General features: G+C 48.2%; 65 protein-coding genes. 35 read left to right on the top strand and 30 right to left on the bottom strand.

Annotation, left to right across the window (positions count from 1 at the left end):
• Positions 1-137: 137 nt before the first annotated feature.
• From Q4A14_RS01235 to Q4A14_RS01215, 5 genes are read right to left on the bottom strand one after another with little or no spacing between them, the layout of a single operon-like run.
• A complete protein-coding gene (locus Q4A14_RS01235; RefSeq protein ID WP_303169342.1) occupies positions 138-1,310 on the bottom strand; it encodes a TlpA disulfide reductase family protein in 1,173 nt (390 codons plus the stop codon).
• A gap of 24 nt (positions 1,311-1,334) precedes the next feature.
• On the bottom strand, positions 1,335-2,984 hold the full coding sequence (locus Q4A14_RS01230; RefSeq protein ID WP_303169341.1) for a PKD-like family lipoprotein: 1,650 nt from the start codon (positions 2,982-2,984) through the stop codon (positions 1,335-1,337).
• A 37-nt stretch (positions 2,985-3,021) separates the two neighbouring features.
• Positions 3,022-3,837, bottom strand: coding sequence for a hypothetical protein (locus Q4A14_RS01225; RefSeq protein ID WP_303169340.1), 816 nt, complete (start codon positions 3,835-3,837; stop codon positions 3,022-3,024).
• Positions 3,838-3,855: 18 nt separating this feature from the next.
• Complete coding sequence (locus Q4A14_RS01220; RefSeq protein WP_303169339.1) at positions 3,856-5,298, bottom strand: RagB/SusD family nutrient uptake outer membrane protein; 1,443 nt, start codon at positions 5,296-5,298, stop codon at positions 3,856-3,858.
• 16 nt (positions 5,299-5,314) lie between these two features.
• Complete coding sequence (locus Q4A14_RS01215; protein WP_303169338.1) at positions 5,315-8,512, bottom strand: SusC/RagA family TonB-linked outer membrane protein; 3,198 nt, start codon at positions 8,510-8,512, stop codon at positions 5,315-5,317.
• Positions 8,513-9,434: 922 nt separating this feature from the next.
• Here Q4A14_RS01215 and Q4A14_RS01210 point away from each other — a divergent pair.
• The 3 genes from Q4A14_RS01210 (at position 9,435) to Q4A14_RS01200 (ending at position 13,613) form a co-directional block, all read left to right on the top strand.
• Positions 9,435-11,822 carry an anaerobic ribonucleoside triphosphate reductase gene (locus Q4A14_RS01210; protein ID WP_303169337.1) on the top strand — a complete coding sequence of 796 codons (2,388 nt, stop codon included), beginning with the start codon at positions 9,435-9,437 and terminating at the stop codon, positions 11,820-11,822.
• 23 nt (positions 11,823-11,845) lie between these two features.
• Positions 11,846-12,340 (top strand): anaerobic ribonucleoside-triphosphate reductase activating protein, encoded by a 495-nt coding sequence (gene nrdG / locus Q4A14_RS01205; RefSeq protein WP_303169345.1) that lies wholly within the window; start codon positions 11,846-11,848, stop codon positions 12,338-12,340.
• A 145-nt stretch (positions 12,341-12,485) separates the two neighbouring features.
• The gene (locus Q4A14_RS01200; protein ID WP_303169336.1) at positions 12,486-13,613 is read left to right on the top strand and encodes a hypothetical protein; all 1,128 of its coding nucleotides are present in this window, start codon (positions 12,486-12,488) and stop codon (positions 13,611-13,613) included.
• A gap of 62 nt (positions 13,614-13,675) precedes the next feature.
• Here Q4A14_RS01200 and coaD read toward each other — a convergent pair whose 3' ends face one another.
• From coaD to Q4A14_RS01180, 4 genes are all read right to left on the bottom strand, one after another.
• Complete coding sequence (coaD, locus tag Q4A14_RS01195) at positions 13,676-14,137, bottom strand: pantetheine-phosphate adenylyltransferase (protein WP_303169335.1); 462 nt, start codon at positions 14,135-14,137, stop codon at positions 13,676-13,678.
• Between the two features lie 47 nt (positions 14,138-14,184).
• A complete protein-coding gene (locus Q4A14_RS01190; protein WP_303169344.1) occupies positions 14,185-15,978 on the bottom strand; it encodes a DNA topoisomerase IV subunit B in 1,794 nt (597 codons plus the stop codon).
• 104 nt (positions 15,979-16,082) lie between these two features.
• Positions 16,083-17,279, bottom strand: a complete 1,197-nt coding sequence (locus tag Q4A14_RS01185) for a hypothetical protein (protein ID WP_303169334.1) — start codon at positions 17,277-17,279, stop codon at positions 16,083-16,085.
• Between the two features lie 24 nt (positions 17,280-17,303).
• Positions 17,304-19,115 carry a Na/Pi cotransporter family protein gene (locus tag Q4A14_RS01180; protein WP_303169333.1) on the bottom strand — a complete coding sequence of 604 codons (1,812 nt, stop codon included), beginning with the start codon at positions 19,113-19,115 and terminating at the stop codon, positions 17,304-17,306.
• Between the two features lie 89 nt (positions 19,116-19,204).
• On the opposite strand from Q4A14_RS01180, the gene Q4A14_RS01175 reads away from it, so the two are divergent.
• From Q4A14_RS01175 to Q4A14_RS01160, 4 genes are all read left to right on the top strand, one after another.
• Positions 19,205-20,881, top strand: a complete 1,677-nt coding sequence (locus Q4A14_RS01175) for a nucleoside kinase (RefSeq protein ID WP_303169331.1) — start codon at positions 19,205-19,207, stop codon at positions 20,879-20,881.
• A 99-nt stretch (positions 20,882-20,980) separates the two neighbouring features.
• Positions 20,981-22,069 (top strand): DUF3667 domain-containing protein, encoded by a 1,089-nt coding sequence (locus tag Q4A14_RS01170; RefSeq protein WP_303169330.1) that lies wholly within the window; start codon positions 20,981-20,983, stop codon positions 22,067-22,069.
• A 102-nt stretch (positions 22,070-22,171) separates the two neighbouring features.
• On the top strand, positions 22,172-23,401 hold the full coding sequence (locus tag Q4A14_RS01165; protein ID WP_303169329.1) for a metallophosphoesterase: 1,230 nt from the start codon (positions 22,172-22,174) through the stop codon (positions 23,399-23,401).
• 11 nt (positions 23,402-23,412) lie between these two features.
• The gene (locus Q4A14_RS01160) at positions 23,413-23,565 is read left to right on the top strand and encodes a hypothetical protein (RefSeq protein ID WP_303169328.1); all 153 of its coding nucleotides are present in this window, start codon (positions 23,413-23,415) and stop codon (positions 23,563-23,565) included.
• 79 nt (positions 23,566-23,644) lie between these two features.
• Here the strand turns inward: Q4A14_RS01160 and Q4A14_RS01155 are convergent, their stop codons facing one another.
• The 11 genes from Q4A14_RS01155 to Q4A14_RS01105 form a co-directional block, all read right to left on the bottom strand.
• Positions 23,645-23,869 carry a hypothetical protein gene (locus tag Q4A14_RS01155; protein ID WP_303169326.1) on the bottom strand — a complete coding sequence of 75 codons (225 nt, stop codon included), beginning with the start codon at positions 23,867-23,869 and terminating at the stop codon, positions 23,645-23,647.
• The gene (locus Q4A14_RS01150) at positions 23,838-24,347 is read right to left on the bottom strand and encodes an N-acetylmuramoyl-L-alanine amidase (protein WP_303169325.1); all 510 of its coding nucleotides are present in this window, start codon (positions 24,345-24,347) and stop codon (positions 23,838-23,840) included. The genes Q4A14_RS01155 and Q4A14_RS01150 overlap by 32 nt, the downstream gene beginning before the upstream one ends.
• Before the next feature lie 4 nt (positions 24,348-24,351).
• On the bottom strand, positions 24,352-24,831 hold the full coding sequence (locus Q4A14_RS01145) for an HU family DNA-binding protein (protein WP_303169324.1): 480 nt from the start codon (positions 24,829-24,831) through the stop codon (positions 24,352-24,354).
• A gap of 471 nt (positions 24,832-25,302) precedes the next feature.
• On the bottom strand, positions 25,303-26,379 hold the full coding sequence (locus Q4A14_RS01140) for a DUF4876 domain-containing protein (RefSeq protein WP_303169323.1): 1,077 nt from the start codon (positions 26,377-26,379) through the stop codon (positions 25,303-25,305).
• Between the two features lie 35 nt (positions 26,380-26,414).
• The gene (locus Q4A14_RS01135; protein WP_303169322.1) at positions 26,415-27,818 is read right to left on the bottom strand and encodes a hypothetical protein; all 1,404 of its coding nucleotides are present in this window, start codon (positions 27,816-27,818) and stop codon (positions 26,415-26,417) included.
• Positions 27,819-27,825: 7 nt separating this feature from the next.
• The gene (locus Q4A14_RS01130; RefSeq protein ID WP_303169321.1) at positions 27,826-29,151 is read right to left on the bottom strand and encodes a hypothetical protein; all 1,326 of its coding nucleotides are present in this window, start codon (positions 29,149-29,151) and stop codon (positions 27,826-27,828) included.
• A gap of 13 nt (positions 29,152-29,164) precedes the next feature.
• Positions 29,165-31,525, bottom strand: a complete 2,361-nt coding sequence (locus Q4A14_RS01125) for a TonB-dependent receptor (protein ID WP_303169320.1) — start codon at positions 31,523-31,525, stop codon at positions 29,165-29,167.
• A gap of 542 nt (positions 31,526-32,067) precedes the next feature.
• On the bottom strand, positions 32,068-32,187 hold the full coding sequence (locus Q4A14_RS01120) for a DUF4248 domain-containing protein (protein WP_303169318.1): 120 nt from the start codon (positions 32,185-32,187) through the stop codon (positions 32,068-32,070).
• 115 nt (positions 32,188-32,302) lie between these two features.
• Positions 32,303-32,698 (bottom strand): hypothetical protein, encoded by a 396-nt coding sequence (locus Q4A14_RS01115; protein ID WP_303169317.1) that lies wholly within the window; start codon positions 32,696-32,698, stop codon positions 32,303-32,305.
• A gap of 509 nt (positions 32,699-33,207) precedes the next feature.
• Positions 33,208-33,432: a DUF4248 domain-containing protein gene (locus tag Q4A14_RS01110; RefSeq protein WP_303169316.1), complete on the bottom strand. Its 225-nt coding sequence runs from the start codon at positions 33,430-33,432 to the stop codon at positions 33,208-33,210.
• A gap of 1,170 nt (positions 33,433-34,602) precedes the next feature.
• Positions 34,603-35,883, bottom strand: coding sequence for a BACON domain-containing protein (locus tag Q4A14_RS01105; protein ID WP_303169314.1), 1,281 nt, complete (start codon positions 35,881-35,883; stop codon positions 34,603-34,605).
• Between the two features lie 484 nt (positions 35,884-36,367).
• Here Q4A14_RS01105 and Q4A14_RS01100 point away from each other — a divergent pair, with 484 nt between their 5' ends.
• From Q4A14_RS01100 to Q4A14_RS01045, 12 genes are all read left to right on the top strand, one after another.
• Entirely contained in the window at positions 36,368-38,494 is a 2,127-nt protein-coding gene (locus Q4A14_RS01100; RefSeq protein WP_303169312.1) for an Ig-like domain-containing protein, read from the top strand.
• Between the two features lie 24 nt (positions 38,495-38,518).
• Positions 38,519-39,799: a phosphatase PAP2 family protein gene (locus tag Q4A14_RS01095; protein ID WP_303169310.1), complete on the top strand. Its 1,281-nt coding sequence runs from the start codon at positions 38,519-38,521 to the stop codon at positions 39,797-39,799.
• A 36-nt stretch (positions 39,800-39,835) separates the two neighbouring features.
• A complete protein-coding gene (gene mutS / locus Q4A14_RS01090; protein ID WP_303169309.1) occupies positions 39,836-42,472 on the top strand; it encodes a DNA mismatch repair protein MutS in 2,637 nt (878 codons plus the stop codon).
• A 772-nt stretch (positions 42,473-43,244) separates the two neighbouring features.
• On the top strand, positions 43,245-46,469 hold the full coding sequence (locus tag Q4A14_RS01085) for a SusC/RagA family TonB-linked outer membrane protein (RefSeq protein ID WP_303169308.1): 3,225 nt from the start codon (positions 43,245-43,247) through the stop codon (positions 46,467-46,469).
• A gap of 16 nt (positions 46,470-46,485) precedes the next feature.
• Positions 46,486-48,111, top strand: a complete 1,626-nt coding sequence (locus Q4A14_RS01080; RefSeq protein ID WP_303169306.1) for a RagB/SusD family nutrient uptake outer membrane protein — start codon at positions 46,486-46,488, stop codon at positions 48,109-48,111.
• Between the two features lie 17 nt (positions 48,112-48,128).
• Entirely contained in the window at positions 48,129-48,881 is a 753-nt protein-coding gene (locus tag Q4A14_RS01075) for a DUF4843 domain-containing protein (RefSeq protein WP_303169304.1), read from the top strand.
• A gap of 32 nt (positions 48,882-48,913) precedes the next feature.
• Positions 48,914-50,572, top strand: coding sequence for a PKD-like family lipoprotein (locus Q4A14_RS01070; RefSeq protein WP_303169303.1), 1,659 nt, complete (start codon positions 48,914-48,916; stop codon positions 50,570-50,572).
• Positions 50,573-50,606: 34 nt separating this feature from the next.
• The gene (locus tag Q4A14_RS01065; protein WP_303169302.1) at positions 50,607-51,533 is read left to right on the top strand and encodes an ABC transporter ATP-binding protein; all 927 of its coding nucleotides are present in this window, start codon (positions 50,607-50,609) and stop codon (positions 51,531-51,533) included.
• A 308-nt stretch (positions 51,534-51,841) separates the two neighbouring features.
• The gene (locus Q4A14_RS01060; RefSeq protein ID WP_303169301.1) at positions 51,842-54,136 is read left to right on the top strand and encodes a Gldg family protein; all 2,295 of its coding nucleotides are present in this window, start codon (positions 51,842-51,844) and stop codon (positions 54,134-54,136) included.
• 36 nt (positions 54,137-54,172) lie between these two features.
• Positions 54,173-55,495 (top strand): DNA mismatch repair protein, encoded by a 1,323-nt coding sequence (locus Q4A14_RS01055; RefSeq protein WP_303169299.1) that lies wholly within the window; start codon positions 54,173-54,175, stop codon positions 55,493-55,495.
• Complete coding sequence (locus Q4A14_RS01050) at positions 55,492-56,829, top strand: DNA mismatch repair protein (RefSeq protein ID WP_303169297.1); 1,338 nt, start codon at positions 55,492-55,494, stop codon at positions 56,827-56,829. The genes Q4A14_RS01055 and Q4A14_RS01050 overlap by 4 nt, the downstream gene beginning before the upstream one ends.
• Positions 56,830-57,278: 449 nt before the next feature.
• Positions 57,279-60,137: an ATP-binding protein gene (locus Q4A14_RS01045; RefSeq protein ID WP_303169296.1), complete on the top strand. Its 2,859-nt coding sequence runs from the start codon at positions 57,279-57,281 to the stop codon at positions 60,135-60,137.
• 938 nt (positions 60,138-61,075) lie between these two features.
• On the opposite strand, the gene Q4A14_RS01040 is transcribed toward Q4A14_RS01045, so the two are convergent.
• Entirely contained in the window at positions 61,076-61,705 is a 630-nt protein-coding gene (locus Q4A14_RS01040; RefSeq protein ID WP_303169294.1) for a hypothetical protein, read from the bottom strand.
• 240 nt (positions 61,706-61,945) lie between these two features.
• Between Q4A14_RS01040 and glyA the strand changes: the two genes are divergently transcribed.
• Positions 61,946-63,226 (top strand): serine hydroxymethyltransferase, encoded by a 1,281-nt coding sequence (gene glyA, locus Q4A14_RS01035; RefSeq protein WP_303169293.1) that lies wholly within the window; start codon positions 61,946-61,948, stop codon positions 63,224-63,226.
• Positions 63,227-63,324: 98 nt separating this feature from the next.
• Here the strand turns inward: glyA and Q4A14_RS01030 are convergent, their stop codons facing one another.
• The 9 genes from Q4A14_RS01030 to Q4A14_RS00990 all read right to left on the bottom strand — a co-directional run bounded on the left by Q4A14_RS01030 (position 63,325) and on the right by Q4A14_RS00990 (position 75,571).
• Positions 63,325-64,785, bottom strand: a complete 1,461-nt coding sequence (locus Q4A14_RS01030; protein WP_303169291.1) for a catalase — start codon at positions 64,783-64,785, stop codon at positions 63,325-63,327.
• A gap of 66 nt (positions 64,786-64,851) precedes the next feature.
• A complete protein-coding gene (locus Q4A14_RS01025; protein WP_303169289.1) occupies positions 64,852-65,295 on the bottom strand; it encodes a hypothetical protein in 444 nt (147 codons plus the stop codon).
• A 127-nt stretch (positions 65,296-65,422) separates the two neighbouring features.
• A complete protein-coding gene (gene pgk, locus Q4A14_RS01020) occupies positions 65,423-66,688 on the bottom strand; it encodes a phosphoglycerate kinase (RefSeq protein ID WP_303169287.1) in 1,266 nt (421 codons plus the stop codon).
• 615 nt (positions 66,689-67,303) lie between these two features.
• Positions 67,304-67,939: a ribonuclease HII gene (locus Q4A14_RS01015; RefSeq protein ID WP_303169286.1), complete on the bottom strand. Its 636-nt coding sequence runs from the start codon at positions 67,937-67,939 to the stop codon at positions 67,304-67,306.
• Positions 67,923-68,825, bottom strand: a complete 903-nt coding sequence (locus Q4A14_RS01010; RefSeq protein WP_303169285.1) for a cation diffusion facilitator family transporter — start codon at positions 68,823-68,825, stop codon at positions 67,923-67,925. The genes Q4A14_RS01015 and Q4A14_RS01010 overlap by 17 nt, the downstream gene beginning before the upstream one ends.
• Positions 68,826-68,837: 12 nt before the next feature.
• Positions 68,838-70,970, bottom strand: a complete 2,133-nt coding sequence (gene feoB, locus Q4A14_RS01005; RefSeq protein ID WP_303169343.1) for a ferrous iron transport protein B — start codon at positions 70,968-70,970, stop codon at positions 68,838-68,840.
• A gap of 41 nt (positions 70,971-71,011) precedes the next feature.
• The gene (locus Q4A14_RS01000) at positions 71,012-72,028 is read right to left on the bottom strand and encodes a metal-dependent transcriptional regulator (RefSeq protein ID WP_303169284.1); all 1,017 of its coding nucleotides are present in this window, start codon (positions 72,026-72,028) and stop codon (positions 71,012-71,014) included.
• A gap of 280 nt (positions 72,029-72,308) precedes the next feature.
• Positions 72,309-74,168 carry a biotin/lipoyl-binding protein gene (locus tag Q4A14_RS00995; protein ID WP_303169283.1) on the bottom strand — a complete coding sequence of 620 codons (1,860 nt, stop codon included), beginning with the start codon at positions 74,166-74,168 and terminating at the stop codon, positions 72,309-72,311.
• Between the two features lie 77 nt (positions 74,169-74,245).
• A complete protein-coding gene (locus Q4A14_RS00990) occupies positions 74,246-75,571 on the bottom strand; it encodes a PhoH family protein (protein WP_303169282.1) in 1,326 nt (441 codons plus the stop codon).
• A gap of 499 nt (positions 75,572-76,070) precedes the next feature.
• Between Q4A14_RS00990 and Q4A14_RS00985 the strand changes: the two genes are divergently transcribed.
• The 15 genes from Q4A14_RS00985 (at position 76,071) to Q4A14_RS00915 (ending at position 92,359) form a co-directional block, all read left to right on the top strand.
• Positions 76,071-78,389, top strand: coding sequence for a hypothetical protein (locus tag Q4A14_RS00985; RefSeq protein ID WP_303169280.1), 2,319 nt, complete (start codon positions 76,071-76,073; stop codon positions 78,387-78,389).
• Between the two features lie 19 nt (positions 78,390-78,408).
• Positions 78,409-79,587 (top strand): thioredoxin-like domain-containing protein, encoded by a 1,179-nt coding sequence (locus tag Q4A14_RS00980; protein ID WP_303169279.1) that lies wholly within the window; start codon positions 78,409-78,411, stop codon positions 79,585-79,587.
• Positions 79,588-79,617: 30 nt separating this feature from the next.
• Complete coding sequence (locus tag Q4A14_RS00975) at positions 79,618-80,379, top strand: copper homeostasis protein CutC (protein WP_303169278.1); 762 nt, start codon at positions 79,618-79,620, stop codon at positions 80,377-80,379.
• A gap of 21 nt (positions 80,380-80,400) precedes the next feature.
• Complete coding sequence (locus tag Q4A14_RS00970; protein ID WP_303169277.1) at positions 80,401-81,015, top strand: PASTA domain-containing protein; 615 nt, start codon at positions 80,401-80,403, stop codon at positions 81,013-81,015.
• 11 nt (positions 81,016-81,026) lie between these two features.
• Positions 81,027-82,106 carry an RluA family pseudouridine synthase gene (locus Q4A14_RS00965; protein ID WP_303169276.1) on the top strand — a complete coding sequence of 360 codons (1,080 nt, stop codon included), beginning with the start codon at positions 81,027-81,029 and terminating at the stop codon, positions 82,104-82,106.
• 342 nt (positions 82,107-82,448) lie between these two features.
• A complete protein-coding gene (locus tag Q4A14_RS00960) occupies positions 82,449-83,639 on the top strand; it encodes an Ig-like domain-containing protein (RefSeq protein WP_303169275.1) in 1,191 nt (396 codons plus the stop codon).
• Between the two features lie 244 nt (positions 83,640-83,883).
• Positions 83,884-84,897, top strand: coding sequence for a D-alanine--D-alanine ligase (locus tag Q4A14_RS00955; protein WP_303169274.1), 1,014 nt, complete (start codon positions 83,884-83,886; stop codon positions 84,895-84,897).
• Positions 84,898-84,914: 17 nt separating this feature from the next.
• Positions 84,915-86,090: a 1-acyl-sn-glycerol-3-phosphate acyltransferase gene (locus tag Q4A14_RS00950; protein WP_303169273.1), complete on the top strand. Its 1,176-nt coding sequence runs from the start codon at positions 84,915-84,917 to the stop codon at positions 86,088-86,090.
• Positions 86,087-86,647 (top strand): isochorismatase family protein, encoded by a 561-nt coding sequence (locus tag Q4A14_RS00945; protein WP_303169272.1) that lies wholly within the window; start codon positions 86,087-86,089, stop codon positions 86,645-86,647. The genes Q4A14_RS00950 and Q4A14_RS00945 overlap by 4 nt, the downstream gene beginning before the upstream one ends.
• Before the next feature lie 39 nt (positions 86,648-86,686).
• On the top strand, positions 86,687-87,115 hold the full coding sequence (locus Q4A14_RS00940) for a DUF4494 domain-containing protein (RefSeq protein WP_303169270.1): 429 nt from the start codon (positions 86,687-86,689) through the stop codon (positions 87,113-87,115).
• An 8-nt stretch (positions 87,116-87,123) separates the two neighbouring features.
• The gene (locus Q4A14_RS00935) at positions 87,124-87,798 is read left to right on the top strand and encodes a YggS family pyridoxal phosphate-dependent enzyme (protein WP_303169268.1); all 675 of its coding nucleotides are present in this window, start codon (positions 87,124-87,126) and stop codon (positions 87,796-87,798) included.
• Positions 87,799-88,125: 327 nt separating this feature from the next.
• The gene (ftsA, locus tag Q4A14_RS00930; protein WP_303169266.1) at positions 88,126-89,565 is read left to right on the top strand and encodes a cell division protein FtsA; all 1,440 of its coding nucleotides are present in this window, start codon (positions 88,126-88,128) and stop codon (positions 89,563-89,565) included.
• A 3-nt stretch (positions 89,566-89,568) separates the two neighbouring features.
• A complete protein-coding gene (gene ftsZ, locus Q4A14_RS00925; RefSeq protein WP_303169264.1) occupies positions 89,569-90,903 on the top strand; it encodes a cell division protein FtsZ in 1,335 nt (444 codons plus the stop codon).
• 15 nt (positions 90,904-90,918) lie between these two features.
• Entirely contained in the window at positions 90,919-91,371 is a 453-nt protein-coding gene (locus Q4A14_RS00920; RefSeq protein WP_303169263.1) for a GatB/YqeY domain-containing protein, read from the top strand.
• Positions 91,372-91,534: 163 nt separating this feature from the next.
• On the top strand, positions 91,535-92,359 hold the full coding sequence (locus Q4A14_RS00915) for a mechanosensitive ion channel family protein (protein WP_303169261.1): 825 nt from the start codon (positions 91,535-91,537) through the stop codon (positions 92,357-92,359).
• Positions 92,360-92,580: the final 221 nt, after the last annotated feature.

Here is a 92,580-nt window from a genome sequence, read left to right as displayed (position 1 = left end):
ATGATTATGAATCATGAGGGCCAAAGTTTGCCTCCGGTTGAGATAAGGTTGACGACAACCTTTCCCCGAATAAAAAAAGGACACATCTCCTATCGCAAGAGGGATGTGTCCTTTTTAGTATTGTAAGACTTGTGATATTATTTCACGTGCTCCTTGACAGCATTGTAGATGTCCTGGCCACGGAGGTCACGAGCGAGGATCTTGCCCTCTGTATCCACAAGGAGGATGAGGGGGATACCCTTGACATTGTACTTCGCTCCCATAGCCTTACGATCTTCGGCTGACATGAGGAGTGATGGCCAGTAGAGTCCATCTTCTTTCATCGCCTTGATCCAGTCTTCTTTCTTCACATCGAGAGAAGCAGCGAGGACAGTGAAGTTTTTGTCTTTGAAGTCTTCATAAGTCTTCACGATGTTGGGCGTCTCTGCACGACACCATGTACAACCACTGCTCCAGAAGTCCACAAGGACATACTTGCCTCTGAGATCAGAGAGCTTCATAGGATTGCCCTCTGCATCTTCTCCGGCGAAGTCAGGGGCTACTGCGCCGATGACACTTTGTTCCGCATTTGCAAGCTCTTTGAGCATGTGTTGGTAGTAGTGAGTAGCCTTTGCCGACTCATCGAATGACTCGATCTGAGCGCGGGTATTGTTGATCTCATCCAATGTGCCGTGGTGCATCGTAGAGTATACATGAGTATAATAGAGGTATATACCCATGGCATCTTTGCGCTCTTTTGCGATTTCGGCACGGATGGCTTCGGTCTTCTTGGCGCTTCCTCTGCGGTATGACTCCATCGAAGACTCTTTGATCTTGGCCATTGCATCTTGATCCTTCTCTCTACGTGCAGTGTAGAAGAGGTTGTCAAGAGAGTCTGTCTCTGCACGTTCTGCCTCCCGGTAGAGCTTATCTTCCCATGCCTGATACTCCTCGGTCGCTGCTACGCCGGAAGCTCTGAGTTGTATGAAATTGTGCTTGGAAAGGGAGATGTCTATCTTGTGTGTGCCTTTGTCAAGATACGCGTACACCATGGTGTTGTTGGCAGGTGTCTCGGTCGCTACATAAAAGCCGTAGACGCCCGGTTCGAGCGTGTCGTTGGAAAACTCAAACTTGCCATCGATCACTTTGACAGTGTCCGCCGGGATGATGTAGTCGTAAGCCTGACTCACAGCCTTACCGACGATGAGTTTGTCTGTGTCAAGTCCTGTGACAGTCCCTTCGACGATCATGCCTTTGGTATCATCTGTCTTGATCGCACATGATGCCAATACGAGAGCAGAGCTCAAGGCAAATAGTAGATTCTTTTTCATCAATAATAAGTTATAATATCGTTTTTACATGAATACAATGGAAGTGATAGGACCGAATCCCTTGTGTACTTGCACGTTTGGATAGGTATTCTTTGCACCGTCTATATCTCCCGATGTGTCGAGAGAGAGTACGACGACTTCGCCCTTGCCTTCGGTATCAAATCCGATAGCAAGATATCTTTCAGGTGCTATCCCCAGTGTATTTTTCATGGTCGCATATACTTCATCACCCACATAACCCTCCACTGCCATCCTGATAGCCTTGGCCTTTGCAGCTGCATCAGGATGACTGTATATGACGGAAGTCTGTCCATTGACAATGTTGTGCTTGTAGACCTTGTTGCCCGCAGCGTAGAAGATGATGTTGGCATACTTGAAGCCTGTGGTCATAGGCGTGTTTTCTGTGAGGCCTTCAGGCTTCTTGAATGAGTAGAATCCCGATACCGGAGCTTCCATGGCAGAGGTGATCTCTCTTCCTCGGATCGTATAGACATGACTCATGTCTCCGGAGATGAAGTAGCAATACAACTGGTACTGCTGGAAGACTGCAATCCCTGATACTCCGTACTTATAGCCCGGGAAAATAGACACCGGTATGTAGTCTGCGGGGATCTTGTTGGGATCTGCGGCGTTGTTCACATTGGCACGGACCTTGTTGTAGACGAGGTCTTTGGGAGGATTGCTCCTTGCTTCTTGTTCTTTCCAGATCGAGCTTGTCATGTCGAGTGCTACCAAACGCTTTCCTTCGGCATCATATCCTATACCCCCTTGGGTAGTGACACCAAGACGTGTGATTCTGCCTTTGCCTTCAAGTTCGTCCGGATCCGGGAACACCTGGTACATCACAGGGCTGTAAGGGTTGTTGATGAATATCTTTCCGTTGGTAGACATCGCATATCCACGGTCTCCACCACCTGAACCTGTGATGTCGGAAGGGTTAAAGTCTTGGATCTGAGCCTTGCTGATAAGAGTGTTCCAAGAGCTTTTGTGCTCGAAGTTGTCCCCCGGAGAGATCAATCCGCCCTCAGATAGGTCTGTGGTAGAGAGGAAGAGCTGAGTGTTGATCGAATAAAGCCATGTCGGAGCTGCGTATCCGTTAGGGATCTGACGTACACCGAGGTGAAGCGGTTTGCCTTGTAGGGATTTGCCACGCTCCTTCGTAAGCGCATCGGGAGTAGTCACTATCTTGTCCCCAAGGTATTCTATAGCACCGATCTCCGCGTGTCCTCCTTGTTCGTGAAGGACAGCCCAAGAAGATGTGTAAGGGTCTACAAGAAGGATTCGAGCGTGTCTCATTGTCAACGTGTTGGTGCTGATATCCTTGACGTAGAGACGGATGTAGTACGTCGAATTTAGTTTGTCCTTAGGGTCTTGAGATTTGGGCTTGAAGACCATTGTGAGGTCCTTCTCTGTACTGATGAGTTCCCCTTTGTCCTGGTCTCTGAGCGAACGATACCACTCATAGGTCAGTTCTTTGTTCTGACCCTTGGTATCGATGGTCGGCTTTATCGTAACGGTAAAGTCGGTCTTCTCTTTTTTGACGGCATAAGTCTTTTCTATCGCTACTTCTATCCCCTTGATATCTTCATTGTAGTTGTAGTTGCCCAAGTCTTTATAGCACGAGGAGAGCAGAAAAATGATGGAGAATGCCACCAGTGATTTTATATGTTTCATATTCGATTTCTATGCTTTTGTTTTGACGTCTGTAGACTTAATTTTCTGGAAATTCTACGAGTGTGCCATCAGCTTCTTTGAGCGGAGTCAAATGTTTTGCATTGTACTCTTTGAGAGCCTTGCGATAGAGCGGAAGCACGGATGGCAATCCATAGTCGGGATAGCTTGGATAGAGTGCTGAATATGCAACTTTCAGTGTGAATATTTCCGCAGGTGAGTTGGGTGGAACAGGCTTAGTCGCAGCTACTGCAAATCTATGCTTGACAGGACCGTACTTGCCGAGATGTTTCTCAAACGCTTCAATGAACTTTTGCTCGGGTACCTGATCGAGATAGTGCTTCACTGCAACATCCTTCAATGTGAATGTGAATGCCTGTCTATCCTTTACTCCTGCTACCACATCACTGTTGTCATAGTCTACCCCTATACGTACAGATTCGGGTTGCTGATCAGGTTCCGGAGCCAATAGTTTTACAGAGAAATCCGCATGGTTTTCTCCGGATTTGACGATGACATACTCAGGGAGTTCGACCTTCGCCTCTTCTTGTCCTTCGACGGGGAGGGCCTTGAGCTTTATCTTTAGGTCTCTTGTAGGAGTCTTTCCCTCGATAGCTATTCGCATGGGGGCTTCCATCGCATCGAGAGGGAAGGTCTCCAACTTCAACGAGTCAAAGAAGTTGATCTCCTTTGAGAGGAAGTTTGTCCCTGTATCCCACTCTTTACCGGTTGTGTCATGCCCTAAGAAGTTGACACCTGTCTCTCCGGTAAAAGGCTGTACTTCTTGTTGTTTACACGAAGATACGAGCGCCGAAATGGAGAGTGCACTTAGGAAGATTATATTCTTTAGTTTCATGTCGCTGTATAGTATGTTTTATAGGTTGCCAAAGGTGATTTCGTTTTCCGGAACAGAGAAGCGGTAGTGCTTTTCATTCATTTCCTTGATAGGAGAGAAAAGGAATGTTTTGTACTCTTTTCGCTTGTAGAAGTGCCACAACTGCCCTTCAGCATAGAATTCTTTACGATACTCTTTCTCTATGTTTTTCAACTTTTCATCTTCATCTCTGAATGCTTGTAGGCTTTCGAGAGCTCTTGCCTTGCGGACCTGAGAGAGTACTCTTGCACTTTCAGAGAGATCTGCTGTGGCTTCTGCAACGATGTAATACATCTCAGCCAAGCGGATCAATGGGATGGTGTTGTTGATGCTCTCATGAGAGTTGTCCTGACGATACTTCTGTGTTGTCGTTGTTGTGGTGGTCACAGAGAATCCGCCTGCTTCTCGCATACGGATGTCATTGACGCCATCATTTTTCACATCAAATATCTCGTTGAGGCGCGCACGGTCTCCGGCGTTGCAGTAAGAGAACTGAGATCCGTCAAAGTCTCCTCTGATACGTGTTGCAAAATCCGTCTTATCCATACTGATTGCAAAGATGAGTTCCTTCGACAACAAGTGATCCTTGGCATTGTCTGTGACAAACTCGAAGATTCTGTTGCCTGACTTGTTCTCTGCATTGATGACTTCATTGGCTTTGTTTTTTGCTTCTGCCATGTCGCCCTTGTAAAGGTAGACCCTTGCCATGAGAGCCTTGACCGCAAACTTGTTCATTCTCTTTGAGCGTCTGTGGAGGAACGGATTGTTCGTGGCTCCATTACTTGGAGACTCATAAGAGATATCCATAGGATCGTTTTCCAAGAGAGCTTCCGCCTTTTTGAGATCGGAGAGTACCAGCTCTACGATTTCTGTCGCCGGGAGGAGTGCCTTTGTATCCCTGTTGAACTGAGTACGATAGGGAATGGATGTATCCGAAAAGTTACTCTTGTATGTCGGACCAAACATCCTTAGCAGGTCAAAGTGCAAAAATGCTCTCAGCCCTAATGCTTCACCGTGGATGATATCTCTGAGTCCGGGTGTTGTCACGCGATCACCTCTCTTTTCGATGTTTTCGATCAGATTGTTGATGTTTGCGATGATGTTGTAGGACTCACTCCAGATAGCATTGGTGTAGTTTTTTGTCTGCAACGCTGTAAGCTCAAAGTTATAAAACGTAGGCTTCGTAAAGTCGAAGATCAAATCTACGTTCACAGGATTGACATATCTCTGTGCCAATTGATCTATGAATCCGTAGGTCAACTCCTTGCCATAGAGCGGAGGTTTGCTCGTGAGGATGTAAGCCCCTGTGAGAGCTTCTTTGAATCCTTGTTCGTCGCTGAAGAGTCTCTCTTCCCTCACATTCGTCTTGGGCTCGACATCAAGCCAGTCGCTGCAGGAAGAGACGCACAGAGCAACAAGTATTGTGGATAATATATATTTCATATCTGATTCCGAGTTTTTAGAATGTTAAGTTGAGAGACATAGACACTTGGCGTGCGAGAGGATAGGATGTACCCCGTTCGACCTTGATAGTGTTGAACCTGAAGAGATCCTCCATGTAAAGACCCACAGAAGCAGCTGTCAAACCGAACTTTTTGATGAATTCATGATTGCGGCTGTCGAAGCGGTATTGGGCATTGATCACATTGAACACAAGTTCGTTGTTTTCCATCAAGAAGCGGGTTGACGCATTGGTCTGTGATGTGCGAGATGCCTTGTCAATCGCTTTGAATCTTGCGTCATCTCCCGGCTTTTGCCAGCGGTCTGTGTATGCTCTTCTGTCCACGTTATAAGCCAGGTTGGCATTTTCGACCTTGTCTACAAGTGTACGGTTGTAGAGCATACCGCCGTAAGTGTAGCGTGCAGCAAGAGACAGACTGAGTCCTTTCCAGTTGAGGTTGGTGCTGAATACACCTGTGATCTTAGGTTCGCTGTCTCCGACAGGTACCATGTCCACAGGATTCCACTCTGTCGTACGCTGACCATCACGTCCCAAGAATATCTCGCGACCTGTCTGAGGGTCTATACCGAGCGAACGCACCGCCCATATCATACTTTGTGAGTAACCCTCTTCGTAGCGAGGTAGAGGACGAGAGATATTGTATTCGCCTTTGTCGTTGGGCTTCAACAACTCTTCGTTGCGCACCTTGAGTGCGTTGGAGATACGTTCGAGACGGTTTTTGTTTTGGCTACCTGTGACGACAAAGCTGAGGTTGAACTGCTTTGATGGGATATTGATAGGCATCACACGAGCGGTAAACTCAAATCCCCTGTTGGAGATATTACCAAGGTTTTCAGGCACTGTGGAGAATCCCACCGATGGAGCAAGAGAGTAGTCCAGTATCATGTTGCGAGTATACTTATAGTAGTACTCGATACGTCCGCTGAAAAATCCCTTGAACGTGTTGAAGTCCAATCCGAGGTTGTAGGCATCAGTCGTCTGCCACTTGAGGTCAGGATTGCCGAGACCGATGAGCTGGGTACCGACCACGTCCGAACTGTCATAGATACGTACCAAACCTGTGTAAGAGTACATCTTGAGTGCTTGATAAGGTGCAAACCCCTGTGTACCTGTCACACCGTAGCTCGAACGCAATACGAGTTCGTTGATCCACTTGTTTTTCTTTATGAAGCTTTCCTTGTCGAGGTTCCATCTCATACCCACAGACCAGAACGGAGCAAGTCTGTTGTTGCGACCGAACTCGGACGATGCATCGAGACGCACGTTGGCATCCACGGCATAGCGTTGGTCATAGGTGTAGCTCACTGTACCCAAGGCTCCGAGGGCGCGTGTCGTACGCTCGTTACCGGATGTGTTTTTGGGTAGAGAGCCGAGGAACACTTCATCCATAGTCTCATTGGGGAATCCGGTCTGGCGGATACCCGCTGTGTGCAATACTTCTTCTTTGATGTTGAAGTGAGTAAATGCTGAGATGAAGTGCTTATTTTTGAACATATTGTTGTAGCTGACCGTAGCGCTCACATCATATCCCTTTTTGAGGGTGCGGCTCCAGTCGTAGATCCCCTTGTCGTTGAGCTCTATAACTCGTGCGAAGTCAGAGTGGTTTGCAGACTTGAAGAGATTGTTTTCCGACTGTACTCTCGATATTGTTGCATCAAGTGTCAGACGGAGGCTCTCCATGGGGGTGTATTCGAGCTTGAGTGCGTTGCGGATGTCGAGTGCCTCGTTGCGGTCAAATGTATTAAGTTTAGTATTGTGTACCGGATTGGCGATGAGATTGCCATAGGACGTATGCCCCAGGGATATAGGAGTCTCCAGGTATTTTGGGATCTCCCCCTGTGCGTTCGTCTTCCTATAATAAGGGTTGAGGAGAGTATACTGGCTGAACGTTCCATAGGGAGAGGTACGATCAGAGTTGGTGAAGTCTACAAAGAGGATGTTGCTGAGTAGGACCTTACCCTGACGGTAACGGATGTCGATGTTTCCGCTCTTGCTATATGTCCCTGTACCTTTCATCACACCCGGAGCTTCGTTGAGACCCGCATATAGCTTGTAGCGAAGAGTGTTGTCTCCACCCTCTACGGTGATACCGTGTCGGTGTGCAAATGCAGTGCGTACCGGTTCAGAGAGCCAGTAGGTGTTTACCCCACGGAGTACTTCCAGCTCCTTGTGCTTGAGTGTCTCCAATATGCCAAGAGTTGTTCCCGCTGTATAGTATTCATCGTATAAGCCGGCACGTTTTTCGATGTCGAGTTTTTCGGCTGCATTGACGAGGTTGTAGTCTCTGAGGTCAGGATATTGCAGCTTATAGTTGCCGTTGTAGCTGACGCGGAGATTACCTGCCGCAGGCGCTTTGGTCTCGATGACGATGACCCCGTTGGATGCTCTCGATCCGTAGAGTACCATCGCTGCAGCATCCTTGAGGATGGTGACACTTTCGATGAGTTCGGGATCGATGTCGAGGATCTTGGTCACCGGTACACCGATGATACCGTCAAGGACGAAGAGAGGTTGGTTGGGGCGGGTATCCACATCACCACGGAGGACGACCTTGTCATCAGTGGAGTAGTCTCCGATACTTGCCTGTCCACGGACATTGAAGTCAGGCAGGCCGCTGGGGTTGGATCCCACTACCGTATTGCTTCCGAGGCGGAATCCCGGATCGAGTAGTTCGATAGCCTTGAGGACGTTGCCCGAGGTCATCTTGGTGATTTCCTCACCCTTCATGGTGTTGGCAGATCCGGTGAAACCTTCTTTTTTACGTTGGAAGATACCGGTCACAACAACTTCGCTGAGAAGTTCGGTATTTTCTTCCATGGTGATCTTGATAGGCTTGCCTGCTTTCACCTTGACTTCTATGGTCTTGTAGCCGGTGGAAGAGAGGATCAAGACAGGGGAGTCATCGGAAAGATTGCCTTTGAATACAAACTCTCCGTCAAAGTTGGTTGTACATCCGAATTGGGTACCCTTGATGCGTATGGTCACGCCGATCATTGGCTCTCCGGACTGGTCTACTACTGTACCTTTGAGATTTACTGACACCGTCTTTGGCTGGTTGCTTACTTTCGCAGGTGCTGATGGGGTCTGGGCGATGGCAGTCATACCTAACGGGAATGACGCTATAAGCCCCCATGCGACCCACTTTGCAAGACTTGTACGGTGGACAATGTGGTTCGTACTGTGCTTCGATTTCATTACATTGAAGTGAATTTGATTGTAATTAAGTTTTATTTTTGGTATTTAATTTCTGTGAAAATCTTTCTTCCTGACTGTTTGCCTTTTCGGTATGTCTTCATATTTCATAGCTCGAAATAGGTGCTCTTAACACCCTCTACATCAGAATTTAGCCACAATCTTATCAAAGATAGCCAATAGAACGCAATAAAACGATACGTGCAGAAAATAAAACTGATTTTTTTTGTGTTAAAACGTTTTGATTTTGCAATTATTAACTATTTCGATGTGGAGGCTCAAATCATTTTAACAAATAATCCCATATTACCCATGTCGGGATGTCGTTTTGAGGAGTCCTGAAAAAAAAGATGTACATCTTCCGAAATCAAGGTGTCTAACTTGATGAATTAAGTTGTCTAACTTGACGCGTCAAGTTAGACAACCTTTTTTTGCCCCTTCAGAAGGCTTTGATACCAGAGAGTTATGATGTCTTGTTTTTTTCGCTCAGTGTGCGGGTCTCGGATCGGTAGTTTGAGATCCGTTTGAGACGGGTCTGTTACACTTCAAAAAATAAACCTTGGAGGAAATTTTTTGTAAAATATTTTGACCTCTTGCGGAAGTGATACCTACAAGTTGTTATTTAGCATGTCGAATAGCTTTCGGGCATACTCAAATGAGATTAGATTTAGTTTTTTTTCGGCTTTCATCCGGTGAAATGGGTTAGGAAAAATAGATAATTTCCGTAACTTTGGGTTGCCGCTCGTTTATGGGATCAATGATGCAATCAGACCGTGTCACCGTTGTCGCTATTCTTTGTGTAATAGATTGATTGACAGTGTTATGTTTGTTGCCTTGATCTGATGTCAGTATGCCTTTTGGAGAGTAACCCCCCGGAGGTGCCGAGTGCGACTTTTTTCATTATAACTCTAATCAATATACGCCTATGGATGCACCTACTTTATTCATCATCAAGAGAGATGGGAAGCAAGAGCCGTTTTCCCCGGAAAAGATAGAAAATGCCATAATCAAAGCTTATAGAGCTTCGGGCATACAGGAAAATAAAAATGTGATTCGAGGTATGGTGCAAAAAGTCTGTGCCCAGCTTTCCACCGAGACCAATCCTACCGTCGAAGAGATACAGGACCTCGTGGAGCATGAGCTGATGGCATGTGACCCTTTTGTGGCCAAAAAGTACATCATCTACCGCGAGTGGCGCAACGTAGAGCGAGACAAACGCACGGGCATGAAGCAGATCATGGATGGCATCGTGCGTATAGAAAAGAATGATGTCAACCTCAGCAATGCCAACATGTCGGCGCATACTCCTGCCGGGCAGATGATGACATTTGCATCCGAGGTGACCAAGGACTACACCAATAAGTACCTCCTCAGTGTCAAGTACGCTCGTGCTCATCGTGAGGGGGATATCCACATCCACGACCTCGACTATTTCCCCACAAAGACAACAACATGTATACAGTATGATCTTGAGGATCTGTACGAGCGTGGATTCCGCACCAAAAACGGCAGCATCCGTACTCCACAGTCGATACAGAGTTATGCTACGTTGGCAACGATCATCTTCCAGACCAATCAGAACGAACAGCATGGGGGACAGTCCATCCCTGCCTTTGACTTCTTCATGGCCAAGGGGGTACTCAAGAGCTTCCGACGTCACCTCGCAGATGCGCTGGTTTTCATCGCAGGCATGAGGGATATGGAGATCGATCGAAAGACCCTCCTCGACGGCCTTGTCAGCGAGGGTGTCTCTGTCCAGGAAAAAACGGAAGCGATAGCCGAAGCTCAAGCCAAGATGGCTAAACTATGTCCCGGTATCGAGACCAAAGATATAGAGCGTGCGTGGAATCATGCGATGACCAAGACGACACGTGAGACACATCAGGCGATGGAGGGCTTCATCCACAATCTCAATACGATGCACTCCCGTGGTGGTAATCAGGTTGTCTTCAGTTCGATCAACTACGGTACGGATACTTCTCCCGAGGCTCGTCTGCTCATGCGTGAGCTCCTCTCCGCAACGACAGAGGGTTTGGGACACGGTGAGGTGCCGATATTCCCTATACAGATATTCAAGGTCAAAGATGGTGTGTCCTTCTCTGTTGCCGACTATGAAAAGGCAATGCAGGACTTCCCCGCAGCCCTTAGAGGGGAGATGGAGTTCGAAGCTCCCAACTTTGACCTCCTCATAGAGGCCTGCAACACGACTTCCAAGGCACTCTTCCCCAACTTCCTCTTCCTCGATACAAAATACAATAAGCACGAGAAGTGGGAGGCTCACGATCCCAAAAGGTACTTGTACGAACTGGCTACCATGGGATGCCGTACCCGTGTCTTTGAAAACCTCCGTGGAGAAAAGACTTCGGTCGGCAGGGGTAACTTGTCGTTCACCTCGATGAACTTACCTCGTCTTGCCATCGAGGCTATGAGAGAGGCCGAAGAGCTCAATCCCGGTTGCGACAAGCATACCATACGTGGAGAAGCCAAGGCTATCTTCCTCGATTCCGTGCGTAAGACAGCCGAAATGATAGCCGAACAGCTTTATGACAGATACAGGTACCAACGTACGGCTCTTGCTCGTCAGTATCCCTTCATGATGGGTAATGATGTATGGAAAGGCGGTGGTGCTTTCGATCCGAACGACGAAGTGGGCGATGTGATCGCTACAGGTACGCTCGGTATCGGCTTCATCGGCGGACACAATGCCATGGTGGCTATCTATGGCGAAGGGCACGCGCACAACAAGGAGGCTTATCAGACCCTTTACGATGCGATCATTGTGATGAACAATGTCGTGGATGAGTTCAAGCGGAAATACAATCTCAACTACTCTGTCCTTGCCACACCTGCCGAAGGACTTTCGGGGCGCTTTACTCGCATGGACCGTAAGAAGTATGGTATCATCCCCGGTGTGACAGATCGTGACTACTATGTCAACTCGTTCCATATAGATGTGAAGGAGCCGGTGACTATATTTGAGAAGATACAGCTTGAGGCTCCGTTCCACGCTATCACACGAGGTGGCCATATCACTTATGTGGAGCTTGATGGAGAGGCTAAGAAGAATGTCTCCGGTATCCTCAAGATCGTCAAGGCAATGCACGATGCCGAGATCGGTTATGGCTCTATCAATCACCCTGTTGATACCTGTAACAGGTGTGGTTACAAGGGTGTGATCTATGCCAAGTGCCCTGTCTGTGCAAGCGAAGATATAGCACGTCTGAGACGTATCACCGGTTATCTCACCGGCTCTCTCGACAGCTGGAACTCCGCAAAGAAATCTGAGGAAAAAGACCGTATCAAACACTGTTGAGACTATACACACGACACGTGGTAGTGGGCGAACCCATCGAACAGTATAACTTACACTTACTCAATAGATACAAGGAGACCATATCCGATGGCGAAGGGATAAGGTACTCCTTGTATCTTGCCGGCTGTGCTCATGGCTGTCCGGGTTGTCAAAATCCTGCGAGTTGGGATCCTATGGCGGGAGTCCTACTGACCGAAGCTATCCTTGCCGATATCATCAAAGAGATATTGTCCAACCCCCTCCTCGACGGCATTACCCTAAGTGGTGGGGATCCGTTTTTTAATCCTCGGGGCACTCTTGCCCTCCTCAAGCGGTTGAAAAGTGAGACAGGGCTGAATATCTGGTGCTATACCGGATATACTCTTGAGGAGATACAGGCATCGCCCGATCTTTTCCCTTTACTGGAGTACATCGATGTTCTCGTCGATGGTCGTTTCGTCCAAGAAGAGTTTGATCCCACACTGCCTTTTCGTGGCAGTCGCAATCAGCGTATCATCCGTCTGCACAAGAAAGATTGAGCTGTCCTACCGCTCTCCCTTGACGTTTCCGCATTATTCAAAAAACTGTTTTCAGAGTTTCATATACCCACTCAAGGTGTGTGACCGTCTTTTATGCTCCTTTGTCGGAATTGATGTGAAAAGTCAGCTTATTTTCGGACAGATAATGTACTTTGGGGACGACATTGTCAGCTATGACAATAGGAACTATGGTAAATACTTCTGGGAAGAGTGGAGAAAAGGACGCTCCTTCAAGGACGCTTTCATTGAAGCCGGCTGGAGGATATCTCACAGACAGAGTCCTGTAGTGTGTGCTCTTGGTGCTAACCAAGCTGAATCCAAGGCAAGACTTGCCAATGAATGTTGTTTTTGTCCTTCCCCGGCCGCCAGAAATTACTGGTCTTGGGAGTGGCGTTATCCGGCCAGTAAAACTAAAAGGGAAAGTGTGGGTTCGCTCAAAGAACCTCGCAACAACAACGCACTGATCCTTTCTCCCGATATGATCGATGATGCTATGTCCTCTGCTATTGGTAACAAGGCAGATCTCACCAAACGTACAGCATCGATCATCAAGATCGACAATATGGGTACACGTATCATCGGCACAAAAGACTTACGAGTGAGTTTGGATAGAGCCGGACACGTAAGTCTCGAAATGGCAAAAGCAAACTACCGAAATACAAAACAAATAGGCGAGAGCAAGGCCCTTAAGATTGCCGAGGGATTCGTTTCCGAACTTGGATTGGCAAAGGGTATAAAGCTGGAACAAGCAACGACATATCATACTATACAAGGAGGCGGTAATGCCAAGACTGAAGAACTCTACGATCCTAAGGTAATTGAAACAATTATCCAAATCCGCCAAGAGCATGACAACCTCAAGAGTGTCAATTCAGGACATGGCTTGATCACTGTGGGTATGGATAATGACGGCAAGATTACCAAAGTGTCCGGCTCACTCAAACCTATCGTTGACGAACGTGAACAAGCTACTGCTCCAAGGAAAGGCAAATCTGCTCTTGAACGTGAAAGTGCAAGATCAAGAGAGGAGCTCTTCCAACAGAAGATCGACAGGATCATAGGTGGCAAGGACTATTCTTTTATCAATTTGGACGAATGCTCCAAGTCTCTCTTGACTCAAGAGACCACAGATTTTACTCCGACTGTGAAAATCATCGACGAAAAGATCGGGTATGACTTCTCTTCAAACATTGCAAAACCTGTACATCAGCGTGATGTAGAAATCTCTATCGGTCCTTATGCCAAGAGATATAAACTGAGAGTGGATCTTTAATAAGAATCATTGCTGTCCGATGAGTTTACTACCGGACAAGCCTTGTTTTCGTTGCTGTGATGTTAAGGGATGTAGCGTGAATAGTCTTCGCCGAAAGTGGCGAGCTCGCGGACGACGGATGAACTGATGCTGGCGAGTTCGGGCGATGAGAAGAGGAGTATCGTGTCCAGCCCGAAGTGTGTGAGATGAATATCTGCCATACTGCGCTCGTACTCCATGTCGGTGACGTTGCGGATGCCTCGGATGAGGACTGTTGCACCGTGCTTCTTGGCATAGGTGGCGGTGAGCTCTTCGTTGAGAGCCACGATGACACGAGGGTTGTTGGCGTAGAGGTCTTGGATGGTCTTCAGACGTTCTTCGGTAGGGATAAATGAAGCCTTTCGGGTGTTAACCCCGATGACGATGTGGAGGGTGTCTACGAGTTTGAGTGCCCTTTCGACAATATCCACGTGACCGATGGTGTAGGGATCGAACGAGCCGGCGTAGATGCCGATTTTTGGTGTGCTTTGTTCGTTGTTCGTCATAGCCTTGTGTGGTGTTTGAAAGGGTAAAACTTGATAGGTGGAGGGGCTTACTCCTCAGGTTCGAGATTGTGAACGATGAAGTCTTGACGGTCGGGGGTGTTCTTCCCCATATAGAAGTCAAGGAGTTCTTTGATGTTATCCTCTTTTTTCATCACGACAGGGTCGAGTCGCATATCTTCACCGATGAAGGCTTTGAACTCTTCGGCCTTGATCTCACCAAGACCCTTGAAGCGTGTGACCGAACAGCCTTTGCCGAGCTTTGCCATAGCTGCGTCTCGCTCCTTTTCGTCGTAGCAGTAGATGGTCTCCTTGTCCTGCTTGTCTCGGACGCGGAAAAGTGGCGTCTGAAGGATAAAGACGTGATTTTGGCGTATGAGTTCGGGGAAAAACTGCAAGAAAAAGGTGATGATGAGCAGGCGGATGTGCATGCCGTCGACGTCGGCATCGGTAGCGACGATGATCTTGTTGTAACGGAGGTTGTCGATGGAGTCCTCGATATTGAGGGCTGCCTGGAGGAGGTTGAACTCCTCGTTTTCGTACACCACCCGCTTGGACAGTCCGTACGAATTGAGGGGTTTCCCACGGAGCGAGAAGACCGCTTGATAGTTGGCATCGCGGCTCTGGGTGATACTCCCGCTGGCTGAGAGCCCTTCGGTGATGAAGATGGATGTCTTCTCGGGGTTGGGAGCCTTGGGCTCATTGTAGTGATAGGAGCAGTCGCGTAGCTTTTTATTGTGTATGGCTGCTTTTTTGGCACGCTCCTTTGCAATCTTTGTGATGCCGGCGATGGCTTTGCGTTCCTTTTCGCTTTCAAGGATCTTCTTCTGGAGAGCCTCTGCCGTCGTAGGATTTTTGTGTAGGAAGTTGTCCAGATGAGTCTTGAGGAAGTCTCCGATGAACTTCTGTATCGTCATCCCCCCTTCTTCGATCTCCTTGGACCCGAGTTTGGTTTTGGTCTGGCTCTCAAAGAGCGGATCCTGTATGCGGATGCTTACGGCAGCGACGATGCCCGAACGGATGTCGTTGAAGTCAAAAGATTTGCCGTAAAACTCCCTGATCGTCCTTGCTACAGCCTCTTTGAATGCGGAGAGGTGTGTCCCTCCGTGAATGGTATTTTGCCCATTGACAAACGAGTGGTACTCCTCACCATACTGAGAAGAGTGAGTGATGGCGACCTCGATGTCTTTGTCGGTAAAGTGAATGATGGGATAGAGGGGATCGGAGGTCATGGTGTCTTCGAGGAGATCCATGAGCCCGGACTTGGAGAGGTAGCGTTTGCCGTTGAGGTTGAAGTTGAGCGAGGTGTGGAGGTATGAGTACATGCGTATCATATCCATGACGAAGTCCTCGCGGTAGGCATAGCCCTTGAACAGCGTGTCATCCGGGGTGAAGAGTACTGCGGTGCCGTCCTTGTCTTCGGGAGCATCGAACAGGTCTGTCTCGGAGATGAGTTGTCCCTTCTCAAAGGTCACGGTCTTGCCCTTTCCCTCGCGGTAAGAGGTAACTTCCATACGGGAAGAGAGGGCGTTGACGGCTTTGAGTCCGACGCCGTTGAGCCCGACAACTTTCTTGAAAACCTCGTTGTCGTACTTTGCTCCTGTATTCATCTTACCCACAGCGTCTTTGAGTGAACCTTGTGGTATGCCTCGACCGAAGTCCCTTACGTAGACTTCTCTATCGTCCGTAATGGTGATGCGCACCATGCGTCCGAAGCCCATTGCAAACTCGTCGATGGCGTTGTCGATCACCTCCTTGAGAAGTATATATATACCATCGTCAGGAGAAGATCCATCGCCCAGCTTACCGATATACATCCCCGGGCGCTGGCGGATGTGCTCCATAGGATCGAGGGTACGTACGGCATCGTCGCTGTACTTACGCCGTGCTTCGGAGAGGGCAATATCTTCGTCTGATGTTAGTGGTGCTTGCTGGCTCATGCTGCTGGTTATAGTTCTTTGATAAATGCTCTGCGGGTCTTGTGGTGCACCTTCTCGAAGTAACTCCACTGTAGTTGTACGGAGAGGTTGGTCTCAAGCTCAGGGTTGCTCTCGACATACTCGACCCCGTAGTTTTTGATAATGGGGATAAGATCCTCAAAGATAAGGGCATTGACCCCCTTATTCTGATACTCCGGAACTATCCCTATCAGAAGGAGATCAACCACTTTGGGCTTGGAGTGAAGGGCTTTGAGAAGGTGAATGAAACCGAAAGGCCAGAGTTTGCCTTTGGCTTTTTGCATCGCTCGGCTCAGATTAGGAATAGTGATGCCGAAACCTACGACTTCATCGTCTTCCTCTCGGAGGATGAGGGTAACAAGATCAAGACGTATCATGGGTATGTACATCTTGACGTAGTAGTCTATCTGTGCGGGGGTAAGGGTCGAGAAACCGTAGAGAGGTGCATAAGAGGCGTTGAGAGTCTCGAAGATGCGCTGGGCGTATGGATAGATCTCCTTGCGCTTCGTAAACTTCTTCGTTGTCAACCCATACTTCTCTCTTACCAAGTTGGCGATACGGCGGTGCTTGTCCGGGATCTCGTCGGGAGCATATATCTTGTACTCTTTCCAGTCCTGATCTTTGCGGTAGCCTCTGCGCTCGAGGTGGGCAGCATAGTACGGATAGTTGTAGTTGGTCGTTATTGTTGACAACTGATCAAATCCGTCGATGAGCATGCCTTCCCTGTCAAGATCGGTAAAGCCCATAGGACCGTGTATGAAGTCACAGCCGTAGCGACGAGCCCAGTCTTCTGCTGCATCGAAGAGCTTGTCTACGACTTCTTTGTCATCGATAAAGTCTAAAAAACCGAATCGTGCATGATTTTGGTTCCATGTCTCATTGGCCCTATGGTTAATGATGCCTGCAATGCGTCCAACGATCTGTTCCCCTTTGTATGCGAGATAATAAACGGCATCGCAAAATTCGAATGCGGGATTCTGATCCCAATCAAGGGTCATTATCTCTTCATCAATGAGTGAGGGCACATGGTAGGGGTTATCCTTGTAAAGTTCGAGATTGAACTCTACAAAATCACTCAACTGTGACTTGTCTTTTACTCTCTTGAGTATTACCTTGTCACTGTTGATAGACTCACTCTTGAAGTATTTGGTGATGGCTCGCTTGTATGCGTCGTAGCGTCTTACCATTGTGAATTGTTATTCGGTGCCGGCTTAGAACTTCTTCTCTACAACAGCTTGAACTGTATTGAGCACAAAGTCTCCAAGGTGCTCACACTCGTTGATCATATCGTTGTAGTAGACACTGTCTTGATAGTCGCAAGCCTTGTTGCCAAAGTCTTCGAGACTCTTTAATTTGAGATCATTGCGGAGATTATTGATAGCATTTTCGATGTTGTAGGATTCGAGGGCATCCGCAGGCTCGACATCGGATTTCTTGAGGATCTCATTCATCCTGTTGAGAGCCTTCTGGTCAAGTTCTATCATCCTTTTGACATTGCGGATCATCTGTTCGGTGAAGTTGGCTTTGTTGTCAGCCTTCCTTTTTATCGCTTGAGCAAGGTTGTAACAAGAGTCCCCGATGCTTTCTATCTCGGTAGTCGCACGAAGCATGACACGGATCTTTTCCTTCCCGTCCATACTGAGTCGCCCTTCGGAGACTTTAGATAGATAATTGGCTATCTCTACCTCCATGCGGTCGCAGATGTTTTCGTATTTCTCAATGCGGTTGAAAGTTTCCATGAACTTTTCCTGGTCTGTCTCTTCCAATATGGAGTCTACCATTCCCAACATACGCCCTGCTCTTTCACCGAAGAGAGCCATCTCCTTTTGAGCCTGAGCAAGTGATAGTTCGGATGTCGAAAGCATACCGAAAGAGATATAGCGCAATTGGAATTCCTCGTTGCCCGATACTTCTTGCTTTGAGGGGATGATTCGGTTGCAGAGGTAGACATACCCATTGACGAACCATATCATCACTGATACGTTTATGATGTTGAACAGAGAGTGGTATAGAGACAATCCGAATGATGTCGCTACAACATAATTGTCCATCATCTCCTTGTCCGCTATGAGCGATGTATCTGCCTTGCTTGGATCAAAATCATTGAGCAGTGCCAGTCTTTCGGGATCGAGTCCATTGATAAAGCTATACATCGCTGTGGGGTCCCCCGGACCCCAGCTTGACACAAGACTGATGATCAGTGAAAGGAACGGACGGAAGAGTATCAGCATCCATATCACCCCGAAGACGTTGAAGATGAGGTGAGCTATGGCTGCTCTTCTCGCCGGCACATTGGCTCCCAGTGCTGCGATATTTGCCGTCACTGTAGTACCGATGTTTTCTCCCAATACCATCGCCGCGGCGAGATCAAAGGATATCCAACCTTTTGAACACATAATAAGGGTGATCGCAACGGTTGCAGATGAAGATTGTACAATGATGGTAAGGATTGTCCCCAGCAGTAGAAATATGATGACGGAGCCAAAGCCCATGTCCGTATAGCTTTGGAGGAATGCCAAGGCCTCGGGGTTGGACTTCAAGTCAGGGACATTGTTTTTCAAGAACTGCAAACCTATGAATAAGAATGCGAAACCGATGATGAACTCTCCCCATGATTTTCTCGTACTATTGCCGGAGAATATGAATGGGATCGACAGTGCTATCAGAGGGATGGCAAATGAGGCGATATCCACCTTGAAGCCAAACAAGGCTATGACCCACGCAGTGACAGTGGTACCCACGTTGGCGCCCATGATGACCGTGACAGCCTGAGCAAGGTTCAGCAGACCTGCATTCACAAAGCTTACTACCATCAGAGTTGTTGCCGATGAGGATTGTACAAGGGCTGTTATGAGGACTCCTGTAAATACGCCTAAGAGTCTGTTTTTCGTCATTGCCGAAAGGATGCTGCGCATCTTGTCCCCAGCAATTTTCTGTAGCCCTTCGCTCATGATCTTCATGCCGTAGAGGAAGATTCCCAGCGATCCGATGAGGGTTAAAAAGTCAAGAAATCCGTAGTTCATTTGTGTAGAAAGTTAAAAATCGCCTGTCGTTCTTACAGGTAAATCGCTATCTTTAGGACAAAATAAACGAAAAAAAATCGACTACTAAAATGAATGAGCATTTAACTATAACAGAGCGGATATCGAAACGTAAACTCACGTTTGATTACGGTGTTACCCTTCTTGAGGTTTATGAGAGTTTCAAACCCGAATTGAAGACTCTTCCGATGAATGCTAAAGTAAACAATATCACTCGTCGTCTTGACTATCGTCTTTACCGTAATTGTACCGTCGAGTTTATTGATTATACTGTAGACTCCGGGATGCGTACTTACGTCCGTACCCTTGCATTGATCCTCGGCAAAGCAGTCCAAGAACTCTCTCAGAATGGCCGTAAAGATGTCATCTTTGAACATGCTATCTCCAATGGCTACTATTGTGTTTGGGGAAAAGGTCTGCCTGCACCTACACCCGAGGAAGTGTATGCCCTCAAAGCCCGGATGCAGTCTGCCATAGACCAAGATATTACGATACAGACGCTACGTACACCTATTGAGGAGGCCCATGACTTTTTGCAGTCTGTCGGTAGGCATGCTTCAGCAGCGTTGCTTTCTCAGCAGGGAAAGTGTTATGTCGATATGTATGAGGTGGATGGGTATAGGGATGTTATTTTCGGATCTGTTTTACCTCGTACGGGAATGTTGTCGACGTTTGACGTCGTTCCTTATGAAAAGGGAGTCTTGCTTCTCCCTCCGAATGTGGATGATATCTCTAAGCCCAACACCCTGATACCTCAACCCAAAGCTTTCAAAGCCTTTGACAGTCATCTTGATCTGCTAAAGTCTCTTGGCGTCGAGGATATAGCACCTCTCAATGCTCGTATACATGCCGGAAAGGCAGCTGAACTCATCACTATTGCCGAGGCTCTTCAAGAAAAGCAGATTGCAGGCATAGCAGAGGAAATAACTCGTCGCCATGCCGAAGGCGTCCGTATTGTGCTCGTTGCGGGACCTTCATCCTCCGGTAAGACCACATTTTCCAAGCGACTTCATACCCAATTGCAGATCAATCTCATCAAGCCCTACGCTCTTTCTCTGGATGACTTTTTCCTTGATAGGGAACTGACACCCAAGGACGAAAAGGGCGACTATGACTTTGAGAGCCTCTATGCGTTGGATCTTTCTTATCTTCAAGAGACTTTAGGGCATATTCTTTCCGGTCAGAAGGTTGCAATCCCTTCTTTCGACTTTGTTTTGGGTACGCGGGTTTTCAAGGGACAGGAGATTGAACTTAAAGATGGAGAGATATTGATCATCGAGGGTATTCACGGGCTCAATCCCGACCTCCTTCAAGGTATTCCCGAATCATCCATCTTCAGAGTCTACGTTTCTGCCCTTACATCATTGTCCATGGATGAGCACAACTGGATCTCTACTTCTGATAATCGTCTTTTGCGCCGTATGGTACGCGATGCCAAGTATAGAGGTGCTCCGGCAACCAAGAGTCTCAGCATGTGGGCGGATGTCCGTCGAGGAGAGCGCAAGTGGATATTCCCTTATCAGGAAAATGCTGATGTGATGTTCAATAGTGCCATGCTGTATGAGATTGCCGCTCTGAAAGTCCAAGCAGAGCCACTTCTTCATCAGATCAAGGAGAATGACCCTTGTTACAGCGAAGCTCACCGACTATTGAGATTTCTGCAGTTCTTTGAGCCTATCCCCCTCTCTCTTATGCCTCCCACCTCTCTCCTTTGCGAGTTCCTTGGAGGCAGCAGTTTTACGTACTAAAGTTATGCTATCTGTGGCAAGTGCTTTATTTAAGCTTCTGCCACAGTTTTTTTGTGACCTAAACGAGCATAAACTAATAGAAACTTTTATTGGGTAAATATGAATCAGCCATCAGAAAACATAAATGACCCTGCAGAAACTCAAAACGTAGGCCTCACTCTTTCCTTTAAAAAGTCTCTTACTCGTATCAAGGACAGGATAGACTCTCTTATTTATCCTGTGAGGGTTCGGTCTCGCTTGTCGCATTTTCGATTGATTCGAGGTCAAAAGACTCTTTCGATGGACGATCAGATACACGAGTGTCTTTGTTGTGGAAATACATTTCAAGGCAATTACTGTAACAGTTGTGGGCAAAGTAGCCGCACCTCCCGTTACCGTTTTCGCAATAGCCTCAAGACATTTCTTGAATCTCTGACGAGCATCAACAATCGTTTTCTGCGGACACTGTTGGAGCTACTGTATCGTCCGGGATACATGATCTCAGATTTCATCCGAGGTAAACGGGTCTCGTATGTGAGCCCTCTTCAAGCACTCTTTTTGCTTGCTGCTCTTTATGTCATCGCCGTTCAACTCTTCAATCCTGGCACCCTCAAATCTCTATACCCCGACAAAGAGGTGATTCTTCCGAGGACAACGACAGAGAAAAGCGGTTCGGCAGTTATGAGTAGGGAGTTGTCAAAGGGTGAAGATACCCTCGAAATAACAAAAATCGGCCGATTATTCTTTGGATTGAGAGATTATGTTAACCGAACACCATTTCTTGGGAATGTATATAAATTGCTAAAGCACTGGATTGGTCGCAATAGCGTCTCGGATATTGTCTTATTCCTACCGTTCTTTTCGCTTGCATCCTATCTTACTTTTCGAGGACGAAAAAATAAAGTCAGATACAACCCTACGGAGCATTTCTACATACAGACCTTTATTGCCTGTCAGTTGCTTCTTTTGAGTCTTTTGATCTCTCTACTTAAGGGTAAGATATCCATAGATGGCAGGTACGAGACATTGGGGTGGCTTATTTTCCTTGTCTTTTGGCTGGACTACAAGCAGATTTTCGGTAGGAGTTGGTGGAACACCTTTTGGTGCACGCTACAGTTCTTCTTCTATTCCTTGCTATTATCTTTTACATTGGCTGCTTGTATCATTCTCTTCTTGCTATTATTGTCAGCTATCATTTGGCGTTTCTAAAAAGAAAAAACTATATTAGTACTCTGGTGGCGATTCTTTTTGAAACAGAGTGCTTTTTCTCCGCCAAATTAAGAGATTAATATCATACGAAAACTATCTTTTATGAATCAAATATCAACAAAGAAAATCCTCAAAATCGTAGTCCTCGCGGCTTTTTCTCTTGCTATGTCCTGTCGGTTTTCTTGGGGTATAGATATCGCGCACCGAGACAGCATAGACTCAAACAAAAAAAACAGTGTGGGTCTCCTCAAAGGTCAAAAGCTGCGGTCGACAGACAAAAAGCGACAAGTTGCGACGCTTGATGGGGTCGACGGCCCTTATCTCGTTGGGTCGAAGATATATAGAGTAGATGCTTCCAACAACTTGTATGTAACTCCCTATAAGGCCGGAGAATCGATCTTGGTTGAGGTTCGGAACGGCGATACAGACCGATTTCATGTCCGGAAGAAAGACAAGATAACCCTCAGCCCCGACATCTATCCGATGCCAAATAAGCTCATTGCGATCTCCGACATAGAGGGCAATTTTGATGGTTTTGCAAGTTTTCTGATGAATCATCAAGTCATTGATAAGGAGTTCAACTGGAGCTTCGGAGATGGACACTTGGTTTTGGTCGGAGACTTTGTCGATAGGGGAGATAATGTGACCGCCGTTCTTTGGTTGATCTACAAGCTTGAGGATCAGGCGGAGAAGTATGGCGGAAAAGTCCATTATATCTTGGGCAATCATGAGCTTCTCAATTTCCAAGGGCAGTACCGCTACAACGACCCGAGGTATCTCAAGATCTCAAGTATCGTCAGTGGTGAGGATGACTTGGACGATGCCATACAATTTATGTATTCAGATCAGACAGAGCTGGGCAAGTGGCTGCATTCCAAGAATGGTATAGAAAAGATTGGAGACTATGTCTTCGTCCATGCAGGGCTGAGCCCTCGACTCTTGGATCTTAATCTGTCGATCTCCCGGATCAACGACATCGTGAGACAAAACTGGGATAAGAATGTCTTTGCGGAGCCTGACAGTGATGAGACTGTCAACTTCCTGCTTGGTAGCGAAGGTATCTTTTGGTTCAGAGGTTTCATGAAGGGCCATAAGTATTATCCAAAGATCACTCTTCGGGAACTTCAAGACGTGTTGGCTTTTTTTGACGCGAAGGCAGTTGTCTTTGGTCATACTGTTGTGGACGATGTGACAAAGTTTTTTGACGGGAGGATTATCAACATAGATGTCAAGCACGGTCAGGTGAAGCACTCTGAAAAGACCAAAGGGCTCCTCATCGAGAATGGTGTCGAGTACAAACTCGATGGTAAAGGGACGAAGACGCCACTCTAAACAAAATTCACATGAAACAGATTGGTGCATTACTTATTTCTGTTTTATGCTTTGACTCCTACTTCACTGTAAAAGGGCTGTATGACGGTTCTCACTCTCTCCCTCGTGCACAGATCGACATCGATAACAGTCCTCTATGCCTTATCGGTAGCACTTATATTTGATCCCAAATTCAGATTAAGGGCAAGTGTTTGGTTTTCATGCCTTACACTTGCCCTTGTTTTTGCAGGGTAACGAGAGGTACTACTCCTCATCTCTTTGTCTTTTGGCCCGATGGGTGTAGTCGATGCCGAATACGGCTCCTACAAAGGTCAATATCTCTCCAAAAGCTATCAATACCGAAGAGTCTATCTCTCCCTGAGGCGGTACCAGTAGAGCCACGATCAGCAGAACCAGTCCGGCCACGGACATGACGACAGCCATTATCGGCTGGATGTTAGCCAAGTTGAGTTGATCTTTGCCCTTCATGAGACACTTCTTTTTGAGAAAATAGGAAGTCAAACTCCGCTTTTGCATCAAAGCAGGGACAAGCTTTGTGAGGGTTCAGCTCCCTATGTCCCGCGATGCGTACCTTGCCATGTAGATCGCACAGCCTATCCACAAGTTGCCTCATGCTCTCACGCTGAGCCTCTGTCCTGGTATCTTTGGGACGCTCTTGACTGTCGAGTCCTCCCTCATAGCAGATGCCTATGCTGCGGTAGTTGTATCCCTTTGTATGTGCCCCCGCCACCTCCATGTCCCGAGTGGCGAAGATTTTCCCTTTTATATCGATATAGAAGTGGTAACCTATGCCATCAAATCCACGAGCTCTGTGATCTCTGTCGAGCTGAGAGAGGACATAGCGTCTGTCCTCTCTCGTAGCACTACAGTGGATGACGATCATGTCCACGGCTCTGTCGCAACGCTTCAATTCGCCGACTTCGATCTGTCTTATCCTTGGTGTCATGGCATCAATCCTCCAATTTCTTACCTCCCGGTGTCTCCTCACCCGTAGAGGCCGAGGCTCCGGAGACCTCAGGTTTTGAGATCTTTTTGCCCGTCTTCACGATTTGGTTGAACGCAACGCCCTTCATTGCCTCCTTGATCTTCACACTGGGAACAAAGACCAGGTTGACCTTTTTGATGTTGTTCACGGTAAAGTCCTTTTCTGTTTCCGTTGCCTTACTCCTCAGAGTCGAGTAGAAGCTGCCGAGACGCCCCAAAGCCACGCTATATCCGAGAGAGATGAAGTGTGTCACTGCATCCGAGAGTGCTTCCAGTACCGCAGTGACGTCCGCCACGTGGAGGGTACAGCGTCCTGAGATGTCATCCGCGAGTTCGTAGAGCCCCACACGTCCTACTTGTTTTGAAGAAGCGCAGAATACAGACTTGAGTTCTGTTGAGTTTTTCTGTCTTGTTTTGAGTTCTCTTACCTTAAAATTAATTGCCATAATGATTGAATAGTGTTTTGAGGTTAATAAAATTGACTAAGTGTGTTGTAAAGGTCACCGACAGTTGATGTGCGCACAATTCATTTGATTTTCATGAGAGACATCTATTCTGTCTCTGTTTGTTTGTCGGAGCTATCCTCACATTCACAATGCAAAGTTATCACCACCTTCAAGCTCCCTCATCGCTTATGGTCATATACCGTCTTCTCTCGCCTGATCATATTCTCTACGGTATATTTTCATCGGCTATCAAAAGAACCCGGCTCATCTTTGTGATGCCCTTGGGCTTTTTGTTGGGTGTATTGGTAGAGGCTTTCTTCAGCCTGATCAATTACGCTTGCCCGTTACGAACGGGACAATCTTATAGTCCAACAACTCTCATAGGGCATAAATCAAAGGGGATGTGCCTTGGCTTTGGTCTTGGCACATCCCGTTTGGTTGCTTGTGTTTATGGAGGTCTTTTCGCAGTTCTTATGGTTTAAGAGGGTCAGGAGTCTGGAGTCCTGCCTTTACGACCTCGAAGTCCGAGGTGGAATTGTTGTCATCGACATACTTGTTGCCATCGTGCTTCCTTCTCATCGCGAGGCCCAAAAGGTCTCTTCTGGCTGCTGTGGAGTGAACATTGGTCACCCCAAATGCTCCTGCATCTACCTTTTCGCCGACTGGCTTTGATGTGAATTGCTCGGTAGGCGCTACGGTGACGGCATCGATGATGATATCGTTGGGGATCACGAGAGAGGTGTAGTCGACAGTCCACTCGTTGGTGGTGAAGAACTTCAGTGTGTATTCCTTCATGTGTTCCTTGATCTTAGGTTCGGACAATTCATTTTTGTCAAACTTGATCAAGGCTATTGTTTGATTGTGAGAGATATTGAAGGTCCTGCGGGAGTCTGCCGGATAGGTGAGTTTCATGCTTGGAACTGCTCGGTTGGCGGGGTAGTCCTCTCTATCTATATCGTAAGAGAGTTCCTCTTCTGAAAGCCATTGGAAGTCTGCTTTTGTGAAGTCAAAAGAGTCAATATTGGCAGCTCCTATTTCATCACCATCCGAGTCCAGTACGGGCTTGGTGTAGTCTCCTGCCCATGCGGTGATGAGCTTTACTTCGCCGGGTTTGATGGGAAACTCAGTCCCTGATCCGGGAAAGTAGGTGATACGATCTACAGCCATGTGGGTGTCGGTGAAGTTTTGGGCTTCGTCTGTAAACTCCACTTGAGCCGTAGAGGTAAATAGTGAAGTTGCCAGGGCGAGTCCATCAAGGTACTTCACCTCTTCGGTAGGATTGTATATCTTGAGGTACTTGTTTCGTTCGTCGGCATAGCCGAGTTCTTCGATCCGTCCATCTTTTGTCTTTCGTTCGCCCGTCTTATTGAAGGATCCGGTATAGAATACCTCCAATATCACAAGATGGTCCAGTCTCTTCTCTGAGTCGGGGATCTCCACATCGGTTTTGCGTATACAGCTTGTCATGGTCAGCCCCAGAAGGAGAGGTATGACTATGAGGGTTTTGGTTAATGTTTTCATTGCAGTGTAAGTTTTGGTAATATTCATATTTCTCTTTTATGTCGTAGGTGAGACGTATGGTCTTACAGGAACCATGCGCCGAATCCATCTCCTCCCAGTCCGTCATCGCTGTGGATGATCACATCTCTGGTCGCCTCGAAAGCATCGAGAGGAGACAGCCGCATCTCCTTGCCCAGATGCCAGTAGTAAGGCTCGTAAGGGTCGGGAGAGGTGGGGTCGGTGTCGAAGCCGTGGGTGAAGACTTTGATGGGGAGGTTGATGCGGATGAGTTCGACCCAATCGGATTCGTTTGCCGGGCCGGTATATTCGGAGCACATCAGTGTGGAGTTGCGCCCGGTCTGTACCCCTTCGGGGATGGGGTTGACAACTTTGTTGCCGTCTTTTTTCTTCATCACCCTTATTGCCAAATAGAGTTTGGGCAGGAGGTGTGTCGCACGGTAGTGTGGCATATTTTTTGTCAACATCTCAGGCCACTGTTTATTGTTGGCCGAACTCCACTCATCCAGCCCGGGAGGGGTGAAATCAAACTTCAAGTGCCCTTTCAGTCCGACCCTGTCAACATCGGCAAATCTGGCTTTGTAAATGTCTTTTTTGCCTAAAGGAGGTAGGAGCTTGATGTTGAAATAGTTCCGTGCTCCGTCTCCCATATCCTCGTGTGTCCAAGTGTCTCGATACATATACTCAAAGACTGCGGGAGTAGCCTCTTGGCGATCTTTGAAAGAAGGACGGCTGGAGAAGAACTCGCTTGGGATGGGCTCTTCGACAGGCCAGTTGACCTCTCCGGGTTTGGGATCTTCGGTCAGGTTGAGCCAGTCTCTCTTGAAAGAGCCCTCCTCTCCTCGCCAACGGTAATCCATGATGGTATAGGGTTGTCCCTTGTCATCAAGGTCGCTGACAGTAAAGAACATCTGATACTTGTCGGACTGACTGTAGATCTTGTCGTTGATGAGCTGACCGTTTTTGTCAAAGAAGTAAAAGCACATCCCCCAGAGACGATGTGTGTCTCCTATGATGCGTATGTAGTCGGGACCCTCAAAGCCGCGCTGCTCTTCTTGGAACGTCACAGTGCTCTTCTTGTCCACTTCCACAATGGGGCCTGTGGGTGAGTTGCGCACCACGGCAAACTGCTCTTGCTTCCAAGGTGCACGGCCGTAGACATAATTGCCGTGCAGCATACCATAGCCATGAGAGTGCCCCTCTTTGAACATGATCAGGCAGGTCGCCCAGTCAGCAAAACCGCCATCCGGGTCAGGATTTTGGAGTCCGGGTGTGGTGACGACAGGTGGATTTTCAAAGTAAATGTCTGCCTTGGTGCGAGGGACCTTGAGGTTCAATATGGGATTGTCCTTTTCAGGCACCTTGATCTCTCCATAGATAAACTCCCTGCAGGAGACTGTAAGAGCCAAGAGGCATACCCCGAAGGCTGCGGCTCTTATCATCGAATATGTCTTACTATTATTGATCATCGGATTTTTAGAATCTTGTGAATGGTACTCTGTGGAAGAAGCTATTGACCGTCTCCTCGTCACCAAACATGTTGTTGATGTCCTTCTCGGTGGTCTTGGGATAGTACCTCTGTATGTCTTTCAGGAACAGCGTACGATCTCCGTCGAGGTCAGCAATCACCCTGAATGGTATGGGATAGTCTATGTCGTAGGTGTTCCAGGATGGCGGAACCTTATTAAAGCCGAGGACATTCCCCTGACGGTGGTACTTGCCTCCCTGCCCTTTGCTGCCTTTGTCGGTGATGATATGACAGATACATACACGCATCTGATAGGTAATATTGGACTGCTTGAATCCTATCAACCCTTTGAATCCCAGGGCATCCCTCTTGGCTCCTTGGGCAAGGCTGCGCTTTTGGCGAAGGAGGGAGACGTTTTTGCCAAATCTGTTACGATAAAGGTCATCGCTGAGGATACGGGCACCGAGCTCGTCCTCGACAGGATCCGTATCGCGATACTCGTACCAGAAGACTTCCCCCGCAACTTTTTTGAGGCTTTCGACGTTGAGAGCCTTGAAGAGACGATACTCTTGGCCTGTGGTAGGGTGAGTATAGGTCTCAAGTGCCGCCTTGGTCATCGCTGCTTCCGAGGCTTTGTATGCCAAGTCAAGGTCATACCTCATGGTGTTTTCTTCTGTTTCCTGAGTTGGAGCATAGACGACATAGGGTGTCACAAGCCCCGCTTTTACTCTGCTGTTGGGCGCACTTCCCGGTTCGAATAAGTATTTGTCGTAGTACACACTGTCCAAGGTCATAGGATAGACGAGAGGTCTTTTGTCCAAGGAGTAGTTTTGTATCGAGAAAAACGTCTGGTGCTGTGCCAATGTCGAACTCTCGGGATCTTTAGAGTCAAAGTGCGAAAACTGGTGGTTGATGAGTTGATTGTTGACATCAAAGTACTTCAGTTCCAAAGTGTAGAAGATGTCTTTCCCCTTGACGACATCGAATACCTTCTGGTCGGACTCTATGACGAACTCCCCCTTGTCGTTTTTCCCGATCTTGATTTCCTGATATAGGGGGACAGCCGAGTACTTTTTTGTGATTTCATAAGCCACGTACCCTTTTTCGTTGTGAGTGGCGGTGATGCGGATAGGCTTCTTCAGCGGGCGTGCGTATCTCAATATGGCTTGGACTGAGTGTATCTGCTCGTGTCCCTTGACATCTCTTTCGATGGCAGAGGGAGGTGCTTTGATGATGCCCTTGAAGAGTTCTTCTCCTTGTTTGTCGGTGCATGATGCGAGGGTGACTGTCGCGATCATGCAGAGGATATAAATGGATTGGATAAACCTTTTCATAGCTATGGATAGTTTAGAAAGTAACTATTGTGCTCAATGTAAAATGCGATCCTCTGGCATGAGCGTAGTATCTGAATCTGTCGGTATACTCTTTATAGAGCGTGTTGAGTATGTTTTTACCAAGGATCAAAAACTTGACATTTTTATTTTCTGAGATATCATACCTCAGCTCCACGCTACCATTGAGTAGGGTGTATGCGGGAGGGGTATCGCCCACAAGGTCTTTTTCGGGGTCAAATCTCGTTTGCTTCGTTACAAACTGCCCCTCCAAAGAGTAGGATAAGTGCCAATTCTTCTTTGCGCCCAAGTCTAAGCTGTGGGAGACCTCCAGACCGTATCTGTCTGAGGGCATGAAGGGTAACCAGGCATCCTGAGTAAGGTTCCGGGCATTGATCCACTCCCCTTTGGAAGAGATCAAAAGACCTTCGATAGGCGAAACGGTCAGGGTCAAGTCTCCCCCAAAGAGGCGAGCATCATCCTGTCCGAATACAAATTTCGGATACTTCCCACTTGGGTGGTTGTGAAATCTGTCCTTGCCTTCTCCTATGTCATCATAGATGTAATTGTCTACCCTTTGGTAGAAGACGCTGGGCTCTACAGACAGCCATGTGTTGGCATACTTGCCACCGAGGACAGCCTTGTAGCCACGTTCTGCCGTGAGATCTTTGTTGCCCACGACCCAATAGATACCGTGGTTGAGTCCCGAAGCATAGAGTTCGTTGATGTCGGGTGGTCTCCAAGCCCATCCGATATTGGCACGCACCTCCATATTGTCCGAGAATTGGTAGTGTCCTGCGAAGCTGGTGGAGAAGTTGTAGAACATCTTGAAGTCCTTGTAGTACTTGAACGAAGAGAGCCCCGAATATCCATCCACAGACATCGCACGCACGTCGTAACGCATACCTGCGGAGGCCTCAAATTTCCCGAACGTTGCTTTGTGCAGACCGAAGTAGCCCACCGTTGCTGCCGCATAGTTAGGGATAAATGCCGGTTGCTTTGTTCCCGGTACATTGTAGTTGTACTGATACGAAGACGTTATCCCGGCTTGTGTGGACATATTCCACTTATTCCATTTTCCACTCCACAGAGCATCGGCACCATAGGTGGTGAGCTGCAGATCCTGTACAGGGAGCCAACTCCAGCGAGGGTCTTTGCGATTTTCGTACTCTTGCCTTATGTTGTCTTGATATGTGACTTTGAAGAGTATATCATGGTCTTTGTTGATGTACCATTTGAGGTCTCCTTTGAGCGTGAAGTGTTGTGCCTGTTGGAGAGGGGGCTCCACCTTGTATGAGAACGGATGTATACTGCTCTCATCGGGACGACCGGCCTCAAATCGTGCCAACAACTGATTGACGTCCGATATTTTGCTGTTGTAATACAACCCTGTGCGCTGGAAAAAGAGGCTGGTGTACAGTGTTGCGGTTATGTTGCGAGACTTGTACCCCATGAGGGCCGAGTGGCTTATCGTGGTGTAGCCCGTGTTGTTGAGTCTGTACTCGGCACTTCGGTAGTCTCCGGCTTTCTGTACCAAGGCATGGAGTCGCAGACCGAAGTTTTTGTATCCGAAGTCTGTGGTGATGGCTCCGTCTCCACTTCCGGCATTGGATCCATAGCTTAGGTTCGCTTTACCTGAGACAAAGAGTTTGTTGTGTCCGTAGGGTAAAGGTGTCTGATTGAAGAGGACGACACCCCCCACTGCACCGTAGCCGTAGCGGATGGCTTCTGCACCCTTGATGACTTCGATGATGTTGGAGCCGGTATGGTCTATCTCCGGAGCATGGTCATCGCCCCAAGTCTGGCTTTCGAGGCGTACACCGTTGTTGATGAGTAGGATACGACTGCTGTGCATCCCTTGGATCACCGGCTTGGCTATCGTGCTACCTGTGCTGATCATGCTGACACCGGGCAGACTCTCAAGCAGCTGCGCCAAGGACACCGAAGAACTCCTTTCCAGCAGTTTTGGATCTATCGTTGCCGTCTGTTGCAGGCGATCGGTGTGGTTGTTGTACTTCCCCTTTACCGTGATGCCCGAGAGCTCTTGTACTGTCGGATCCATATAGACGTAGAGCTCTTTTTTGTCTTTAGGTACATTGTAAATGGCCTGCTTTATCTCCTTGTATCCTAATGCTTTGATCGATAGAGATACTTTGTTTTTCGGCACATTGCGAAGCGTCGCAGTACCATCTTCATTGGCGATAAAGGTGTATCCTCCCATTTTGATGAATGCGCCGGGGATGGTCTCCTTTGACTTTTTATTGATTACATGGACTTTGAGAGGGGTGTCCTCCGAGGCATGGGCCACTGTGGATATGCCAAAGAGCAGCACCAAAAAAGTTAAAAGAGTGTGCGCAATAATCCTATGTCGAATCATGAGTGGTTATAATGCGTATTGGTAAAAATTAAACACAGACGATATTTTTTCATCATGGGATGATGCTCTACATAAAATTGGGATTTTTGTCCTCAGTGCCTGTCAATCCTCCCGCACATCAGCCCATAGGTAATTGATTTGTCGCACAAATTTACTAACAACATATATTAATCCTAATAAATAAGTAAAAAATACCTAAATGTGGGTATCGGTAGTTTTAGAATAGCTCAGATATCGGAATGATAATACCTGAACCCCTTTCAAGGTAAGACCTCGATCACATATTGATATTTCGGTGTGTGGCCTCTGTTGCTCCAATTTTGATGAGCCCTATAAACCGGAAGGTTGAACCAAAATTGTGTTTCGGCTCAGCCCCATTTTTTATGCTCAGAATAACTCAAATTCAGAACCTTAACACAGAGGAAAGTGTTCATGTACGCTATCGAAGCCGGATGTCTCACGCCCCCACAGTCAGCGTATCAGAATGCGCTGACTGTGGGGGCGTGAGATTGTTTTTTGACTAATCTTCCTGATTCTGTTGTTTACATAGGATCTCCGAGAAATTTGCGGAGGATTTGCACTTGGCGAGGTGTGAAGGTGCGCTTGCGGGAGTTCCAACCCGACTCAATGAGCGACCGATGCCGTCCCGGGTTATCTCTCATATTGTTGTCTGATAAAAGTTTTGTGTTGTCTTTTTTATAAGCATCAATGAAAAGAATTGGGGTTACGTCAGAAAGTGGATTGTCTCTCGTGTTGATTAATATATTTAAAGTCCTATCATGGCTCCAGCCTTTTTAGGGTGTAGGTGACATTGCTGATATTGACGCCCCATTTATTCTTGTTGTATTCGCCGTCTTTGAAGTCCAGGACCCATGAAGTTTTGGAGAACGGATTAGGGTATTTTGTGGAGGACTTGAGACCCTTATCTTTCTCTATCTTCGGACTGTAAATCATGGCTTGGAGCTTATGATCGGATATCGAATAAATACCTATCGAATCGATATGATTCATTCTATCCAACTGATCCTGAACTAAATATTTTATCCAAAACTCTCTTGTCTCCCTTGGTGCAGGTCGGCTTTCATATTCTTCTATGAAGGTTGTGGTTTTGAGTAGTAAAGTGTCTTTCTTTGGAGCTCCTTCCGGATTTACGGCTCTCTCGAAGAATACCATATATTCATTCAGGTTCTTATCCCGTTCATAGATCACACTATGTCTGTAATAATGATGAAACGGATCACATGAAGTCACACAAAGGCAGAATACAAAAAATGCCAATACACTAATTCGGAATCGGGTAGTTATTGAAGTTTTCATTGGAGGTATACTTAAAATGTTTCTACTCGTTATCATTCTGACTTTTCATTAAGGTAATTGCAGCCCTAACACTTCGACACCGCGAGCATAGGTCTTTATATCCGGCTTGTCCTTTTCATCTATGATTCTCCGGTGCCAATCCATTGATGATCTGGCTACATCATGACTTTGCCAAGATAACTGTTTTTTGTATAAAACAAGGCTCGCAATGGTAACTTTCTCTAAAGGGTGCTAATTGGAGTCGATCTTAGAGGTGGCTTTCGGGCCTGAAAAGGTCTGCATTATTTTGCGGATACAGCCAACTCTTACATAAATGCACAAAGGCAGTGACAAAACGTTTGTTTGCCACTGCCTTTGTGTACTTCTTACATGGGATCTCCGAGAAATTTGCGGAGGATTTGCACTTGGCGAGGTGTGAAGGTGCGCTTGCGGGAGTTCCAACCCGACTCAATGAGCGACCGATGCAGGTCGGGATACTCTCTTATATCTCTTCTCAGGTTGCGTGAAGCGACTTCGGGTAATACATCGACATAATAAAGTGTTGCAAGCTCTTTCACAGAGCACATTTGATTGATTGGCATGATTTTCATTGTTTTACTCATAAATACACTTGTGTTTTTCTAACTAATCTATGTTTTATTTGCTGCAAATGTAGTTATAAAATGTAACATTGCAAGTGTATGCTTAGAACAATTGCTATGACGTTACCCGTGAAGTAAGACAAGACCTCTCTTAAGGAATGAGAATATTTACTGCAAATGTGGTGCGATGAAATAAGATGCTCAATCCTCCAAACCGGATACATTAAAAACCTGTAATTGTGTTATTCTGTAATGATTCTCAGGTCTAATATATTTGCCAAAGTTTTAATTTGCATCTGATAATTCATCTATGCGAAAACTACTATTCTTCTGTGGGCTTTGCTCTGTTTTAGTTCTCAACACTCTGTCCTTGAATGCACAGGATCTCAGCAAGAAAAGTGCTGTACATTTAAATATTCGGGTAGAGTCCAGAGGTTTTGTCCTTTCCTATGAGAGGAATATTGTTTGACTTTTTCGATAAGAATCGCTTCAGTCTTAGAGTTTTTATCGGTTATGGTTTCAATAGCAGTAACTGAAGTGATAGAGGTGAAATAACAGAGCTCGGCATATTGCCCGGACGAAGTTGGAGATTGTCTACCTACTTGTCTTTTGAGGATCGAGAGAGCTCCAAGAGATCCGTCTACTATTTAGGAGACTTAAGCCAATACACTATCGGTATTGAAGCCAATGGGAGGTTTGGCAGGAAAAATCACTTCCTTGAAGTCTGCTATGGGACTGCGTTAGAATATTTCAGTCGTAATGTAAATCTCTACTCTTCCCGAAAAGAATTGGGGACCACCCAACCTATGAACAGCTCAAAAAAGCTAAGGGCAGCAAATTTTCCAACCATTATCATGTAAGAGCAGGCTATCGCTTTGGCATCAACAAAAGACTGATACTGGGCACAGGTCTTTCTGCCCACAAGTTGGAAGACTTTTTTACCCACTTTTATGCTGCAGATAAGAACATAATGCCTTACTTGTCCATTGGATATTCTTTCTGATATGACGGATTTCTGTCATTCAGAGTGACAGACTACTTATCAGTACATTGAAAAGGGCAATGTCAAAATCCTTATGATTCGACACTGCCCTCTTTGCATCCTTGTAACCTTATTTTGTTATGCCTCTTTTTAAGTATTGTTTTGTCGTTCGTAGAAATGCATCCTAATGGTTTATATCAGTTTCGTGCCCTACGAGGGATCTTGACTTGATAATCCATTGTGTGGGTATGTGAAAAAAGTCCTTTAAGACTGTAAGACAACGGTATAATAGGGCCGGTTGCTATTTCTTCAAAATACTTCTTAATCACATCTACTCCCCCGGTATCTACAGACGGTTCACTATATTTGTCAAAGGTCAAATACTTGAATGTCAATTTACTTAACATATCTTTTTGCTTTTCGCTTAGTGGCTCTTTTTGTGCTACTCTATGAACAATGATCCTGATATCTTGTTCGGGGATATCCGTCTTTACAAAAAGGAATCCTGTCCTGCCGTACCCGACCCAGTCAATATAACTTATTCGAGATGAGAAATCCTGATTCTGTGCTTCCTCCCTGAGTGCCAGTTCATGAGGAGCATCAAGCATAACACTGAATCTCCGCATATAGTAGGAGAATATATAACCTCTTTTACCCGATTGGATCTCCTCGTCAAGATAAGACTTCCCAAATAATAATCGATCCAAGTCGATGCCTAAGTTACCCATGCCGAGAAAATATAACTCTTCTCTACTTGAATAGTGTTGAGGTTTGTTTGAGTAATAAAATTCTCCACTTTCACTGAGGGTGTTGGTCGCAATGAATTTGTCCACAGCCTCCTCGACACCTTGGGCAGAGGGTCTCATCTTAACGCTTTCAAAACCAAGCAAAGAAGCGTACAGAAAAAGGGTCACTTCATCTTTCAGGTATCGGTTGAACTCCTCGACCTTGTTGGGCCTGGTCATGATGTGCGAGACCAGACTACCCGCAAAGACTTGTTCTCGGACATCTCTATTTATAAAGTTATGCACACCCTCAAAGGTATAAGTATAACCATCAGCGGTTTTTTCAACTTTTGTGTTTTTGATCATGACCGTTGGGAATACCTGCCAATCAAAATCCGGATATTTTTCAGCTTCTTGCCTTACATGTACTGATTTCTCTATCCCTTCTATACTCACCTTTATGACGGCTGACCTCTCATGTTCTGAAGTATTTGGGGCTGCATTGATGATGAGAAGATCAGAGCCACTCTCATTGCTCTTCTTTTTGATGGTGAGCCAAGGGGCATCGCTCTCGACGTGCCAAGACTTATCACCACCTATATAAATGGTATCTTGCGTTGCTTCTGACGAAAAATTGAGGGACTCTTCGCTCAACGTCAATTGTGGCAGAGGGGGCTCCACATTGTGGAGCTTCTTATCACACGAAAAGAGAATAACAATGCATGAGAGTAAGATAATACAATACCTTGTCATGATCTGCAAGTTGCTTTTTATTTTAAGGAATGAAAATATTTGCCACAAATGTAACATAATAAAGTAAAATGGTTAATACCCAAAATCAGGGATGTTAAAAAATGCGATTTAATGTTGGGGGAGTGTCACATACTTAGATATGAAAAATCTATACGAGGTCAGGGGGAAAAGTCGGGCGCGGTGAAAGGTATAGAACCTTCGAAATTCTCGTGCCTACCTTGATGAATGAAGTTGTCTAACTTGAGGTGTCAAGTTAGACAACCTTTTTTCTCGTTGTGTGGGGTGGATGGGCAGGGAGGACATGGGGCGATGTCGTGGGGAAGTTTAGGGAGATTTTTTGTAAGTTTGCATGATATGTCCCAGTGTCGCTCGGCCTTGCTGAGGTGAAGGTATGTAGGGGCTGAAGGACAGTGACTTGTAACGTTGTGATCGGGAGTCTTGGTCAAGAAGAGTCCCGACAGATATAATAAGAGATTAGGAGCTTATGAAAATAAAGAGGCCAGACTCGACATCGTTTGTGTTGATAGGGACTTTTGTGCTTACCTTGGGGATCATCTTCGGCTGTGCCAACAGGATCACTCCCGGAGGCGGACCTTATGATGAGACGCCTCCGAAGTTGTTGAAGGCTGTGCCCGTTGTGCGTGCGACCAATGTAAAGGGGCAGAAGTTCAATCTGTACTTCGATGAGTACATCAAGGTGAAGGATGTCTCCAAAAAGGTGATCATCTCTCCTCCTCAGATACAGATGCCTCGCATCACCGGGATAGGGAAGCGTGTGATGATCGAACTGATGGATACCCTCATCCCCAATACGACGTACACGATAGACTTCACCGATGCCGTGGTGGACAACAATGAGGAAAATCCGCTCGAAAACTTCTCGTACGCTTTCAGTACGGGGGATGTGATCGATACCATGGAGATCTCGGGTCATGTCATGGATGCCCGTACGCATGAGCCTATACAGAGTGTGCTTGTCGGTATCCACCCCGATACTGTGGATGCAAAGGCGTTCAAGGACACCACTTTCCTCCGGATGTCTCGCACGTCGGATCGTTCGTTTTTCGTAATGAGAAATATCAAGAACGGTCGCTACAAGGTCTTTGCCTTAAAGGAAAATGACGGTAACTACCGGTATGACAATCCAACGGACGGTATAGCGTTCCTCGACTCTGCCGTGGTTACGACTTCCATGATTGCCATGCGCAATGACACGATACGCAAGGACAGTATCACGATAGACACGATCATCCCTGTGCTATACACGAGATACCTGCCTGATGACTTGGTGCTGAGGTATTTTGTCGGCAAGACGGAGCGTAGATTCCTCAAAAAGAGGGAGCGAAAGGACTCTATGATGATCGAACTGGAATTTAACGACAAGATCCACAAAGCTCCCGTAGTACGTCCGCTGGGTCCGGACTCTCTCTTTGCCCGTCCTGACAGTGTCATCGGTCGTTGTGCGGTATCGGATATCTATGACAATAACAAGGTCTCCGTCTACCTCCTTGACAAGGGTTGGCAGAAGGCAGACTCTTTCCTCGTGTCGTACTACTCGGTGGACAGCCTCAATCTGCCTGTGCTGATGACGGACAGTCTCTCGCTGAGAGTGCCCAAGCCCAAAAAGGTAGACAAGCCCAAAGAGGATAAGCCCAAGGAAAAAAAGAAACCCAAGAAGTCCAAAAAGAAAGGTAAGGAGGCTGAAATAGAGGCTCCCGTAGCACCTGCCGACTCCATCGTACCTGCCGACTCTTTGGCTCTTGCCGGTGCCGGTGTTGAAGGTGAGGGCGCACTTGCTCCCGCCAAGGAAAAGGTGCCTTCGCCACTGACGGTAACCTTCACCCGAAGTGGTAAGGGTGGCGTCGTGGATTCGATGTTTTTCAAGACTTCGTTGCCGATAGACTCGACGGCTCTGCGGGGTATCAAGTTGTTCAGTAAAAAGGACTCGGTGCTGACCGAAGTGCCATTGACCCGCGTGGAGCTACTCCCGGGAAGTGTCACCAAGGGGTATCTGGAGGCTCGTATCGAATACAAAAAGACTTATGAGGTACACTTCGACTCGTTGCTCTTCGTGGATATGTCGGGCAATCATCTGGACAAGACTTCGGTCAATGAGTTCAAGGTGAAGGGTGCGAACGACTTCTCTCAGTTGGAGCTCGTGGTCTCTGGGGTGACCGGAGCAAAGGTCTTCGAACTCCTTGACGGCAAGGACAATGTCATCATGTCTGTCCCTACGGCAACCAACAGCGTGGTATTCAGAGATCTCGAGGCGGCAAAGTACGGTGTGCGTATGTTTGTCGATCGTAATAATAACGGTCAATGGGATGGTGGAGACTATGATCTGGGTCTGCAGCCCGAAGAGGTGTACTATTTCCCAAAGATAATAGAGGTGCTGAAAAACTGGAAGATGAAAGAAAACTGGGCGCCGAAAGCCGTACCTTTGCGCGAACAGAAACCAAAGGAACTGATCCAGGCTAAGTTTGAGGAAAAGAAGCGTAAGGATCTCAACAAGCGTAGGGAAGAGGAGATGCGTAATCGTCGCGGAGGCAACGGTGGCTTCGGAGGAGGCTTCGAGGGGGCGCTCGGCGGACTTCGTCAAGGTCTCGAATAAAGGGTAGGGCATCGCAGATCGGATATGAAGAGATTTTTGTATCTACTTGTATTTGTTGCTCTTTTCGTTGTGTCGGGTGGGAATGCTCAGACTTCCCTCTCTGTCTCCAAACTCCTTCCGGCAGAGAAAAGGATTTCGCCGGCAAAGGATCGAGGGAGCAGGTATGTCCCTTATGTCAATACTTCTGCCTTCTCTGCCATAGCCATACCTCTGCAGATATCGGTAGGGATGGGGAGTGTGCTGTGGGACGAGGATCAGAGCCTGAGGAGCTTGCGTCATCATTATATCTCCGACTTCCGTACGAGGGTGGATGACTACACGCAACTGTTCCCTCTTGCGCTCATGTGGGGCATGAGGATAGGTGGAGTGGGAGATACGCGTTCGGAGACCGTTTTGGAGTCTGTCGTCGCCCAAGCATCATCATTTGCTCTGCTTAGTTTGTTTACACTTGGGGGAAAGTACACGATCGGACGACTAAGACCCGATAACTCTTCGCGGAACTTTTTCCCCTCCGGACATACCGGCACGGCATTTGCTTGTGCTGCCATCCTCGATGCCGAGTACGGTCATCGTTATCCCTGGCTTGCAGCGGCAGGCTATGGTGTGGCTGCTCTCACAGGAGTCTCTCGTGTCGCCAATAATCGTCACTGGGGGACAGATGTGCTTACAGGGGCTTCCGTAGGTCCGTCTTCGGTGTACCTCGGTTACATGATTTCGGATCTTGTCTTTGGACGTAAGAGACCGGTGGAGTCTCACCCCACTGTGTCAGGAGAAGCCTCTCCATATATGTTGAGTCTCGACAATGGTCGCACAGGATTGTTTTCCCAAGTGGGATCTTTTACTCCCGACAGATTGACCCTTTCGCTGGGTTTGTCTGTGCGTGTGCCGATATACAGGCGTATAGGGGTTGTCACGGAAGCCAAGCTCATCAGGGCTGAAAATCGTGAGGTGCAGGAACACCTCAATGCCGGTGCGCTTCTCGTCGGGGGATCATACATGAGACCCTTGTTGGGAGATAGGGTATGGTGGGATGCCCATGCTCTGGCGGGCTATCTCTCTTCCGGTCGCATCACTCGCTTTAAGGAAGAGGTAAAGCCTGTAGTATCGATGGACAGACACACTTCCCAATCGTTCATGGCCAAGGTGGGGATGGGTGTGACTGTCGTGACGCACAATACGTTTGCCATGAGACTAAGTGGTGCTTATCTCTTTGCTCCGGATGCTGTCCCTTACGAGGGCGATGCCGGGAAAACCAATAAAGGCTATGAGGCCGTGCTCAGCCTTTCTTATCTCATCAATCCGTAACTGTTAAGAAGAAAAAGATATAATAGTATAAATATTATGTGTGCTAAGATTGCAGAGACGCCGATGATGTCTCAATACAATGCCATCAAACAACAACATCCCGATGCTATCCTGCTCTTTCGAGTGGGAGACTTCTATGAGACGTTTTCGACCGATGCCATAGAGGTGTCGGGGCTCTTGGGGATCACGCTGACAAAGAGGGCAAACGGATCGGCGAGTCATGTCGAATTGGCCGGCTTCCCTCACCATGCTTTGGATACTTACCTTCCCAAGCTCGTGGCACTCGGCAAGCGCGTGGCTATCTGCGATCAGATGGAAAACCCCAAGCTCACCAAGAAGCTCGTCAAGAGGCAGGTTACGGAACTCGTCACCCCGGGGCTGACAATGAACGACACCGTGCTCGTAGCAAATACCAACAACTTCCTCGCTGCGGTGACTCTCGGTGCAGGCAAGGCAGGTGTCGCCTTTTTGGATCTTTCGACAGGGGAATTTCTCACATCTCAGGGTTATGTCGACGATATCGACAAGCTCATCCACAACTTCAATCCCAAAGAAGTCCTCATCAAGAGAGGAACGGAACATGAGATCACTCGTTGTTTTGGAGACAAACTCAATATCTATCCTCTTGAAGACTGGGTCTTTACCGAAGACTACGGGCGTGATCGCCTGATGAAGCACTTCGAGCTACATCATCTCAAAGGGCTCGGTATAGAGTCCAATGTACTCTCCATCATCGCTTGCGGTACGATACTCTATTATCTCCAGGCTACCTGCCATGAGGAGCTCGGGCACATCACTTCGCTTCGAAAGATCGAAGAAGATCACTTTGTCCGCCTTGACAAGTTTACCCTCCGCAATCTTGAGATCCTCAACCCCATCACCGATGAGGGCGTCTCTCTCATCAACATCATGGATGCCACCCGTACACCCATGGGCGGACGGTTGTTGAAGCGTTGGGTCGTCTTTCCTCTCCTTGATCCGGCAGAGATAGCACGCAGGCAGTCGGCGGTGCAGGCCCTTCTCGATATGCCCGAACAAGCCTCCCAACTTGATGACTACCTCTCCGGTATCGGAGATATAGAGCGTCTGACCTCCAAGGTCGCCGTCTCACGTATCAACCCGAGAGAAATGCTGCAGATGGCAACAGCTCTTCGCCTCATGCGTCCGATCAAGGATATGCTCCATACTTCTACGGTGAGCGCTCTCAAAGATATTGCCATCACCCTCGATCCTTGTGATGAACTCGCTCGGAAGATCGAAGACTACATCAATCCCGATGCTCCCATTGCACTCGGCCGGGGAGCTGTCATCCGTGACGGTGTCAATGCCGAGCTGGATGCTCTACGAGAGATTTCCGGAGGGGGCAAAGACTACCTCATGCAGATACGTGCCAGAGAGGCTGAACGCACGGGTATTCCCAACCTCAAGATAGCTTTCAACAACGTCTTCGGTTACTTCATCGAAGTACGCAATACCCACAAGGACAAGGTCCCTGAGGACTGGATACGCAAGCAGACACTTGTCAATGCCGAACGCTATATCACTCAGGAACTCAAAGAGTACGAGCAAAAGATCCTCGGAGCGGAGGAAAAGATACAGGCCCTCGAAGCCGAAATCTTTGCCGGCCTGATGAATACCCTCGGGGGCTATATGCGAGTCTTGCAGAGCAATGCCCTTGCCATCTCCACCATTGATGTCCTCAACAGCTTTGCCAAGATCGCCAAACGCAACGACTACCACTGTCCGGTGGTCGACAATAGCGAGATCATCGACATCAAGGAAGGCCGACATCCCGTCATCGAACGCCTCTTGCCCGCAGGAGAGATGTACGTCCCCAACGATGTCTACCTCGATACCGACGGCACACAGATCATCGTCATCACCGGTCCCAATATGTCCGGTAAGTCGGCACTCCTCCGACAGACCGCCCTTATCACCTTGATGGCACAGATAGGGTCGTTTGTCCCTGCCAAGTCTGCACGTATAGGTATTGTAGACAGGATATTTACACGTGTCGGGGCTTCGGACAATATCTCTCGTGGAGAGTCTACATTCATGGTCGAAATGACGGAGTCTGCTGCGATCCTCAACAACCTCACACGACGCAGTCTCATCCTCATCGATGAGCTTGGCCGAGGGACGAGTACTTATGACGGTATCTCCATCGCTCGAGCTATCGTGGAGTATCTTCATGAGCACCCCAACGGACGTGCCAAGACCCTCTTCGCCACACATTATCACGAGCTCAACGAGCTTGAGAGCATCTACCCACGCATCCACAACTTCAATGTTTCCGTCAAGGAATGCGATGGTAAGGTCATCTTCATGCGCAAACTCATCCCCGGAGGCAGTGAGCACAGTTTTGGTATCCATGTTGCCCAACTTGCCGGTATGCCCCGCCCCATCGTGACACGTGCCGAGGAGATCCTCGAGACGCTCGAGACAGCAGCTGCCGAGATGCGTGCCAACGAGGGAATGTTACCCAAGGCGATCGACTCCGAAGAGGCTTTGTCCGAGCAACCTTACCAACTAAGTTTCTTCCAACTCGATGACCCTGTCCTCGGGCAGATACGTAGCGAGATCATCGGCATAGACATCAACAGTCTGACTCCGCTCGAGGCTCTCAACAAGCTCAACGAGATCAAGAAAGCTCTCACCGGAAAAGGCAACTGACCCTCAGCTCATATACTATACTCTGATGTGGCAGGATAGCCCTCAGGTATAGAGCCTTTGATAGAAGATCATACAGACAAAACCGCAGTATCGTAAAGTCTGACTTTACGATACTGCGGTTTTTTATTACTCTCACTCTACTTGTGCAGGGCAAAGAGAGTGTGTTTTTCCATGAACTGTTCAAGGTGCTGAAAAAGGTTGTCTAACTTGATGCGTCAAGTTAGACAACTTGATTCGGAAGGTTGTGCATCTGCTGATTTCGGGCTACCCGTTCCGGTGGGTTTGCCATTATGCCATGAGTTTGAGTCCCCGGGTGCCAATTTTATGTTAAAGGAGTGAGAAATGTTTGATGTTATGCTTTTTTTGAGCACCAATAGATTTTTTTTGACTGTTGGCAGATTAGACAAAATAATGTCTATTTCTTGCATATTATATTAAAATATTTCCATTTCTGTTTATGTGCTTTCATATTGGCCTTTCCGGGGTCTTATTTGCTTGATTTTCCTTTATAGATAAGTGTGTGGCGATGCTTTATGACTGTTGTTGAAACTGAAAATATTATTCATATTTGTGATAGGGAAATCCATAATACTTATTAAAATTGTGTAAATAAGTTTTGTTAGAGAAATCTTATTGAAAAGCAAGAGGTTTGCTTGTTGGAGATGGCAGGATGGATCCCCTTTTAGACCGATTCTCAGAGAAGGCATGAGCCTTCCGGAATACTGAAAAAGACGAAATCTAAATACTCAATATTTAATTAAACAGACTTACTATGAATGTAAATCACAATGTTTTTGGGAGAGTTGCCCTACTTGTGGGGGTCGCGCTTTCTTCTGCATTCGGCAGTATGCAGATCAAAGCAGAGACGCTCGCAGAGCTCACTCCTACCAAGGTGCCTATCCGTGAGAGCGCCTCACCGGATCTTGTTGTGGCAAACCATGCTCAGCAACCTCGAAAAGTCGCTGCTGTGGTCGGTAAAGTCTTGGATGAGGGAAAAAATCCCCTACCGGGAGCTACTGTCCGTATCAAGGGTGTGAGAGGTGGTGCATCCACCAGAGCAGACGGTTCTTTCTCGATAGCTATACCTCAAGGTCTCAAGGAAGTTGTCATCGAAGTTTCATATATAGGTATGAAGAAAGGCTCGGTGAAGTACACAGGTCAGGAGCCATTCTTTATCATCCTCAAGGAAGATAAGGGTGAGTTGAACGAAGTGGTCGTGACGGGTTATCAGAAGCTGAAGAAAAACTCGTTTACCGGTAACGCTACCGTCGTCACCAGAGATCAGCTCCTGAAGACCAACAACAAGAACGCTTTTGCTGCCCTTCAGACGTTCGAACCATCGTTCAGGATCTCAGAGGCCAAGACTTGGGGATCTGACCCCAACCGCCTTCCCGAGTTTACGATCCGTGGTGAGAGTAGTTTGAGCACCAGCCGCGGTATCGAAGCCGAAAATGCAAGACGTAACCAACGTACCGGTCTCAAGGACAATCCTAACCTGCCGATATTTATCTTGGATGGTTTTGAGGTCTCGGTGCAGAAGATCTATGACATGGACATGAATCGTATCGAGAGCATGACCATTCTCAAGGATGCTGCCGCGACTGCTCTCTACGGATCAAGGGCTGCCAATGGTGTCGTCGTCGTTACGACCATCCCACCACAACCGGGTGAGATCCGAGTGACCTATAACCTCACCGGAGGTATCGAGTTGCCCGACCTCTCCGACTACAACCTCGCCAATGCTGAGGAGATGCTCGAGATCGAGAAGTTGTCAGGGGCATATTCTTCATCCGACCCCGTGGTCCAATTGACCCACGATATCAAGTGGAACAATCTCGTCAATGAGGTGCGCCGTGGTGTGCGTACAGACTGGCTCGCTCAGCCGCTCCGCAACTCCTTCAATCAGGGACACAGTGTCAACATATCGGGTGGGGTAGAGAGTATCCGCTATGGCCTCGACCTCACATACAAAACGCACAACGGAGCGATGAAGGACTCGTATCGTGACAACTACGGTGTCGCTCTCACTTTGGACTACAGACTTGGTACCAAACTTCAGATCATGAACCAAGTGTCTTACAACCTTACCAGGACAGAGGACTCGCCATTTGGAAGGTTTGAAACCTACGCAAAGTTTAAACCCTATTGGACTCCTTATGACAACGATCACCAACTCGTAAAGAAGGTCGACCAGTATACCAACCCTCTTTACAGCGAGAGATTTTTGGGTAGCTACTCCGGTAGAGGCAATCTTCACGATATTACGAACAACCTGAGTGCCAATCTGTACTTCTCGGACTCATTCTACTTCAAGGGGCAGTTGTCTGTCTCTCAGACCAAGAATGACAACCAGAGCTTCGTAGATCCCAAGGATCCGAAGTACAGCGCAGAGCTTGACAGTACCAAGAAGGGATTCTTGAGTACGGATTTCTCTTCGTCTTTGAATTGGAACGTCAATGCGATGTTCTACTACAATAAGAAGTTTGGCGAACATTTCGTAAACGCTACATTGGGTACCAATATCCAGGAAACAAATAATCGAGACCTGAGAGTATCTTATACCGGCTTCCAGCTTAGCAACCTCAATGCGCCTGCTTATGCTGCAAAGCAGCTGGAGCCCAAGACACCTCAGACTACTTCACAGACCCGCCTGTTGGGTGTCCTCGGTGCGTTGAACTATTCGTACAAGGATATTTACATCGCTGACGGTTCGTTCCGTTTTGATGGTTCTTCACGCTTCGGAAGCGATAGACGTTTCGCTCCGTTCTGGTCAGCCGGTGTGGGTATCAACTTCCACAAGTACGAGTTTATGGAAGACAATCCTTACATCTCCCTATTGAGAGCCCGTGCTACTTATGGTCAGGTCGGTAACGTCAACTTCCCCGCATACGCTGCTATCTCTACCTATCGCACAGCTCCATACTGGTACGCAGGTATCCCTGCCAATACTCTCATAGCTCTCGGTAACCCTGCGATGACTTGGGAAAAGACAAATACACTGGATCTCGGTTTCTCTTTGGGACTCTTCAAGGACAGATTGACTCTCGAAGCCAACTACTACCGCAAAGAGACCAACGACCAGATCTCTCAGCTCAATATCCGTACTTCTTCCGGCTTTAAGACATATTATACCAACGCAGGTAGTGTCCTCAATACGGGGTACGAACTTCGCCTCAATGCCGTCCCATATCAGGACAAAAACTGGCGTGTGGCTATCAACGCTACAATGGCTGCCAATAAGAACAGGGTGACATCTCTCGGACAGGAAGCCGAACAGTACAACAAAAACATCCAGGACTTCCACAACAAAAAGATGCAACCCAATCTCAGCAGTAGCAGAACTCAAGAGGAAAGGGATGAGTACGAAAAACTTCTTTACATCCCATTGACTCAGTATTATGTAGGTGCTTCTACGACTGCTATCTACGCCGTGAGGTCGTTGGGTATCGATCCTTCTTCAGGTAGAGAGCTCTTCCTCAAGAGAGACGGGACTCCTACGTTCGTCTGGGATGCTGTCGATCAGATCGTGGTCGGAGATACCAGTCCTAAGGCTCAAGGTGCGTTCAGCATCAACGTAGGCTGGAGGAGATTTTATGTCAACGCCAACTTCCTCTATCAGTACGGAGGCCAACAGTATAATGAAACTCTCTTGAAGAAGGTTGAGCAAGCGGATATCTTGGGAGGTAACGTAGACCGTCGTATCCTCCTCGACAGATGGCAGAAGCCTGGTGATGTAGTGCCATTCTATGATATCGCTCTCCGAATCAGGACTCAGCCTACATCAAGATATGTGCAAGACAACAATTTCGTTGCATTCAGCGGATTCTCTGCAGGGTATGACTTTGACTCGAAGTTTACAAAGAGACTCCGTTTGACATCCCTTGGCATCAGATTCAACGCCAACGAAATAACTCGCTGGTCTACTATCAGACAAGAGCGTGGTACAAACTATCCTTATGCAAAGAACTACAGCTTTACGCTTACATTGGGAATCTAATAAATAAGTAATAACTATGAAATCATATATAAAAATCTTTGCCCTTCTCCTTTGTATAAGCTATAGCTCTTGCTCATGGCTTGACATCGAACCCGAAGGCGAAGCAACGGACAAAAAACTATACAAGACGGGAGATGGATACCGTACGGCACTGGCCGGTGTATATAGTCAGATGGCGAGTAGATCCCTATATGGCTTGGAACTCCAGTTTGGTTATATCGACTGTCTCTCTCAGCAGTATGACTGGACTTGGAACAGCAGAGGCTTCGGTCAGGACAACGCTTCTGTGTATCAGAGGATATCTTCGTTTGAATACCAAAACGATGTGGTGTTGAGGATGACCGATGCTATATGGGAAACCGGATACAATGCCATCGCGAATGCCAACAACCTCATTACTCAGGCGGAAGCAGCATCTCCAAGTCTCTTTGAGTACAAGGAAATGGAGCGTTCGATGATCCTTGGTGAAGCGTACGCTTGTCGTGCTCTGATGCACTTTGACCTTTGCCGACTTTTCACACCTGCTCCGATCGAGAATGACAACACTGTCCTTCTTCCCTATGTGAAGACTTATCCTGATATCCAACCTGAAGGCATAGATGTGTCTACTTATCTGGACAATGTCGTCGCTGACTTTGAAAAAGCAGCCGAACTCACTTTGGCATATGACACCACAGCTTTGGGTATGGGCTCCAATGCGAGTTGGAGAGCTCGTTTTGAAAACGAAAAAGAGTCCGGATTTGAGACTAAGTTGCCATCGGGAGAAGTCCCCGAATCTTTCTTAAAAAACAGAGGTTATCGCCTGACTCACCATGCCATCAAGGCTTTGTTGGCAAGAGTATATCTTTATATGGGTAACTATGACAAGGCCCTGGAGTACGCAACTTTTGTATGGGAAGCAAAGGCAAAAGGTATCGAAGGCTCCGGAAATGAAATGGAGATGTACAAGAATGAAGAATGGTATCATATCGCAGGGACCAATGACCCCGAACAAAAAAGATACCTCAGAATGCCATGGAGCATTATCTTTGCTCTTGACAACGAAAATGCATACAATGACTACAATATCGAGTTCCATTTTAAGAAAGTAGCAGAGAGAAACGCACCCGGACAATGGTTCTTGTTGGCACTCAAGAGACAAAACATATTTGAAAACAAGTCCACAAATGCAGATGAGTACGAGCAAGACTACAGAGGTCAGTCCATGCTGTTTACTCCGAACTATGACGGCTTCTTCGGTAGAGAGCCTCTTCACGTGTACTCTCTCAAGCTCTTCCCAAGTTCAAATACACTTGAGAGGAACAAGACTTTGAACAAAAGCCCTATCATCAGGACTTCCGAGCTCCTTTACATCATTGCAGAGTGCCACGCACGCAAAGGTGATTTTGCAGGGGCTTATGAGGTGCTCAACAGGTTGAGAGAGATGAGAGGCTTGAGAGGCACTCCACTTCCTGTCGCAGGTGACTTTGATACATTTGCCAGAGACCTCGTCAATGATGCTCAAAGAGAATGGATATCAGAGGGTCAACTCTTCTATCTGTACAAGAGACTTAAGTTCCCATGCGTCGGAGATCAAAATGAGAGACGTCCTATGAACAAGTCCGAGTACATGCCTCCGATACCTGTCAATCAAAACTTCTAATAACAACGGATCAAACTATGAAGAAATATATATTTACCATTCTATCCGTCCTTACCCTTTTGAGCACATACTCGTGCAAGGAGGAAGATCTGCTCGTGTTCGGTGAAGACAAGTATCTCTACTTCGAGAAGTTTTGGAAAGATGCTGTGGCTCCCGGTACAGAAAAGGCGGATTCGACCAGTGTGACTTTCTTTTTCGCCAAGCCTCAGGATGACAAAGTCTATGCAGAGCTGATTGTCCTCTTGGCGGGACGTCCATTGGAAAAGGACTTGAAGTTTAAGCTCAAAGTAGTGGACAACTTGACGACTGCTCTACCATCTGAGTATACGATCGCAGATTCGTACACCTTCAGGGCCAAACCTGTCGGAGCGAGAGAAAAGATGATCCAGGATACTATAAAGATACAGATCAATAGAAGTGAGAGACTCAATACCCTCGAGAAAGGCTACAAGCTTGCTCTTGCCATCCAAGAGGAAGGTGAGGTGAAGGTAGGTCAGACAGAGCGTTCTATCGCTATTCTGCACATCACGAAAGATCCTGTACGCCCATTGTGGTGGGATCGTGAGATCGAAGAAGGTCTTTTGGGACGTTATTCGACAAAGAAGTATCGTCTTTTCTTGGAGAATATCCCCGGAGCAGATCAGATCAATACCAACTTTATCAAGGATAATCCCGATAAGGTTCGTAAGATGGCTCTTGCTTTCAAGGAATGGCTTGTCAAAAATCCTCAGACCGAAGAGGATGGTTCGCCAATGACAGTCAAGGTGTAATCGTTTAATCAACTAATTTCGACAGAATAAAAATGAAACGAATACTATATTTCATATTCTCCTTACTGCTACTTTCATCTTGCTTTAAGGATACCGGCAACTATGACTATTTGGAGCTCAATCCTCCTCGTTGGTTGTCGGACAACTATGGCACATATTACGGACACGGCGGTGGCAACATTCGCCTCGATGGTAGCAAACTTTTTGTTTGGCCCAAGGACTCTGCCCTCAGAGCTGACAACGTCAGATATGAGTGGGAGGTCAATGGCAAAGTCGTAGCTGATAAGTTGGTTGCAGAGTTGCCTGTGGATGAGTTGATAAAGAAAGCCGGGTTGAATGGCTACAACCTTACCCAAGGTTACTACGGTATGTTCAAGATCTATGAGAAAGGATCGGAGATCTCATTCCAAAAGATCATCCTCCTATGGCTCTATCCATACTACTCCAATGGAGACTGGACCATCTTGAGCAACAACGGTGGAAAAGCAAATCTCTCGACACTCAGAGAACGCACTGTCGATGGGAAAAGTACATATTTGTTGAAAACTAATGCTTTTGAGGATCACAATAATGGTAAGAGTCTCGTCGGTAAGCCTATCGAGATGTCTTGGTCTTTTGCAAGGCATATAGGTGTCACCGGAGCGTATACAGTGCTCACAGATCAAGGTAGTTATATCATCTCTGCGGATAAGTTTGAGCATGTCGGCAGCCTTGACGAAGAGTTTTTGGATGGTGTCCCTGCCAACTTCAAGCCCGTGAGTCGTGCGGATATCGATGTCTTGGGTTCGGACGGTCGTCCTTCTACCTTTGTCACGACTGAGGATGGCAAGCTCTATACCAGAGTCATGGGAGCTAATTACCTTGGCGGTAAGTTCTTGACAGAGCCTTATCTGTTGGACGACAAGGGCTATGAGATCAGTCTCTTCGGTAGCAGCCGTCTTACGGCGAACTTCCTTTGTTTGGACAAGAAAAACAATCGTATCCTTTTTGCAAACAACTTTATCGAGCGTATCAATGCCAACGACGGCACGATGGGACAGATCTCTGTCTACCGCACTCGCCTGAGTCCTCTTGCCGATACTCAGAGAATGCCATTGTCAAATCTTGGTGACAATATCGAGGTTGTGGCTCTCAGAGGAACATCTCACTATCAGGGCAGTTGGTACAGTTTTGTCGTCAGGAATATCGAGTCTATGTTTACGATCTTCTATAACAAAAAGGATGATCCTTCATTTACTTATACTGCCGATATTGCGGTCAACAATCAAAACCTTCTTGTGAGAGATTTGACATACAAGACGGACGTACAACTCCCTCGTATGACCAAGGATGATCTCATCCTGACGACTTCTACACTACGTAGTGACCCTACTTCAGGTGCTGCTCGTATGAGGACTTTCATCACGCGTTCAAAGGACAACTCGATCTGGTACTACACTCATGGTATCAACGCCATGGATCCCAATGTCACCTGGGCAAAGTTTGAGGTCGAAGTCAAGTCCAAGATCACCGCTCTTGCTTACGAATACTCCAACTGTAGCAGCATCATGATCGGATGTGAAAACGGAGACATCATGCTCTATGACATCACCATCGTCACTCAACCTCAACTTCTCTTCAAAGGTAATGTCGGAGGCAAGGTGCTTTCGTTCAGAGAAGTAGGCTATCGTACTGCTTATCAGGACAGATAATAAGCAGACTCCCATTCAAATCAATATACTATCAATGAAAGAACCAATAGTTAAAGTCGAGCACCTGTCGCATCGCTACAGTGTGCAATGGGCTGTGAGGGATATAGATTTCGAGATCCCCAAGCATGGTATATACGGACTTCTCGGCTCCAATGGAGCCGGGAAGTCTACCACCATGAACATCATGTGTGGTTCACTGAAGCAGACCGAGGGAGATGTGTATATCATGGGGCACAGCATCAGCAAAGACCCCGTCGAAGCCAAGCGTCGTATCGGCTTTTTGCCACAGACCCCACCTTTGCAGAAGGATCTTACCGTGAGTGAGTTTTTGGCTTATAGTGCTTCCTTGAGATTTGTCCCGGACAGGGAGATCCCCAAGGCTGTGGATGTAGCGCTCGAACGTTGCCGTCTTGGTCACTTCCGTCATCGTCTGATACGCAACCTTTCCGGTGGATATCAGCAGCGTGTGGGTATAGCTCAGGCGATCATCCACAATCCCGAGTTTGTCATCTTTGATGAACCCACCAACGGGCTCGACCCCAATCAGATCCTCGATGTGCGCCGTCTCATCAAAGATATTGCCGAGGACCGCACCGTACTGCTTTCGACCCACATACTGTCGGAGGTACAGGCCATCTGTGACCATATCTATATGATCGAGCAGGGGCAACTGGTCTTCTCCGGCTCTGTGCAGGAGTTTGACAGCTATATCGTCCCCGACTCGCTCATCGTGTCTCTCATGGCAATGCCTACTGTCGAGGATCTTAGCCGCATCCCCGGAGTCCTCGATGTGGAAGAGCTGGGAGGCTACAACTACCGGATAAAGTTCAACGACTATCAGGAAGTGACACAGCAGATTGTCGAGAAGAGTGTCGAGCATAATTGGTACCTTACCGAGATGATGCTCGAAAAGAGCTCGATGAACGCTGTCTTTGCCGAGCTGTCCAAAAAGCGTTACTGATAACTCTCGGACATCAATCTATGACGCCGGATGTGACGTCCATGTCCATGGGGAAAAAACATGTGTCAGAAAAAAGGTAAAGAAGGTTCGATCTCAAGTTAGACAACCTTCGATCACAAGTTAGACAACTTGATTTGTCAAGTTAGACAACCTTTTTGAGGCTTCTGGCTTCCCGCTCTGTTTCAGAGGTGGAGTCTCGTCAGGAATTGTGTCCGGTAACATACGCTTTCAGGCAGCCTGTCCCATGTGATGTATGTCACGAGACGCTTAGAACACTATTATATAAAACTACGACGAAGTTTATTTTTATGAAGATTATACTCAAAATAGCCAAGGCCGAACTTCAGGTGTTGTTCTTTTCACCTATAGCATGGCTTATCTTGATCCTTTTTACTTTCACTGTAAGTACAGACTTGCTGGGCATCCTCAAGCAGTTGGTGCAAAACCTTGCGATGGGTTATCCTTTGCATGACCTTACTTCCTATATGTTTTCCGGATGGGAAGGGATCTACAGCAAAGCCCAAGGCAATCTTTACCTGTATCTCCCGCTCTTGACGATGAATCTCATGAGTCGTGAGTACAGTTCAGGCTCTATCAAGCTCCTCTATTCATCCCCCGTGACCAATGCTCAGATCATCTTGGGCAAGTACCTCTCCGTGGTGGTCTATATCCTTGTCCTCATCGCTGTGTTGGGAGCTTATGCAGTTTGGGGAGCTGTCAAGGTAGACCACTTCAACTACGAAGTCATCCTCAGTGGTCTCTTGGGCATCTTCCTACTCACCTGTGCGTATGCTGTCATCGGTCTGTTTATGTCCAGTCTGACATCGTACCAAGTGGTGGCGGCTGTGGGTACGCTGACGATCCTCACTCTCTTGTCCATGGTATCCTCCTGGGGACAGGACATTGCTTTTGTGAGAGACATCACTTACTGGCTGTCGATGACAGGGCGTTCTTCAGAATTTATCCAAGGGATGATCAGTACGGAAAACGTGCTTTACTTCATCATCGTCATCGTTCTTTTTCTCTCCATGGCTATCCTCCGTCTGCAGTCGCTCCGCACGAGCAAGCCGACATGGGTGGTAGTTTCACAGTACGCAAGCGTGTGGATCATCGCTCTCGGGTTGGGATATGTCTCTTCGCAGCCTATGGCGAAGAAGTACTATGATGCTACGACGACAAAACGAAATACCATCACTTCCCACAGTCAGGATATCGTCAAGAGACTCGATGGCAAGGTGACCATCACCAGCTATGTAAACCTCCTCGATCCTCACTTCTGGATCGGTATGCCCGAGCGTATCAACGAGGATCGCAAGCTGTTCGAGCAGTATCTGCGCTTCAAGCCGGATATGAAGATGAAGTATGTCTACTACTATCACGAGGCCAACAATCCTTCATTTGACCAGCGTTTCCCGGACTTGACGACAGAGGAAAAGTTCAATAAGATGATAGAGATCAATAACTTTGATCCGAAGATGTTCCTGACTCCTGATGAATTCGCTCGACTCGGAGTGGATCTTTCGGGCGAAGGGTACAGATTTGTCCGCGAAATAGAATACAACGGTAAGAAGACCTTCCTCCGTATCTTCGACGACAACATGATCTTTCCCTTGGAGAGCGAGATCACTGCTGCTCTCAAGCGTCTCGTCATGGATCTGCCTATGGTGGGCTTCCTTTCCGGAAAGGGTGCTCGTCCGACCGATCATTACAGTGAAAGGGCATACAGTATGTTTGCTCAGATGAAAAACTTCCGTCACTCGCTCATCAATCAGGGATTTGCATACTCTGATATAAGTATAGATCAGGATATTCCCGAGGACATCAACATCCTTGTCATCGGAGAGCTTCGCGAGCCTCTCTCAGATGTCGAACTTGCACGTATCCAAGCGTACATCGACAGAGGGGGTAATCTCCTCATCACCGGTGATCCCGGTCGTCAGGAGGTCATGAATCCTATCGTGGAGATGCTCGGGGTGCGTTTCAGCCCGGGACATATCGTCCATCCTACGGTAGAGTATTCGGCAGATCTTGCCTTGGCACTACCTACAAAAGAGGCCGGAGAGTTGTCACATATGTTCGGCACTTTGCGCTCGTACGGTTATGGTGTCGCCATGTCGGGAGCAACGAGTGTGGAGTATGATACAGACAAGGGATTTGAGGTCGTCTCTCTCATGAAGACAGACTCTGTGGGATGTTGGAACGAGTTGGAGACAACAGACTTCCTCAACGATTCCGTCCGTCTCAATCCTGCAATAGGAGAAGTGGAGAAGTCCTATGACCTTGCCATCGCACTCACTCGTCAGGTCGGAGAGCGTACGCAGAAGATCATTGTCGCAGGAGATGCAGACTGCATCAGCAATGGCGAGGTGATGCGTGAGAGACCGGGAGTCAAGGCATTTAACTACTACATGATTTTGGGAGCTTTTGACTGGTTCTCCGATGGAGAAGTGCCTATCGATGTCCGTCGTCCGGACTCTCCTGACAAGCACATGGAACTTTCAGATGCTACCGTTACATGGGCGAGAGTCGTGTTTGTGTGGTTGATCCCCGGACTTATGTTCCTGACAGCCCTATTCATATGGCTACGTCGGAGGGGACGTTGAGCATGGATGAATTAACGACAAAGTAGGACGACAACAATGGCTTTTATCATAGACAAACAGACACTCACAGACCTCAAGATCTTCAACAAGCCTCAGAGCGATTCGATCTTTGGGATCTTCAACAAGGCTCAGACACGAGGGAGCGCTCAGATACTTGAGGATATGTTCAGGTATCCGCTCTCGGAGGCTGAGAAGATAAAAGAAAGGATATCGATCTTTCGCTTCTTCATGGAGCGGAAGATCGTACCCAAGCTCAATAGCGAGTGGTTCGACTCTATAGAGCATTACCTCAGCAATACTGATGAGCGTGCTCGTCTCAAGGCTCACGATAATAACCTCCGCCAACGCCTCAATAGGATCATCGGAGCGGATGTGGCTTATGCCGTGATCCATAAGGCTGTACTCTCCACCGTACATCTCTGTGAGGAGGCGAGGGGGATCATACGCATGCTGTCGGATGCCCCTGCATCTATGCGACAAGATGTGGATACCCTTGAGAGACTTCTCGGTACGGAGACATTTGCCTGGACTGCCGCGGAAGTCAAAGTCAAGCGACTGCCATACCATAAAGTTGCGGCTTGCGATGAGCTCTTGCGCTACAAGGGGATCACGGACTTTCGTAAGTTTTTGGAGATACTTTACCGCATCGATGTCTACGGAGCAGTCGCCAAGGTGGCTGACGAACGAGGCTTTGTGCTACCGGAGGTGACCACGGATGATAACCTGTACATCAAAGGGTTGAGACACCCCTTGCTCAAAAACGCAGTGCCCAATACCGTCACCATGGAAAAGGGACAGAAGGTCATTTTCCTCACCGGGGCCAATATGGCAGGTAAGTCTACCTTCATGAAGTCTTTCGGCACGATCATGTTCCTTGCGCACATGGGCTTTCCCGTCCCTGCCGAAGAGATGCGTTTCGGCGTACACAACGGTATGTACACCACAATTAACCTCCCCGACAACATGCACATGGGACTCAGCCACTTCTATGCTGAGGTACGAAGACTCAAGAAAGTCGCGGATCAGGTCAATAGAGAGGGGCGTCTCATCATCGTATTTGACGAACTCTTCAGGGGTACCAATGTCAAGGATGCCCACGAAGCAACAGTCGAAGTCATGAGAGCTTTTGCCGATCGTAATGACTGTATCTTCATGATCTCGACACACATTATCGAGGCAGGCGAAGACCTCAAGGACCGAGCGGACAGCATCAAGTTCGTTTACTTCCCTACCATCATGCAGCCCGACGGCAAGCCCAAGTACACCTATCAGCTCACTGAGGGTATCACCGGAGATCGCCACGGTATGATGATAGTGAATAATGAAAGAATAATCGAGATACTTACACCAAAAGTATGAGTTTCATAATAGACAAACAGACCGTGCAGGATCTCAATCTGCTCGGCAAATACGATAGCAAGTCGATATACCACGTCTACGACCATACGCGTACCAGAGGAGGGCGTCAGCTCATGGAGTATATGTTTCGCCATCCTCTTACCGACAGTGAGGCGATCAATGCTCGCAGCGCTCTCTTCCGTACTTTCATGGAGCATCCTTGTGACTTCCCGTTTGAGGACGAACTCCTTGATGCCGTGGAGTACTACATGAGTATGCCTGCTCATGGCAGCAGGGCTCTGCACCTCCTCAAGTTTGCGAAGATGAAGAGTATGCTCTACATCGCCGGTGATCGGATGATAGAGAACATGGGGACGAACATCCTCAAGACCCTCAGCCTCTTTGATCGCTTGGCTGACTTTACTTCTCAGCACGCCAAGGTGGTAGATACTTATCGGTCTGTCGATGAGGAGGTCAGGAAGTTACTCTCTACTCCGGCTCTCTCCGGAATCATGAAGCATCGGGGGGCCAAAGGGCTGTCCTTTGCCCGGACCATGCACTGCCATAGGGTGCTCCGCATCACTTGCTACACCGAAGTGAGCAGGCTTATGGAGATCATTTATCATCTTGATCTTCAGATAACTGTCGCGAAAGTGGCTAACGAACGGGGCTTCAAGGTCGCTACCGCTCATCCTGTCAGGGAAGGGCGGAACATCTTCAGGGCTGTGACCCTCTTCCATCCCACTGTCCAAGGCGCGAAGGGCAACAGCCTCACCGTAGACAAAGAGCACAATATGATCTTCCTTACGGGTGCAAATATGGCCGGCAAATCTACATTCATGAAGTCCGTAGGTATCGGTCTTTACCTCGCACATATGGGCTTCCCCGTCCCTGCTCAGGAGATGGAGTTTACCGTCAGAGACGGTCTCTTTACCTCTATCAACGTCTCGGACAATATGGATCTCGGGTACAGTCATTACTACGCCGAGGTGATGCGAGTCAAGCATGTGGCTCAACACGTGGCTGACGGACATAACCTCTTTGTGATCCTTGACGAGTTGTTCAAGGGTACCAATGTCAAAGATGCACTCGATGCCACCTCGGCTGTCCTCAAAGCGTTTTCGCTACATCACAACTGCTTCTTCATCGTGTCCACGCACATACTTGAGGCGGCAGATGCGCTCAAGGACTGTCCCAACCTCCGATACCACTACTTCCCGACAGAGATTGTCGGAGGTGTACCACGATATACTTACCGACTCACCGACGGCATCACTGCAGACCGCCACGGTATGATGATCATCCGCAACGAGCGCATCGTGGAGTCCATCAGAGGTGTTAGCCATACCGCATGAGATTTACCGTAATCTCAAGCATAAGTGTCAGCCCGACATAAATGTCGTGCAAGGTACATGACAAAAGAGTCGTCTGACCGATAAGTATGGGTCAGACGACTTCTTTTTTCATGAATCGGAAGGGTGTGACAGTGCTCCATGGGGTGATATGTCGGACTTGCTTTGCACCCTTTCTGAGCCTCCCTCTGTGTCGATAAGGATTTTGATAAAAGCGTTGTACATGTATGTCTCTCGAAATCGGGTGACGATCTTTATGAGCAGACTTTGATGCCTTTTTCGGAGAAGGCTCTTTTAGGCCGTGTGCAAAGATTTTAGGATGTCGTAATGTGTTGAATTTATGAGAGTCATGTATTCCCTTTTTATTTGCGCATTTGGGTTGGAATGTCGAATATTACTATTATTTTTGCATAAAAATTGTTATGTCTCACCTTGCGAGGTTTGAAATATAAATGAAGTTTTTCCTGACTACTTTATTATTCATTTTGTTGGCGATGGCTTCTGTCCTGACAGCTTGTCGTCGGGCTTCCATGAAGGAGGCCTCTCGGCGCGATGCCACCCGGGAAGTCAAGCAGATCTCCAGGACTCAGGATGTCGAAGGACTGCAAAAACTTATCGAAACATATCGTGCCAATGGGGACTCCCTCCTGCTCATGCATGGGCACAGGAAGTTGGGGAAAGTGTATCGGGAGAATGCCAATTTCTCGGAAGCCATAGCTGCTCACCGAACTTATCTCGATCTCGCAAGCCGGCTTCCCGATACTTTGCAGATCACACGTGCCTACAATGAACTTGGTACAGACTATCGACGCATAGGTGCATTTTCGGAAGCCTTGGACTACCATCATTGCGCCCTCAATGTGGCGGAAAAGTACTCCGACAAGAGTTCCAAGGCCATAGAAAAGAGTAAGGTTGTTGCGCTTAACGGTATCGGTAATGTGAGTCTTTCGCTTGGGTACAATGATGATGCAGAGCGTTTCTTTCTGAAAGCTCTGGATGGGGAGATAAAGCAAAAAAGTGTGGTCGGTCAGGCTATCAATTACGCCAATCTCGGTGCAGTCTATGAGTCCAAGGCGTCGTATGATACGGCACATATGTACTATGTCAAGTCCTTGGAGTGCAATAAAGAAGTCCGGTCAGATCTCGGGGAAGCTCTTTGTCTCAACCACTTGGGGCGATTGTTCAAGTTGCAAAAGCGCTACGAAGAGGCAGAGGAGAGGTACTTGGAAGCGTACAACCTCATAGAGGAAAGCCCTGACAGATGGCACTGGCTGGAGGCTTGTCTCGGACTGGCAGAGATCAATCTTGTGCGGTCGGATATTGCGGAGTACGAGCATTATATCGACTTGGCAGAGAAGACAGAGTCCGAGATCAGTTCGCCCGAACACCGTGCCATCATCTACGATCTCCGTTACAGATTTGCGAACAAACAGCACAATTATAGTCAGGCTCTTGATTACTTCAAGAAGAGTCAGGCTATCCAAGACAGTATCCGTGGCGTCAATCAGAGCAACAGATACATGGATATCCGCATCAATTATGAGAGGGAGCGAAATCAACGCAGTCTGAAAGAAATCGAATTGCAAAATGCTATCGAAAAGGCAGAGACTCAACGTGCCATGTATGTCTCTTGGGCTTTGGGATTTATCGGCTTTTTCCTCGCTGCGGCTGCTTATTATGCATACAGACAACGTCTGAGGAGTAATGCTGCATTGAAGCAATACGAAAAGGCGCGTTCGGTCTTTTTTACCAATATCACCCATGAGTTCAGGACGCCTCTGACTGTAATTCAGGGGCTCAACAGGCATCTTTTGCCTGACTCTCCGACAGCTGCCAAAGAGCGTTGTGAGTACGTCAAGACCATCGACCGCCAGTGCTTGAGCCTGCTGGGACTTGTCGATCAGCTCCTCGATATATCCAAGCTCCAACGTGCCAACATGAATATCCCACCTTACAGACACGAGGATATCATCGCTTATATGAGAGCGATTGTCGAGGGATTCAGGCACTATGGGCACAAAAATGACATCGAGCTCTTTTTTCGTGCAGAGCATGGGGAGATCCGGATGGACTTTATCCCCGAGTATATCAATAAGATCATAAATAATCTCCTATCCAATGCCATCAAGTACTCCGACTCCGGCTCAGTGGTTCAGGTACTTGTCGGGAAAAACCAAAAGGGCGACATGCTCTCTCTTAGGGTTATTGATAATGGCAGAGGTATAGACCCGAAAGATCTTCCGTTTATCTTTGATATCTTCTACCGTTCGGACAACAACATTCGCTCTATGGGTTCCGGTGTGGGACTGGCTTTGACAAAAAAACTTGTCGAACAGATGGGTGGAGATATCCTTGTGGAGAGTGTTGTAGGAAAAGGCTCTACCTTCGATGTGTGTCTGCCTCTCAAAGCTCCGGAATCCTCTATTGTTGAGCTGGACAGTAAGGAGGAGAGTGTTGTCGAACTGCCGGAGTTTGCCGCATCCGAAACTCTCGAGGCTTCTTTTTTGCCCAAGCCCGAGCCTGATGATACTGCCGGCGAACGCTCCGTGATACTCATCGTCGAGGACAATGCCGACGTGACTCTGTATCTGAGATCGATTTTGTCTCCTCGGTATGCCATCATCATCGCACAAGATGGAGAGCAAGGTATTGCCAAGGCCGACAAGGCAGTCCCTGATCTCATCATCACCGACCTCATGATGCCTATAAAAGACGGAAATGCTCTGGTCAAGGAGGTACGCCAAAATCCTCTCACAGATCATATCCCTATCATCATGCTCTCAGCAAAGAGTGATGGCAAGGATCGCAAGGAAGGGTACCGTATGGGCGCGGATGCTTATCTCTCGAAGCCTTTTGATCCGGATGAACTCCTCATCCGCGTGGCTCAACTCCTTGAGAGTCGTCGTTTGTTGAGAGAAAAATACCTCAATATGCTTGAGAAGGAAGAAGGGGTAGGACTCAAGGCCGAAGATACAGAGAGCCTCGAGTTTGTGCGTAAGGTGACGAACATCATCCATGCCGAAATTGCCAATCCGGAACTCAACGTGGCTTTCCTTGCCGACAAAATGTGTGTGAGTACATCTCAGCTTACCCGAAAACTCAATATGATGGTCGGTGTTTCTACCATCGCATACATCACCCGCATACGTCTTGCCAAGGCGAAGCAGTTCCTTTCGACAGGTCAATACAATGTCAATGAGGTCTCGGACTTGTGCGGATTCAACGATTCGGGGTACTTCGGACGCTTGTTCAAGAAAGAATTTGGGGTTACCCCCACTGATTTCGGCCGTATTTCAGGAGGGGTAAAATAGGATTTTTAATTCTCTATTTATCAATGCTTTATTGATTTTTTATGCGCGTTTTGTCCGTGTTTTTACGCTTAGATTGCGTGATTCTTTATCCTATTTGCTGATTTCCTCCGTTATCTCGGTGATACGAATGTCTATGTTTGCAGTAGAAAACGCAAGCATAGACATTCGTTTTTCATGTTCATTGTTTCGGGTCTGTGCCTTGCGTGGGGGAGGAAGAATCCGGGGAGAGATTATGTGGTTATCTGTGGATTTAAGTGCTCTCCAGATACCATGATGCGGAAGGCTGAACAGATGACTGAGGGGGATTCTGTTTTTGAGGGAATGCAGCACCGCATCTTATGAATCTGCCTGTGGGAGGCGTCTCTGATCTCTAAATTGAGATAAAGGCGTACAGGTAGCAACGCGACTCCGGGGGAAGGTTATGGGGTGCACCCATAGTACAGTGGGACCCATGACAGGTTGGTTAGCCAATCTCTGTCATGGGTCTTTATCGTTTATGTATCTTCCTGTCGAGGAGATTTTGATAGGTTATGTCTCTTTCTTGTCTTGCCTCCCTGAGTCCGGTTGGTCGTTATGCCCTTGCGAACAGGTTTTTGAGGGGATATGTTGAGATGTCTATCCTTGTGCTCTAACTTCCGTATATATAGGTTGTAGCCGCCTCCCTTTGAACCGAAGCCGGACAGTTCGCAAACAAGATGTACAACCCCCGAAATCGATGTGTCTAACTTGATGAATTAAGTTGTCTAACTTGACACGTCAAGTTAGACAACTTTTTTTGCCTCCTCCCAAAGCCCTCAACGACAGGTAGGTCGGGCATAGAGCCACAACCTTTGCCGACAAGGCCGGGAGTTGCTTGTCACATGAGTGAAAAAAGTAAACTATTATCGTGGAAAACTACGGGCGAGTGTGCCCGAAGTGGATGCGGGGCTGCTTTGGCTTCAGTAGGTCAGAGCTATCTCAAAATTTTTACTCCGGGTATCCGTGCGTTCTTCAATGCAAGTGGCGATGAAGCGTGCGATCTTGAAGGAGAGGGCGGATCGAGAGTCTCCTTCGAGATCAATTTCGTCGGACATATACCGTTTTTGCCCCATCTCACATGAGATGAGCACTTTTCCTGAGTTTTTGTTCTCCAGGTTGCGTCCCAATGATCTGAGGGTGCTTTCGGAGGCTGTCATTGCGAAAGGGAGCACTTCTTCCGCAGGCATCTTGGAAAAGTCTACCAGTGCTATTTCCTTGATTACGAATTTTCCTTCGTCTGCTTCGTGACAGAGGCTGATTGCGACAAAGTTGATATTTGTTCCCTCTCGTTTTGTGTCGATATAGGGGAGGAGATCGATGAGTATCTTGTTCAGAGCCATGGTCTTGGCAGCAAGATGGCTTGAGTCTCCGTCGACCTGAGAGGACGCATAGGTGCATGTAAATGCACTCAGATCTTTTTCGTTGAGAAAGATAGCCCACGACTGATCATTTTTGTCTGATTGCGCCTCGTCTCCATCGGAACTTTGAGTGCAACAAGCGCAAATAAGCAGGGAGACAAGCACCATGAACAAGGCACTGATGTGTTTCATAATCTTAATTCAGAGTTAATCTTTCATCAAAAGTAGCGACTTCTACTCTAAAAAACAAAACAAATGAGATTTTCTGTAAAATTCTTTTTCTCCTTAGGATCAAAAAGTTTGCCTCGTGAGGACTGTCAAATCTCGTTGCAGACACGTTGGTGCTAAAGTATTTAATAACTATATTTGTGAGACGTATGTATCGAATATTCATAATAATCTAATAATAATCCAAAAGTCCTCAACATCATTATGAAAAGAGACGAACGCATCTTTGCCCTCATCCGGGAGGAGCACGAGAGACAACGCAAAGGGATCGAGCTCATCGCTTCGGAAAACTTTGTCAGTGATCAAGTCATGGAAGCCATGGGTAGCTGCTTTACCAACAAGTACGCTGAAGGCTATCCGGGTCGTAGGTACTATGGTGGTTGTGAGGTCGTAGACCAGGCTGAGCAACTCGCTATCGACCGTATCAAGCAACTTTATGGAGCTGAGTGGGCAAACGTCCAACCTCACTCAGGTGCTCAGGCAAACATGGCGGTACTACTCACAGTACTCAAGCCCGGAGATACATTCCTCGGCCTTAACCTCGCTCATGGAGGTCACCTCTCTCACGGTTCGGCTGTCAATAGCTCGGGTATCCTATACAATCCTATCGCGTACAACGTAAAGGAAGATACCGGCCGTGTGGACTACGACGAGATGGAACGCCTTGCGCTCGAACACAAACCAAAACTCATCATCGCAGGTGGTTCGGCTTACTCTCGTGAGTGGGAATACCAACGTATGCGCGACATCGCAGATAAGATCGGTGCACTCCTGATGGTAGACATGGCTCACCCTGCGGGTCTTGTTGCTGCGGGTCTCCTTGATAACCCCGTGAAGTATGCTCACATCGTCACTTCGACAACTCACAAGACCCTCCGCGGTCCTCGTGGTGGTATCATCCTCCTTGGTAAGGACTTTGAAAATCCTTGGGAGCTCAAGACGCCAAAGGGTGTACTCAAGACCATGGGTCAGCTCCTCGACTCTGCTGTATTCCCGGGTGTACAAGGTGGTCCGCTTGAGCACGTGATCGCAGCTAAGGCTGTTGCTTTCGGCGAAGCTCTTGACCCATCGTTCAAGGTGTACCAAGAGCTCGTCAAGGACAACGCTCAGGCTATGGCAAAGGCGTTCATCGAACTTGGTTACAAGATCATCTCCGATGGTACAGACAACCACAGCATGCTCGTAGACCTCCGTCCCAAGTTCCCAGAACTTACAGGTAAGGTGGCCGAGAACAGTCTCGTGCGTGCCGATATCACCATCAACAAGAACATGGTGCCATTCGACACTCGTTCGGCATTCCAAACTTCAGGTTTCCGCGTAGGTACTCCTGCTATCTCTACAAGAGGTGTGCAACCTTCTGAAATGAAGGCTATCGTGACCCTCATCGACCGTGTCCTCTCTGCTCCTGAAGACGAAGCAGTCATCGCTGCAGTACGCAAGGAGGTCAACGAAATGATGTCCGAGCGTCCTATCTTCGCTTGGTAATCCCGAGACGTTAGTACAATAATAAAATAAGAGAGGCTAAGCAATCGATGCTTAGCCTCTCTTTTGTTTAAAGAGTTTTATGCGTAGCTATATCTAAATTACATAGCTTCTGCCACGTTGATGCCGAGAGCGTCTGCGACCCCCTTGCCGTAAGCAGGATCTGCATTGTGGCAGTTGGCGATGTGGCGTAGCTTGATCTCTTTTGGGATGTCACCCATAGCACGAGCTGTGTTGTCGAAGAGGACTTGTTGTTGCTCAGGAGACATGATGTGGAAAAGATCACGTACCTGTGAGTAGTAGTCGCTATCGTCTTCTCTGAAGTCCCATTGATAAGCTGCACCATCGAGTTCGAGAGGTGGCTCCTTGTACTCGTTTTGGTCTTGCCAGTGACCGTAGCCATTAGGTTCGTAGCCGAGGCGTGAACCATAGTTGCCGTCGACTCTCATTGCTCCATCACGATGGTACATGTTGAGGAATGGGCAACGACTCTTGTTGACAGGGATCTGGTGGTGGTTGACACCGAGGCGGTAACGCTGTGTGTCTCCGTAAGAGAAGAGACGCCCCTGCAACATACGGTCAGGAGAGAAGCTGATACCCGGTACTACATTGGCAGGGTTGAACGCAGCTTGCTCTACATCAGCGAAGTAGTTTTCAGGATTGCGGTTAAGCTCCATCACACCCACTTCGATGAGCGGAAACTGTTTCTGTGACCATACCTTTGTCAAGTCAAATGGGTTGTAAGGCATTGCCTTAGCTTCCTCTTCGGTCATGATCTGTACCTTGAGCGTCCAGCGTGGGAACTCTCCACGTTCGATACTTTCGTAAAGGTCTCTTTGGTGACTCTCGCGATCCTTTCCTACCAACGCTTCAGCTTCAGCATCTGTGAGGTTCTTGATACCTTGCTGAGTGTGAAGGTGGAACTTCACCCAGTGTCTCACACCGTCAGCATTGATGAATGAGAAAGTATGACTACCGTAGCCATGCATATGGCGATAAGTAGCAGGGATACCACGGTCACTCATGGTGATGGTCACCTGGTGAAGAGCTTCGGGTAAGTGTGTCCAAAAGTCCCAGTTGTTCTGAGCACTTCTCATGTTGGTGCGAGGATCACGCTTGACCGCGTGGTTGAGGTCCGGGAACTTGAGAGGGTCTCTCAAGAAAAACACAGGAGTGTTGTTGCCCACCAAGTCCCAGTTGCCTTCTTCGGTGTAAAATTTGATGGCAAAGCCACGGATATCGCGCTCTGCATCTGCTGCTCCACGCTCACCGGCAACGGTGGAGAAGCGTACGAAGAGTTCGGTCTTCTTCCCTATTTCGGAGAAGATTGCAGCTCTTGTGTACTTCGTGATGTCGTGGGTGACAGTAAAAGTACCAAAGGCGCCTGAACCTTTGGCATGCATACGGCGTTCGGGGATGACTTCGCGATCGAAGTGAGCCAGTTTTTCAAGGAACCAAACATCTTGTAGCAGCATAGGGCCACGTCTACCTGCGGTAGCGACGTTCTGGTTGTCTGCCACGGGAGCACCCGCAGCTGTTGTCAGTTTGTTCTTTTCTTCCATAGCTTTCAGTGTTAAGTTATACAATATAGGTATTCATACGCATAGGTATTTTTGACCATGGCTCCATTACAAGCTGTTTCGAAGAGTCTTGACCCTTTCGATGTAGGCATCAAGTCTCTGCTTGTCTTCGTCGGAGAGGATCCCGGTCTTGGACCTCATCGTATCTACCTGTATTACATCGGACAGATTGAGACACGCCTTCATCCTCCTGAAGATTGCTCCTGTGCGTACCTTGTATGTCGCAAAAAGAATAACGTGAGGAGGGAGTGTCAAGGGGAGTCTCTTGGAGGCTTCAATCCACATCTTGCTTGGCTTCTGATTGACGACGAACCATCCCGTTGTCCAACTGCCAAGTAGCAAAAGGTCGGAGTCTCGGAGTTGCTCTTCTTTGAAATCGGAGATTGGTCCATAACTCACACTGACGCCCTTGCTCCACAGATACATGGACATCGCTCGTGCCCATCCTGCTGTGCGCCCCTTTTTGCTTTGATACAGTATTGTTGCCTTCATACATTAATCTCAATTATATCAGGTTTTAACAAAAGTACATAGAGATTTCATTACAAACAATCTACTGCCTCTATATGAGTATAGATGTTTTCTATATTTATGTGTTTAGCTGCTGTTTTTCATTAGGTTAGATTTGTTTTTCTATCGCAGCAATGCCGGGAAGGAGCTTGCCTTCGATCGCTTCGAGGAGTGCGCCGCCACCTGTGGAGACATAAGAGACTTTGTCTGCAAGGTGATACTTATTGACGCAAGCCACGGAGTCACCACCACCGACGAGGGAGAATGCCCCTGCCTTTGTAGCTTCTGCTATCGCCTTACCCACAGCCTCAGAGCCATGACCGAAGTTGTCGAACTCGAATACACCCGTAGGTCCGTTCCAGAGGATGGTCTTTGAGTCCTTGATGACATTGCTGAACATTTCTATTGTCTTCGGACCGATATCCATACCTTCCCAGCCATCAGGGATGTCGTTCGATGGCACGAACTGCGTATTCGCATCGTTGCTGAACTTATCCGCAGCCTTTGTGTCCACTGCGGTGAATAGTTTCACTCCACGCTCTTCAGCCTTCTTGATGATGTCGAGTGCGAGGTCGAGCTTGTCGTTCTCCACGATAGAGACACCGATCTTACCGCCACGAGCCTTGGAGAAGGTGTAGGTCATACCCCCTGTGAGGATAAGGTTGTCCACCTTGGTGAGGAGATTTTCGATGATATCTATTTTGCTTGATACCTTGGAGCCACCCATGATTGCGGTGAATGGGCGTTGGATGTCGCTCATCACCTTCTTTACCGCCTCGACCTCTTTGCCCATGAGGTAGCCGAACATCTTGTGATCCTTGTCGAAGTAGTCCGCCATGAGGGCTGTCGAAGCATGAGCACGGTGTGCTGTGCCGAAAGCATCATTGACATACACATCGGCAAGGTCGGCGAGCTTCTTTGTAAAGATCTTTTGAGACTCTTTCACAGCCTTTTTTGCCGCTGCTTTTTCCTCTTCACTCGCCTCCTCTGCAAGACCACGAGGCTTGCCTTCTTCTTCGGCATAGAAGCGGAGATTTTCGAGAAGAAGTGCCTCACCGTCTTTGAGCTCCGAAGCCATACGGACAGCCTCTTCGCCCACACAGTCGGGCGCAAACTTCACCTCCACACCCAAAGCCTTGGATATCTGATCCTTGATGTGAGCGAGCGAATGCTTTTCTTCGACACCCTTGGGACGGCCGAGGTGAGAGCCGAGGATGAGCCTGCCACCATCGCCCAATATCTTGTGGAGCGTAGGGAGTGCCGCGCGTATGCGGGTATCGTCGGTGATGTTGAACTTGTCATCGAGTGGTACGTTGAAGTCCACACGTACAAAGGTGCGTAGCCCTTTGAAATTGAAATTTTCGATATTTGCCATAAACTATATTTTTTGTGTATTATTCTATCTGTCAATCAGGTCTTATCATACAAATGTAACCAATACTTTCGACACCTACCTTGCTTTTGTGGATAAAAAGGCGAGGAGCATTTTCTCCGTCTCTAAAGACAAGAAGATGGCTCTGCCTCCATGGTCGTATCTCATGATGTGAGGCCGTCTTCGAATATCAACCCACTACACGTGCGTTGTAAAAATTGCATGGCTTTGATTCCGGGCAAAATTCATCTGTGCCGAGATTCGGACGGGTATCATGACACACTCTTTGATTGTATGATGCTTTCAGACGTTGTAGAAGGGGCTGAATCAAGTTAGACAACCTTCGATCTCAAGTTAGACAACCTTTTTCATCAAGTTAGACCCCTTAATTTCTCAAGTTAGACATGTTGATTTTTCGAGGAGTCTGACTTTTTTCAGCACGTTGTAATAAATTGTAGAGGTAGATCGCTCTCAGGAGCCGGACTCGAAAGCGATACGTCGTCGCTTCTTGCTCGTCTGGCGCAGTATCTGTACCTGCCCTATTGAGCGTGCATGGTGAGACCGGAATCGAGACAGATGCCGATAAGATGACTGTTTAATGGTAGGTTTTTGAGATGATTACCCCTCTCCCATCAGATCGAATAGGGTGGGTTGGCATGGACCGAAGCTCCTGCGGTGATGAGGCGTGATGCCGTGGGTGTGAAGGGCTTCGAGGTGTTTTTGTGTAGGATAGCCTGCATTTTGTTCCCAGCCATAGTGAGGAAAATCCTTGGCAAGGTCTTTCATGTACTCGTCCCTTGTCGTCTTGGCAAGGACGGAGGCGGCTGCTATCGAAGCAATCTTGCCGTCTCCTTTGACGATACATGTGTGAGGGATCGTTGTCGTACTACGGAAGCGGTTGCCGTCGATCAGCAGGTGTTCGGGTGTTATTTTCAGTGATTCGACCGCTCGGGTCATGGCGACAAAAGAGGCTTGTAGGATGTTGATCCGGTCTATCTCTTGCGGAGATACGATAGCGACGGCATGGTCGAGGGCTTTCTCGATGATGATTTCGCGGAGTGCGAGGCGTCTGGCTTCGGTGAGCTTTTTCGAGTCATCCAGCCCGGGGATGATGAGATCGGGAGGGAGTATCACGGCTGCCGCCACGACAGGGCCTGCGAGACAACCTCTGCCGGCTTCGTCACAACCTGCTTCGAGACGTGTGGCGATGAGTCGTGAGGGTAGGGCAGCCTCGGTCTTACCTGTACGGCGCATGACGATAGGGCTTGAGGGGCTCGACGTGGATGACGATGTGTGTCGTCTTGCCAAACCTTTTTCGGAGTTTTTGTTCGATGATCTCTGTGAGTTCGTGAGCCTCATGGACGGTCTTGTCTCCGTTGGTACGCACGTCCACTTCGATGGCATAGTCTTTGCCTATGAGGCGTGTGCGGAGGTTGTGCGGGTCTTCGACCTCGGGGACTGTGCGTATGATGTTGAGTATCTCTTCCTCGGTATGATCGGTGAGGCTGGCATCGGTGAGGACTTGTATGGCGGGCAGGCCAAGATCTACCCCTACCTTGATGATGAAGAGCCCGACGACGAAGGCTGCAACAGGCTCAAGCAACAACCCTACTCCTCCAAAAAATATCGCACCGGCAATCCCGAGGAGTGTCGCTATCGATGAGTATGCATCACTTCTGTGGTGCCAGGCATTGGCCATGACGGCATCGCTATGGGTATCGATGGCTACCTTGCGGGTGATACGAAAGAGTATTTCCTTGAGAAATATCGAGATAAAGGCAGCTATGAGTGCGACGATCCCGGGGCGTTCGGGCAAGATCCCTTCTTCGAAATACAGCATCACAGTACGTATCGCACTGCCGGCGATGAAACACCCTACGATGATGAGCATCAGTGCGATGAAAAATGTCGCAAGGGTCTCATATTTGCCGTGTCCGTAGTCGTGATTTTTGTCTCTTGGCTTGCGTGCCACGGAGAGGAAGATGTAGACAACGAGATCCGAAAGGAGGTCGGAAACGGAGTGGATGGCATCGGCGATGAGGGCGTTACTGTGCCAGATGACACCTGCGACAAACTTGAGTGGTGGCAGGATGAGATTGACGATGCTTCCGATGAGGGTTACTTTGAGCTTTTTATCCATTTGTCTTTGCTCTTAAAGGATTGTGACGAGTCTCCATACCAATGTCACGGCCGTGATCGTGACGAAACCGATCACGAGGGGAAGGAGGACAGACACGATCGTCCACTTGATGCTTCCGGTTTCTTTGTATATCGTGTATATGGTCGTGCTACAAGGATTGTGCAAGAGGCTGAAGAGCATGACATTTACGGCAGTGAGTGTCGTCCATCCTCCTGTACGCAGGATCATCTCTATGGCATCGAAAGACTCTTCGCCCACGAGGACTCCCGCACCTTCGCCCATACCTCCGAGCGAAGGGACGCTGAGGATCGTCAGCATGAGTACGGTAGGGATAACTATCTCGTTGGCCGGGATCGCGATGATGTAGGCAAGGAGGATCACGCCGTTGAGCCCGACAAAGAGTCCGAATCCGTCCATGCTCTCGATCAACCACTCTGCAATCGAAGTATCTCCGATCATGATGTTGCACAACAACCATATAAAGGCTCCTGCCGGTGCTGCAAACATGATGGCTCTCCAGAGGACGATAAGTGTGCGGTCTATGAGTGAAGTGTAGAGGACTTGCAGTATCTTGGGTGGTCGGTAAGGTGGGAGTTCGAGGTTGAATGTAGAGACCGTCCCTTTCAGCATGGTATGGGATAGAAAAAGGGAGCTTAAAAACATCATAAGGATACCCAGTAACGCTATGAGGAGGACGGCACCGATGCTCGCCACCGAGCTTATCGCAGGAGGTACGACGGTGGAGATAAATATCGTTGCCAGCATGATCTGTGTCGGCCATCGTCCGTTGCAGAGAGAGAAGTTGTTGGTCAGGATGGCAATGAGGCGTTCGCGAGGACTGTCGATGATGCGTGTTGCGACGACTCCGGCGGCATTGCATCCAAATCCCATAGTCATCGTAAGCGCCTGCTTGCCGTGAGCTCCACTGCGACGGAAGAGCTCATCGAGATTGAAAGCCACACGAGGGAGGTAACCAAAGTCCTCAAGGAGTGTAAACAAGGGGAAAAATATCGCCATCGGTGGTAGCATGACGGACACGACCCAAGCGGTGGTTAGGTAGACACCATCCACGAGGAAGCCGACCAATGTTGTGGGAAGAAATCCTCCCAACGATGTTTTCAATAACGGATGAAGCCAACCGACGAGGAGGTCGGAGAGCCACTGCGAAGGATAGTTGGAACCCTTTATCGTAAGCCACAAGACAGTTGCCAGCATGAGGAGCATGATAGGGAAGCCCCAGATTTTGCTTGTCAATATACGATCGAGTTTGATGTCGAAACGCATGTTGCGTTCCTTGTGGTGGAAGGTTACGACTTCTTCGGTGATCTTTTGAGCTTCGGCATACACTGCTTCGGTGATGTGATCATGGAGATCTTCGCCCACTTCCCAACGCCATCGGTCAGCCGTGTCGAGGAAGGTGTCTATCCCTTCTGCCCGACCGAAGTCTCCGTCTTTTAGGGCTTTCCTTATCTTTTCGTCCCCATCGAGGAGACGGAGCGCGAGCCAACGAGCATTGGGGATACCGGGAAAGAGCGACTCAAGTTGTTCGGTCAGAGAGGTGATGATCTCGGACTGTACACCCTGAAATTTTGTGATACGTGCCGGAGGTGTGATCTCTTCCTGAGAGATGAGCTTGTCCACCTCTTGGAGGAGGATGTCCATGCCTTCGCCCGAACGAGCAGAAGCCCCTACTACAGGGATGCTGAGCCTTTTGCTCAATGCCTCTGTGTCTACGGATATGCCGTTGCGTTGGGCTTCGTCGATCAGATTGACTATGAGTATGGCTCGATCCGTTATCTCGAGTATCTGCAGGATGAGGTTGAGGTTGCGCTCGAGTCGTGTAGCGTCCGAGACGATGAGAGTCACGTCCGGAGAGCCGAAGAGGATGAAGTCGCGAGCGATCTCCTCATCTTCGGATGTCGATAGCAGGGAGTATGTCCCCGGAAGATCGACGATGTCGTATTTTTTGTTGTTGTAGACAAAACTACCCTCGGCTTTGGCTACCGTCTTGCCCGGCCAGTTGCCCGTATGCTGACGTAATCCCGTGAGGTAGTTGAACACTGTACTTTTCCCTGTGTTCGGGTTACCTGCGAGAGCTATTCTGAGATCTGCCGACTCCGCTTTTTTGCCTGTGCGGACAAGCATTTTCTTTGTCTGTCGTTCTGTTTGCATTCTGATCGTAGATGTTATGCCTCCTTTGTCTGATCCAATGGTTGGACAAGGATATGATCCGACTGGTCACGACGTAGGGCTATCGCCGTGTCACGTATTAGATAAGCTACGGGATGCCCCAAAGGACTGCCCATGTAGACACTTACCTCTCCACCCTTGACAAATCCCAAGTCCGAGAGTCGCCTGCGCTTCTCTCCAATGATGACTGACTTGAGCCGTACGATGACGGCACGTTCTCCGGGTTTGAGCTTTGACAGAGGTATGAGTCCCTCCGGCAGAGGCGTATCTGTCTCTTTGTGTTTCAGCAGTACGTGAGGTTGCCAGTGCTCGGGGACTTCGATGGTCTGTCCCTCTACCACGAGCCGTGCTGTATGTCCTATGCTTTCCACCTTGACGAGAGCGCCTACGATGAGTCCTTGACGAGAAAAGGCAAGAACTCTTTCTTTTTCGTCATCGGGCAAGGCTGCCACGGTGTATATGGTATCGGTGTCGGTGATTTCGTCCAATGCTATGAACTGAAAATCGGGTAGTCCTCCCACTCTGGGTGGTATGGGCTCTCCACTGGGGTCAAAGAGGGGGTGTCCCAGACTCCGGCTCATCTCTTCGACCTCGGTCGGGGTGAGGATGTGCTCCTTGAGTTCGGCACGAGGATGCCACTCATCCTTGGGATAACTCGTCCTTTCAGCCAGATAACGCTCATAGATACGGTGAGCTCGGGACATCTGAGAACCATAAGTCAGACCCGCAGGAGTGATTACGACGATGTTGTCGTAGGAACCGGTAAGATGTACCCATCCGCGACGCTCTGCTATCCTGAGGTACTTTCGGAGGGTCTCCTCATCGATGCTTTTCCATACTCGGATGTCCTCCAGCGTCCATGCTTCCTTGTTGCGGGAGAAAAAGTGTTTGAGGATGTCCTCTATATAGTGCTCTGCTTCTCGCTTGCCTTTGAGCCTGCGGTACAGGTCCCATGCCAAGGCGACAAGGAAAAGTACTACGATGACAAGTAAAGCTATAATCAGTTTTTCCATATATCAATAAGGTGTCGGTATTGGACCGCTATCTTCATACAAATGTAGTGATTTTTCATAAAGCGATGGGGCGGTGAAAAAGTTGTCCGACTTGATTCATCAAAGCAGGCATATTGATTGCGAGAGAAGTATGTCTTTTCTTCGGAGAATTGTTGAGCCGTCTTTCCTGAGTTATATATCGGGTAAGGTGTTCTTTTCTATCAGCCGGGACAAAAAGATCGGCGGAGCAGATGGCCCTTATGACCATCTGCTCCGCAGATTTATTACTTTTCGGGAAGGGTTACTTCTTGTTGGCGCGAGGCTTGGAGACGTAAGGTGTGTTCTCTACACGCTTCACTTTGTCAGTCTTTGGAGTCTCTTCGGGCAAGAAATCCTCTACCTCATCGAGATAAGCGATGACATCGCCCTTGCGTACCGTCCCGCCTTGTTGTACCACTACCTCGCGGATGCGACCGGAGATATAGGTATAGACACTTTCGGTATAAGCCATCGGAGTCATGATGAAGCATATCTTGCTACCGGCTCTGAATGATGTGCCCTCCATAGGCATTGCAGAACGATCGTCCATATCCACATCCCAGAATACTTGTCCCGATGCGGGAGCAGTGACCGCGACATACTTCGCTCTCTTGACTGCCTTGATATCTTCGGGGTTGAGACCTTGTTCTGCCATCTTGGCATCTTTGAGCTTGTTGAGGTCATTGTAGAAGCGTTCCTTAGCCACACCGCTCTTGTAGTCACGATATTGGCGGTCGTGCATGGCGAGCTCGAAGAGTTCTTCATCATCTTCACCAAGTTCCCAACCTTCTCGCTTCATCTCCTCACGGTACTCATCCAACTTGTCGGGGAAGTTGCTCTGAGGATCGGCATCCGTAAACTCATAGCCTTTTTCCTTTGCCAGCTCGACAATCTCAGGAGCAAGAGGACCGGGTAGGCGTCCTGCCTTACCAAGGATCATGTCCCAAGTGTTGGGGTCGATAGCCTGCCAACGTCCTTCGCCACGTTCCATGTTGTAGACATTCATGAGAGCTACGTTCTTGACGTATTGGCTGAAAGGAGTCACGAGAGGAGGATAGCCGAGCTTAGGCCATACATACTCTACCTCCTGGAAGAGCTTGACAAGGAGATCATCGATAGATAGTTCGGGAGTGCCGTTGCTGCGGTGATGCATGTTGATACCTGCGTGTACCCCCTTGAGGTCTGCCATCATGGATCCCATCATACCTCCGGGGAGGCCGCAACCTACGAGTAGCGAAGACATCTTGAGGTTGTTGTCGTCCATGAAGTAGCCGAGGAAATCATCGATGAACTCCTGCGTGAGCGCACGAGCTTTCATGTATGCATTCATGTTGATCTCAGGCACATCGAAGCCTGCATCCTTGAGCATCGCTTGTATGGTGATCACGTCGGGATGGATCTTTCCCCATGCAAGAGGTTCGATAGCCACGTCCACGATGTCTGCACCGTTGCGACAGACTTCCAGCATCGAAGCCACTGAAAAACCGGGACCTGTGTGGCCATGATACTCGATGATCACATCGGGGTACTTGTCCTTGATTGCCTTGACTATCTTACCGAGAGTCGCAGGGCGGCCGATACCTGCCATGTCTTTGAGACAGATCTCCGGAGCACCGGCTTCGATGAGTTGGGATGCTATGTTGAAGTAGTACTCTACCGTATGGATAGGAGAGTGAGTGATACAGAGTGTCGCCTGAGGTATCATGCCTGCTTCCTTGGCGTACTTGATCGAAGGGATGATGTTGCGGACGTCGTTGAGACCGCAGAAGATACGTGTGATATCTACACCTTGAGCCTTCTTGACTTTGTACATGAGACGACGCACATCGGCCGGAACAGGATACATACGGAGACCGTTGAGACCACGGTCAAGCATATGTGTCTGGATGCCTGCGTCTTTGAGGGGTTTGGTAAAGGTGCGTACCGCCTTGTTGGGGTTTTCTCCGTAGAGGAGGTTGACTTGTTCAAAAGCTCCCCCGTTGGTTTCCACTCTAGAGAAGCATCCCATCTCCACGATGAGAGGAGCTATGCGTGCGAGTTGGTCAGCTCGAGGCTGGTACTTACCTGAGGATTGGAACATGTCTCTGTAAATGAGACTGAACTTGATAGACTTTTTCTTCATACCAATGTATAAAATGATCGTAAAATGTTATGTATAGGACACCGCCTCACGCATTTCCCCGGGCGGGAGGGGAGGTGTCATAGTTTTTTTGCTGCTATATCGCTGAGACGAGATCTCTCTCCCTGTACGAGATTGACATGGGCAAAGAAGTCTTCTCCCTTCATGCGCTCGATCATGTATGCCAGACCGTTACTGCGGGAGTCGAGGTAAGGAGAGTCTATCTGATAGATGTCTCCTGTGAATATCATCTTGGCGTTTTCGCCGGCGCGGGTGATGATGGTCTTGATCTCCTGCGGTGTGAGGTTTTGAGACTCATCCACGATACAGATGACATTGGCAAGGCTACGGCCACGTATGTATGCGAGGGCTTCGATGATGAGTTTTTCATCTGTGAGCATGGCGTCTATCTCTCTCAGGCGGGTATGGTTACCTGCGAGTTGGGCCTTGATGACGTTGAGATTGTCAAAGAGAGGTTGCATATAGGGCTGTACCTTTTGCTTGTAGTCTCCCGGAAGGAAGCCCAAGTCTTTGTTGGCCAGCGAAACGATGGGTCGAGCCAGATAGATGTGTTGGTACTCATCGATCATCGAAAGAGCAGCAGCCAGTGCAAGCAGCGTCTTGCCTGTACCTGCCGTACCTGTGAGGGCTATGAGCGAAATGTCAGGATCTGTGAGTACTTCAAATGCAAATGTCTGCTCTGCATTGCGGGGCGTGATGCCGGACAAGGTCTTTTTCTCTACTGCGTGGACAGTCTCTTTGTCCGCACTGACTCTTGCGAGCACGGAGTTTTGCCCACTGTTGAGGATAAATGTCTGATTGGGTATGGGGTCAAACGGCAGGGAGAGGTCTGACAGGCTTACACCTTCGTTCTTTTCCTTATAAATGCTGTCGATGATGTCCGGTGAGATACCTCCGACCTCACAATGCAAGCCACTGAATGTGTTGGTATCGGCGATCTTGTCGGAAGTGTAGTCCTCTGCCTTCATGCCCAGCGAGAGGGCTTTGATACGCAGGTTGACATCCTTGGTGACGAGGATTGTCGGCTTGGTCTTGTCTTTGTCTGCGAGTGTAAGAGCTGCGGAGAGTATACGGTGGTCGGCGCGATCTCCCACAAAGGCGGCCTTGACTCTCGGGTCAAACAACCCTTCGGTAAGTATCGACAGGCGTCCCCCATCCTCATTGATGACGACCCCGTCGGTAAGGAGTGCCCCGGAGGCCTTCTCGTCCAGCAGGCGAGTGAAAGCACGTGCATTGAAGTGTATCTCTTCGGAGCCTTTTTTGAATCTGTCCAGCTCCTCCAATACCGTTATGGGCACAAAGAGATCATTGTCCTCAAAGTTTTGGATACACTTGTACTCATGCAGAATGACATTAGTGTCAAGCACGTAGTTTTTCTTGGCCATAGTAACGCACTATTTTAACAAGTGGATAAAAAAATATCGTTGTCCTTACAAAAAAGGACAGCCTGATCACAAAGATAAAATTTTACTTTGAATTTCCACCTTATACTCCCGGTATTTTACATCCGTGCTTTGAGTGATCACTTATCTTCTTCTATATGTGGTATTTTTGCTTTGTTTATGTGTTCGTTTTGCAGCTTGCGGGAGCAGGCCCATTTTGGGGCGAAAAAAGGTTGTCTAACTTGACGAAAGAGGTTAGACAACCTTCGATCTCAAGTTAGACAACCTTTCATCGCAAGTTAGACACATCGATTTTGAGAGTTGTGCATCTGTTTTTTTTTCTCCCATGTAAGTCCGCTCGACACAAGGCTTGTAAACTGCCTTGGATACCCCTCAAAAGACCGTCATGCAGGGTGGGGAATGTCGATCAATTCGTCCCCGCCACTATATACGTAGTTGGCATATTTTCATTACTTTTGTGGAAATACCTATGAAATAAGGGATGAATAATAGTGTGAATCGTAAGAATATCAGACTTTTGGGCATTTTTTGTCCGGCCATCAAGGCCGTGACTGCTTTGTGGTTGGTATTTGCTGCCTCGTTGATGGTGGGGTACGCACAGATCGTGACCTCTCGTCAGCCCCTCGGTGTTGATGCCGGATCAGGCTTGCGCGGTGTGGCAGAACTGCCTACATTCAGGACTCCTTATTTTGATGTGGACTCCGCGCGTATAGAGATGGAGTCCGAAGATCTGCGTATGAGTCGGGCCTATGTCTTCGCCCATAAGTTGCACACCAATATAGATATCATCCGAGAGGGGCGCAGGGTCGATAGAGGAGGCCGTACGGCCTGGTACTATCGTGTACGGTCAAAGGGTGCAAAGAACCTGAACTTCTTTTTCGATGAGTTCCGCCTTCCTGAGGGTGGATTGCTCTTTATCTACACCCCTGACATGAGTCATGTGTTGGGAGGTTTCGGTGCTGTAAACAATAATAGTTATGATGCTCTCCCTACGGGCATCATCCAAGGCGATGAGGTCATCATAGAGTGTCAGATCCCGACCGGAGCGGCTCTCCCCAAGCTCAGACTGTCCGAAGTCAATCACGGAGTCAGAACTACACACGTGCCGGGTGAGCCGAGGTTTGACAACTCAAGACTCGAAGCCTCCAAATGTGCTCCGAATGTAGCGTGCATGACCGAGTATGCGGAACTGTCGAGGAGCGTGCTCGTGCTGTCGGTCAACGGGACATTGCTCTCGTCGGCTGCGATGATCAACAATACCCGCAATGACGGGACTCCGTATGTGATATCGGCTTATCACGTGTTTACTCGTGGTTGTGTCAGTATAGGATCGGTGGATCAGTTGGCCAAGACTGTTGTTGTTTTCTTCAATTATGCTTCCCCGGCGTGTTCGGGAGAAGTGAGAGGGACGGAAGAGCAGACCATGGCAGGTGCTACTCTCGTGGGTGTCGAACCCACTTCGGATGCCATCATGATCAAGCTCAACAGCAGACCGCCCAGAGACTACAATCCTTATTATTGTGGATGGAATCTTGACCCCAACCCTCGTGGATCGTTTGTCAATATCCATCATCCGAGGGTACTGCCCAAGCGTGTGACATTGTGCCACAAGACCATCAGTATAGGTACCACCAATGGTGACTCCGATCACTGTCCGTTTGCTCCCCAACGACACTGGGAGATCCCGGGATGGGACGTCGGGACGACTCAACCCGGTTCGTCCGGATCACCTCTTTTTGATGCAGACAACCTTTTTATAGGTGCGCTCACCGGCGGAGCTTCAGAGTGTGCGACACCTCATCTGCACGACTTTTTCTATGCCTTCCACAAGTTGGCAGAGATAGGGACACCCGGCAGTCAGAGTATCATCTCTGCTCTCAGACCTGACGGAGAGTCCACGATGAAGTGTTTCGGATTCAACCCCTACAAGGAGGGTGAGAGGGTCTTGCGCATTTCCCACATCGATGGAGTCAATACCCCCGATCTTATGAAAAATCTGATGAGCAAGGTCGATCGTGAAAAGCTCCTCAGTACGGCCAATGGCGTCAATGCAATAGGGGAGAAGTTCAGCCTCAAAGAGGGTGCGGAGATGTTGGGCTTTTACACAGTGATCAGACTCAAGGGTGCTCAGACTCCTGACAAGCCTATGAAGTACGCTGTGTATGCAGATGGCGGACAGGCTCCGATCATGGAGGGAGAGATCCGTTTTGACAAACTCAAGATCTATGCTGCCAAGAACTTTTCAGACAATAAGAGGTCTCCGGCTCCATATATGGAAGTCTATATGGAGCTTCCCCGGGTACTGAAGAGCAGTGACAAGAGGAGTTATATCATAGCGTTGGATATCAATAGTATAGATGAGACTATCACACCTCTCGTGCAAGAGAAACCGGAGAGCGACAATACCCTCTATTTCCGTCAAGGTAACAACTGGGAAGCTGCTTCGACATCTTCGGTGAGCCCTCTGCCGACAGGAGGAGCTCTGTGGATAGATCCTCTGATGACAGACAAAGAGGCCTATGGCCCTTCGACAGATGATGACAAAGAACTGTTCACCGTCAGAGTGTACAGTACAGACAACATAACAGTAAGTATCAACAGGGAGAGTGCCGGAGAGGCTTCGACACCTACGACTCTGGATGTCTTTGACCTCGCGGGGCGCAAGATATTCAGCCGTACGTTCACAGTACCTGCAGTGACTTTGCCGAGAGCAAACTTTGAGGGGCTGGGTGTACTCGTATTCAGAGTGCGACACAATGCTGAAAAGGCATCGCTGAAGGTTTACTTCCCTGCAACATAAAAATATCGTTGCCATATTTATGAAAAAGAGTGCAATATTTCTATCCATACTGAGCGTGATATTATCAGTGATCGGATGCGACAATACGAAGACTTTCAAAGTCTCCGGGCATGTCTCTGATGCCATCGACAAGGTCCTTTATCTCGAGCACCTCGGTCTCGATGGGGTTCAAGTAGTGGACTCTGTGAAGTTGACCGGATATGGAGCTTTTTCGTTCAAACAACCTGCTCCGGAGTATCCTGACTTCTACCGATTGAGGTTGGACAAGCAGTTCATCCCCTTTGCTGTGGATAGCGTGCGGTCTCTCTCTGTAAGTGCAGATGCGCGCAACTTTGCCACTTCGTACAGCATCACGGGTAGCGAGGATGCCATGCTCATCAAAGAGATGTGGTTGGCACAGTTGGACGTGAACGTCAAGATCTCTTCGCTCATCAATCAGTACAACCAAAATCAGATCTCTGTCGAAGATTTCCTCAGAGGAAAGGAGGCTGCAACGCGAGAATACAAAGAGCTTGCCAACAAGCACATCTTCAATGATCCCAAGTCTCCGGTAGCTTACTTTGCTCTCTTCCAGCAGGTGGGTGGTGAATATATCTTCAAACTGTATGACAAAGAGGATTCCAAGAGTTTTGCCATAGTTGCAAATGTCTATCAGGCTTACTACCCCGGTAGCCCTCGCAGTGAACATCTCTACAGTCTTGCACTTCGTTCGATTGCAGTGGTTAGAGCACAGATGAAGCAGGACCTTGCAAGAGCGCAGACCGACAGTCTCATGAAAGCCGTGACAACTCAGGAGATCGGCTACGTCGATATCGAACTTCCCGACATCAAGGGCAACATGATCAAGCTGTCGGATATAGCCCAGGGACACTACACCCTTTTGTCTTTCACTTCTATGGCAACGGAGTGGACAGCACAATACAATAGAGAATTGTCCAATCTTTACAAGGCTTTTGAAGGCAAGGGCTTACGCATCTATCAGGTCGGTTTTGATGAAGATTCGCATATCTGGAAAAGTACGGTGGAGGGTCTGCCTTGGACAAATGTGAGGGATAAAAACGGAGGTTATTCTCAACTTGTGGGTTATTACAACCTTACCTCTATCCCTACGCTCTTCATCATCAACAAGTCGGGAGAAATATCTCTAAGGGTCAAGAACTTCCAAGAGGCCAAGAGTTGGCTCGAAAGGCGACTCTGATCCGTCATAGAGAGTGCCCACTGCGAGCGTATGTCTACGAATAAGATAAGTCTCGAGATCTGTGCCAACTCGGTTGCGTCGTGCATCGAAGCCGAACGCGGAGGGGCTACGCGTGTCGAACTTTGCGCCGGCATTCCGGAGGGGGGAACGACCCCCTCGATAGGTATGTTGGTCTGTGCTCTCGAGAGCGTGTCTATCCCCGTCTTTCCCATCATCCGTCCTCGTGGAGGTGATTTCCTCTATACCGAAGAAGAGGTGCGCATCATGGAGTGTGATATCCGCATGTTTGTGGACCTCGGTGTCAAAGGCATTGTGATAGGTGCATTGACTCCCGAAGGCCGATTAGACAAGACTGTTTGTAGACGACTCATTGATGCAGCCCAAGGCGTAGAGGTGACCCTTCATAGGGCTTTCGATATGGTGAGAGATCAAGACGAAGCCTTGGAGGAAGCCATAGAGCTGGGTTTTCACCGCATCCTTACTTCGGGAGGTGCTTGGTCGGCTTTGGAGGGATTGTCAACCATTGTCGGTCTTGTCAACAAGAGCCGAGGTCGCATATCCATCATGCCCGGCTGCAGTATCAATACGGATAACATCGCCCGTATAGCATCAGAGAGCGGAGCCTCCGAGTTCCACGCCTCCCTCCGACGCACCTTACAGAGCAAAATGTTATACCACAATCCCCATGCATCCATGGGTGGCACGGTGACAATAGACGAATACAGCACTACTCGGACAGATGCTTCCACCGTTTCAGAAGCGGTACGTATACTGTCGGATATTAAGAGATAAGAATTCAGAACAAATTAAGTCATGAAAAAGATAAAACTCCTTCTCATCAATCTCGTATTGATGTTCATCCTTGTGGCTGCGGTCTTATGGGGTGTATTTTACTGGCTCAATATCTATACCCGACATGCCGATGTCGTGGAGATACCCGAGATCACAGGAATGACTATCGAGGAGGCATCCGAAGCCCTCGCTCAGCGAGATCTTTTGCTTGCCGTTACCGACTCTGTATTCAATACAAGAAAGTCCCCCGGCATCATCCTTGAGACGACTCCTACCGTGGGCTCCAAGATCAAGAGAGAACGCACGGTATTTGTCATTGTCAATGCCACAGGTACTCTCAAGCGTCAAATCCCCGCTGTCCAAGAGGTCTCTTTGCGACAAGCCATGGCTTCTCTGAGAGCTGCAGGTTTTGAAAATATCTCCGTGAAGTATGTCGGCGGAGCGCATAATGATCTTGTGCTTGCCATCAAGACTGCGGACGGTCGTCTTCTCCGCAAGGGTGACAATATCCCATACAACACACCTATTGTCCTCGAAGTATCTCTCAGTGATCCATCTCTCATGATGACCGATGATCCACTTCAGGAGGGCGAGCCCCTCATGATCGAAGAGACGGAGGACGAAAACTGGTTTTGATCCCGATGAGCATGACATCACAATACGACGAAGATCTGTCCGACCTACTTGATGAGGACGGTGACTCATCCCCTGCCGAACTATATGAGCACTTCGGCATCACTGTCGATAAGGGGCAGCAACCCGTACGCATCGATAAGTATCTCGTAGACAGGATGCCCAATGTCTCGCGCAACCGCATACAGCAGGCTGCCGATGCCGGAGTTATCTTTGTAAATCAGAAGCCTGTCAAGTCCAACTACAAGGTCAAACCTCGAGATGTGATCTCTCTGAGACTCGAGAGACCACCGTACGAGTTTGAGATCCTACCCGAAGATATACCCCTTGACATTATCTATGAGGACGATTATGTCATGGTCATCAACAAGCAGGCCGGACTTGTCGTCCATCCCGGGCACGGCAATTATACAGGTACGATGCTCAATGCCATCGCCTTTCACCTCAAAGATACTCCCGAGTATGATCCCACCGATCCGCGTCTGGGACTCGTCCATCGCATCGACAAAGACACCAGTGGGCTACTTGTCATTGCCAAGACTCCGGAGGTCAAGACTCACCTCTCCGCACAGTTTTTCGACAAGACGACCCATCGGCTTTACGAAGCCATAGTATGGGGTGCGGTGCAGGAGGACGAAGGTACGATACGCACCAACCTCGCTCGAGATCCCAAGGACAGGATGCAGATGACTACTTTCCCATATGAGGGTGAGGTAGGCAAGACCGCCGTCACCCACTATCGTGTGTTGGAGCGTCTCGGCTACATCTCTCGTGTCGAATGCCGTCTTGAGACAGGTCGCACACATCAGATACGCGCCCACATGAAGTCCATCGGCCATACGCTCTTCAATGACGAACGCTACGGAGGGCACGAGATCCTGCGAGGCAATCGCTTCAGCAAGTACACGAAGTTTGTCGAAAACAGCTTCGCTATATGCCCTCGTCAAGCTCTTCATGCCAAGACGCTCGGATTCTATCACCCGGTGTTGAAAAAGGAGTTGAGTTTTGAAGCTCCTCTTCCTGCCGACATGGTGGCTCTCATCGAGAAGTGGCGCACTTACGTCGCTTCAGGCAAGATAGAGCCCGAAGTCTGATCGGCTTTTCCCCGAATATCTTTCTTTTTTCTTTTGCCTCATTCAGAGTATAGGCTTCTCATATCTTTCCCGATATGAGCCGGCATACTCCATACCCTATCGCAGGCACGGTGCGAAGACGAGGAGTAGAAGGTTCAAAGTCAATGTGCCTACCTTGATGTGTCAAGGTAGGCTTCTTTTTTTCGGACCTCCAACTCCTATGAGTTATCATGATAGATTAGCACTTTTTTGCGGGATATGTAGTTTGTTTTTTATCTTTGTAACCGGGGGGATATGGCATTAGCTTTGTACCCTCTTTGAGCAAAAGATAGTAGAATGCCAAATCAAAAAACTGGATTTTTTATGAAGAGATCAATTTATGCCATTACAGCCTTGGTACTTATACTTGGGCTGCTGTCGTCATGCAGGGGTAAGACGGGAAATGAGCCTAACCTCATCAACGTGAATAGTGTCTCACTTAATCAGACTTCTGTCACACTCCCGGTGGGTGAGTCATTTTTACTCACTGCGACCTTGGATCCCAAAGATGCAAGTGATGCTACTCTATACTGGTCATCCTCAAATGAGAATGTAGCATCTGTCTCGTCTGAAGGTTTGGTCAAGGCTCTTGCAGAGGGAAGTGCTACTACCACGGTCACCACGAGAGATGGAGCGAAGACTGCGACATGTCTAATCGAAGTAGTCGCAAAGGAGGTGGAGGAGATAGCGATAATGACCTTTGACAAGCTCGGCACCATCGAGATCGCTGCATATCATTCTGGTAGAAAGGAGTCTGTATGGGTAGACTTAGACAATGACAATGTCAAGGATGAGGGCGAAGTCTTTCCCGAAGGTATATCTTCATATCAGAAGATTGCAATCAAAAGCAAGACAATTGTCATCCATGGTAATATCTCTATTTTGAAGGTTAAGGGAAGACACGCCGATGTAAACCTCGTTGATATTGATGTGACAAAATCCAAGAGTCTGAGGATATTAGACATTGACTATGCTCAGATAAGTCGTTTGGATGTCAGCAAAAATTTGAATTTGATTCGCTTGGTGTGTGGTAACAATAAGAAATTGAAAGTCTTGGATGTCTCCCACAATAAAGGTCTTCTTGATCTGATTTGTAAACATACTTCTGTCCCCAAGCTTGATCTTAGTCAGAACCCAAACCTCTCGATCTTGACTTGTGATGATGTCCCGGTACATCAGTCACAATTAGAAGCCCTTAGTGATATGGAATATTTATCTGTACCGAATTGCGGGTTGAACGGAGTACTTGATTTGAACCGAATGAGCCGATTGAAATCTGTATCTCTTTATAGGAATGAACTCACGGATGTAAAACTTCCCAAATCTATACACCCGGGCTTTCAGTTTTTCTCGGTAGCATCGTGCAAGATACAAAAAGAGCCTTTGGAAGCCCTTCTCAAGCTTATCCCTGACCGTACGGGAAAGAATTCGGGATATTTGTATATATCTGACAATCCGGGAACTGATGCCGTGGATGCCAACATTGCGAAGGCCAAAAACTGGGTTGTGCTCTGATTGTGTATTTTTGGAGGATTAAATTTGTGATACATAACGAAAAACAACAAGGCAGAGCACCCTCTTCATATCGGGAGGGCGCTCTGTTTTTTATCCCAAAGCGCATTCTCCAAAGTGCTATGAGTATTTAGGTGCCACATGGACTGATATATAATAAGTAAAATGTACCTTTGTATGAGAGATAAATACGGAGTGAAGCAGATGTCACTCTTTTTCTTCTACAAGTAAGGAAAATCCCCTATCTATGAATACCAATCTCCCCAATATAGCCCTCATCGCAGGAGGTTATTCCGGCGAAATGGAGGTGTCTCTCAAGAGTCAGAAGGGCATCTTGTCGTTCCTCGAAGGCGCACCGTTCAACGTCTTTCCCGTCATCATCTCTCGTGACGAGTGGGTGGTGATCTATGATGATGAGCGATTGCAGGTGGACAAAAACAACTTCACGTTTACGACGACGGCAGGGACACGCATCAAGTTTGACTATGCTTATATCACTATCCACGGTACTCCGGGGGAGGATGGTAAGCTCACAGGTTATTTCGACATGCTTGATATCCCTTACTCTTGTTGTCCTACCTTGACAGGTGCTTTGACGGCCAATAAATACGTGTGCAACCGCTATTTGAGTAGCTTTGGGATACGCATCGCTCCATCGGTGCGACTCCAACCGACAGACCATGTGCGCCCTATAGTCCTTGCCGTAGATCCCGGGTTGCCCGCTTTTGTCAAACCCAATGATGGGGGGTCGAGTGTGGCAACGACCAAGGTGACTGAGGTCGAGGGGCTTGCTCCCGCCATTGCTTTGGCTTTTCAAGAGGGGGCAGAGGTCATGGTAGAGCATCTCATCAAGGGCACGGAAGTGACTTGCGGTTGCTATGCCGATGCCGAGGGTGTACACGTCTTGCCTGTCACAGAGGTGGTGAGCCACAATGAGTTTTTTGACTACGATGCCAAGTACAACGGTCAGGTAGAGGAGATAACCCCCGCACGTATCTCTGCCGAGATGACCACACAGATACAGGATCTCACGAGAGAGATCTACGGACATCTCAATGCTTCGGGGATCATCCGTGTGGACTTCATCATCGAGGATGGTGTACCTGTCCTTCTCGAGGTCAATACGACACCGGGCATGACGGCTACAAGTTTTATCCCCCAGCAGGTCGTTGCGGCAGGACTTGAGATGGGCGAAGTCCTTACGTCTATCATCTATCATCAGATCGATAGCCACAACAAAAAACGCAAACGAAAATCATAATACAAACGTACATCATTATGAGTACAGATAAAGATACACTCTCTCAGGAGTTTGAAGACATACGCCCTCATCTCGATCATGAGGTGAGAGAGGTCCTTGGTCAGCTCAGGAATGACCCTGAGTTTTTGCCGTTTTTAGAGCAAATCCTCGCAGATGTGCCCAAGGAAAGGCAAGAGGAGGTGATGGCCAACATCCACTCCATACGAGACTTCAAAGCCATGGTGGTCTATCACGTGATGAACAAACTTGCTGCGAAGACGACGTTCTCGGTGACATCGTCGGGGAAGAGCGGACTTGATCACAGCCATAAACACACTTATATCTCCAATCATAGGGATATCATCCTTGACTCGGCTTTCCTCAATGTTATCTGCTACGAAGCCTTCGGTGCCCTTCCTCGCATTGCCATCGGAGACAACCTGCTCATCCGTCCGTGGATACGCTCGGTGGTACGTCTCTGTGACTCATTCATCGTCAAGCGTTCGCCATCGGTGCGTGAAATGCTCAAGGAGTCGATGATCCTCTCCAAGTACATCCGCAAGACCATTACCCAAGGTGAGGAGTCCGTGTGGATAGCTCAGCGTGAAGGACGTGCCAAGGACTCGGATGACCGTACTCAGCCCGCTATGCTCAAGATGCTTGCCATGAGTGGAGATGGAGATGTGGCGACAGCGTTCGGAGAACTGCATATCGTGCCCCTTACTATATCTTATGAGTATGATCCCTGTGACTATCTCAAGGCCAAAGAGATGCTCCAGAAGCACCTCAATCCCGAGCACAAGAAGACTCAGATGGATGACTTCCTCAATATGCAAGAGGGCCTTTCCGGAGACAAGGGAAGGGTGCATTATTGCTTTGGGAAGGAGTTGTCCGACCTTCACGGGCTTGTGGCGGATTGCGATGGTAAGCAGGAGCAGTTTATGCGCATTGCCGAAGCGATAGATAGAGAGATCCATCTCAACTACCGCATATATCCCGGCAACTACGTGGCGTATGATCTCTTGCATGCCGGAGATAAGTTCAAGAGCATGTACAGTGCCAAGGAACGAAGCAAGTTTGAGGCTTATCTCCAAAGTCGCTTGGACAAGATCGAAATGGAGCACAAGGATGTCAACTTCCTCACTCGACGCATACTTGAGATGTACGCCAATCCACTTATCAACCAACTTAAAGCGAAAGGAGAACTAAGATGAATATCCTGCTTATCGTAGATCCCCAATATGACTTCATCCATGGGACGCTCCCCGTCCCCGGGGCGGAGGAGGCTATGGAAAGACTCGCTAAGGTGTTGCCCCGGATGGATATCGACCATATCATCATCACGATGGATGCACACACGATAGACCATTGCAGTTTTGTCGAGCAAGGGGGCTTGTGGCCTGCTCACTGCGTGAAGTATTCTCCCGGGGCTGCCATCGACAAAGGTGTTTTTGAAGCCTTGGTGAAACGTGTACAGGCTGCCGGCACTCCTATTCACTACATGGAGAAAGCCGTTTCTCAGGATCGGGACGAATACAGCGCCTTTGCAGAGAATTATCCTGCTCTCATGGATCAGGCAGAGACGATCTATGTTGCGGGTATAGCGGGTGATGTGTGTGTCCATACTTCGGTGAATGATCTCATTGCCCACGGTCTTGCGCCCAAGATGTGTGTCATCCTTGATGCCTGCCCCAGCCTCGATGGTGGAGGTAAGCTCAGCGAACTCGTGGAGAAACAATCCTTGCGTCATACCTCAACTACCTCCTTTTGAGACTTGTAAATATTTAAATCAATCAATAAACAGAATAAGATGAATAACTGGTTTGAAGCAAAAATAACGTACGAGAAAGAAGTCAACCAAGAGGGGATGATGAAGAAAGTAAGCGAGTCTTACCTCCTCGATGCAGTCAGTTTTACCGAAGCCGAGGTACGCATAGCCGAGAAGATAGAGAGCCGTGGCTCGTTTGTCCTCAACAACCTCCGCAAGGTGCGCTATGCCGAAGTCTTTCTAAACGACAAGGCTGACAAGTTTTACAAGGCAAAAGTAGGCTTCATCACCCTTGACGAAAAAGCCGGTGTCGAAAAGAAAAAGTACGTACAGATGCTCGTACAAGCCAATGACCTGCAAGATGCTCTTGATGGTGTGAACAAGGGTATGGCGGGCACTCTCGCGGACTACGAGATCTCCGCAATACAGGAGACCACCCTCATGGATGTCTTCCCTTACGAAGTGAAGTAAGATCGGATATGTCTCAGATCGCCAGTCAGATAAAAGTTCTCAAAGAGACCCTGCCTCCCTACGTCCATCTCATCGCTGTGTCGAAGTACCATCCGGTCTCCTCGATCATGGAGGCCTACGATGCCGGTCAGCGTATCTTTGGAGAAAACCGCGTGCAGGAGCTTGTGGACAAAGCGCCTCAACTTCCCGATGATATAGAGTGGCACCTCATCGGTACGCTACAACGTAACAAGGTGAAATACGTTGTTCCCTTTGTTCATACGATACAGAGTGTCGACAGCCCTCGTCTCCTTGAGGAGATAGAGAAGCAGTGTGTCCGTCTCGGTCGCGAGGTCATCGATGTGCTGCTCCAGGTGCATATCTCCGGCGAAGAGACCAAGCATGGCTTCAGCATCGAAGAACTCAAGACTTTCCTTGCCGAAGGCGGACACCGACATTATCCCCACATTCGCATCACAGGACTCATGGCCATGGCTTCATTGACTGATGATGACAGCAAGGTAGAGCAGGAGTTTGCAGAGATGAAGCAGCTTTTTGATACTCTCAAGACAGAGTACTTCGGAGACTCCGAAGCCTTCCGTCACCTTTCTATCGGCATGAGTGATGACTATCCCATAGCCATCAGGTACGGAGCTACTTATGTCCGTGTAGGCACTAAGATTTTCGGAGAGAGAGAGTACTGATCCTACCCTCGACAGATAGCACAGGACTCCCCCTGCATGTCACAGACGCCCATTCGGGATCTGTACATGCAGGGGATTTCTCATCTCTTTGTCGAGAGCCTTTATGTTGCTTCCTTGAGATGCACTACGGATGAAGGCAAAGACCCCCTTTGGATTAACCCTTTTGAGTATGCTGTCAAGTGCAAAAAAGTGTGAGAAATATTCCCCGCGGTTGGCAGAAAAGTTTTATATTTGCTTGAAGGCGCAGGAGGCTCGGAAAGTTGCTCCTTTTCAACCTTATTGGATATTCCTGCCGCCTGATCTAACACTTCTCCACATTTCAAGTAAATGCAACAGAATAGCACCATTACAGTAGTCGTCATCGACTTTGGTACGTATGTCATCAAGGGCGCATTGGCAGAGAAGCATGCCGATGGCCAGTTTGACATCCTGTACTATGCCGACGAACCCTCCGATGACTGCATCAAGAGGGGCGTCATCTACAATATGGAGGTGGCAGCTCAGAAGGCGCAGTCGGTCATCTCTCGTCTCGAGAAACTTTACGGCAAGAAGATCAACAAGGTCTACTCCAACATCGGAGGGCATACCTTGCGCACGATACGTCACGTCGAGTCATTGGCCTTTGAGATGCCACATGAGATCACGGCAGAGGATATAGATACCTTATATGAAAAGGTCGAGGGCTTTACCCATGACAAGTACGAGCAGTTGCTCATCGACTCGCCTCAGTACTTCATCAACAGTAACTACACCACTTCTCCGATAGGAGTGCAGGCTCTGAAGATCGATGCACGATTCCAACTCATCGTAGCTAGTCCTCAGATGCGCAGCAATGTGCAGAATGTCATAGAGAAAAAACTCAATCTTGAGGTGGCAGGGCTACCTATCTCTCCTCTCGTACTGAGCAAAACCTTCCTCAACGAAGATCAGAAGAAGCTCGGGTGTGTCTTGATAGATTTTGGTAGCGGTAGCACCACGATATGTGTTTTCCGCAACGATCTCTTGACGGGTTTGCGTGTGATTCCCCTTGGTGCTCAGAACATCACAAAGGATATCATGGCCATGCACATCACCGAGAGCGAAGCCGAGCGCATCAAGAAGCAGGATGGTTCCGCCATCGCTGAGCCGAGCGATAAGTCGATGATCGAGGTCAATGCAGCGGACAAACTCTCTACCAAGCAGATATCCAAGTATGAGTTGTGTCGATTTATCGAAGCTCGTACCAAGGAGATCATCGACAATGTCGTACATCACATGAAAGAGATGATCAAGCCGGATGATATCGGCGGAGGTGTCATCGTCACCGGTGGAGGATCAGAGATGAGAGGCCTGCTCGAAAAGCTTGTGGATGCCCTAAAGATGCGCGTAGAGGTGGCTTCGGCACTTATCACCAATCACAGACAAAATACCCCATACATCAATAACCCCAAGCTTCATCTCATCTATGCGATGATCGACTACGCTTCGCAGGACTGTGTGGAGCGTCCTTTGGGAGTCCAACAGCCCGAAGCCTCTGCATTGAAAGAGAAAGAGGGTACAGATACTTACTACCCCGAGGATGCCTACATTCAAAAGCGTGAGGGCGAACAACCGTCCTTGTTTACAGAAGATGAGTTGCCTCCCGCAGAGGAAAAGGAGATCGATGTCATCCATCGTGGTAAACAATCCAAGAGGACTCCTTCTCGTAAACCAAAGGATCAAAACAAGGATGGCAAGGGTGTGGTAGAAAAACTATTGGGCTGGCTGATACCTATGGAGGAGGATTAAGTTATGGAAGATAAATTGCTACATATCAACGATAAAAAAGAAGTGAATACATCTATCATCAAGGTGATAGGGGTCGGAGGTGGTGGCGGTAATGCCGTCAATCACATGTACGACCAACACATCAAGGATGTCAGCTTCCTACTCTGTAATACCGACCGCCAGCATCTCAACAAGTGCCATATCCCCAATACCTTGTGTATCGGTGAAAAGATAACTATGGGACTCGGAGCGGGTAACCGTCCCGAGAGAGCTCAACAAGCTGCCGAAGAGAGTAAAGAAGAGATCCGTAAGGCTCTCTCCGATGGTACTCGCATGGTATTCATCACTGCCGGTATGGGTGGAGGTACAGGTACAGGTGCTGCTCCTGTCATCGCCCGTATTGCAAAAGAGATGGGTATCCTCACGGTGGGTATAGTGACTATTCCATTCCTTTTTGAAGGGCAGAGAAAGATACTCCAGGCCATCAAGGGGGTAGAGGAGATGAGTAACAACGTGGATGCTATCCTCGTGATCAAAAACGAACTCCTCCGCAAGGTCTATCCTGACCTCAAGGTGAGCGAGGCGTTTAAGCGCGCCGATGAGACCCTCACGACGGCTGCGAGATCCATCTCGGAGCTGGTGACGGACGAGGGGGATATCAACGTAGACTTTGCTGACGTCTCCACGATCCTTACCAACGGAGGTCTTGCCATCATCAGTAGGGGATTTGCCTCGGGAGCCAACAGCGTCTACGATGCGATCAAAGATGCACTGCACTCTCCTCTGGTCAATACCAGCAATTTCCAAAAGGCATCGCGTGTACTTCTCTACATCACATACAGCGAACAGTCACAGCCCGATACCGAGGTCTTTGATCACCTCAACAGCTTTATGGCTGGTATCCTCGGAGATTATGACTTCATTTGGGGTTGCGGTAGGGACGAGACGCTCGGAGATAAGGTGAGGGTGACACTCCTTGCCTCAGGATTTGATGTGCAGAATGTCATCACCGATGAGACCGTGATCGAAAAGATCAAGGAGTACTACGGTGATGATATGAAGGGAGAGTCTACTTTCCGCACGGAGACATCGGTCATCTTCACCGAGGAAGAGTTGGACGACGATACGTTCATCTCTATGATCTCTGATACCCCTACCCTCAAGCGCAGTGCCAATACGGTAGATCGTTACCGTGCGGGGCGCAAGAGTTCGGGAGACAAGAAGCAGGTCGTCGAGGGTGGTAACACTACTCCGTCACAGACCTCTGTTGCACAAGATTTTGCCTCTATCACAGAGGTGGAAAATGAGAAAAAAGATGCGCCCGAACTTGATGACGAACTCATCATGTTTGGCAGATAAAAGAAAATACAAGATATGAGTACATTAGTAGAAAAGATCAACGATGAGATAAAGAAGGCGATGCTGGCCAAGGAAAAGCTCAGACTCGAAGCCCTAAGAGCCGTAAAGAAGGAATTTCTCGAAGCCCTGACTGCCAAAGGAGCAAGTGGTGAACTCGAGGACGGTAAGGCTTTACAAATCATCTCCAAGCTCGTTAAGCAACGCGAGGAGAGTGCCAAGATCTATCGCGAACAGGCACGTCCTGACCTTGCAGAGGTCGAAGAGGCTCAGGCTGAAGCTCTCAAGGAGTATCTCCCACAGCAACTTAGTGAGGAAGAAGTGCGTGCTGAGGTCAGCGCTATCATTGCCAAGCTCGGAGTCTCTGATATGAAAGGTATGGGACAGGTCATGGGAGTGGCATCCAAGGCTCTAAGCGGGCGTGCCGATGGCAAGCTCATCGCGGATATTGTCAAAGCATTACTTTCGTGATGAGGGTATAGACAGACCACTCACTCTGATAATTATATTGATGGAGGTCCGGAGTAGCCAGAGGCTCTTCGGACCTCTGTTTTTTTGATGGGGTGTTGGTTCATGTTTTTCAAGTCTCCTCAGATATTTTTATCTTTGTACGTTATTAACGAACAAATCAGGTATGATAGAAAAAATAGATTTAACGAGTGCCGAAAGTCTCCTGAGCAAGTGGGGTAAACTTGCCATAGACTTCGGTATCAAGGTGCTTATAGCATTTGTCATCTTCTTCATAGGTCGTTGGATCATCAATCTGTTGGTCAAGTGGCTCAATCGGATGATGGTGCATCGAAATGTAGACAAGGGGGTCATCACCTTTGTCACCAGTGGGGCACGTATCACGCTCCTGATCCTCCTTTTTGTGGCGATATTGTCCAAGATAGGCTTTGAGGCTGTTTCTTTTGCAGCTCTGCTTGCTTCCATGGGGGTTGCTATCGGTATGGCCCTCAGCAACGACCTCAAGAACCTCGCAGGAGGACTTGTGCTCCTCGTGACACGTCCTATCAGAGTCGGGGATATCATCGAATCACAAAACCTCCTCGGGACCGTTACGGAGATACGTATCTTCCATACAGTGCTCACGACTCCGGACAACAAAAAGATATTTATCCCCAACGGGCTTCTCAGCAGTGGAGCTATCACCAATTATAGCATGAGTGATACCCGTCGTATCGATCGTACGGTGAGCATTGAGTACGGAGACGACTTTGATAGAGCACGTCCTGTCATCGAAGCGCTCATGCTTAGTGACAAGCGTATCCTTGAGGATCCTGCTCCACTCATCCTCTTGGACAGACTCAACAGCAGTTCGGTGGATATCCTTGTGAGATTTTGGGTGCCTTCGGAGCATTATTGGGATGTCACATGGGACTTCAACAAGAGGGTCTATGCGGAGTTCAACAAAGCCGGCATATCCTTCCCATTCCCTACAATCACCGTCAAGAAATAATCTTTACTATTATGATAAAAACAGCAGCAGGCGATCCTCGAGGATTGCCTGCTGCTGTTTTATGTTGATATAGTGAGAATCGGGTTGCTGACTCTTTTTTTAATAGATTATCTGAGAGAGTTGCCGATGTGAGAAACTCCATCGGGCTATGCCGGGGTAAGCATCTTTGTGGAGTAATTTATGGAAAGCTCGAAATCGACGTGCCACCTTGACGAATGAAG

The organism is Porphyromonas sp. (assembly GCF_030529325.1).
Classification (GTDB): Bacteria; Bacteroidota; Bacteroidia; order Bacteroidales; family Porphyromonadaceae; genus Porphyromonas_A.
Note: the sequence above shows the minus strand (reverse complement) of the source record. Positions and strands in the feature narration are given on the sequence as shown.

Bases quoted from the DNA above. Each gene is read 5' to 3' on its own strand.
- Q4A14_RS01030 (WP_303169291.1), bottom strand. From the start codon at position 64,785: ATGGAAGAAAAGAACAAACTGACAACAGCTGCGGGTGCTCCCGTGGCA.
- Q4A14_RS01165 (WP_303169329.1), top strand. From the start codon at position 22,172: ATGAATCAAATATCAACAAAGAAAATCCTCAAAATCGTAGTCCTCGCG.
- Q4A14_RS00965 (WP_303169276.1), top strand. From the start codon at position 81,027: ATGACATCACAATACGACGAAGATCTGTCCGACCTACTTGATGAGGAC.
- Q4A14_RS01170 (WP_303169330.1), top strand. From the start codon at position 20,981: ATGAATCAGCCATCAGAAAACATAAATGACCCTGCAGAAACTCAAAAC.
- Q4A14_RS01110 (WP_303169316.1), bottom strand. From the start codon at position 33,432: ATGAAAATCATGCCAATCAATCAAATGTGCTCTGTGAAAGAGCTTGCA.
- Q4A14_RS01080 (WP_303169306.1), top strand. From the start codon at position 46,486: ATGAAATCATATATAAAAATCTTTGCCCTTCTCCTTTGTATAAGCTAT.
- Q4A14_RS00995 (WP_303169283.1), bottom strand. From the start codon at position 74,168: ATGAAGAAAAAGTCTATCAAGTTCAGTCTCATTTACAGAGACATGTTC.
- Q4A14_RS01225 (WP_303169340.1), bottom strand. From the start codon at position 3,837: ATGAAACTAAAGAATATAATCTTCCTAAGTGCACTCTCCATTTCGGCG.
- Q4A14_RS00920 (WP_303169263.1), top strand. From the start codon at position 90,919: ATGAGTACATTAGTAGAAAAGATCAACGATGAGATAAAGAAGGCGATG.
- Q4A14_RS01000 (WP_303169284.1), bottom strand. From the start codon at position 72,028: ATGGAAAAACTGATTATAGCTTTACTTGTCATCGTAGTACTTTTCCTT.
- Q4A14_RS00985 (WP_303169280.1), top strand. From the start codon at position 76,071: ATGAATAATAGTGTGAATCGTAAGAATATCAGACTTTTGGGCATTTTT.
- Q4A14_RS00945 (WP_303169272.1), top strand. From the start codon at position 86,087: ATGAATATCCTGCTTATCGTAGATCCCCAATATGACTTCATCCATGGG.
- Q4A14_RS00940 (WP_303169270.1), top strand. From the start codon at position 86,687: ATGAATAACTGGTTTGAAGCAAAAATAACGTACGAGAAAGAAGTCAAC.
- Q4A14_RS00955 (WP_303169274.1), top strand. From the start codon at position 83,884: ATGAATACCAATCTCCCCAATATAGCCCTCATCGCAGGAGGTTATTCC.
- Q4A14_RS01145 (WP_303169324.1), bottom strand. From the start codon at position 24,831: ATGGCAATTAATTTTAAGGTAAGAGAACTCAAAACAAGACAGAAAAAC.
- Q4A14_RS00915 (WP_303169261.1), top strand. From the start codon at position 91,535: ATGATAGAAAAAATAGATTTAACGAGTGCCGAAAGTCTCCTGAGCAAG.
- Q4A14_RS01085 (WP_303169308.1), top strand. From the start codon at position 43,245: ATGAATGTAAATCACAATGTTTTTGGGAGAGTTGCCCTACTTGTGGGG.
- Q4A14_RS01095 (WP_303169310.1), top strand. From the start codon at position 38,519: ATGAAGAGATTTTTGTATCTACTTGTATTTGTTGCTCTTTTCGTTGTG.
- Q4A14_RS01060 (WP_303169301.1), top strand. From the start codon at position 51,842: ATGAAGATTATACTCAAAATAGCCAAGGCCGAACTTCAGGTGTTGTTC.
- ftsZ (WP_303169264.1), top strand. From the start codon at position 89,569: ATGGAAGATAAATTGCTACATATCAACGATAAAAAAGAAGTGAATACA.
- Q4A14_RS01210 (WP_303169337.1), top strand. From the start codon at position 9,435: ATGGATGCACCTACTTTATTCATCATCAAGAGAGATGGGAAGCAAGAG.
- Q4A14_RS01140 (WP_303169323.1), bottom strand. From the start codon at position 26,379: ATGAATATTACCAAAACTTACACTGCAATGAAAACATTAACCAAAACC.
- glyA (WP_303169293.1), top strand. From the start codon at position 61,946: ATGAAAAGAGACGAACGCATCTTTGCCCTCATCCGGGAGGAGCACGAG.
- Q4A14_RS00990 (WP_303169282.1), bottom strand. From the start codon at position 75,571: ATGGCCAAGAAAAACTACGTGCTTGACACTAATGTCATTCTGCATGAG.
- Q4A14_RS01055 (WP_303169299.1), top strand. From the start codon at position 54,173: ATGGCTTTTATCATAGACAAACAGACACTCACAGACCTCAAGATCTTC.
- Q4A14_RS01015 (WP_303169286.1), bottom strand. From the start codon at position 67,939: ATGCGCCGTACAGGTAAGACCGAGGCTGCCCTACCCTCACGACTCATC.
- Q4A14_RS00980 (WP_303169279.1), top strand. From the start codon at position 78,409: ATGAAAAAGAGTGCAATATTTCTATCCATACTGAGCGTGATATTATCA.
- Q4A14_RS01045 (WP_303169296.1), top strand. From the start codon at position 57,279: ATGAAGTTTTTCCTGACTACTTTATTATTCATTTTGTTGGCGATGGCT.
- Q4A14_RS01040 (WP_303169294.1), bottom strand. From the start codon at position 61,705: ATGAAACACATCAGTGCCTTGTTCATGGTGCTTGTCTCCCTGCTTATT.
- Q4A14_RS00975 (WP_303169278.1), top strand. From the start codon at position 79,618: ATGTCTACGAATAAGATAAGTCTCGAGATCTGTGCCAACTCGGTTGCG.
- Q4A14_RS01230 (WP_303169341.1), bottom strand. From the start codon at position 2,984: ATGAAACATATAAAATCACTGGTGGCATTCTCCATCATTTTTCTGCTC.
- Q4A14_RS01135 (WP_303169322.1), bottom strand. From the start codon at position 27,818: ATGATCAATAATAGTAAGACATATTCGATGATAAGAGCCGCAGCCTTC.
- feoB (WP_303169343.1), bottom strand. From the start codon at position 70,970: ATGCTTGTCCGCACAGGCAAAAAAGCGGAGTCGGCAGATCTCAGAATA.
- Q4A14_RS01190 (WP_303169344.1), bottom strand. From the start codon at position 15,978: ATGGAGCACATCCGCCAGCGCCCGGGGATGTATATCGGTAAGCTGGGC.
- Q4A14_RS01235 (WP_303169342.1), bottom strand. From the start codon at position 1,310: ATGAAAAAGAATCTACTATTTGCCTTGAGCTCTGCTCTCGTATTGGCA.
- Q4A14_RS01130 (WP_303169321.1), bottom strand. From the start codon at position 29,151: ATGAAAAGGTTTATCCAATCCATTTATATCCTCTGCATGATCGCGACA.
- pgk (WP_303169287.1), bottom strand. From the start codon at position 66,688: ATGGCAAATATCGAAAATTTCAATTTCAAAGGGCTACGCACCTTTGTA.
- Q4A14_RS01070 (WP_303169303.1), top strand. From the start codon at position 48,914: ATGAAACGAATACTATATTTCATATTCTCCTTACTGCTACTTTCATCT.
- Q4A14_RS01215 (WP_303169338.1), bottom strand. From the start codon at position 8,512: ATGAAATCGAAGCACAGTACGAACCACATTGTCCACCGTACAAGTCTT.
- Q4A14_RS01065 (WP_303169302.1), top strand. From the start codon at position 50,607: ATGAAAGAACCAATAGTTAAAGTCGAGCACCTGTCGCATCGCTACAGT.
- Q4A14_RS01105 (WP_303169314.1), bottom strand. From the start codon at position 35,883: ATGACAAGGTATTGTATTATCTTACTCTCATGCATTGTTATTCTCTTT.
- Q4A14_RS01160 (WP_303169328.1), top strand. From the start codon at position 23,413: ATGAAACAGATTGGTGCATTACTTATTTCTGTTTTATGCTTTGACTCC.
- Q4A14_RS01185 (WP_303169334.1), bottom strand. From the start codon at position 17,279: ATGGTAAGACGCTACGACGCATACAAGCGAGCCATCACCAAATACTTC.
- Q4A14_RS00950 (WP_303169273.1), top strand. From the start codon at position 84,915: ATGAGTACAGATAAAGATACACTCTCTCAGGAGTTTGAAGACATACGC.
- Q4A14_RS00970 (WP_303169277.1), top strand. From the start codon at position 80,401: ATGAAAAAGATAAAACTCCTTCTCATCAATCTCGTATTGATGTTCATC.
- Q4A14_RS01175 (WP_303169331.1), top strand. From the start codon at position 19,205: ATGAATGAGCATTTAACTATAACAGAGCGGATATCGAAACGTAAACTC.
- Q4A14_RS00960 (WP_303169275.1), top strand. From the start codon at position 82,449: ATGAAGAGATCAATTTATGCCATTACAGCCTTGGTACTTATACTTGGG.
- coaD (WP_303169335.1), bottom strand. From the start codon at position 14,137: ATGACGAACAACGAACAAAGCACACCAAAAATCGGCATCTACGCCGGC.
- Q4A14_RS01025 (WP_303169289.1), bottom strand. From the start codon at position 65,295: ATGAAGGCAACAATACTGTATCAAAGCAAAAAGGGGCGCACAGCAGGA.
- Q4A14_RS01100 (WP_303169312.1), top strand. From the start codon at position 36,368: ATGAAAATAAAGAGGCCAGACTCGACATCGTTTGTGTTGATAGGGACT.
- Q4A14_RS01180 (WP_303169333.1), bottom strand. From the start codon at position 19,115: ATGAACTACGGATTTCTTGACTTTTTAACCCTCATCGGATCGCTGGGA.
- Q4A14_RS01125 (WP_303169320.1), bottom strand. From the start codon at position 31,525: ATGATTCGACATAGGATTATTGCGCACACTCTTTTAACTTTTTTGGTG.
- mutS (WP_303169309.1), top strand. From the start codon at position 39,836: ATGTGTGCTAAGATTGCAGAGACGCCGATGATGTCTCAATACAATGCC.
- Q4A14_RS01010 (WP_303169285.1), bottom strand. From the start codon at position 68,825: ATGGATAAAAAGCTCAAAGTAACCCTCATCGGAAGCATCGTCAATCTC.
- Q4A14_RS01075 (WP_303169304.1), top strand. From the start codon at position 48,129: ATGAAGAAATATATATTTACCATTCTATCCGTCCTTACCCTTTTGAGC.
- Q4A14_RS00935 (WP_303169268.1), top strand. From the start codon at position 87,124: ATGTCTCAGATCGCCAGTCAGATAAAAGTTCTCAAAGAGACCCTGCCT.
- Q4A14_RS01115 (WP_303169317.1), bottom strand. From the start codon at position 32,698: ATGGTATTCTTCGAGAGAGCCGTAAATCCGGAAGGAGCTCCAAAGAAA.
- Q4A14_RS01220 (WP_303169339.1), bottom strand. From the start codon at position 5,298: ATGAAATATATATTATCCACAATACTTGTTGCTCTGTGCGTCTCTTCC.
- ftsA (WP_303169266.1), top strand. From the start codon at position 88,126: ATGCAACAGAATAGCACCATTACAGTAGTCGTCATCGACTTTGGTACG.
- Q4A14_RS01120 (WP_303169318.1), bottom strand. From the start codon at position 32,187: ATGAGAGATAACCCGGGACGGCATCGGTCGCTCATTGAGTCGGGTTGG.
- Q4A14_RS01200 (WP_303169336.1), top strand. From the start codon at position 12,486: ATGTACTTTGGGGACGACATTGTCAGCTATGACAATAGGAACTATGGT.
- Q4A14_RS01050 (WP_303169297.1), top strand. From the start codon at position 55,492: ATGAGTTTCATAATAGACAAACAGACCGTGCAGGATCTCAATCTGCTC.
- Q4A14_RS01150 (WP_303169325.1), bottom strand. From the start codon at position 24,347: ATGACACCAAGGATAAGACAGATCGAAGTCGGCGAATTGAAGCGTTGC.
- Q4A14_RS01155 (WP_303169326.1), bottom strand. From the start codon at position 23,869: ATGAAGGGCAAAGATCAACTCAACTTGGCTAACATCCAGCCGATAATG.